Consider the following 114,476-nt stretch of genomic DNA (forward strand, 5'->3'; position numbering starts at 1 on the left):
CGCAGGGCCAGTTGCGCGGCCTGATCGATGCCACCGTCAAGAATCCCGGCAAGCCCGGCAGCGAGGCGCACAAGATCGCCGACCTGTACACGAGTTTCATGAACGACAAGGCGCGCAATGCGGCCGGCTTCAAGCCGCTGCGCGCCGAGCTGGCCCGCGTGGCTGGCGTGAAAGACAAGAAGGACTTGCCGGCACTGCTGGCTTACCTGCAAGGCAATGGCGTTGTCACGCCGTTTTCCGCCTACGTGGCGCCCGATGCGCAAGACCCCGAGCGCTACACGGTCAACATCAGCCAGTCCGGCCTGGGCTTGCCTGACCGCGACTATTACCTGAAGGATGACGACGCCAAGCTGCAAGCCGTGCGCGCCAAATACCTCAAGCACGTCGAAACCATGCTGGCCATGAGCGGCGACAAGGCCGCCGGCGCGCACGCGGCGCAAATCCTCGACCTCGAAACGCGCCTGGCGGCGGTGCAGTGGACGCGCGTGCAGATGCGCGACCCCGTCAAATCGTACAACCGCGTCGATTTCGACAAATTCGCGGCGCTGGCGCCGGCCTTCGACTGGAACGCCTACTTTACGGCTGCCGGCCTGGCGCCGAAAGTCGCCTCGGCCGTGGTGCGCCAGCCCAGCTTCATGACCGGTTTTGCCGAGACGGTGGCCGCCGTGCCGCTGGAAGCGTGGAAAAGCTACCTGAACTGGCGCATCATCGAAAGCTATGCCTCCTACCTGGATAGCGCCGCCGTCAAGGAGCGCTTCGCCTTCGACGGCACGGTGCTGCGCGGCGTGCCGCAAAGCGAACCGCAGTGGCAACTGGCGCTGCGCTTCACGGATAACGCCATCAGCGACGCCGTCGGCAAGCGCTATGTAGAAATGTATTTGCCGCCGGAAACCCGGCCCCGCGTGATGGCCATGTTCGACAATTTCGTCGCCTCGTTCAAGGATGGCATCGAGCAGCTGGACTGGATGGGCCCGGAAACCAAGAAGGAAGCCCAGCTCAAGCTGGCCGCCCTGAAGCCGAAGATCGCGTATCCCGCTACCTGGCGCGACTACGGCAGCATGAAGACGCAGCCGAACGACCTGATCGCCAACGTGCGCGCCGCGCGCGCGTGGAGCCGCCAGCAAAACCTGGCCAAGCTGGGCAAGCCGGTGGACCGCGACGAATGGTCGATGACGCCGCAAACCGTCAACGCCAGCTACAGCCCGGCACTCAACGCCATCACGATCCCGGCCGCCATTTTGCAGCCGCCATTCTTCAACGTGAAGGCGGAAGACGCCGTCAATTACGGCTTGCTCGGCATCACCTTCGGCCATGAAATCAGCCATGCCTTCGACGATTCGGGCAGCCAATACGACGCCAAGGGCCGTCTGCGCAACTGGTGGACGGCAGAGGACCGCGCGGCCTTCAAGGCGCTGGCGGCCGGGCTCGTCAAGCAATACGGCGCCTACAGCCCCGTGCCTGGCTACCATATCAATGGCGAACTCACCCTGGGCGAAAACATCGGCGACAATTCCGGCCTGTCGATCACCTACAAGGCGTACCAGCGTTCGCTCGGCGGTAAGCCGTCGCCCGTGCTCGATGGCTTGACGGGCGAACAGCGCCTGTATATCGGCTTTGCGCAGAAATGGCGCGCGAAATTGCGTCCGGAAGCGGCCATCGCGCAGATCAAGAGCGACCCCCATTCGCCGGGCGAATTCCGCGCCAAGGGCACGGTCAAGAATCAGCCCGGCTTTTACGAAGCGTTCGGCATCAAGCCGGGCGACCCGATGTATCTGCCGCCCGAGCAGCGCGTGATCATGTGGTAATCAGCTAGGGTAGCCGGGCAAGCGCGCCGGGGACTATTCCTTGGCGTGGTTGAGCGTGTACCTGGGCAGTTCGAGCGTCAGGTCTTCCTGCGCCATGCGCGCCTGGCAAGACAGACGCGAGTGGGGCTGCAAGCCCCAGGCCTGGTCGAGCATGTCTTCTTCATTGTCGCCAAGTTCGTTGAGCGAGTCGAAACCCTGCACCACGACCACGTGGCAGGTGGAGCAGGCGCCCACCTGGCCGCACGCGTGCTCCATGTCGATCTTGTTGAGCAGCAAGGCGTCGCAAATGCTCATGTTTTGCGGCGCGTCAAACACGGCGCCTTCGGGGGCCAGCTCGGGATGGGGTAATACGGTGATGGTTGGCATACGATAATCTCCTTGAGTATCGCTACCTTGCACCTTCCCGTCTGGACAAGGTCAAGCGCAATGTTGCGCCTGACGGGGATGGCTTGCGCTTACAGCTTCGAGGCCGGATGTTCCGCCAGCGGGACAAACTGGCCGGTGGACTCGTCGAGCGCATCGAGCGCGCCATTTTCGATGTCATACACCCAGCCATGCAGAGTCAGGCGTTTTTGCGTGATGCCCAGCGCCACCGAGGGGTGGGTGCGGATGTTGTTGAGTTGCGCCACGACATTGGCGCGCACCATGCCGTCGATGCGGTCCTGTTCCGTCGCATGCTCGATCGATTCATTGATCATGCGCGCCGCATCCGCGTGCCGCAGCCAGTTCTTGACCGCCGGCATGTGATCGAGGCAGGTGCAGGTGGCGATGGCTTTCATCGCGCCGCAATCGGAGTGGCCGCAAATGACGATGTCCGTCACATTCAGGGCCGCCACGGCAAATTCGACGGACGCGCTCACGCCGCCCGGTTCCGGGCCGAACGAGGGCACGATATTGCCCGCGTTGCGGATCACAAACAGTTCGCCAGGCTCGCGCTGCGTCACCAGTTCCGGCACCATCCGGCTGTCGGAGCAGGAAATGAACAAGGCCTTGGGCGTCTGTCCCGTGGCCAATGTCTTGAACAGCTCTCGGCGTTCAGGAAAGACTTCCTTCTGGAAACGTAGAAATCCGGCAATGATGTCGCGCATAAATAAAAGAAGAGAGTGGTGTGAACCCGTATTATCGCCGATGTCAGCGCGGCTGGCTTGCCGGCTGCCTCGTTTCAGGGGCCGCCGTGCAGCGCTCGACATGCTCGAGCAATTGCAGGAACACGCGTTTGTCGGCCATGTGGTTCAGCGTGTTGCTCGTGAAGACGTCGCTGGCGGCTGCTGCCACGGCGTTGCGGGCTTGCGCGCAGGCGGCGTGCAGTTGCGCGCGGTCAAGGTCTACCAGCGCCGCAGCGATGCCTTCGGGCGTGAAATCGAAGGCATCCATGCCGCAACAACCGGCCACGCAATAGGTTTCCAGGCGGCAGATCAGCGGCCACAGGCCGTCCAGCAGGGCATCGATGTCGATGGCCTGGTCATAGCGGCCGTCAAGGCTGATGAACTCGATCCATGCATCGTCGCCGATCTGGATATCGTACTGGCGGTCGCGGTCGGTCATTTGCAGATTCTCCTGGTGAGTGGCATCGTATTATAAAAAAAACCGCCCGAAGGCGGTTTTTGTCAAAGAGGCGATGCCGGCGTCTAGATAAAGTAGATCAGCGCGATCACGCCCACGACGAGGGCCACGCGGGTGACCTGGTACGCCGTCTTGTTCCACGCCTTGAAGCGGCGGCGGTACTGGCCCATGGTCCAGGAAATCTGGAACAGCTTGCTCACGCCGCCCACCTGGTCGCCCAGCTCGTTCGGCGAGGCGGCGGCCGTCATCAGGGTGCGGCCCAGCCAGCGGTTCAGCGCTTGCGCCCAGCGGTAGCGCATCGGGCGCTCGATGTCGCAGAACAGGATGATGCGGTCGCTGTCGGCGTCGTTGCGGGCCCAGTGGATATACGTTTCATCGAACATCACGGCCTGGCCGTCGCGCCAGCTGTGGCGCTCGCCATCGACGTCGATGAAGCAGCGGTCGTCGTTCGGCGTCTGCAAGCCCAGGTGGTAGCGCAGGGAGCCGGCGAACGGGTCGCGGTGCGGGTTGAGCTTGCCGCCCTGCGGCAGTTCCGCGAACATGGCGGCCTTGATCGAGGGAATCGATTGCAGCAGCGCATAGGTTTGCGGGCACATCTGTTGCGCCGACGGGTGGTTCGCGTCATACCATTTCAGGTAGAAACGCTTCCAGCCATACTTGAAGAAGGAATTGAAGCCCACGTCATTGTTCTTTTCGGCTGCCTTGATCTTTTTCATTTCCTGCATGCGCAGCGCTTCATCGCGGATGATCTGCCAGTTCTGCTGCAGCGGCGCCAGTTCCGGGAATTGCTCGACGGCTAAATAGGGCGTGGCCGGCACCTTGGAAAAGGTGTGCATGAACAGGTTCAGCGGCGCCATGAACGAGGAGTGATCGAAGATCTGGCGGCGGAACGGCAGGCGCACCTTGCCACGAAAATGAATATGTAAAACAGAAAACACAAAAATGCCCAGCAAGGCCCACTTCATACACAACCTCGTTTTTAAAGAATGGGGCAATTATAACCAGTTAATGCCGGCGCCACCCCGTGCCACGGTGAAGGAAAGATGAAGCGGCGCGCGGCAGCGCTCTGTCCTACAATGGCTGTTCTCCCCACTGATATGAGGTAACGATGGAAATCTGGCACGCACCGCTCGACCTGGCCACCCTCAACGCCGCCAGTGTAGGCACGGCCATGCGCCACCTGGGCATCGAATTTAGCGCCTTCGGCCCCGACTGGATCGAAGCGACCATGCCCGTCGACCACCGCACCATGCAGCCTTTTAAACTGCTGCATGGCGGCGCTTCCGTGCTGCTGGCCGAAACCCTGGGCAGCATGGCCGCGAATGCCTGCCTCGATTCCAGCCGGCAAGTGAGCGTGGGCCAGGAAATCAATGCCAACCACGTGCGCGGCGTGCGCGGCGGCCAGGTGACGGGACGCGCCACGCCGATCCACCGGGGCCGCACCAGCCAGGTCTGGGAAATCCGCATCACCGACGACGATGGCAAGCTGTGCTGCATCTCGCGCATCACCATGGCCGTCATCGATACGCAAGGTCAGCGTTAATTGTCTTTTTTGATATGCATCAAGGCATTAAAAGTGAGCGCGTGGAATCATCCGTAACGCTGTTCGCTTATAATTCAGTGTGCTGTTGTATGGCGCAGGGTATGTCCCGCGCGCCTGCATTGCCCGAATTTAGAAGCTGACTGCCCAAAAAACGCCAGTTAGAGGACCATCCTGCACTATGCAGGAAAGGCAACGCGACGGCGAGCAGATCGCTGGTTTTTAAATAACCAGCAACAATCAACTTTATTTACAGGGCAATAACAACAATGATGTCATTCAATCGTTTGACGATAGGCGCGCGCCTGAGCGCAGGCTTCGGGCTGCTGGTGGTATTCATGCTGGTGCTGGCGGCTTTCGCGCTGCTGCGCATCGGCGCCATCTCCGGCGCCATGGACGCGCAAGACAAAGTACAGCTGGAAAAACTGGACCCGCTGTACGTGGCGCGCGAAGCGCTCGACCAGACGGGCCTGGCCGCCCGCAACGCGTATATCTTCCATGACCAGGCCGCCGCCGAAAAAGAGCTGGCCATCCTCGACAGCCAGAAGGCGCTGTACCTGGAAGCTCTGGCCAAGCTGGCGCCGCGGTTCGCCGGCGATCCGCAATTCGAGAAAGTCAGCGCGGGCTTGAACACCATGGCGCAGCAATTGCAGCGTCCGCGCCAGTTCCGCGCCACGGGGCAGATGGAACAGTACGGCACCTTCCTCGTCGAGGAGTGCAGCCCCCTGCGGCGCCAGATCGTCGCCGACATCGATACCGTGCTGAAAAATGTGCAGCGCGAGTCGGAGCAGGCCAGCGTGGCCGCGCGCGCCATCTATGGCCAGTCGCTGCGCTGGATCGGCGTGCTGGCCGCCCTCAGCGTGCTCATTTGCATCTTTGTTGCCACCGTCATCACGCGGGGATTGCTGCGCCAGCTGGGCGGCGAACCGGGGTATGCGGCCTCGATCGCGGGGCGCATCGCGCTCGGCGAGCTGGCCATCGACGTGCACACGCGCCACGGCGACGACAGCAGCCTGCTGTTTGCCATCAAGACCATGCGCGACAACCTGGCCGCCATCGTCGGCAAGGTGCGCCACGGCACGGAAAGCATCGCCACGGCCTCGACCGAGATCGCCTCGGGCAACCGCGACCTGTCGCAGCGCACGGAGCAGCAGGCCGGCTCGCTGGAAGAGGTCGCCTCATCGATGGAAGAACTGATTTCCACCGTGCGCCAGAATGCGGACAATGCGCAGCAGGCGAACCACCTGGCGCGCGAAGCGTCGAAGGTGTCGGAGCAGGGCGGCAAGGCGGTGGCCGAAGTGGTGCACACCATGAGCCTGATCAATGCCTCGTCGAACAAGATCGTCGACATCATCGGCGTGATCGACAGCATCGCCTTCCAGACGAATATCCTCGCCTTGAACGCGGCCGTGGAAGCGGCGCGCGCGGGCGAGCAGGGACGCGGCTTTGCCGTCGTCGCCACGGAAGTGCGCAACCTGGCGCAGAGGTCAAGCGCCGCCGCGCGCGAAATCAAGCTGCTGATCGACGATTCCGTCAGCAAGGTGGGTACGGGAACCTTGCTCGTCGAGCAGGCCGGCGTCACCATGCATGACGTGGTGGCCGGCATCGGCCGGGTGACGGGCATCATGGCCGAGATCAGCCACGCCACGCAGGAGCAGGGCGCCGGCATCGAGCAAGTCAACCGCGCCATCGTCGACATGGACCGCGTGACCCAGCAAAACGCGGCCCTGGTCGAGCAGGCGGCGGCCGCCGCGCATGAATTGCAGCAGCAGGCGGCGCAGCTGGAACAGGAAGTGGGCATCTTCAAACTGGCCAAGCCGGCCAACGGTCCGCTGCGCCTGGCGGCCTGACGCCGATAGCGCGGCAGCGCGGCGCGCCATGCGCCGCGCTCCACAGCCATGCGCGAACAGTCGTATTCCGCGCTACAATGAGCGCTGGATCACCGCCAGGACTACTCATGCAAGTGCGCAGCAGCCATGATCTCTCCAGCCCGGACGACGACGGCCCGGCGCCGCCCGTGCTGCAGCTGGCCCTTGCCGGCCTCGGCTGGGGGTTACTCACCTGCATGCTGTGCTTTGCCATCCTGTTCCTCACCAAATGGCTGTTGCCGCCTGAATACTGGGGCGCGCACACGGGCTTGTCCAAGTTCAAGCGCGAAATGTCGCTGCCCCTGCTGGTGTTCTGGGTCGTCATCTATTCCCCCATCCTGGAAACCTTCCTCGGCCAGCTGCTGCCGCTGGAAATCCTCCGGCGCCTGGGCGCCAGCCGCCAGCTGAGCATTTTTATCGGCGCCATCCTGTGGGCCATCGTGCATTTCATCAGCGGCGGCTTGCTGCACGCCATCGTCGCGCTGGGGTCGGGCGCCATGTTCAGCTTTGTCTACCTGCGCTACCGCGGCCCGAGTGTGGCCGTGGCCTACGCCACAACGACATTCTCGCGCGCCTGCAATAACATCGCCATCCTCGTCGCCGTGTTTTACGGCCTGGACGCCTAGGACGCCTGCCCAAACCTGCTGCGCGTCGGTATAGATGGCCTGCGATGCTCACCGTACCTGAGTACGGTTGCGCTTCTCGACCACCTCTACCTTCCGCTCGCGACGGTTTTGTCAAGCGTCGTGAAGTTCTCTTTTCTTGAGTAAATACGGCACCAGCGCCGCCAGCGCCACGGCCAGCACGGCCAGGCCATTGAGCAAATGGCGGAAGGCGGCGTCATAGCTGGCGCGCAGCAGCGCTTCCTGGCCGCCCAGCAGTTGTGTTGCCTGTTGGATATCACCGAGCGCGGCGCGGCTGGCGGCGGCCAGCACGGGCAGGCCGGCGGGCAGCTGGTGCTGCAGCGCGGCGCCGATCAGGCTGGCCAGCACGGCGCCCGCCACGGCCAGCGCCACGCCATCGGCGCTGATGCGCACGGTATTGAAGATGCCCGTCGCCATGCCGGCCCGCGGCGTGTCCACCACGTTCAGGGCCATGCCATCCATCAAGCCCCAAGGCAAGCCGATGCCGGCGCCTACCAGCAGCAGCGGTCCCGCCAGCGCGGCGGTGCCGCCGTTGCCCAGCACTTGCGCCAGCCAGGCCAGTCCGGCGGCCGCCAGCAGCAATCCCGCCGCGCACACGGTGCCGGCCTTGACCCAGCGCAATAGCAGCGCCGCCAGCATGGGCACGACCAGCAGGGGCGCGGCCAGGGCGATCATCAGGCGTCCCGCCGCCAGCGGCGACACGCCGTCGATGCCGATGAAGCGCCCCGGCAGCATGACGATCAGCACGATGAACAAAAAGGCGGGCGAGGCGGCCAGCACTTGCACGGCGACAAAGCGGCGCTGGCGGAACAGGGTCAAGTCCAGCATGGGCCGCGCCGTCCTGCGTTCGACCGCGACAAACACGCAAAACAGCAGCGCGGACGAGGCGATGGAGAGTTGCACGGCGCCGTTGCGCCAGCCATGTTCGGGTGCCAGCAACATGCCCAGGGTCAACAGGGACAGCGCGCCGCTGAAGCTGAGGGCGCCGGGCCAGTCCAGCCGCCCTTGGGCACGGGGCGCATCGGCCGGCACGCTGGCCAGCACCAGCAGCGCGCCGATGGCGCCCAGCGCGGCCGTGGCGTAAAAGATGGCGGGCCAGCGGGCCAGTTCCAGCATGGCGCCGGCTGCCAGCGGGCCGAAGGCCAGGCCCAGGCCGAACGTCGTGCCCAGCACGCTCATCACCCGGCTGCGCGCCGCGCCGTGGAACAGGGGCGCCAGCGACGACATGGCGGCGGCGAACGCGGCCGCGCCGCCCAGGCCCTGCACGAAGCGCAGCGCGGCGACCAGCGCGACGGACGGGGCCATGGCGATGGCCAGGGTGGCCGCGCAAAACAGGGCCAGGCCCGCCAGCCAGACGCGGCGCCGGCCCAGCACGTCCGTCAGGCTGCCGGCCACCATCATGGCGCTGCCATAGCTGAGGATGTATGCATTGATGACCCAGTTCAGGGCGGCGGCGCTGCCGCGCAATTCGGCGCCGAGGGCGGGCAGCGCCACGGCCGGGCCCGTGAAGCACAAAGGAATCAGCAAGCCTGTCAGGCAGGCGGCCAGCACTTGCAGGGCAAGCGTCAAACGTGGGGAAGAGGGCATGGAAGTGGGCTCGGAGAGAAGGAGCGGCAAGTATGGCGCGCCCGTCACTGAAGAAAAATGGGCTAAACTGATCAACATATCGGACACATTTGTCTTTAATGGGGAGCGCATGGATAGTCTCGGCGGCATCGCCATGTTCGTACAGGTGGCCGACAGCGGCAGTTTCTCGGCCACGGGCCGACTGCTGGGCCTGTCTTCGTCGGCCGTGGGCAAGAGCGTGGCGCGCATGGAAGCGCGGCTGGGCGCGCGCCTGTTCCAGCGCAGCACGCGGCACCTGGCGCTGACGGCGGAAGGGGAAAAATTCCTGCAGCGCTGCAAGCGCATCCTGGCCGAGGTGGAAGCTGCCGAGCGGGAATTGAGCGAGGCCAGCAGCGGCCCCAGCGGCCGCCTGCGCATCAGCCTGCCACGCTACAGCGGCTTGTTCGAGCCGGCCATCGGCGCTTTCATGCAAGCCTATCCCGCCATCGAACTCGATCTCGATTTTTCCGACGCCATGGTCAACCTCGTCAGCGACGGCTTCGACGCGGCCGTGCGCACGGGCGAGCTGGCCGATTCAAGCCTGATGCGGCGCAAGCTATGCACGTTCCGCCGCTTGCTGGTGGCGTCGCCCGCCTACCTGGCGCGCCATGGCCAGCCCGCCGATGGCGCCGCGCTGCTGCGGCACACCCGCCTGGACTACCGTTTTCCCGCCACGGGCCGCCTGGAGCCGTGGCCGCTGATGGATGCGCTGGCCCAGCCGGCGTCCGGCATGGTGTGCAACAGCGTGGAAATGCGCGTCTTCCTGGCCTTGCAAGGGCAGGGCATCGCCTACCTGCCCGCGTTCGCCGTGCAGCGCGAACTGGCGGCGGGGCAACTGGTTTCGTTGCTGGACGCGCATACGCAGGCGCGCACGGCATTCTGGCTGCTGTGGCCGGCCAGCAGCCATCTGCCGCCGCGCTTGCGCGTGTTCATCGATTTCCTGGTGGCGCAGCTGCAGGACCAGACGTTTGGCGCCCGGCCGTCAAGCGAGAGCTCTCTCCCAGCCGCCTGAAACCAGACGCCATCGCAGCGGGCGCGCCCGCGCGCTTCCTTCCCCGCCTCCCTTCCAGCATGCAGTGTGACATTTGCATGACAAATAACAGTGCTACACACGTTTGAACGTCAATACGGCGTGCATGCGAGGCGGCGTTCAATCGCGCGCCGTCCCTGCGCCGAAAGTGCCGGACCGTTGAAGGTGCACGCTGAACTGCAAGTGGAGGCGGCCGGAACTTTTGCCTTGCATGTCAGCTTGCGCCGACATATTCACTCTTGGTTTTGACGTTTAATGACAGGAAACTGCAACATGACTGAAAAATTTGCATCGCAAACTTCCACCGCTGCCGACGGCATGTCCGCCATCGAGGCATACCTGAACAGTGTCGCGGCCGCCCCGCAGCGCTTCATCGGCACGGCGAACGCGGATGTGCTGACCGGCACCACGGGCGCGGACGTGCTCGAAGGCCTGGCCGGCGACGACACGTATTACGTCAACGACAGCGGCGACGTGATCGTCGAACTGGCCAACGGCGGCAACGATAGCGTGTACACCAGCGTCAATTACACGGTGGCCGAGAACGTGGAGAAAGTCTACCTGACCGCCGCCGGGCTGACCGTCACGGGCACTGCCAATACCAATAATATCTTTTACGTCGATACGGCCGGCGGCAACAGGATCGATGGCGGCGGCACGGGCAACTCGGTCGTGTATATCGGTTCCCGCACGGGCGTGACGGCAACGCTGCTGGGTGCGAATGACCCTCTGACGGCGCCAGCGGGCAGCGACGTGCTGCTCAACTTCGCCAACCTCATCGGCAGCAAATTCGATGATGTGCTGACCGGCAATGAACTTAAAAACAGTCTCCTGGGCGGTATTGGCAACGATACCTTGCGCGGTGGCCAGGGCGATGATCACCTGATTGGCTTGGGCGGTGACGACACCTATATTTTTGCCCGTGGCGATGGTGCAGATTTCATCACCGAAATGGCCGAAGCGGGGGCGCACAACGTCGTCTCCTTCCTGGCCGGCGTCAGCGCCGACCAGCTGTGGTTCCGCAAGGTCGGTTCGAACCTGGAAGTGAGCACCATCGGCACCGGCGACAAGATCACCATCGGCGGCTGGTACAGCGAGGGCATCGTGCCCCGCATCCAGGAATTCCGCACGGCCGACGGCCGCGTGCTGCTGGGCAGCGACGTGCAAAACATGGTGCAGGCGATGGCGGGACTGACGCCGCCGCCGCTGGGCCAGCTGACTTTGCATGTCTACGAAGCCACCGTCCTGGCGCCCGTGCTGGCGCAGAACTGGCGCACCGAGGGACCAAGCCAGCCCGCCAATGGCGTTTTTACCGGCACGGCGAATCCCGACATCATCAAGGGCACGGCGGGCGCCGACGTGATGGCGGGCCTGGCCGGCGACGACATTTATTACGTCAACCATGGCAACGACGTGGTAACTGAACAGCCTGGTGGCGGCCGCGACACTGTCTACACGACCGTCAACTACACCATGGCCGCCAACATCGAAGAACTGCACCTGGCCGCAGCGGGCCTGGGTGTGACAGGTAACGGCAGCGGTAACGTCTTTCACGTCGACGTAGCCGGCGGAAACTTGTTGTATGGCATCGGCAACAATAATTCCGCCACCTATGCCGGTTCCAGGGCGGGCGCCACGGCGACCATCGCTCCCGCCGGCGGCAGTACCGCATTCCTGCCAGGCAGCGATGTGCTGGTCAATATTTCCAGCGTGACAGGCAGCGCCTATGACGATGTGCTGATCGGCAACGAACTGGCCAACAGCCTGTCCGGCGGCCTCGGCAACGACACCTTGCAAGGCGGCCAGGGTGCCGACACGCTGGCCGGCGGCCTGGGCGACGATACCTACGTCTTTGCCCGCGGCGACGGCGCCGACGTCATCACCGAGCTTTCCGCCGACGCCGGCTACGACGCCATCGCCTTCCTGGCCGGCGTCAACATCGACCAGCTGTGGTTCCGCCAGGTGGGCGCGGACCTGGAAGTGAGCACCATCGGCACGACGGACAAGATCACCATCCGCGCCTGGAACGCGGCCGCGCCGAACATCGAGGAATTCCGCACGGCCGCCGGCCACGTCCTGCGTGGCGCCGACGTGCAATCGCTGGTGCAGGCGATGGCGTACCTGGCGCCGCCGGCGCTGGGCCAGCTGACCTTGCCTGCCGCCACGGCCGCCGCCCTGGCGCCCGCGCTGGCCCAGGCCTGGCACTTCAACGGCCCCACGCAGCCGACGGGGCAAACCTTCATAGGCACGGCAAATGCCGACGTCATGTATGGCACGGCCGGCGCCGACCTGCTGCAAGGCCTGGGCGGCGACGACACGTATTACGTCAACCACGGCGGCGATTTCATCGACGAACGGGACAACGGCGGCAACGATACCGTGTTTACCACGGTCAACTACACGGTGGCCGACAACGTCGAGAATGTGCGCCTCGGGGGCTCTGGCCTGACCGTGACGGGCAGCTCCTTCACCAACAATATCTTTTTCGTCACTACCCCCGGCGGCAACGTGCTCGACGGCGGCGGTGCGGGCAACGCGCTCAATTACGTCAACGCAAGCGCTGGCGCGACGGTTGCCTTCGCAGCCGTAGGCACGGCACTGGCCGCGCGTCCGGGCGTGGATGTGGTGGCCAATTTCAACGCGGTCGTCGGCAGCAAGTTCGATGACGTGCTGATCGGCAATGAACTGAAGAACACCCTGCTGGGCGCCCTGGGCAACGATATCTTGCAGGGCGGCAAGGGCGACGACGTCCTGGCCGGCACGCTGGGCAACGATACCTATATCTTCGCCCGCGGCGACGGCGCCGACATGATCAACGAGGCCAACGAGGCGGGCAGCCGCGATGTCGTGTCCTTCCTGGCCGGGGTCAGCGCCGAGCAGCTGTGGTTCCGCCAGGTGGGCACGGCTCTGGAAGTGAGCACCATCGGCACCAGCGACAAGATCACCGTCACCGGCTGGTACGAGAGCGCGGAGCGGCGCATCGAGGAATTCCGCATGGCCGATGGCCGCGTCTTGCTGGGCAGCGACGTGCAAAAACTCGTGCAGGCGATGGCGGGCCTGACGCCGCCGCCGGCTGGCCAGCTCACCTTGCCTGCCGGCACGGCCGCGACCCTGGCGCCCGTACTGGCGCAGAACTGGCGCGCTGCGCAACAAACCCAGGCCGCCAGCTCGGGCGGCTTTGCCGGCTGGCAAGCGGATGCCGCGCAGCTGGTGCAAGCGATGGCCGGCTTTGCCGTGCCTGCGGCCGCATCGGCGCCGTGGTCGGCCCATGGCGGCCCGGCGTCGCAGATCCAGCTGGCGGCGGCCCACTAACGGCTAGCTAGCCGTAGTGCCACTTACGCAGCCAGGCCGGCTTTGCACGTGCCGGCCAGGCTGCGCCATTGAATTTCTGACATGATCCGATGACCGCATTTTCATATCGCCACGATACGTCCCCCCTGGAACCTGCCGCGCCCGACACGGGCTTGCTGTCGCTGCTGCTGATGGCCAGCCTGCATGGCATCGCTGCCGACGGCGCCCAGCTCAAGCACGCATTCGGCCAGTCCGTGTTCACGCGGCAAACCGTCTTGCTGGCCGCAAAACAGCTGGGCTTGACGGCCAAGCTGGTGCGCCAGGCGCCTGAACGGCTGGCGCAGGCGCCGCTGCCGGCCATCGCCATCGGCCACGACGGCCGTTTCTTTATCCTCGGCAAGGTCGACACGGGCGACGGCGGCGTGAGCAAGGTGCTCGTCCAGCATCCGGGCCAGCCGCCGCAAATCCTGGGCCGCGACGATTTCCTCGCCATCTGGTCGGGCGAACTGATCTTTTTCACCAGCAAGGCCAGCTACGCGGGCGAGACGGCCCGTTTCGACTTCAGCTGGTTCATTCCCGCCATCGTCAAATACCGCCGGCTGCTGGGCGAAGTATTGCTGATTTCCTTCGTGCTGCAGCTGATCGGCCTGGCCACGCCCCTGTTTTTCCAGGTGGTGATGGACAAGGTGCTGGTCAACCACGCCATGCAGACCCTGAACGTGGTGGCCATCGGCCTCGTGTGCGCCATCGTCTTCGAGGCCGTGCTGGGCCAGATACGCACCTATGTCTTTGCGCGCACCAGCAGCAAGATCGACGTGGAACTGGGCGCGCGCCTGTTCCGCCACCTGCTGGCCTTGCCGATCGCGTATTTCCAGGCGCGCCGCGTGGGCGATTCCGTGGCCCGCATCCATGAATTGGAAAGCATACGCTCGTTTCTCACCGGCAACGCCATGACCCTGGTGCTCGACGTGCTGTTTTCCTTCATCTTCATCGCCGCCATGTTGTGGTACAGCGCCGCGCTGAGCGTGATCGTGCTGGCCTCGATTCCCGTGTATGCGGCCCTGTCGATGCTGCTCACGCCCGTGCTGCGGGGGCGCTTGAACGACAAATTCAACCGCAGCGCGGAAAACCAGTCTTTCCTGGTCGAAACGATCAGCGGCGTCGACACGGTCAAGGCCATGGCCGTCGAGCCCCGCTGGCAGCAGCAGTGGGAAAAGCAGCTGGCCGGCTACGTGTCGGCGGGCTTGTCGGCGAACAACATCGGCATGCTGGCCAGCGGCGGCGTCACCCTCGTCAGCAAACTGGTGACGGCCGCCATCATGTGGTGGGGCGCCACCCTCGTCATCGACGGGAAAATGACGGTGGGCGAGCTGGTGGCCTTCAATATGCTGGCGGGGCAGGTGGCCTCGCCCATCCTGCGCCTGGCGCAGCTGTGGAACGATTTCCAGCAAGTGGGCATTTCCATGAGCCGGCTGGGCGATATCCTGAATGCCCGCACGGAATCCGGCGGCTTGAACGGGGGCAGCCAGAAGGCGCGCATGCCGCGCATCGCGGGCGCCATCGAATTCCAGCAGGTGGGTTTCCGCTACCGGCCCGACGCGGCCGAGGTGCTGCGCGACGTGTCGATCGCCATCGCGCCCGGCGAAGTGATCGGCATCGTCGGGCGTTCCGGCTCCGGCAAGAGCACCCTGACGCGGCTGGCGCAGCGCCTGTACATCCCCGAACGGGGCAGGGTGCTGATCGACGGGCAGGATATCGCCGTCATCGACACGGCCTCGCTGCGGCGCCAGATCGGCGTGGTGCTGCAGGAAAACATTCTGTTCAACCGTTCCGTGCGCGACAATATCGCGCTGAGCGACCCGGCGCTGCCCATCGACGCCGTCATTGCCGTGGCGAAACTGGCAGGCGCCCACGATTTTATCTGCGAGTTGCCAGAAGGCTACGACACCATGGTGGGCGAGCACGGCACGGGCCTGTCGGGCGGCCAGCGCCAGCGCATCGCCATCGCCCGCGCCCTCGTCGGCAATCCCCGCATCCTGATTTTCGACGAGGCGACGAGCGCGCTCGACTACGAGTCGGAAAAAATCATCCAGGACAATATGCGCGGCATTTGCGCGGGGCGCACCGTGCTGATCATCGCCCACCGCCTGTCGGCCGTGCGCGAGGCGCACCGCATCGTCGTCATGGAGCGGGGCCAGGTGGCCGAACTGGGCACGCATAAGGAGCTGTTGGCCAGGCCGAACGGCATCTATGCCCACCTGTACGGCTTGCAGCAGGGAACGACCGGGAGCGCCGCATGAGCGCCGGCCACCGCCTGGCCGCGTACGGCGAACTGCTGGCCCGCTACGGCCAGATGCTGCGGCACAGCTGGCGCATCCGCGCCACCCTGGGCGGACCCGTGCTGAGCGAGGATGAGGCAGCCTTCCTGCCGGCCGCGCTGGCGCTGCAGGAGCGGCCCGTGTCGCCGTCGCTGCGCTTCACGGCGCGCGTGCTGATGCTGCTCGTCGGCTGCGTGGTGCTGTGGGCCGTCTTCGGCAAGGTCGACATCATCGTCAATGCGGCGGGCAAGATCATTCCCTCCGGCAATACCAAGACCATCGCTTCCGTCGACGTGGCCGCCGTGCGCGCCCTGCACGTGCGGGAAGGGCAAGCCGTCACAGCGGGCGAGCTGCTGGTGGAGCTCGACAGCCGCGGCCCCGACGCGGAGCGCGACAAGGCCGCCGGCGACGCCGTGGCGGCCGCGCTGCAGATGGCCCGCTCGCGCGCGCTGATCGCCGCCGTCGACGCCGTGCGCGCGCCGAAGTTGGCGCCGCCCGCGGAGGCTTCCGCCGCCGACGTCGCCGCCGCGCAGGCGCATGTGGATGGCCAGTACGCGAGTTTCCGCGCCAGGCTGGCCCATCTCGAGGGCGAAATCGCCCGCTATGCGCAGGCGCTGCCGCTGGCGGTGCAGCGCGCTGGCGACTACAAGGCGCTGGCGGCCACGCGCGACGTGGCCGAACACGCGTGGCTGGAAAAGGAGCAGGCGCGCATCGACCTGGCCGGCCAGCTGGGGTCGGCCCGCAGCGAACGGGCGGCGCTGGTCGCGCAGACGCGCAAGGATGCGTACGACGCGCTGGCGGAAGGGGCCAGGGTGGCGGCCGCCAGCGGCCAGGATGCGCGCCGCGCCGGCGCCCGCGGCAGCCTGCTGCGCTTGACGGCCCCCGTCGACGGCACGGTGCAGCAGCTCAAGCTGCATACGGTGGGCGGCGTGGTGCCGGCCGCGCAGGCGCTGATGCAGATCGTGCCGCGCCAGGGCAGGCTGGAAATCGACGCCATGCTGGAAAACCGCGACGCCGGCTTCGTGCAGGAAGGGCAGGCGGTCGCCGTCAAGGTCGACGCCTTCGACTACACAAAGTATGGCACCGTGCCCGCCGTCGTCAGCAGCGTGTCGCGCGACGCCATCGAGGACGAGAAGAAGGGCCTCGTCTACGCCGTCAGGATCACGCTGCAGCAGCCGGCCATCGCCGTCGACGGCAGATTGGTGCCGCTGTCGGCCGGCATGGCCGTGCGCGCGGAAATCCGCACGGGCACGCGGCGCGTGATCGAATACGTGCTCTCGCCGCTGGTGCAGCACCAGAAGGAGGCGCTGCATGAACGCTAGATGCCGCGCCGCCTTGCTGGCCGCCGCCTTGCTGGGGACCTTGCCCGTGCGGGCGCAGGCGCCGGTGGAGCCCGCCGCCGCGCCATGTCCGTCTAGCTGGGAGGCCGAAGTACCATTGAGCGTGCCACTGAGCTTGCCGGCGGCCGTCGACCTGGCCTTGTGCCGCAACGCGCAGGTGCACGGCGCCTGGGCCGGCATCCGGCTGCAGGCAGCCGGCGTGGGCGAAGCGAGGGCCGCCTATCTGCCCACCCTGAACGGCAGCCTGAGCCGCGTGCATGACCGCACGGCCTATCCCGGCGCCAGAACGGCTTCCAGCAGCCTGGACAGCAATACGGGTTCGCTCAGCCTGTCCTGGCGTCTGTTCGACTTTGGCGGGCGCGCGGCGGGCCGGCGGTCGGCCCAGGCCTTGCTCGATGCGGCCCTGGCCAACCGCGACGCCGTGCTGCAAAAGACCCTGGCGGCGACGGTCAGCGCGTATTTCGACGCGCAGACGGCGCGCGCCAGCGTGCAGATGCGGCAGGCATACGAGGCGCTGGCCCAGGAAACGGTGCAGGCGACGCAGCGGCGCGCGCAGCGGGGCCTGGGCTCGCACAGCGATACCCTGCAGGCGACGAGCGCGCTGGCCAAGGCGGCCCTGGGCGCCAGCCGCGCCGACGGCGACGAGCGCAAGGCCCGCGCCGTGCTGGTGTACACCCTGGGCTTGCCGGCCGGCACGGCGGTGCTCGTGGACGACGACGGGGATGGCGCCGGGGCGGGCTTGAACGCGGGCTTGCGCGACGACTTGAGCGCCTGGCTGGCGCTGGCCAGGGAACGGCATCCGGCCATCGTGGCGGCGCAGGCGCAGCTGGCGGCCGCACGCGAACGGGTGGCCGTGGCCCGCTCGGAAGGCCGGCCCAGTATCGACCTGACGGCGAATCTGTACCAGAACGGCCGCCCCAACCAGGGCCTGTCGCCCGCTTCCACGCGCGAAACGCTGGTGGGCATCTCGCTCAACATCCCCCTGTTCGACGGTTTTGCGCGCCACTACAAGGTGCGCGGCGCGCAGGCGCAGGCCGAGCAAAGGGAGGCGGAGGCGCAGGAGGTGCAGCAGCAGACCCTGATGGACCTGGTCAGGACGCATGCGGAGGCGAGCACGGCCCTGGCCAACCTGGCCGCGGCGCAGACATGGCTGGACGCGGCGCAGGACGCGCTGGCCAGCGTGCAGCGCAAGTTCGGCCTGGGCGCGGCGGACATCCTGGAAATGCTCAATACGCAGTCGGCGCTGCTGGAAGCGCAGCAGGAGCGCATTCGTTGCCAGGCTGAATGGCGCTCGGCCCGGCTGCGGCTGCTGGCCAGCGCCGGCATGCTGGGACGCGCCGATATCGCGCAAAAGGGGGGCGCAAGCGGCGGCACAGGCGGCGGCAAATTGCGCGCCTCGACGGCGCGATAGTGACTATGATGGAGCACTGGCCTTCCCGCACAGGGAAGGTGTTTCTACTTCGGCCAAGGGAGACATCATGCACAGCGTACAAAAGATTACCCCATGTTTATGGTTCAACGGCAACGCCGAGGCGGCGGCCCGGTTTTACACTGAAATATTTCCCAATTCAAAGATCGGCCAGATCCTGCGCTATGGCGAAGAGGGCAGGGAAATCCACGGCCAGGAGCCGGGCAGCGTGCTGACGGTGGCCTTCGAGCTGGATGGCCAGACGTTCACGGGCTTGAATGGCGGCCCCCTGTTCCAGTTTTCCGAGGCGATCTCGTTCCAGGTCAATTGCGAAACCCAGGACGAGGTCGACCATTACTGGCGCCTGCTGTCCGAAGGGGGGCCGCCGGAAGCGCAGCAATGCAGCTGGCTCAAGGACCAGTTCGGCGTGTCCTGGCAAATCGTGCCCACCCTCATGATCAAGCTGCTGACCGATCCCGATCCCGTCAAGGCCGGACGGGTGATGAAGGCCATGATGGGCATGAAAAAGATCGACATTGACGAGATCAAGCGGGCGTACGCCGGTTAGAAGCTGGCCCGCAAGGTCAGCTGCGCGTTGCGCGGATCGCCATAGTAGCCGCTGCCGTACAGGCCGTAGCCACTGTAGTAACGCTTGTCGAAGACATTATTGATATTCAGCACGGCGCTGAGCCCCTTGCTGAACTCGTAGCGCGCCATCAGTCCCGCCACGCCAAAGCTGCCTTCGTCGGCGCGCGCCGGCACGTCGCCCGTCAGGACGGTGTGGTAATACGTCCGACCTTGCCAGTTGATATTGCCGCCCACGCTCAAGCGGCGCCAGTCGCCGCCAAGGCGGTAGCTGGTCGCCAGCTTGACGCTGCGTTCGGGGCGCGTCGTATCGATGCGCCGGCCATCCTTGTCGCGCGGGCGGCTGAACGTCGCGCCCGCCTGCACTTGCCAGCCCGGCAACAACTGGCCCGCCACTTCCAGCTCCACGCCGCGCGTGGTGGTGCCGTCGATGGGGCGGTAGACTTCCCGCTCGTTGGCGTCCGTGCCCACGTAATCGGCCAGGTTGTCTTGCTGGATGTGAAAGATGGCCACGCTGGCGTTCAGCTTGCGCTCGAAAAACTCGCCCTTGATGCCGCTTTCCCAGGATTTGCCCGTGGTGGGCGGCAGCGCCCTGGCATTCGCGTCGCTGACCGATTGCGGCTCGAAGATGCTTGCATAGCTGAGATACGCGGAATACGTGCCGTTCAAGTCGTAGACGGCGCCCGCATACGGCACCAGCCGGTGTTTTTCCTTCGCGTCGTCGCGGCCCGTGCCGCCCCATCCGTAGATCAGGTCGCCCGTGCGCTCGTAGCTGTTCAGGCGGCTGCCGACGATCAGCGACAGACCATCGGCCGGCTTGAAGCGGGCCGCGCCGTACGCCGCGTACTCCTTGAAGCTGTATTTTTGCGTCAGGCTGACGGCCATGCTCGCCGGCAATGGCACATCGTTGTTCCAGTGGCGGTAATCGGTTTCCACATTGCCGCCGCCATACGCCAGGTAGTCGGACGTGCGGTGACTGGCGTTGACGCCCAGCACCAGTTCATGCTGGCGGCCCAGCCACTGGAATGGTCCCGTCGCGTACGCATCGAGCGAATTGCTGTCGATGACATAGGTTTTCGCTCCCCGCTGCACGGTGGCCAGGCCCGTGGCCGGGTTTGGATACGGCCCCCAGCTGATGATGTTCGCCTGCAACTGGTCCGTATCGCCTTTCCAGTGGCTCGCTTCCGCCTTCACTTGCCAGCCGTTGTCGAACAGGTGCTCGGCGGCGGCGAACACGCGCGTGCTGGTGCTGCCCGCGTCCGTCCAGCGCGCGGCGGGGTTGAAGGCGCGCGCGAACCGCGTGCGGCTGCCATCGGCGTAAAACAGGGGATTCTGGCCGAACGACGACCCCTTCGAATCGATTTTCTGGTAATCGATGCCGGCCAGCACGCGCGTGCGCGGCGTCACATCGGCCTCGATGACGCCGTACACCACACTCTTGTCCTGCTGGTAATAGTCGATGTAGGAGCCGTGCTCCTGGTGCGCGGCCACCAGGCGCGCGCGCACGGAACCGTCCGCATTCAAGGGGCCGGAGACATCGGCTTCCGCGCGGTAGCGGTCCCAGCTGCCGATGCCCGCCTGCGCATACGCCTGGAACTGGCGCGTGGGTTTCTTGCGCACCAGGTTGACGGCGCCGGCCGGGCTGCCGGCGCCGCTCATCAGTCCATTCGCGCCGCGCACCACTTCCACCCGGTCGTAGATGGCCATGTCGCGGATGCCCAGGCCGTTCGAATTGGTGCTGAAATCGAAGGTGGGCACGCCGTCATACTGGAAACTGTTCAGGCTGAAGCCGCGCGCATAGTAGTTGTAGCGCTCCGTATCGTCGTGCGAGACGGTCACGCCCGGCGTCTGCTGCAGCACGTCGGCCAGGCTCAGGACGCCCTGATCATCCATCTGCTGGCGCGTGATGACGGTCAGCGATTGCGGCGTTTCGCGCGGCGACAGGGTAAAACGCGTGGCCGTGCCGGCCAGCGCCGCCGCATAGGCGCCGCTGCCTTCCGTTTCCAGCGCCGGCTCGCCGCCGGCCGTGACCGTGATTTCGGCCAGTTTCTGCGCGCCATCGGCCGCCGCGTTCGCCGACCTGGGCAGGGGGCGCAGGACGAAATCGTTGGGCGCCAGCCGCAGCGCCGCCAGGCCGCTGCCGGCCAGCAGCGCATCGAGGCCGGCCGCCGCGCTGTAGTTGCCGGCCAGGCCGGCCGTGCGCAAGCCGCGCACCTCGGCCGCCTGGTAGGTGAGCGTCAGGCCCGCCTTGCGCGCCAGCTGTTCCAGCGCCGCATCGAGCGGGCCGGCGGCGATCTGCAGGGTGTACGTGGCGCTGGCGCTGCTGGCCTGCGGCGGCTTGTGCTGGGCCAGGACGGGCGCCGCGCCGAGCAGCAGCAGGGCGCCGGCGACGGCGCCGGCCAGGCGGGAGCGGGCGGGAGACCGGGCAGGAAAGCGGGCGGGAAGTGGGGGAAATGGCTGGGGGCAGGGCAGGAAAGAGTGGTTCATAATCGCTATCAAGTTGGGGGGTATCAAGCTGTATGCCGTGCGGCCAGCCCGATCCCCTCATCTTTTTTACGCTTTTTTCAGCGTGACCCAGAAGCGCGTGCGGTACACGGCCACGATGGGCTGCGTCTGCAGCAGCACGCGCAGGGCACGCTCGGGGTCGTCCAGCTGGAAGACGCCGGAGACGGGCAAGCTGGCGATATCGGCGTCGCACAGCAGCAAGCCGTGCCGGTGGCGCGCCAGTTCGGCCACCAGCTGGCCCAGGGGCATGTCGCGCGCGGCAATCACGCCGTCGAGCCAGGCGGCCGGATCGTCATGGACCGGCTCGCGCCAGGTGCGCGCGCCATCCGTCACGACGCTGTCGCCGGCCCGCACCAGCACGGGACTGGCCACGCCTGTACCTGCCTGCAGCTGCACCGCATGCTCCTGCACGGCCAGGCGCGTCAGCATGCCGTCGGCGCCGGCGAGACGGCGCACCGTGAAGCGCGTGCCCAGCGCCAGCATGCGCGCTTCGCCCGTGTCGACGAGAAACGGCCGGCGCTGCGGGTCGGCTTGCGTGGTGACGGCCAGCTCGCCATGCAGCAAGGTCAGCAGCCGTTGCTTGCCGTCAAAGCGCAGCCTGACGGCCGTTCCCGCATTCAGGTGCAGCAAGCTGCCGTCCGGCAGGCGCACGGCCAGGCGCTGCCCCGTGCCCGTGCGGTAGTCGGCCTGCGTATCGATGGCGAACCAGGCGGCCGTGCCGGCAAAGCCGATGCCGGCCAGCACTTTCAAGGCCTGGCGGCGCTGGCGGCGGCGCGCCAGGCTGGCGTCGAGGGTGGCGCGGCTCGCTTCCGGCGGCAAGCCCGAGAATTGATCGCCGATGGCGGCCAGGCGCTGCCACGCCTGTTCGTGGCCGGGATCGGCATCGCGCCAGCGCTGCAGCGACTGCAGGGCGTCCGGCGTGGCGCCGTGCATCTGCAGGCGCACCGCCCAGGCGATCGCTTGCTCGACGGGGTCATCCTGCAAGGCGGCCGTCACTGGAAATACACGCGGTAGCAGGCGCGCCACGCGCTGGCCAGGTCGCGCTCGACGGTGGCCAGCGAGACGTCGAGCCTGGCGGCGATGGCGGGACCCGTCAAGCCGTCCAGCTGGGCCAGCAAAAAGGCCAGCCTGGCGCGCGGCTTGAGGGCGTCGAGCGCCGTATCGAGGCGCACCAGGGTGTCGATGATCAGCAGCCGCGTTTCGGGCGACGGCGCCGTCTGCTCGGGCAGGGCGGCCAGCGCCTGCAGGTAGGCGTATTCCACGTCGCGGCGCCGGTAATGGTCGATCACCAGGCCTTGCGCGATGCGCGTCAGGTAGGCGCGCGGTTCGCGCAGGGCCGGCTGCGGCCGTTCGCGCCGCTGCAGCAGGCGCAGGAAGGTGTCGTGCGCCACGTCGGCCGCATCGGCGCCGCAGCCCAGCTTATGCCGCAGCCAGCCCTGCAGCCAGCCGTGGTGGGCGCGGTACAGGGTGGCAAGGTCGGGCGGTGCGGCAGGGTTCATGGCGGCTGGGACGATGGTCGGCGATGGTTAATTGAGAATCATTCTCAATTATTGCATTGACTGCGGGCGCTGGCAAGTGCCGCCGCCAGCGCCTGCACCATTGGCGCACCCTGTCCAAGCGGGCCGGCATTTGTTATAGTCCCAGCCATCTTTCCATCCGCCTACAGACCCTGCCATGACCACTAGCACCACCAGCAGCACCATCGCGCCCCGCACCTTCGGCACACCGCTGTCGCCCACCGCCATCAAAGTCATGCTGCTCGGTTCCGGTGAGCTGGGCAAGGAAGTGATCATCTCGCTGCAGCGCCTGGGCGTGGAAGTGATCGCCGTCGACCGCTATCCGAACGCGCCGGGCCATCCGGTGGCGCACCGCTCGCACGTGATCGACATGAGCGACGGCGTGGCGCTGGCCGCCTTGATAGCCCTGGAAAAGCCCGATCTGATCGTGCCGGAAATCGAAGCCATCGCCACCGATACCCTGGCGGCGCTGGAAGCGGCCGGGCAAATCACGTGCATTCCGAACGCGCGCGCGGCCGTGCTGACGATGAACCGCGAAGGCATCCGCACCCTGGCGGCCGAAACCCTGGGCGTGGCCACGTCGCCGTACCGCTTCGCCAGCAGCCTGCAGGAGTTGCAGGACGCTTGCCGGGAAATCGGCTTCCCGTGCGTGGTGAAACCCGTGATGTCGTCGTCGGGCAAGGGCCAGTCCAAGCTCGATGGCGCCGCCGAGGTGGACGCGGCGTGGGCATATGCGGCCAGCGGCAGCCGGGTCGATACGGGCCGGGTCATCGTCGAAGGTTTCATCGACTTCGATTACGAAATCACCCTGCTGACGGTGCGCGCCGTGGGTGCTGCGGGACAGGTCGAGACGCAGTTTTGCGAGCCGATCGGCCACCTGCAGGTGCACGGCGACTACGTGGAATCGTGGCAGCCGGCCCGCATGGCGCCGCTGGCCCTCGAACGTGCGCGCGAGATCGCGCGCAAGGTGACGGACAACCTGGGCGGCCTGGGCCTGTTCGGCGTGGAGCTGTTCGTCAAGGACGACATGGTGTGGTTTTCGGAAGTGAGCCCCCGTCCGCACGACACGGGCATGGTCACCATGGCCAGCCAGGTGCAGAGCGAATTCGAGCTGCACGCGAAAGCCATCCTCGGCTTGCCCGTCAACGTGGCGCTGCGTTCGCCCGGCGCCTCGGCCGTCATCTACGGCCAGCTGGAAGCGAAAGGCATCGCCTTCGAAGGCGTGGCCGACGCCTTGAGCGTGCCGGGCGCGGACTTGCGCCTGTTCGGCAAGCCGGAATCGTTCGCCCGCCGCCGCATGGGCGTGGCGCTGGCCACGGCCGACGACATCGACACGGCCCGCGCGCGCGCCGTGCTGGCCGCGTCCAAGGTCAAGCCGGTCGCGCCGTAAGCGTGTTGGCCGATACAACAGTCATCAACATGGAAGCCGGCGCATGACGGAACTCGATCATTATCTCGCGCACCACTATCTGGACGAGACGCAGCTGGCGGCCGCCGCCGCCATGACCATGGAAGAAATCGACGCCCTGATCCAGGCCCGCCTGGTTCCCGCGCCGGCATACGTGGTCGATGCCAGTGGCAATCTGTGCTCGTTCGTCTTTGGCGTCATGGCGGCGCCCGGGTCCAGGGCCGGCCGCTATTTTCCGCCGTCCCAGCTGGCCTGGATCGCCGTGGCGCTGCACGCACTCGCCGAGGGGCCGGAAACGGCGCCAGCGCGCCTGCAGGCGCAATTTGCGTCGCGTTACGGGGCCGCGCTGGCGACCCTGAACCTGACGACCTGGCGCCTGCGCGACAGTTTCGACGACAGGGGCGCGCCGATCGCGGAGGGCTTGCGCGCCCGCACCGACAGCGCCTGGACGTATTTCTTGAACGGCACGTTTTCCCTGTGCGTGGCCAATCCCATGTCCGAGGCGCACATCGCCTGGAAGGAAGTGTTGCAGGAAAAGCTCGCGCAGCAAAGCGGGAATGGCAGCAAGACGTTGTTCTCGCAAGCGCAGGCGCTGTTCTCGCAAGCGCAGGCGCAGCAGATGCATGCGCTGATCGATGCCTATGCGGCGGCCGCCATGCCTTTTTCGCCCATCGAGTACGCCTTGAGCAGCCGCAAGCGCCTGGTCGAGGATCTGCGGGCGAACCTCCGCGTGAGCGACGCGCAGGAGACGCCCGCATGACGGCATCAGCGACGCACAGCCTGCCGCAGGCCGATGCGGGCGGCGACGATGTCAAGCGCAAGCTGCGCGGCCACATCGCGCGGCGCAACCTGGCCGGCGCCGCCAACGACTGCAAGTGGAACGCGTTGCTGGCCTTCATGCGCGGGCAGCCCGATTGGGCGCCGTCCTACCGCTACGGCTCCGTCACCGGCTATGTCTCGCGCTGGGATACGGAATGGGATTACCACCCGCCGTTCCCCTTCCTGGGCGTGGAATGGTTCGACATCAGCCTGTATTCGGAAGAACACGTGGGCATGCTGCTGCCCAAGAAAATCATCGACCATGGCGTGTGGATCGTGCCGGAACTGGCACGCATCGGCTTCGATTTCGAGGTGCGCGACCGGGTGGCGCGCATCTGGGGCTATCTGCCCCGTTCCTATCATGACTTTCCACCTGCCGACTAATTCAAGAGTATTCCCATGTCTCAAAACGAACACGATATTCCCCAGGTAGCGCAACCGGACGACGCCGTCGTCGGCAAGGAAGCGGGCGCGCGGATGCTGGCTGCGGCCTGCGCCGCGCGCGACGCCTTCTACGCCACCCTGGGCACTGTAGATGCCGACGTGCTGGCGCCCCTCGTCAATCCCTCCTTCATGGGAGGGCCGCGCTGGCCATCGTTGCGCCAGGCGTGGCGCGTGATCCGCCGCGCCGAGTCGATCATTCTCGCCAGCGATGGCTTGAGCGATCCGTTCGAGGATGACGACGACGTGTTCGTCCCGCGCGGCCACCTGCTGGAAGTGTGCATCGAAGCGCCGCTGTCCGCCTTCGATGGTCAGGCAGTGGTGCAATCGTGGCTCTTCGACGTGATTTACCAGGTCAGCCAGAACGTGGCCGACCACGGTTCCATCGATTTGCTGGTGCAGCGCCACGGCAGCGTGTCGATGGTGCTGGACGTGCAGCAGGCGCCGGCAGGACTGGAAGACGAAAACGAACAGGTGGGCGTGCTGCTGGCGCAGGGCGTGGCGACGATTCCCCCATCCTTCGACACGCCGTACGGCGAAGTGATGCTGCTCACCGCCACCGTGCTGCAGCCGGCGGAACTGGCGCACATCGGCAATGCCGCCGACAAGGCGCAGTCGCGCCGCGACCTGGCCGCCGCGCTGGCCGCGTCGCCGACGGCGCACCTGAGCGTGGCCGGGCGGCCCGCCGTCATTCCCCGCTAGGCTGTTCGACCGGCGGCACGGCCGGTTCTGTCGCTGCCTTCGGTGCTTCCTTGGCTTCCACGGCGGCCGGCGGCGGTTCTTTCCACTTGCCCGCCGCCTTCAGCTTGTTCTTCAGGCCCGGCAAGGGAAAGCCCAGCGCGTAGGCTTTTTGCGCGTGCGCGCTGGCCTTGTCGTATTCCTTCTTTTTCACGTACATCAAGCCCAGGTTGTACTGGATGGTGGCCTGGTGGGGCGCCAGGCGGCTGGCGGAGTCCAGCTGTTCCAGCGCCGCCGCGTCCTGGCCCGTGGCCAGCAGGTAGCTGCCATACACCATGCGCGCCGTCACGTCGTGCGGCGCGAAGGCGATCGCCCGTTCGAAGTAGCAGTTGACCGTGTAGCGGGCACCGACGGGCTGCGCGCTTTTCAGCCGCAAGCCGAGTTTTGCCATCGACGCCAGCGCCCGGTGGTGATTCGGGAAGTGCTCGAGCGTGTAGCTGATATCGCCGCCCAGGCTGGTCGTCATGCCTTGCGTGAGCGTTTCCACGGCGCGCGAAAAATGGAATTTCTCGACCACGGACAGGCCGGAACGGTCTTCCTCGCTCGTGTAGTCGCCGCCCGGCGTGTGCTTGACGTAGGGCGGGCATTCGGCCGCGCCGGCATGGGCGCAGCAGGCGGCGAGGGTGCAGGCAAGCAGGCGATGCTTCATGTCGGGCTCCTGTGACTGACCTGGTCCAGCAAGGCGGCCAGGGCGTTGCTGCGGGCTTGCCGCGATTGCATGGCGATGGCGGCGGGGCTGGCCAGCGGCGCCTGGCCCTGGCGCGTCAGGTCCAGGAAGCGCAGCAGGGCGCGCGCGCAATCGCCGCTGGAGGCCAGCTGGCCGATGGTGTCGATGCCGCAGTGGCGCAGTTTGGCCGCGCTGTCGCCCGCCGCGTCGGTCAGCGCGAGGATGGGCCGGCGGCAGCGCAGGTATTCATACAGCTTGGCGGGAATCTGCCCGTTGCAATTGGCCGCCTGCAGCAGCAGCAAACCGTCCGCTGCCTGCATTTCCTGCAGCGCCGCGCCGTGCGGCTGCAAGGGTTCCAGGCGCACCAGGTCGAGGATGGCGTATTTCACCAGCAGGCCCGCCAGCCACGCATCGTGGCCAGTGGCGCGCAGCACCAGCTGGAAATTGCGCGCGTGGAGCACGCCGTCGCGGCGCAGCCGGGCCAGGGCCTCGAACAGCGCTTGCGGATCGCGCTCGGACGGGTAGATCACGCCGCTGTGCAGCAGCAGGAAGCGGCCGCGCTGGTCCGTCCGTTCTTGGGTGTCCGCATAGCCGTCTTCATCGTAACCGTTCTCGATCAGGTGGAAACGCTCGCGCGCCACCTGCGCCAGGCGCCGCTGGTGCGCCGCGATGGCGCCCGGCGTGGTGCAGACGATGGCCGCGCTGCGTGCCGCGATGCGCTGTTCTATCCACGCATGCATGCGGTGCAGGCGCGGCTCGGGTGGATATGGCGCCTGCGGGTCGCTGTCGTCCAGCATCGGGTCGCGCTGGTCGGCGATCCACGGCAGGCCGCTGAGTTTTTGCAGGGTCAGCGCGATCAAATGCGCCGTGGCGATCGGGTATGTCGACCAGATGGCGTCGGGACGGTAGGCGCGGATCATGCGCAGGCCGGCCGGCACGGCGCTCAGCCACCAGGAACTCCAGCGGTCGGGCAGCGCCAGGCAGCGTGGATAGCGCCCGCCGACGGCGAAATGGCGCGCCGCATCCAGCGCCAGGGTGCGCCGCACGGTGGCTTGCGCGCCGGCCTGCGCCAGCTGCGTATCGCCCCGCTGCGCATATGCGCTGGCGCTGGGGCTGAGCACGAGCGGCTGCCAGCCGCAGTCGGGCAAATGGCGCGCAAAGCCCAGGGTGCGCAGGATGCCGCTGCCGCCGGCCAGCGGCGGAAAATGGTAGGCGACCATCAGCACCCGTTTTGGTCGGGCCGCGTTCGGCACGTTCGCTACCATGACTGCAGCCACCGTGCGCACAGCTGTTCGACCGCGCCGCGCCAGGCGGCGCTGGCAAATGTGTGGTTGGCGCCGTCGACCTGCGCCTGCGTCCATTGCGTGCGGGCGGCCACGGCGCGCCACGCCGCGTCGCCTTCGAGCAGCGCTTGCCACTCGCGCGCGCCCAGGTCGTCGCCGCTGAGGATCAGCAAGACCTTGCCCTGGAATTGTGCCAGCGCCCGCAGCAGAGCCGGCGCGGGCGCGTCGTCTTCCCCCGTTGGCGCTGCTCGCGTGGCGGCCGCCACCTGGCGCAGCGACGCCAGGCTGGCGCCCAGCCGCAGTCCGCCTTTGGCCAGCTTGCGCCAGAAGTCGCCTTGCAGCAGGCGCCCCAAATAGTAATGGCGCAAGGTGGCGCGCGCCAGGCCGGCGCTGCTGCGCACCCACGGGTTGAGCAGGACCAGCGCCTTGACGCGCGCGTCGCGCGGCGCATGGCAGGCGGCGGCCGTGGCGCCGTCGCACAAGCCCCACAGCGCCACTTCGCGCAAGGCCGGCACGGCGTCGAAGAATTGTGCCAGCGCCCCGGCGATGTCGGGACCGGCGGCGCGGTAGTCGCGCGCGCCGCCCTCGCTGTCGCCCATGCCGCGCAGGTCGAAGCGCAGCACGGGCCAGCCTTGCGCGGCCAGCGCGCGCGCCAGCAGGACGAACTGGCGGTGGCTGCCGACCCGGTACTGCGGTCCGCCCGTGACGATCAGGACGCCGCGCGGGCCAGGCGCGTCGGGCAGGCTGAGGATGCCGGCCAGGCGCGCCTGCGTCTCCTCGTCTTCGGCTGCGCTGCGAAAGCGCAGGGCCAGTTCGCGCACGGCGTGCGCCGCGGGGTGCTGCCGGCTGTCGTCGCGCTTCATGGCGGGAACCTTTCCTCGTCGAGCCAGTCGCGGCACAGTTCCCGCGTGGCGTACAGCAGTTGCGGACACGCGAGCAGCTCGCCGCTGTGCCAGAACGGGCCGTCGTCGAAGCTGGCCACGTGCACGGCGGCGCCGCGTTTGCGCCATTGCCGCGCCAGCAGCGGCGGCGACCAGGCGTCCTTTTGCTCCGCCGCGCGGTAATCGAGCCAGTAGACGGGCACGCAAGGCAGCAGCGTCGACGCGTTGACACCGTCGATGGCCTGCGCCAGTTCGGGCGCCAGCAGGTAGCCGGCCACTTCCACAGGTGCACTTTCCGCCAGCGCGGCGCGCGCCTGGCCGGGCGCTTCCTGTGTAGCCCCGGCCAGCATGTGGGATGCCAGGCGCAGGCGCAGGAAGCGGTCGATGCTGCGCCGCCCGTCGAGTTCCGGTTGCCACAGCAGCAAGCGCGCCAGGGGCAGCGGCGCGCGGCTGGCGAAATCGAGAGCCAGCAGGGCGCCCAGGCGCAAGCCCCATACGCTCAACGGGCCGTCGACGCGCTGCGCCAGCCACGCGCATGCCAGGTGCAGGTCGTTGTGCCAGATGTCCCAGCGCGCTTCGCCAAAGTCGCCGCTGCTGTCGCCGCAGCCGAACAGGTCGATCTGCAGCACGCTGTAGCCGGCCGCGGCAAAGGCGCGCGCCTGCGCGGCGGCCACGTGGCGGCTCTTGTTCAGCTCTTCCGCGAACGGATGCACGTAGAGGATGCCGCCGCGCGCGGCCTGGCCCGGCGGCGGCAGGTGCAGCAGGCAGTAGCGCTGGCCGCCGCTGGCGGGCAGGAAGAAGGGCAGCAGCGGCAGGGCGTCGAGGGCGGCGCGGTTCATGCCCGCAGCTTTGCAAACACGAAATCGTGCAGGGTACCCACGGTGGCGAAGTGGCGCGCATGGATGTCGTCGTCGGCGACCGCGATGCCGAAATGGTCTTCCAGCGCGGCGATCACGCCGATCACTGCCATCGAGTCGAGTTCCGGCACGCTGCCCAGCAGCGGCGTGTGGGCTTCCAGCACGCGCCCGTTCAAGCCCAGCGTCGTGTCGAGGATGTGCTTTACTGCTTCAAGATGCGGCATGTCAGCTCCAGGGAAGGGTAGTGCGGCAGGGAAGACGTATCGAAGGCCAGGCAGGGCATATCGTCGGCGCGGCGCGACAGGTGCAGATACGGCGGCAGGCTGGCGGCCATCGCTTGCCAGCGCCCGCAGCGAAGAAAGGTGGCCGTGCCCAGCGCGTGCGTGCCCAGGCGCGCATGGGCGCCCAGCGAGGCGCGGTTGAAGCGCGAGATGCGGCTGCACGTCCAGCGCACGCCCTGCGCGTGCAGCACGGCGTTGGCTTCCTCCCACAGGCGCGCGAAGACGAGGCCGCCGCGCCGTCCGGGATGCACCCATACGTCCAGGTCCCACGACGACTGCTGCGACGCCAGCGCATAGCGGGCGCGCACCTCGTCTTCCTGGCAGCCGTGGCGCAGCAGCCAGATCCAGCCCAGCATGCCCGACGCGTCGCGCGCCACCAGGCATTGCGCGCCTTGCCGGTAGCGCTCGCGCAGGGCGCCGGGCCGGCGCTCGGGACCGGGCGGCAAGTCCGCTTCCGCCAGGCAGGGCGTCACCTTGATCGACTGGCCGCGCCCGCAGCACAGCGAACCGGGCGCCACGGCCTGCGCGACGAACTGGTAGCGGTACAGCGCGCAGCGTCCGCCCGGCGCCATCGCCAGCAAGCGCGCCACGGCCAGCCAGGCGCTGTCGCGCCAGCCCAGTTGATCGAGGCTGGCGGCCAGTCGTTGCAGCAGGGGAAATTGCAGGGACAGGGCCATGGCGGTAACGGATGGGGCGGCTATGCAGCCAACGCTGTCCATTAGAGCGCAGCGGCCAGCGGCGGTCTTGCGCCGGCTCAAGCTGTGTTGCTGAAACTGTTAATTGATCAAAATCAAGACCGCTGTGGCCGTTTGTCTGAATCATAGGGGAATGCATGGCAATCATGGCAACCCGGGGATGACACGATGGCGACACTGATACACGATCTGATCTTTGAAACGGCGCAGCGTGCGCCCCAGGCGCCGGCCCTGTCGTGGCAGGGAGAGGAAATGCACTATGCCGCGCTGGCGCAATCCGTGCGCGAGGCGGCCTGCACCCTGCTGACCCTGGGCTTGCAGCGTGGCGCGCGCGTGGCCGTATACCTGGAAAAACGCCCGGAAAACGTCAGCGCCATGTTCGGCACGGCGGCGGCCGGCGGCGTGTTCGTGCCCGTCAATCCGCTGCTCAGGCCGGAGCAGGTGGCGTATATCCTGGCCGATTGCAACGTGGACATCCTCGTCACCTCGCGCGAACGCCTGGCGCAGCTGGGCCCCGCGCTGGCCGCCTGCCCGGACTTGCGCACGGTGCTGCTGACGGGCGAAGCGCTGCCGGAATCGCGCCTGGGCAAGGTGCGCGTGCTGGCGTGGACCGCCGTTCCCGTCAACGTGCCCGCGCCCCGGCCGCATGCGGCGATCGACGCGGACATGGCCGCCATTCTATATACCTCGGGCAGCACGGGGCGGCCGAAAGGCGTGGTGCTGTCGCACCGCAACATGCTGGCGGGCGCGCTCAGCGTGTCGGGCTATTTGCGCAATACGCCGCAAGACCGCATTTTGTGCGTCCTGCCGCTCAGTTTTGATTACGGCCTGAGCCAGCTGACGACGGCGTTTGCCAGCGGCGCCTGCGCCGTGCTGATGAATTACCTGCTGCTGCGCGATATCGTCGAAGCCGTCGAGCAGGAAGCCATCACGGGACTGGCCGCCGTGCCGCCCCTGTGGGTGCAGCTGTCGCAGCTGAGCTGGCCCTTGTCCACGCCCTTGCGCTACATCACCAATTCGGGCGGCGTGATGCAGCGCGCCACGCTCGACCGGTTGCGCCAGTCGCTGCCGCGCGTGCAGGTGTACCTGATGTATGGCTTGACGGAAGCGTTCCGCTCCACGTATCTGGCGCCGGAACAGCTGGAGCGGCGTCCCGATTCCATCGGGCAAGCGATCCCCAACGCGGAAGTGCTGGTGCTGCGCCCGGACGGCAGCACGTGCGACACGGACGAGCCGGGCGAACTCGTGCACCGTGGCGCGCTGGTGGCGCTCGGCTACTGGAACGATGCGGCGCGCACGGCCGAGCGCTTCAAGCCGCTGCCGCCCCAGGCGAGCGGCCTGGTGCTGCCGGAACTGGCCGTCTGGTCGGGCGACACGGTGCGCCGCGATGCGGACGGCTACCTGTATTTCGTGGGCCGCAGCGATGACATGATCAAGACGTCCGGCTACCGGGTCAGCCCGGCCGAGATCGAGGAAGTCGTGTATGCGAGCGGGCTGGTGGGCGAGGCGGCCGCGCTGGGTTTGCCCCATGCCGTGCTGGGCCAGGCCATCGCCTTGCTCGTCACGCCCGCGCCGGGCGTCGTCTTGCTGCGCGACAGCGTGCTGGCCGCCTGCCGCGCGCGCCTGCCCAGCTATATGGTGCCGCTGTGGGTGGATATCCGCGACGGCGTGTTGCCGCGCAATCCGAACGGCAAGATCGACCGCCCCTTGCTGGCCAGGGAACTGGCGCATGCATATGCGGTCCAATCAGGAGATGCGGCATGAAGGACTTGATACGCTCGAACAATACGGAATTGCCGTCGCACCAACCGCTGCGCCAGTTCGCAGTGGAAAACGACATGCTGCAGATCGGCGGTGTTTCCCTGCGCCGGCTGGCCCAGCGGGTGGGCAGCACGCCGTTCTATGCCTATGAACGGGCGCACATCGCGCAGCGCGTGGCGGATTTGCGCGCCGCCTTGCCCGCCGGCGTGCACGTGCATTACGCCATGAAGGCCAACCCCATGCCGGCCGTGGTGCAGTCGCTGGCGGGCCTGGTCGACGGTATCGACGTGGCCTCGGGTGGCGAACTGGCCACCGCGCTCGATACGCCCATGCCGGCCGAACGCATCAGTTTTGCGGGGCCGGGCAAGAGCGATGGGGAACTGGCGCGGGCCGTGGCCGCGGGCGTGCTGGTCAACGTGGAATCGGGCGCCCAGCTGGAACGCCTGGCGCTGGCCAGCGAACGGCTGGGCCTGACGGCCAGGGTGGCCGTGCGCGTGAATCCCGATTTCGCCTTGCGCCGCACGGGCATGCGCATGGGCGGCGGGGCGCAGCCGTTCGGCGTCGATGCTGCCCTGGTGCCGGCGCTGCTGGGCCGCATCGGCCAGCTGGGACTGGATTTTCACGGCTTCCACCTGTATGCGGGTTCGCAAAGCCTGTCGGCGTCAGCCTTGGCCGAAGCGCAGGCGCTCAGCGTGCAACTGGCCCTGCAACTGGCCGACAGCGCGCCGTCGCCCTTGCGCACCCTGAATATCGGCGGCGGCTTCGGCGTGCCGTATTTTCCCGGCGACCAGGCGCTGGACCTGGCGCCCGTGGCCGAAGGCTTGCAGCGGCAGCTCGCCATCCTGGCCCAGGAAGCGCCCGGCGCGCGCCTGAACCTGGAACTGGGACGCTATCTGGTGGCCGAGGCGGGCGTGTATGTGTGCAAGGTGCTTGAACGCAAGGTGTCGCACGGGCAGGTATTTCTCGTGACGGATGGCGGCTTGCACCATCACCTGGCCGCGTCCGGCAACTTTGGCCAGCTGATCCGCAAGAATTACCCGGTCGCCATCGGCAACCGGCTGCTGGGCGGGCCGCGCGAAGTGGCGTCCGTCGTGGGACCGCTGTGCACGCCGCTGGATTTGCTGGCCGATCAGATGGACATGGCGCGCGCCGAGGAGGGCGACCTGGTGGTGGTGTTCCAGTCGGGCGCCTACGGCTTGACGGCCAGCCCGACGGCCTTTCTCGGCCATCCGCTGCCGGCCGAGGTGCTCGTATGAGCGGCCTGTGCGGTTGGCTGGCCGCGCCTGGCGGGGTGGCGCACGGCGCTGCCAGCCTTGTCGGCGCGCAAGGTGGCACGGCGTCCGATTGCGCCGCGTCCATAGCGCTGGCAGGCATGGCGGCGCCCCTGTCGCGTTTCGATGGCGCGCCGCTGGCCAGCAGCTTGAGCGAAGTGGGCGGCGTGGCCGTGGCCGCCATCGACGGCAGCCGCCATGTGTATCAGCAAGATGGCTTGCAAGTGGCCCTGTGGGGCCGGCCCGAGCTCGACGGTTCGGCCGACGACGTGGCGTGCCGCCTCGCTTCCCTGTGGCTGAGCCGGGGCGTGGCGGCTTGCGCCAGCCTGTCCGGACCCTTCGCGCTGGCCATCCTCGACGCCTTTTCCGGCTCGGCCCTGCTGGCCGTGGACCGCGCCGGCATGCATCCGCTCAGCTATGCGAGCAATGCGCAAGGCCTGTTCTTTGCCTCCTCGGCGGACGCCTTGCTGGCCCATCCGTCCGTGCGGGGCGCGCTCGATCCGCAGGCCCTGTATCACTACCTGTACTTCCACATGGTGCCGGGCCCCGCCACGGCTTACCTGGGCCAGCAGCGCCTGCTGCCCGGCGAATACCTGCATATGCGGGGCGGCAAGCAATGCAAGGGCAGCTATTGGCAGCTGGCCTTCCAGGAGCCGGCGGCGCGCACGCGGGCCACCTTCGCCAGCAACAAGCAGGAATTCCTGCGCCTGCTGCGACAGGCCGTGGAAAGCAGCCTGGGCGCGGATGGGGCGGATACGGGCGCGTTTCTCAGCGGCGGCACGGACAGTTCCACCTTGGCCGCCATCATGGGGCAAGTGACGGGCCGGCCCGCGCGCACGTATTCCATCGGCTTCGACTATCCCGGCTATGATGAAATGGCGTATGCGCGCCTGGCCGCCAGCCATGCGGGCAGCCTGCACCACGAACGCTATGTGACGCCAGGCGACGTGCTGGCCGCCATCCCCGCCATGGCGGCCATTTTCGACCAGCCTTTCGGCAATGCCTCGGCCATTCCCGCTTACTATTGCGCGCAGATGGCGCGCGAGGATGGCGTGACGCGCTTGCTGGGCGGCGACGGCGGCGATGAACTGTTTGGCGGCAACGAGCGCTATGCGCACCAGGCCTTGCTGTCGCAGTACGAGCGCTTGCCAGTCATCTTGCGCCAAGCCATCATCGAACCGCTGCTGTTCCGTGAACAGAAGGGAAAACCGTGGAAGCTGGGCGACAAGGCGCGCCGCTACATCGAGCAAGCCAGCTTGCCGCTGCCGGCCCGCCTCGACGGCTATAACTTGCTGCTGCGCCATGGCTACCGCACGGTGCTGGAAGCGGGCTTCATCGATACCATCGACCCCGGCATGGCGCCTGGCTGCATGAATGGCGCGTATTGGGAGCGGCAAGGCCAGGGCTTGAGCCAGATCAATGAACTGCTGGCCCTGGACATGCGCTTCACCCTGGCCGACAACGACTTGTTCAAGGTGCGCAAGGCGTGCGAGCTGGCCGGCGTGGAAGCGGCGTTTCCCTTCCTGCACGATGCGATGGTGGCGTTTGCCGCGCGCCTGGCGCCGCGGGACAAGCTCGACGGACAAAATTTGCGGCCGTTCTTCAAGCGGGCGCTGGCCGAGATCTTGCCGCCGGCCATCGTGCGCAAGAAAAAGCACGGCTTCGGCTTGCCTTTCGGCCAGTGGCTGCACAGCCACGTGCCGCTGCGCGAGTTTGCCTTCGACAACTTGACCCAGCTGCGCGGGCGCGGCATCGTGCGGCCCGCCTTCATCGACGATCTGCAAGGGCGCTTGCTGGCGGAACACCCGGCCTATCACGGCACCATGGTGTGGCTGCTGCTGATGCTGGAACAGTGGCTCAGCCAGCATCCGGGCGCGCTGGGTGCGCTTGCCGGCGGTTTTGCCGCATGCGCCACAGAAACGCCAGCCGTCCTCGATCCCACGGCGTAAAGCGGGGCAGCTGCAGCAAGTCGAGATCCGCGCCGGGGCGCGCCACGCCCCAGTCCGTCGCGACGGCCGCCTGGAAACCGAGGCGCTTGACCATCGCCACGTGCGGCGCGCCATAATCGCGCCCGGCCTTGCCGTTCGGATAGGCAAACAGGGTGACGGGCGCCTGGATCAGGCTTTCCAGCTGCTGCTTGCCATTCGCGATGTCCAGCTGCGCGGCCCGCTCCGCCAGGGTCGATAGAATCGGATGGCTGGCCGTGTGCCCGCCCATCGTCATACCTGCCCCGTGCAGCTGGCGCAGTTGCGCCGTGCTCAGCATGGCTGGCGCGCTTGCCCGGGCGCCCGCCTGGCGGCGGATCTGCATGGCCAGCCGCTGGCGCTGCGCAAAGGGCAGGTATTTGAGCCGGCCCAGCAAGGTGGCGATGGCCGCCTGCCGCTGCGCCAGGGTGGCGACGGGGAAAGCCCCCAATTCCTGTGCGCGCAAGTCCAGCACGGCGCCTGGCGCCTGGCGCACGGCGTCGATCACCGTGTCGTTCCACATCTGTCCCCCGTCCAGGTAGCCCGTGGCGATAAAGAACGTGGCATGCAAGCCGTGGCGCTGCAGCAGCGGCAGGGCGACTTGCGCATTGTCCGCATAGCCGTCGTCGAAGGTGATGCAGGCGGCGCGCGGTGGCAGGCTGCCATCCTGCAGGCGCCGCACGGCGTCGCCCAGCGGCAGCGGCGTATAGAAACGCTTTAACAGGCGCAACTGGCGCTGGAACAGGGCCGCATCGACTTCGCCGGGAAACAGCGGGTCGGGCCGCGCCAGCACGCGGTGGTAGATCAGGATGGACAAGGCGGCCGTCATGGCTGCTCCGCGATGGCGGTGCGGGGCTTGGCCTGGCGCAATGTCGGGGCGGGCGCCTGCTGTTCGACGACGATGCGCGTGGCGATCAGGGCGGCCATCAGGTAGTACGGCATGTCGAAATACAGCAGGCTGAGGAAGGCGCCGCCCACGGCAAAGCCGATCAGGCTGGCCTGGCTCATGGTGGCCAGGCCGTGCGCCCAGCGCAATTCCGGCTTGCCCCGCGTGCGGCGGATGATGGCGGCCGCCGTGCGCCAGGTGGCGATGCCCAGCGCCAGATAGATGAGCAAGCCGATAAAGCCGTGTTCGCCCAGCGCCTGGAAGTAGATGCTGTGCGCCGCGTGCACATCCATGGGGTTCGGCGCATAGCGGGCGAAGACGGCGGCGTCGGAGACGTCGAAGCCGCCGCCGGAAAAGCGGTCGCGCGCCAGGTTCCAGGCCATGCGCCACGCATTCAGGCGGCCCATGGCGGATTCGTCGTCCTGGTAGGTATTGATGGTGTCCATGCGTTCGGCCCAGCGCTCGGGCATGAAGGCCAGCAACAGCGGCGTGACTGCGGCGAGCAGCGCGCCCAGCACCAGCTTGCGGTCGCTTTTCAGCCACATGAACAGGCCCATGGCGGCGATGGCCAGCAAGCCGCCGCGCGAATACGAGCCCAGCGCGGCGAGGGCCGACAGCAGCATGGCCCCGGACAAGCCGTGGCGCAGCCAGCGCCGGTCCGTGTTTTGCTGCAGATAATACATGAGGGGGATGGTGATGATCAGGGCCAGGGCCAGCGCGTTGTTATCGCCGATAAACGTGTCTTCCGGCCCCCACACCCTTTCCGTGCCGCCGCTGCGGATGGTGAAGATGCCGCCTTTCACGCCGTAATAGCCGATCGAGCCCACCAGCACCCAGACCAGGCGCACGATGTCGCGCCGTGAGCGTATCACCATCATCACGACAAAGCTCATCAGCATGATCTTCATGACTTTGTTCCACTGCACCCACGACGACTGGGGCAGCAGGGCGAACGGCGCCGTCACGTTCATCCACGCGACGAACAGCAGCAGCAGCACGCTGACGGGCGTCAGCGGCAAGTTCTTCGGTTCGCGCGTCATGAGCAGGCCGAGCAGGGTGGCGATGGCGATGATGAAGGCAAACGGCATGTGGGTGGCGAAACCCCAGCCCTGCGTGTGCGGGTTCATGACGCTGACCCAGACCCACATCAGGCCGCCGATGGCAGGCGCCTTCAGGATGAAGGGCAGCGAACCCAGGATGATGACGGTGATCAATATGTCGCGCATGAAGGGGGACGCTCCTGGTGTTGCCCGGCTTGCCAAGGTCTTGATGCCTGTCAACGGGCCGGCGGGCAGGCTCAGTACACTGGTTCAATACCGCCCGGCGTTGTTGAAACTGCCAATCAGTTTTGTCATGGTAAGACCAAGGAGGCATGTCCTTGTTGACCGTTCTCATGGCGACCTACAATGGCGCCGGCACCTTGCCCCAGGTATTGCGCGCCTACATGGGCTTGCAGTCGCCCGTGGGCGGCTGGCGCCTGGTCATCGCCGACAATGGCAGCACCGACGCCACGGCCCCGGTGATCGCCGCCTTTCGCGGCCGCTTGCCCTTGAGCTATATCTACGTGGCGCGGCGGGGACGCAGTCCCGCCCTGAACGACGCCGTCGAACACGCCTTGCGCCAGGGCGGCGACGGCGGCGAGCTGTTCGTGTTTGGCGACGACGACGCCATGCCCGCATCCGACTGGCTGTGCCGCCTGCAGGACAGCGCGCGCGCCCACCCCGGCTACGCCCTGTTCGGCGGCGCCATCGTGCCCGCCTGGCGCGAGCAACCGGAGGCATGGCTGCTGCGCCTGACGCCCGTCGGCTTGACGTGGGGCATCACCAGCGCCGACTTGCGTGACGCCCCCATCTATCCTGGCCTCATCTGGGGCGCCAACATGGCGATACGCCGCCGCATCTTCGAGGCGGGCGCCCGCTATGACGAAAGCATCGGCCCGCAGGGCGCCAATTACGCCATGGGCAGCGAAACCCGGCTCAACCTGGAGATGCATGCGGCCGGCAACCCTTCCTGGTTCTGTCCGCGGGCGCAAGTGGCGCACATCATCCGTGCCCCGCAAGTGCGGCGCGCCTGGATACTGCGCCGCGCCATGCTGTTCGGCCGGGGCCAATGCCGGCTGGCGACCTTCGCCCCCAGCGTGGAGTTGCTCGGCGTGCCGCGCTGGATGCTGGGCAGATACGTGCGCGATACCCTTGGCGCCGTGCGGGCCTGGCTGCGGCGCGACCACGCCGACCTGTTCCTGCGCCAGTGGGAACGGGCCTGGCTGCGCGGTTTCTTCCACGAAGCGTGGCGGGGACGGCGCAAACGCTTGCCGCGCATCGTCATCAGCAGTTATTCGGGCGAGCTGGGCGGCATGGAACTGCGTATGGCGCAAGAGGCGAAGATGCTGGGCGCGAACGGTTATGACAGCGTGCTGGCCCTGCGGCGCTTTCCCGGTTTCAGCCAGTGGGCGCAAGGCTTGCGCGCGCAGCAGCTGCAGGTGCGCGTGTACGAGCCGCCCTTGTTTCTCGAACACTGGGCTTGGCGGCGCTGGAACTGGCTGCGCGCCAGGGTCACGGGCGCGTGGTGGCTGCGGCGGCTGCGGCCCGACATCGTCCACGTGGCGTTTTGCTGGACCAGCTATGGCGCTTCCATCCTGTGGCTGGCCCGGCAATGCCGCTTGCCGGCCGTGATCAGCGTGCACAATGCGTTTCCCTTGGAGCCGTTCAGCGATTGGCAGCGGCCCCGGCTGCAGGAAGCGTTTCGCACCGTCAAGGGCGTGTATGCCGTGTCGGCCTCGTCCATGCAGCATTTCCTCGACCTGTACCGCGACATGCTGGCGCCGGACACGCGGCTGGCCGTGATTCCCAACGGCGTCGATACGGAGACGTTCATCGTCTCGCCGGAGCGGAGAATGCTGGCGCGCAAGCAGCTGGGGCTGCCGCCGGACGCCCTCGTGCTCGGCTGCGTGGCGCGGCTGTCCGCACAGAAGCGCCCGCAAGCGCTGCTGGCCCTGTTCGCCCGCCTGGCGCCCCGGTTTCCCCATTTATATGTAGTACTCGTGGGCACGGGGCCGCTGGACGCCATGCTGCGGCTGCAGGCGCAACAGACTGGCTTGCAGGACAGAGTCGTGTTTGCCGGTTTCCAGCAGCGTGTCGAATGGCTGATGCCGGCCTTCGACCTGCATGTGCTGCTGAGCAAGAACGAAGGTTTCGGCATCGCCACCATCGAAGCGATGGCGTGCGGCGTGCCGGCCGTGGGGACGGATGTGCCGGGCACCCACGATATCCTGCACGACAGCGTCGGCGGCTTGCTGCTGCCGCTGGACGATGAGCACGCGGCCTGCGCGGCCGTGGCGCAGCTGCTGATGGATGCGCCACGGCGCGCCCGCATGGGACGGCTGGCCCGCGAAGAAACCGTGCAGCGCTATTCGATGCCGCGCCTGGAGCGCCAGCTGCGCCAGTTCTATGCCGGCCTCGTGTAGGCACCGGTCACGGGCATGAACGCCACCCGCCATTCGTTTTTCTTCTCGTTCGCCGAAAAATACACGGTGCTGTTGCTGGGCATCGTCGCCACCATGGTGCTGTCGCGCCTGCTGACGCCGGCCGAGGTGGGCGTGTATTCGCTGGGCGCCGTGCTGGTGGCCCTGGCGCAAGTGGTGCGTGACTTTGGCGTGGGGCAATACCTGATCCAGGAAAAGCAGCTCGACATGGTGAAATTGCGGGCCGCGCTGGCCACCAGCCTGCTCGTCGCCTGGCTGCTGGCGGGGGTGGTGCTGCTGGCCAGCGCGCCGCTCGCGCAATTCTATGGCGAACCCCGGCTGACCCTCGTGCTGCGCCTGCTGGCCATCAATTTTGTCCTGATCCCGTTCAGCGCGCTGACCTTGCCGATGCTGCGCCGGCAACTGCGCTTTCGCGCCATCTACGCCATCAACGCAGCCAATAGCGTGGTCAACCTGCTGGTGGCCGTGCTGCTGGCGCTGCAGGGTTGCAGTTACATGAGCATGGTGTGGGCGGCGCTGGCCGGTTCCTGCGCGTCGCTGCTGGTGAGCCTGCTGGTGCGTCCCAAGGAACTGCCGTGGCTGCCGGGACGGCGGGGCATGGGCGCCATCGGCCGTTTTGGCGCGTATGCGACGGGGGGCGGCCTCGTCGACGAGGCGGGCGTGGCGGCGCCGGATCTGATCATCGGCAAGCTGATCGGCATTGAAAGCCTGGCCCTGTTCGGCAAGGCGCAAAGCGTGCTCAATATCTTTAACCAGGCCATTACCAGCGCCATTTCTCCCGTCGTGTTTCCCCTGTTCGCGGCGCGTGCTCGCGGGGAAGGGGGGCAGGGCGGGGCGGAACTCGTGTATCTGCGCACGATCAGCTACATGACGGCGCTGGCCTGGCCGTTTTTTCTCTTTCTCGCCTGCATGGCTTTGCCCCTGGTCAAGGTGTTGTATGGCTCGCAATGGCTAGGCTGTGTGCCCTTGATCCGCATCATGTGCCTGTCCTCGGCCGTGTATAGCATGTTCAGCATGGCCCGCTACCTGTTCGTGGCGACGGGCCAGTTGCAGGCGCAAGTGCGGCTCGATGCCTGCGCCGGCGGCATCAAGGTGGCGCTGCTGCTGGCGGCGGCGCCGTTCGGCCTGGTGGCCGTGGCCTGGGCCGTGGTGCTCAGCAACGTGCTGCGCAGCTGGCTGAACTACGGCTGTCTGCGGCGCTTGAGCGCCCTGGACTGGCGCATCCTGGCCCGGGCCTTGCGCAAGAGCCTGCTGCTGTGCGGCGTCAGTAGTGTCGCGCCCGTCGCTGCGCTGCTGTGGCTGCCCATGGACACGCCGGCGCTGCTGGCGCTGGCGGGCACGGCGCTCGTCACCTTGCTGTGCTGGCTGGCGGGGATTTTCCTGTTGCAGCATGAACTGGCCGGAGAATTTTTGTTATTGCAACGCAAGCTGGCGGGGCGCTGGCTGGCAGTCAAATGGACGAAAGGATGACCATGCGTGTCGGTATCTTGTCCTACCCGATGCTGTTCCAGCGCGACGGCGGCTTGCAGATCCAGGTACGCGAAACCATTGCCGCGCTGAACCGGCTGCCCCAGTTGCCGGCGCGTCCCCTGGCCGTGCAGCTGGTCGACGCCAACCATCAGCGGCTGGCCGATTTCGACGTGCTGCACGTGTTTTCGGCGAGCAATGGCACCTACCGCATCATGGAAATGGCCAGCGAGCAAGGCGTGCCCGTGGTCCTGTCGCCGCTGCTGTCGCCGGGCTGGGGCCGGGCCAATGCCTGGCGCGCGCGGCTGGCCGACCGGCTGGCGGGGCGCCTGACGGAGTGGATGGTGCAGACGAGCTATGCGCAGACGCGGCGCGCCCTGCAGCTGGCCGACGTGGTGATCGCCCTGGGCGAGGCCGAGCGCGACGCCATCGTGCACGGTTTCGGCATGCCGGCGCAAGCCATCCGCGTCTTGCCGAACGGGATCAACCCGCATTTCTTCACGGCCAATGGCGACCTGTTCCTGCGCGAGACGGGCATCGCGGGGCCGTTCGTGCTGATGGTGGGCAGCATCTCGCCGTATAAAAACCAGCTGGGGCTGGCCCAGGCGCTGGCGGGCGCCGGCTTGCCGCTGGTGCTGATCGGCGCCGCGCCGCGCGAGCAGCAAGCGTATCTGCAGCAATTGCTGGACTTGCCGCACGTCAGCTGGCTGGGCGCACTCGACCACGCCGACCCGCTGCTGGCCAGCGCCTACCATGCGGCGGCCGTGGCGGCCTTGCCCAGCCAGGGCGAAGTGTTTCCCTTGAGCGTGCTCGAAGCGCTGGCGGCCGGCACGCCCGTCGTCATGACGGCGCAAAGCGCGCTGGACTTGCCCGATTCCGCGTTTGCGCTGCGCAAGGTGCGCTGGGACGATGGCGCCGCGCAGCGCCAGGCCATCCTCGCATTGCTGGCGCTGCCGCCCGGACGCGCCAGCGTGCAAGCCCTGGTGGAACGTTTTACGTGGGAACGGGTGGCGGCGCAGATCGCCGAGTGCTACTACCAGGCGCAATCGCTGCCTGCCAGGAGGCAACATGCTGTTTAATTCCTTCGCCTTCCTGTTCGGCTATCTGCCCATCGTGCTGGCCGGCTATTTTCTGCTGGACCGCTGGGCCACCGCCGGCGCCTCCGCCAGCTGGCGCCGCCTGGCACCGGCCACTTGGCTGGCCGGCGCATCGTTGTTCTTCTATGCCTGGTGGGATGTGCGCTACCTGCCGCTGCTGCTGGCATCCATCTGCGTCAATTACGCCGCCGGGCGCCTGATCGGCGCGCGCGCAGGCGCGGCCCGCAAGCGCGTGCTGCTGGCGGCGCTGGCGCTGAACCTGGGTTTACTCGCCTACTATAAATATGCGAATTTCTTCATCGACAGCGTGAATGCCGTCGCCGGGCTTGCCGGTGCTGGCGCTGGCAGCCTGCCGTGGTCCGGTCTCGACATCATCCTGCCGATCGGCATCTCGTTCTTTACCTTCACGCAGATCGCCTTCCTCGTCGATTGCTACCGGGGCGAGGTGCGCGAATACCGTTTCATCCATTACGTGCTGTTCGTCAGTTACTTTCCGCACCTGATCGCCGGGCCCGTGCTGCACCACCGCGACATGATGCCGCAATTCGCCGACCCGGCCAACGCCCACCCGCGCGCGGCCAATTTCGCCATCGGCCTGTCGATCTTTACCATCGGCCTGGCAAAAAAAGTGCTGATCGCCGATAACCTGTCGCCGCTGGCCATTCCCGTCTTCGCGGCCGGCGCCACGCCCACCCTGATCGAAGCGTGGATCGGCGTGCTGGCCTATACTTTCCAGCTGTATTTTGACTTTTCCGGCTATTCCGACATGGCCATCGGCCTGTCGCGCCTGTTCGGCGTGAAATTGCCGCTGAACTTCAACTCGCCGTACAAGGCGGCCAATATCGCCGACTTCTGGCGCCGCTGGCACATGACCTTGTCGCGTTTCCTGCGCGACTATCTGTATATTCCCCTGGGCGGCAGCCGCCGTGGTGTAGTCATGCGCTACCGCAACCTGATGCTGACCATGCTGCTGGGCGGCCTGTGGCACGGCGCCGGCTGGACCTTCGTCATCTGGGGCGGCTTGCACGGCCTGTACCTGGTGCTGCAGCAGGCGTGGCAGCGGGTCTTCGGCGCAGCGCGGGCGTACCGCTGGCTGCGCTGGTGGCCGGGCTTGTTGACCTTTCTTGCCGTCATGCTGGCCTGGATCTTTTTCCGCGCGCCCGACGTGGCCACGGCCTGGGATATCGCGGGCGCGCTGGTGGGCGCGAACGGCGTGAGCCTGCCGCGCGGCCTGGCCAGCCATGGGGCCAGCCTGGCGCAGTGGGGCATGCATCCCGCGTTCGACGGCATCCGCTGGATCGAACTGGCGGGACCGGGCTTGCCCGTGCTGCTGGCGGCGATGCTGCTGGCCTTCAAGGCGCCGAATACGCAAGAAATATTCTTTCTCTACGAGCCTGCCATTGAAAGAATCTTTCAGCCTGCAGGGCGCTGGGCCTTCAGTTGGCGCCCTACGCGCCGCTGGAGCGTGGGCTTTGCCGCGCTGTTCATCGCCTGCATCTTCGGCATGAACCGGGTCACAGAATTTCTCTACTTCCAGTTCTGAGCATGGACACCGCCGCCCGCCATTACCTCACCGGCTTTTTCGCCTGCGTCGGCCTGGTGCTGGGCGCCGTCTCCTTGCTCAATTACCAGGTCGATCCCTATCTGCTGCACCAGTGGGACAGTCCCTTGCTGCAGCGCCCGCGCCAGCTCAATGAAAAGCTCGGCGCCTGGGCCAAGACTTACGCCGTGGCGCGCTACCGGCCAGCCGTCATCTACATCGGCAATTCGCGCACGGAACTGGGCTTGCCGACGGGCGTGCGCGCCTTGTTCGACGGCAAGAGCGTCTTCAACAGCGCCGTGTCGGGCGCCTCGATCGGCGACGCCATCCGCCTGGCCGAGCATGCGGCCAGGGTCAGCCGCGTCGAGACCATGGTGTGGGGCGTCGACGCGCCCACTTTTTCCCTGGATATGGGCGCGGCGCGGGTGGAAGACAGCCTGACGGGCGCCGAGCACGGCTTTTTCGCCCGGCGCGCCCTGGTCAACCTGAAGCGCGGCCTGACCCTGGACATGACGGAAGACAGCGTGCGCATCCTCACGGGCAAGGCTGGCGACGTCTGCCGCTCCAACCTGGCCCTGTACGGCCAGCGCGACGAGACATGCACCCGCAAGGGCATGCGGCACTGGCTGGGAACGAAGGACGCCATTCCCGTGCGGCTGCAGGAATTCGGCGACGGACTGGGGCCGACGCCGCCCTCGACACTGGCGCTCGACGCCAGCATCGGCAAGCTGTGCCGCAGCAGCCTACGCCTGCGCCTGTACATCAACCCCACGCACGCGCTGACCTTGTACGCGCTGCACTGGCGCGGCAAGTGGGATGCCATGCAAGCCTGGCAGCGGGACCTGGTGCAGCTCGTCGAGCGCCACCGCCTGCACGGCTGCGACGTGCGCCTGCATGATTTTTCCGGCTTTAACAGCATCACGACGGAAGCGACCCCGCTCGTCAGCGGCAAGCCCGACATGCATTATTACTGGGAAGTGTCGCATTACCGGGACAATGTGGGCCGTTTGATCCTGGCGCGCCTGTTCGGCGGCGACACGCCGCCGGCCGATTTCGGCGTGGAACTGACGCAGGCCAACGTCGACGCTCACCAGGAGGCCATGCGTGCGGCGCGCGACCGCTATGGCGTGGAACACGCGCGCGAGGCGGCCTATGCGCGGCGGGTGCTGGACGGGCCGCTGATCCGGCGCTGAACGCCATTTCTCTACTCATTTTGCTACTTCCCGTGCTGACCATGGATACCACCGCCCGCCGCTACCTCGCCATCTTCTTCGCCTGCGTGCTGGCCGCGCTGGCCCTCGTGTCCGCCGTCAATTACCACGTCGATCCGTATCTGCTGCACCAGTGGGACAGCCCGCTGCTGCAGCGATTGCGGCCGACGACCGAAAAACTCAGCGTGTGGGGCAAGACGTATGCCGTGGCGCGCTACCGGCCGGCCATCGTCTACATCGGCAATTCGCGCACGGAAATGGGCTTGCCGACGCATCGCGTGCGCACCTTGTTCGAAGGCAAGAGCGTCTTCAACAGCGCCGTGTCGGGCGCCTCCATCGGCGAAGCCATGCGCCTGGCCGAGCACGCGGCCAGGGTCAGCCATGTCGACACCATGGTGTGGGGCATCGACGCGCCTTCGTTCTCGCTGGAACTGGGCTCGGCCGGCGTGGAACCGGGCCTGACAGACCCCGGCCCCGCGTTTTTCGCGCGGCGCGCCTTGCTCAACATCAAGCGCGGCCTGACTGTCGACATGACGCGCGACACCTGGCGCATCCTCAGCGGCAGCTATGACGGCGTGTGCCTGTCCAGCCTGGCACTGCACGGCCAGCGCGACGAATCCTGCCTCACCAGCCGCAACCGTACCTGGACCGGCACGGCGCGCGCGTTCACGCCGCGCCTGCAGGAATTCAGCGACGGCCTGGGTCCCACGGCGCCCGCGCTGCAAGCCTTCGATGCGAGCGTGGGGAAACTGTGCCGCGGCGGCACGCGCTTGCGCCTGTACATCAATCCCACGCATGCGCTCACGCTCGACGCCCTGTACTGGCGCGGCAAGTGGACTGCCATGGAAGCGTGGCAGCGCGACCTGACGAACATGGCCGGACGCTACCGGCGCCAGGGCTGCGACGTGCGCCTGCTTGATTTTTCCGGCTTTAACAGCATCACCAGCGAGCCGATCCCCCAAGTGACGGGCGCGCGCGAGATGCGCTATTACTGGGAAGCGTCGCACTACCGGGACAATGTGGGGCGCATGATCCTGGCGCGCCTGTTCGGCGGCCCGGAGCCGCCGCCGGCGGACTTCGGCGTGGAGCTGACGCAGGCCAGCATCGACGCCCACCAGGCGGCCATGCGCGCCGCGCGCGAGCGCTACCACGCGCAGCACGCCGAGGAAACGGCCTACCTGCGCCACGCGCTGACCTTGCCCCGCGAACCCAAATAGGCGACCGACGGCGCCAGCCGTACGGCGTGGGGCAGGGCGCTTGCGCTATGATAATGTTTTGCCATCCAGCAAGTTCCAGGACTCCCCATGAAAATCGCCTTCTTTGCCAGCCAGCCCTACGACCGCCGTTTCTTCGACGAAGCCTTGCCGGCCCAGCCCGATTCCGCCGGCATCGAACTGGTCTACCACAGCGCCTTGCTGAGCCAGGAAACCGTGGTCCTGGCGCAAGGGGCCGACGCCGTGTGCGTCTTCGTCAATGACGTGCTCGACGCGCCCGTGCTGGAAGCCTTGCACGGCTACGGCGTGCGCGCCATCCTGCTGCGCTGCGCCGGCTATAACAACCTCGACCTGGAAGCGGCCAGGCGCCTGGGCCTGTTCGTCGCCCGCGTGCCGGCCTACTCGCCGGAAGCCGTGGCCGAATACACCTTGGCCCTCGTGCAAACCCTGAACCGCCACACGCACCGCGCCTACGCCCGCGTGCGCGAAGGCAATTTCTCGCTGGACGGCTTGCTGGGCGCCACCCTGCACGGTAAAACGGTCGGCATTGTCGGCACGGGCAAGATCGGCCTGGCCACGGCGCGCATTTTCAAGGGTTTTGGCTGCACGGTGCTGGGCCACGACCCGTATCCGGCGCCCGCGTTCGCGGACCTGGGCACGATGGTGGAGTTGCCGCGGCTGCTGGCCGAGTCCGACATCGTCTCGCTGCATTGCCCGCTGATGGAGAGCACGCGCCACATGATCAGCGAAGCAACCTTGCCGCTGATGAAGAAGGGCGCCATGCTGGTGAATACGTCGCGCGGCGGCTTGATCGACACGGGCGCCGTCATCGAGGCGCTCAAATCGCGCCAGCTGGGCTCCCTGGCCATCGACGTGTACGAGCAGGAAAGCAATCTGTTCTTCCAGGACCGCTCGTCCGACATCATCGACGACGACATCTTCCAGCGATTGATGACCTTCCCGAACGTGCTGGTGACGGGCCACCAGGGCTTCTTCACCATGGAAGCGCTGCGCGAGATCGCCGCCATCACGTATCACAACCTGGCGTGCTTCCGTGAAGGCAAGGCGTGCGAAAACAGCGTCTTAGCCAGCTGAAGTCTGTTTTTTAGGCTTGGGCGGCGGCTTGGGTTTCGGCAGCGGCAAGGCGTCCGCCGTGCGCCGCGCCAGCTGGCTCAGCCAGTCGCGCTCGTCCCACAGCCCGCCATCGATGAGAAAATACGGCTTGGCTTGCGGATAGGGCGGCGCTTCCTGCAGCGTGCCTTGTGCGCTGATCCAGGCGCGTCCCGCGTCCGTCGGCTTGATGAACAGCTGGTCGTCGGCGACGATGGCGAACATCTTGCCGTCGCAATACAGGCCATACTCGCCAAACATTTTTTTCGCGCTGATGCTGCCCGCGCCCGCCAGTTGGTCGAGCAAAAAATCCACCGTGCCTTGCTGTGATGCCATGTCGTCCTCCGTGTGAAAGAACAGTGTAGCGCACTGGCCAGGATGGGCCGCGGCGGCTACACTATCGCCATTATTTATTTTGCATTAGCTATTTTGCCATGACACCCCAGCATCTTGTTCACCGCGGCATCCGCATCGCCACCCTGGCCGCCGGCGATGCCATCGAATCCCATTGCGCACCGGGCCAGACGGCCATCCGCGAGCAGGGCGACGGCTGGTGGCTGTACTTTGTCGACGAGGATGGCAAGGTCGACGGTTATGACAGCCCGTTCGCCAGCCACGCCGAAGCGCTGTGGGCGGCCAAGGCCGCAGCCGAGTTCAGCGCGCAATGAAGGCCAGTCCCTGGGCTTTCCTGGGCTTGCCGCAAGCGCCCGTGCCGGAAGCGGAAAGCGCGGATTACGGCGCCTGCCGCGCCGAGCTGCACGGCAAGCGCCTGGTCTTGCGCGTGGCCAAAACCACGCCGACGAAGATCGGCCAGTTCGTCACCGTCTGGAAGCGGCCCCATCCCGACGCCGACATCGCCCCGCTGGATGAAGCGGACCCCGTCGACATCGTCATCATCGCCGTGGCCGACGACGTTGGCGCGCGGCACGGTTTTTTCATTTTCCCGCGCAGCGTGCTGATCGAGCGCGGCGTAATGTCGCGCGCCGCCCAGGGCGGCAAGCGCGCGCTGCGCGTGTATCCGCCGTGGTGCGCGCCGGAATCCATCCAGGCACAGCGCACGCAGCGCTGGCAGGCGGCGTGGTTTGTGACGGCGGGGGATCAGCCTGGGCTGGCAAAGCTGCTGGACATCGCCTGACGTTTCCGGCCCAGGGGCAGATAGACATACTGAACAGCATGGGAAAGCGGGAATGAAGTCCTTTTTTGATGGAAAAATTTATCTGACGCTTTTTGTCGTGTTCGCGATCTTCGTTCTTTCCCAGCTGGGGCGCAGTGACACGCCCAAGCGCGGTCCCGACGTCATGCAGTTCATCGAGAGCGACCTGGCCGAGGTGCTGAAGAACGGCGGCAATGTGATCGACCGGGCGAGCCGGGTGCAGCTGCATGCTGTGGTCTATTCGGTGCGTTTCAAGGACGAGGGCTGGAGCGCTGCGCTGCGCGACAGGAATATCGCCACCTTGCGCAGGTTGGACTGGACGCAGCGTGCACCGGCCGTGCTGTGCAAGATGGGCGCGCAGGCGACCATCGGGGAAGGTGAGAGCATGTATCGTGGCCAGGGCACGAATAGCATCAATTTCGACTATAGCGCGAAGACCGTCAGGGCGTGCGCGGCGCCGGCCCCATCGTCGAGTTACTAGCGCTTTGGGGCGGCTCCAGTATCCGGTGCGCGATCGCGTCGGAATGGCAGCGTTGCCCTGCCTGCCTGGACAGGAAATTCAAAGAAAAAAGAGAGTGAAATGCAATTGCTTATAAATAAATATGGTCAGCACATCATTGATGCGGCGGCCAGGCTCTCGCAGCGTGAAAATGTTGCAGTATTGATCAATTTCATCAGGCGCCAGGCGCCATTGATGGCGCAATTCGATGTCCGCTATGGTGAAAACAGGTCCCGGTATTTTTTGAACATGGTCGAACTGTCATTGAATGGGGAGGCCTGCTTTCAAGATGAACAGGTATTGGGGGATATGCTGGCGACCCTTGATTCGGAAATTCCTGACAGCGAGGAGTTTGGCGATATCGAGGGCGATCTTGCACAAAATGCGCTTATTTCAGCCAGTTATGCGATTCAGTACATGCAATATGGCAAGCTTGCCGATTTTTGCGCTTCGATTGAAAGAGTGCTTGAGACTGTGGATGTACTCCACTACTCAGAAAATCCCGATTACGATGAGCGCAAAGCGATGATGCGGGAAATCGGATTGCTTGACCTGCTCGTACGCGGGGTTAGCGCCCCCCTGACGAACACGGTGCTTGAAAATCTGGACGAGATCGCCAGAAATGCGCCGATAGGGGCAGATAGCGCTGAAATTTCTTGATGGCTGCCACCACCTCGGCTGTGGCGCAATCTCCGCCCAGGCACAGCGCACGCAACGCTAGCAGGGTGGTTTGTGGCGGCGGAAGATCAGCCAGGGCTGGCAAAGCTGCTCGGGCCGTGATTGTTTCCGTTCACCTTAGAATTTATCTGCACCTTGCCGCTGTGATATAAGGGCTTGAGAAATCTCTTTTTATCAGGATGGTAATAAAATCTTTATTGAGGTATTGTCATCGTCCGCTGGCGGCCAGAAGCAGCCGTTGACTTCATGAGTGACAGAGAGTTGACCATTCGAATGCAGTTTTTAAATCCACGAATCAAAGAATTCATTATTGTCTGTGTGATATTGACCTCATGTGCGACATCCGTATTCGCGCAGGAGCCGGGGCGAATGGCCCAGGTTGCAAAAGAGTCGTCTGGGGCCGAAAGCTGGCTGCATATCTATCGGGATGTATCGCCAATGATCGTTCCAGCCGATAAAGGCCTATATGACGAATATCTGAATTTAGATCATGTGGAAGTCAAAGGGGAGTGGGTACTGGTGCATATAAAGACCATTCGTGATGGACCTTCCACGGAGTACCATGGCAAGCTGATACTGAGCACCTTGGCTATTGCCTGCGAACGGGTCAAGTTCGGCCACCCTTATATAGCCGGCTTTCACGATGTGGAAGGACGCATGCCGATGCACGAAACTACCCTTACCTTTGCGGAGCTGGATCGGCTTGCCAGTGGGCGTATACCTGCCGCAAATTCGCCAAGTGCAATCTATTATCGCTTTGCCTGCCTTGGCCTTAAGCCGCGGCCAGAGGAGGTCGGGTGGACTGGGTCCTGAAAAGGACGGCGACTTCCTCCTGCCACCTTCAGTCAGTCGAGCACAGGCGAAATTCAATGACGCCGTGATAACTTCCAACGGAACCGTATTGTGCAATCCAGCCTATGAATATTAACTACACATCCGATCAGCCATGCGCCGAGGCGTTTAAGGCCCTGTACGACACGACTGGCTGGGGGCCAATATCGCGCGGGACTGCTTTCTATCAAGATTCACTTGACGGCTCCTGGTGTGCGCGATCCGCCTATTTTGGCGGCCAGTTGGTTGGTTTTGTGCGTGTCATTTCGGATGGCCGCTTGCATGCGTTTGTCACCGAGATGATTGTTCACCCCGAATTTCAACATCAAGGAATCGGGGCCGCGTTGCTTAGTGCAATTCTTGACGATTGTCGCGATGCTGGCATTTCAGATGTCCAGCTTTTCAGTGCCAAAGGCAAGTCGATATTCTACGAAAAACTTGGATTTTCCTCACGGCCGGAAGATTCGCCTGGCATGCAATTCAATGCAGCCACCTGACTAGTCGTTCAAACCATCGCTGAATGACAGTTGCGGAGCAAATCGTATGTCTCATGTGGCGCGGAAATTCCCAATAACGGCAACCGGCCAGAAACGGACGCCTGGACGCTTGCCAATTCGTCTGGCCACACAAGTTCCATAATGCGGATTCAGGCCGGCGGTGTCGTTGCAAGCGAGAATGGGCTGCGGCACTGAAGCCCCCCGGTCTTTTAATCTCTGGGCCCGCCGGCTCAGCTATAAGTCAGGTTGCGACATGGAGTATTCGTTTTCACGCTTGATAATTGCGGCTGGCTTGGCTTGTTTAGCCATGGGCATGGCCGCCATTCAACAGATGCGCCTTGGTCGCCCCCTTCGTAAAGTAAAAAACTTCCTGCTGAAATTAGCGGTATTAATCTGGCTGGTGAGCGGGCTATTTGTCGGAACATTCTACAGTCACGGATTCGATGTGGCGTGGTACATTTTTGGTGCCGCCGTCAGTCTGGCCGGATGTGTCGTTGCGGGCATTGTGGTCCTTGCCTGGGCGGTTTTCACAAGGCGCAAGCAGGACAGTTAAGTGCTCTCAAGTGGGGGCGGACAGGATCTAAAAGGCCAAGTTTAATGTGGAATTTTTTTAAGCGTAAAAATACGCCAGAATTGCCTATCACGCCTCAGATTGTGGCGCAGGTTGACGTTGAGATAAGTCAAAATAGGTCTGCAGAAAAAAATAAAATATCCTTCTCGTGCGCTGAAAAAATTCTTGAGTGTTGTGAAAATTCCCAGGGACTTCTTACACCTGACAGCGAGAGTGAACTCGACTCGCCGCGGGTACGCCAACAACTCTACAAAATTCTGCTGGAGCGGCCACTCGCGCCATACTCCACGCTAATTCGACAAGTCTTCGAGAAGGAAGTGCAGTATAGAATTGCGCTTTGGGATGGGACAATAAAGGATGATGGTGATTCTTACGAAGGAATTTATCGTTGTGCCTTCTTGCTTTATCGTCTCGGCAGCACAAGCGATATCCATAGCCTTTGGGTAGCAAAGCATATAAATATGGATGTCGGAACATCAATGGGCGTGGAATTTTTTATTGGGGCGGGATTTCAAGCGACAGTTTCATATTTGGCAGAATCGAACTTGCAGGATGCGGATGAAATATCCTCTTACGTAGCTGGCTGGTTCGATCAGGACGATTCAGAAAAATGGCAAAAGGACTGGGAGCTAAGTATGGTGCAGAATATTTCAAGTGCCAGCGATGCGTGAAGGCCCACAACGGCGCAAAACCTGCCAACGGCGGCAAGCAGCCGGAATTGCGGCACGCCAGCAAACGCGGGCCGCAACTCATCCGGGAAAATGACCGTCCATGACTGATATTTGACGGCCTGTCGCAATCCCGCATGGCGGCAGGGTGCGCTGACGTATCGTCAACGTTTCCTTCCTGGCATCCGTCCATCACCGTTGAAAGAATCGTTCATGCGAGTTCATCCCCTGGCACTGGTCCTTCCCCTGTTGTTCGCGAGTGGCGCCCGGGCGGACGCATTGGACGACATCGTCAAGGCCGAAATGAAGATGCGGCAAATCCCCGGACTGTCGCTGGCCATCATCGAGAACGGCAAGATTGTCAGGGCGCAAGGGTACGGTGTCACGGAAAAAGGCGGCAAGACGCCGGTTAGCCCGCACACACTGTTCCAGGCCGGTTCCGTCAGCAAGCCGGTGGCCGCGCTGGGGGCGCTGCACCTGGTAGAGCAAGGCAAGCTTGGCCTTGACGAAGACGTCAACACCCGGCTGCTCACGTGGAAGGTGCCGGACAGCGCCCTGACGGCCGAACAGAAGGTGACCTTGCGCAGGCTGCTCAGCCACAACGCGGGGCTGACCGTGCACGGCTTCCCCGGCTACGCCAGCAATGCGCCGCTGCCCACCGTGGTCCAGGTGCTGAACGGCGAGCAACCGGCGAATACCGCGCCCATCCGCGTTGACATGGTTCCAGGCAGCAAGGTGCGTTACTCCGGTGGCGGCTATACCGTCATGCAACAAATGGTGGCCGACGTGAGCGGCCAGGCGTATCCCGACTACATGCGCGACGCGGTCCTCACGCCCTTGGGCATGCAGGAGAGCTCCTATGTGCAGCCGCCGCCAGCCGAGCGCGCGCGCCTGAATGCCAGCGGCCACCTTGCCGACCGCAGCCTGGTGGCGGGACGCTGGCATGTGTATCCGGAAATGGCGGCGGCCGGCTTATGGACCAACGCGTCGGACCTGGCGCGCTTCGCCATCGGCGTGCAGCAATCCCTGGCGGGCACATCCAACCCGGTCATTTCGGCAGCCTTGACGCAACAGATGCTGACCCCGCAAATAGAGAACGCGGGCCTGGGCGTCTTCCTGCACGGCAGCGGCAGCGCGCAACGCTTCTCGCACGGCGGGCGTGACGAAGGCTTCGATACCTTGTTGACGGCATTTTCCCGCACGGGCCAGGGCGCCGTGATCATGATTAACGCGAATGACAATTCCCGCATGATGGACCGCCTGACCGACGCCATCGGCCGCGCCTATCGCTGGCCGGATGCCGATTACGCCGTGTTGCGCAAGTACCCCGCCATCAAGATCGATGCCAGGGCGCTCGGCCGCTACACGGGCCGCTACGAGTTGGGGAACAATACGATAGGCACTTTCGATATGCAGGGGGGCCAGCTGCGCAGCATTTACGATGGCTTGCCGGACGAAACTTTCGTGCCTGTCGGCGCGCACCGTTTCCATTCGACGTCGCGCAATTGCGAACTGGCGTTCGCCGTCGATGCACAGGGCGAGGTGACAGGCGTCGTCGTGACGACCAAGGACAAAGCCAGCACGGCGCCGCGCATCGGCCCGCTGATGCACACCTTGAAGACGCGCACCGACCCCAAACCTGCGCGTACCCGGAGTGTGCAGGCATTGCTGGCCGACATTGCGCGTGGCGGCAGCGCCCTGGCCAATTCGGATTTTGCGACATCTGGCATCAAGAGCAACTTTGGCACGCAGGCGATTGGCGAACTCGCCAATGTTAAGTCGCTCACTTTTTTGCATGAGCAAGCTGTTGCAGGCCGCGCGATCGAACGGCATGGCAGCAAGGTGGACAGCGTCCTTGCCTTCCACGTCAGCGGCATCCAGCCGGAGCGCACGCTGCTGGCTTACCTGACGGCGGACGGCTTGTTTGCCGACTTCGATCTGGTGGACGACTGAACGCTGCGGTCGAGCACGGCGTTTCCCTGGAAATAAACAACGAACCGACAATTTCCCATGAAAAATCCCGATACGGACAACAAGACGCTGCTGCCATTAAAAGCAGTGGCGTTTTCTTTCTTGCTGATGGCATCCGCCTTCGTGCATGCCCAGGCTGGCGATCATGCCCATGCGGAAAAGGCCGATGATTACTCCGCCAGGATTGACAAGCTGATACAGGCAACCAGTCCACGACGTTTTAATGGCGTCATTCTCATCACGAAAAATGGAAAAACAAAATACTCGAAAGCCTATGGCTATGCGGATTTTGAAAACAGGATACCGTTAAGGCTGGACGATAATTTCAGGATTATGTCGAACAGCAAGCAAATGACGGCCGTGCTGATTTTAAGGGAAGTTGAAAAAGGCAAGATAGACTTGCACAGTCCCGTGAGACGATACTTGCCCGATTTGCCGCAAGCCTGGGCCGATCAAGTGACGGTGCATCAATTGCTCAACTTTTCGGCGGGAATCACTGAAATTGACCAGCCGCTGAGCTTCAAGCCGGGAACGGATTTTCTGTATGGCGTGACAACGTATACCATGCTGGGTCAAATTTTTGAAAAAGTCAGCGGCAAAACGTATATCGAGGCAGCAAATGACTTGTTCAAGGAACTGGGAATGAAAAACAGTTTTTGCTATGAGGAAGATAAGAATAATAAGGTCATCAATGGCTATGTAAATACGGAAAATGTCTTCGCGCTGAAGGCGCATCCCGTGCAGGGAAAAGACTGGATCGGCTTCATCCCGGCCGGCGGTATTGTTTCAAATGCAAAAGATTTGACGATCTGGGATGAAAATCTGCATCGGGGCAGAATGTTAAAGCCGGAAACCTATCAACTGATGACGAGTTACGACATATCCAGCCAGCATGTCGCTTTCGGCGATGGGAAGAACGGTTATGGCTACGGCGTTTATGTAAGCGATACAACGCCCGTCAAATATATAGGCCACTCGGGAAAAGGCCTGGGCTTTGCATCGATTAAAGTGTATTTTCCTGAAAAAGACGTCGATGTGGTCGTGTTGGAAAATCAATATAGCGAGGATAGCGGCCTTCATTACTATTTTGAAATAAAAATAAGGGAAATAGTAATGAATAGAAAACTTTTAAGATAGAAGACCCGATTTGCTTCAGAAATATATGGAAGAACACCGCATCTGCGCGATTTGCAGTTTATGTGGTTCCTCCAGCGTCACTGTTTGCGCCAGCTGTGGCCTCGCTTTCGCCAGCATGGCCCGCTTGTCGCGCCGGATGAAGTCATCGACAATATGGCATGCCAATCAAGATATCGCCTAAAAAAATCCTGCTGTGCCTGCTCATCCTCAGCCCGGCCTGGTATGTCGCCGCATGCTGCGTGTTTTCCAACAGCCGCAAGGCGGCGTTCTATCAAATCCAGACGGGCGATACGCGGCAAGCGGTGCTTGACCGCTTCGGCGCGCCGACGCATGTCGAGCGTGCGGGAGTCTCTTTCAAACAGTATTCCACCACGCCATGCGCCGCGCCTTGCGTCGAGCGGCTGTGGTTCGAGAACCGCTTGAACACGGAACTGGAGGTATGGTCCTTAGAACTGGACCGGCATGGTCGCGTGGTGGGGAAGAATTATCTGATGTCGTCGTAGGCCGCCTGGCTAGGCGACTTTGCTGAGCACATAGCGGTACTTGCCCGACGCCTCCGCCGCGATTTCGTCGACTTCCTCGATAACGACGTCCACTTGTGCGCCCAGCCTGGCCTGGAAGCCGGTGACGATGACGGCGCGGGTGGCGTCGTCCAGGCGCGGCTGGCAGACCAGCAGAACGCGCGTGCGCAGCAGGGTTTCCTGGATGATCTTGAAGTTGCGCACCTGCGGCAGTTCGCGCACGATGTAGACGAGGGCCAGGCCGTGCATGACGGTGCCGTCCACGGCGGTGAGGAAATCCGTGCTGCGCCCCTCGATTTTCTGCAGCAGGGGCAGGCCGCGGCCGCAGGCGCACGGCTGCGTGCCCAGCGCGCCCACGTCGCCCGTGGCGTAGCGGATGAACGGGTAATCTTGTGTGGCCAGGTGGGTGACGACGATTTCGCCCGTGACTCCCGGCGGCAGCGGCTGGCCCTGGCCATCAAGGATTTCCACGATCACGTCTTCGGCCGTGATGTGCATGCCGCCGTCCGGGCATTCGTGGGCGATGAAGCCCGCGTCGCGCCCGCCGTAGCCGTTGGCCACGGGGCAGCCGAAGGCGGCGGCGATCTGCGCGCGCTGTTCGTCGTACAGGCGCTCGGCCGTGACGAAAGCCACTTTCACGCCCAGGCCGTCGAGCGGCAGGTCGCGCGCGCCGGCGTGGTTGGCGATGCGGCACAGGGCCGATGGGTAGCCGAACAGCATGCGCGGCCGCCAGCGGCGCAACTGCCGCACGTAGCCGTCGAGGCGGTCGGGCGACATGGCAAACGCGGGCAGCAGGGTGGTGCGCAGCAGCGCGTCGCGCAGGCGGCGCACGCGATCTTGCGCATGCAGTTCGATGGGCGAACCCCACAACACGGCTTCGCGGTCGCCGATATCGACGCCCCACCAGCGCGTGGCGCGCCACTTGGCGGCGATGTCGTGGCTGACCCTGCGCCGTCCCAGGAAAAACTGCAGCGGCTCGCCGCTGGAGCCGCCCGTGGCGAACGGGCGCAAGCCCACGGCGCGGGCGGACTTGAAACTGTCGCGCGCAGCCGCGATGTCGCGCTTGCGCAGCAGCGGCAGGCGCGCCAGATCGGCCAGCTGCCGCACCTGTTCCGGGTCGAAGCCGCTGCGGGCGAACAGGGCGCGGTAATGCGGCACGTGCGCGCCCGCGTGGCGCAGCAGCGCGCGCAGGCGCGCCAGCTGCCACGCTTCCAGCTGCTGCGCGCTCCACCACTGCGAGCGTTCCAGGCGGCGCAGCAGGCGCGCGCTGTGGTGGCCCTTCAACCATTCGTGCAGGGGAAACAGCCAGCGGGCGACGCAGCGCGTGTAGGCGCCGGGGCGCGGCGCGGCGCGGATGCGGCGGTAATGGGCGGCCAGCCGGGGCGCGACGCCGGGCCAGCCGAAGGTGGCGGCGTGCGCCAGGCCCGCGTCTGCCATGGCCCGCGCGCGGGGCGGGTCGCGCAGCAGCGCCACGATGGCTTGCGCCATGGCGGCCGGCTCGCCGGGCGGCACCAGCAGCGCCGTCACGCCATCGTGCAGCAGGGCGGGGATGCCGCCCACGTTGGTGCTGACGACGGGCACGCCGCAAGCCAGCGCTTCAAGCACGGAATTGGGCATGTTGTCGGCCAGGCTGGGATTGAGGACGATGTCGCTGGCCTGGTACAGGGCCGGCATGGCGGCGTTGTCGACGGGGCCGGCGAAGCGCACGGCATCGAGAACGCCGAGCGACCTGGCCAGGCGCGCCAGCGCCGCGCGCTGCGGCCCGCCGCCGGCCAGCACCAGGCGCGCCGTGGGATAGCTCCGTCGCACGAGGGCGAAGGCGCGCACGGCGCTGGCGTTGTCGTACAGGCTTTCCAGGTGGCGCGCCACGAGGATGCACGGGCCATCGGCCGATGCCGGTGCGGCACGTGCGGCGTGGGTAAAGCGCTGCAAGTCCACCACGTTCGGCACGATGTGGGCCGTATGGCCATGGCGCTCGAAGACGCCGGCCAGGTAGGCCGAGGGCACGATGATGGCGCTGGCGCGGCGCAGGCTGAAGGCCACCAGGCGCGGCGAGCGGGCGAAGAAAGCGGCCGCTTCGCCACCGCGGTAGTTGAGCAGGGCCGGCTTGCCTTTCAGGCTGGCGATCCACAACGCGGGCGCGGCCTGCAAATGCCAGGACCAGCCGGAATTGGCCATGATGTGGAACAGGTCGACCGTATTGGCGGCGCGCCACAGGCGCCACAGGTGCACGGGCAGGCGCAGCGCGGCGCGCAGGTAGCGGATGCGCGCCAGCCAGGACGGCAGCAGGGGGCCGTTGACGGCCAGCAGCTGCACTTGCGCGCCATCGTCGCGCAGCTTGCGCGCCAGTTGCGCCGTCTGATTCGCCATGCCGCCGGCCGGCGGCGGCAGCGGGCCGACCAGCGCGATGCGCAGGCCCGTGAAGATCATGGCATCGCTCCCGCCGCCACGCGTGCCGCCGCCGCGCGCGCATACACGGGCGCGTAGCGGCCCACGCTGGCGTCCCAGCTGCGCTCCGTCTCGACGAAGGCGCGCGCCTGGCGCCGCAGCGCCGGCCAGCTGGCGGGCGCCAGCAGCAGGGCCAGTATGGCGTGCGCCAGCGCGTCGGCGTCGCCGGCGCGAAACAGCATGCCCGTCTTGCCGTGCTGGAGCAGTTCGCGGTGGCCGCCCACGTCGGACGCCACCACGAGGCGGCCCTGGGCCATCGCCTCGAGCGGTTTCAAGGGCGTCACCAGCTCCGTCAGGCGCATCGGCAGGCGCGGATACACGCAGATGTCGATCAGCTGATAATACGTGGCCACCTGCGCATGCGGCACCCTGCCCGCGAAGACCACGGCGTGGGCGATGCCCAATTGGGCCGCCAGCGCGTGCAGCGCCGCTTCCTGCGGGCCGCCGCCGGCCAGCAGCAGCCGCAACGCCGGCTGCGCCGCCAGCAGGCGCGGCATGGCGCGCAGCAGCAGGGCCAGTCCTTCGTAGGCGTAAAACGAGCCGATGAAGCCGATTGTCAGGTGGCCATGCAGGCCCAGCTTGTGCGCCAGCCAGTGGTCTTCGGCGGCGGTGGCGCTGAAGGCGGCCGCATCGACGGCGTTCGGGATGACGGTGATTTTATGCGCGGGCACGCCGCGCGCGCACAGCTCGCGCCGCAAGCCGTCGCAGATGGTGGTGACGGCGTCGGCGCGGCGCAGCGCGTAGGTTTCCAGCGCCCGCGTGAGCCGGTAGCGCAGGCCCCCGGGCCGGCTGCTGCCATGGTCGGCGGCCGCGTCTTCCCAGAAGGCGCGCACTTCATACACGACGGGGATGCCCAGCGCGCGGCCCGCGTTGAGGGCGGCGATGGCGTTCAGGGCGGGCGAATGCGCGTGCAGGATGTCGGGCTTGAGCCGCCGCGCCAGCCGGCGCAGGCGCACGGCCAGGCCGGTGATGACGGCCACCTGCCGCAGCACGGGCAGGCGCGCCCACCAGCGCGCATCGGGCGCCGTGCGGTAAAAATGCCAGCCGTCGACCAGCTGCTGCGCGCCATCCGTCGGCCCCTGCTTGGCACTGGTGAGCTGCATCGTGTGCCAGCCCAGCGCGCGCTGCTGCCGCAGGATGGCCAGGGTGCGGAAGGTGTAGCCGCTGTGCAGGGGCAGCGAGTGGTCGAGGATGTGCAGGATGCGCATGGATCTACTCCATTGCCATGGCCGGCGCGGGCGCCGGCGTCTTGGGCGCACCTGCCGGCAGCACCTGGCGCAGGAAGGACTCGAACATCAGCAGCGCCCACAGGGGCGCGCTGTAGTCGCGCCGCCCGCTCGCATGCTGTTCCAGCAGCAGGCGCACGTAATCCATGTCGAACAGGCCGCACTGCGCCAGAGTGGGGCCGAGCAGCCGCTGTTGCAGGCGCTGGCGCAGCGGGCCGCGCAGCCAGTCGGCCAGCGGCACGGAAAAACCCATCTTCTGGCGGTACAGCAGGGCGTCGGGCAGCAGCGGGCGCAAGGCTTTTTTCAGCAGGTACTTGCCTACGCCGCGCCGCAGCTTGAATTGCGGCGGCAGGCCGGACATCCACGCCACCAGTTCATGGTCGAGCAGGGGCGAGCGCACTTCCAGCGCATGCGCCATGCTGGCCCGGTCGACTTTGGTGAGGATGTCGCCGGGCAGGTAGGTCTTCAAGTCCAGGTACTGCACCTGCGACAGCGGGTCTTGCGCGGGACTGGCCAGCGCGTGGCGGCGCAGCACTTCCACGGCGCGGTAGCCGTGCAGGCTGCGCCGCAGCTCGGGACTGAACAGGCGCGCGCGCATGGCGTCGCCCAGCAGGCTGACGCCGTGAAAATACGCGTCTGTCGTGTCGCGCGCCAGGCCTTCGAACGTGGTCTTGGCGCGCAGGAAACGGGGCGCCCAGTCGGCCTTCGGGTACAGCCGCCCCAGGGTGCCGAACAGCGACTGGCGCAAGCCGGCGGGCAGCAGCGGGTCCATGGCCTTGCGCACCTTTTCCTCGCGCGTGTGCAGGCGGTAGCGCCGGTAGCCGGCCAGGCTTTCATCGCCGCCGTCGCCCGACAGGGCCACCGTGACGCGCTGGCGCGCCAACTGACAGACGCGGTAGGTGGGCATGGCGGAACTGTCGGCGAACGGTTCGTCGTACAGGTTGGCCAGCAGGTCGATCAGTTCGAAGTCGTCCTGCTCGACCTGGCGCGCGTGGTGCGCCGTGGCGTAGCGGCGCGCCACCAGGTCGGCGTAGCGCGCCTCGTTGTAGGCCGGGTCGCCGAACGAGATGGAGCAGGTGTTGACGGGCGTGCTGCTGGCCCCCGCCATCAGCGCCACCACGGCGCTGGAATCGACGCCGCCCGACAGGAAGGCGCCCAGCGGCACTTCGGCCACCATGCGGATGCGCACGGCTTCGCGCAGGCGCGCCAGCAGCTCGTCGGCCGCCTGCGCTTCGCTGGCGGGCGGGTTCGGCGTGAACGGGACGTCCCAGTACGGCTGCGGCGCGGGCAGCGGCTGGCCGGCGCGAATCGACAGGGTATGCCCGGGCGGCAGCTTGCGCGCGTGCTGGAAGATGCTGCGCGGTTCGGGCACGTAGCCGTAGGCGAAATACTCCTCCACGGCCAGCGGGTCGAGCGCGCGCGGCATGGCCGGATGCGCGAGCAGGGCCTTGAGTTCGGAGCCGAACAGCAGGGTGCCGTCGTCCGCCTCGCCGTAGTACAGGGGTTTGACGCCCAGGCGGTCGCGCGCCAGGAACAGCAGGTGGCGCCGGCGGTCCCACAGGGCGAAGGCGAACATGCCGCGCAGGCGCTGCACGCATTGCTCTCCCCATTGTTCCCAGGCGTGGACGATGACTTCCGTGTCGCTGCTGGTGCGGAACGGGTGGCCGAACTGGCGCAGTTCCGCCATCAGGCTGCGATAGTTATAGATTTCGCCATTGAAGACGATGGCGATGCTGCTGTCGGCGTTGAACAGCGGCTGCTGGCCGCTGGCCAGGTCGATCACGGACAGGCGCCGGTGCGCCAGGCCCAGTCCCGGCTCGCGGTGCAATCCCCCTTCGTCCGGCCCCCGGTGGCGCAGGCTGTGGTTCATGCGCGCCAGCAGCAGCACGTCGATGTCGCGCTGGCCCTGCAAATCAAAGATGCCGCTGATGCCGCACATGGGAGGCCTTTCAGGGAGTGGTGGACAGGGGGGAGGGCTGGCGCGCGCCCGTCAGGCGGTCGTACACGGCCAGGTAGGCGCCGGCCATGGCGGGCAGGCTGTGCTCGGCCAGCACCTGGCGCCGCCCGCGCGCGCCGTGGCGCGGCCCCAGTTCGGGCATGCTGTAATAGTCGAGCATGGCGTCGGCCAGCACCTCGGGCGATCCGGGCGGCACCAGGGTGCCGCTCCAGCCCGACTGCACCAGTTCCGCATTGCCGCCCACTTGCGTGGCGACGATGGGCAGTCCCGTCGCCATCGCTTCGAGGATGGTGTTCGAGCTGCCTTCGGCCAGCGACGGCAGCACGAACAGGTCCATGGCGCGCAGCAGCTGCGCCACGTCGTCGCGCGCGCCGGGCAGCCAGGCCAGGTGCGCCACGCCGGACTGGCGCAGCAAGTCCAGGCACGCCTGGCGGCACGGCCCGTCGCCGACGATGATCAGGCGCAGGCGCGCGCGGGCGCCCGGCTGCGCCAGCAACAGCAAAAAGGCGTGCACCAGCGAGGCGTGGTCCTTGACGGCCGCCATGCGGCCCACGCTGCCGATGACGAAGGCGCCGTTGCACAGGAAGCCGGGCGGGCCCACGGCGGCCGGCGGGCCCAGGCGCGGATGGAATTGCACGCTGTCGACGCCATTGCCGATGTGCGACACTTGCGCGGGCGCCGCGCCGATGGCGTCCACCAGCCATTGCCCCAGGTCGGCGCTGACGGCGATGAAGTGCTGCACCAGCGGCAGCATGCATTTGCGCAGCAGCCGGTACTTGCGGCGGGTGCCGTGCAAGTCGCTCATGTCGCGCCCGTGTTCGCCATGCACGCGCAGGCGCACGCCGGCCAGGCAGGCCAGCAGTTGCGCTTCGAGGCAGCCCAGGTTGCGCGTGTGCACCAGCGTCGGGCGCAGCTGTTTCAGCACGCGGTACAGGTGCAGGTAGTGGCGCCAGTCCTTGCCCTCGCGCTTGTCCAGGCTGATGATGTCGACACCGGGCGTGGTCAGGCGCTGGCGAAACGCGGTGGCGTTCTTCAGGCAGACAATGGCGTGCCGGTAGCGTTCCGGCGGCAAATGGTTGATCAGGTTCACCAGGCCGTTTTCCAGCCCGCCCACGTCGAGCTGGTGGATCACATGCACGATCAGCGGCGCCGTGCTGGCCGCCGGCGCGCGGCCCGTCTCGGTGTCAAGGGCCATGCGGCAACTCCTGCAAGCGTTGTTCGATGACGGGCAGCGCCGCCCGCAGGAAGGCTTGCAGGTGCGCGCGCGGCGGCGGCGCCAGCTCGTCGTAGGCGGCAAAGACGATGAGGTCGGCGCCATCCTGGCGCCTGCCCAGCAACTTGGCTTGCGCCAGCAGCAGTTTCACCAGCACGGGCCGGGCCGTGACGACGCCGCCCTGGCGGTAGACGCGCCACACCAGCAGGCGTTCGCCGCCGTGGGCCAGCACGCTTTCGCGCACGTCCAGGGCGCCGCCGGGCAAGCCGACCTGCCGCACGCGCTGCGCCAGGGCCGTCCAGCGCGCGCCGTAGGGCGACGATAGATGCGTCAGCAATTCGGCATCGCGCACCTGGCGCGCATACCAGCGCAGTTGCAGTCCCACCGGTGCGCCGTCGCCGTCCTGGCGCGCATACGTGGCGGCAAACAGCGCGGGCTTGCCCGCATACGGCGCTTGCCAGTCGATACTCCCCGGTGCCGCATCGTGCAGGCGGCGCCAGGCGGGCGGATCGGGCAAGGCCAGCGCCACGGCGGGCAGCGCGGCGCCGTCGTCGCGGTGGCTGGCCAGCGCCAAGGCGGGCCACAGGGCCGCCAGCAGCAGGCAGGCGGCGCTGGCGCGCACGACGGCGCGCAGGCTGGTGCCGGGGCGCGCGGGCGGGGTTGGCAAGGTGGGTGACAAAGTGGGCGGCAAAGTCGGCGCCGGCGGCAGTTCGCGCCAGCGCGCGGCCAGCCAGAACAGCAGCAGCGCCACCAGGCCGAAGAACAGCCAGCCGTAGATCAGGTGGTCGACGCCCACGGCCAGGCGCATGTTGCTCAGGTGGCCCAGCATCACGATCATATAGGCGCGCACGCCATTGGCGAGGATGGGCACGAGCAGCGCGGCGGCCATGACGGCCAGGCGCCGCCGCGTGCTGTGGAAGTTGACGTGGGCGAACAGGGCGCCCAGGGCCAGCGCGGCGATCAGGTAGCGCAAGCCGCTGCACGCTTCCACCACCGACCAGTTGCCCGTGGGCAGGGAAAAATTGCTGCCATCGCGAAACACGGGCACGCCCGTCCATTGCAGCGCGGTGACGGTGAAGGCGGCCGTGAAGTCGATCAGCGGTTCGAGGAAGACTTCGCCAAACGGCACGGCGAGGAACAGGTACGCGAGGGGAAAGGCCAGCAGGCGCACGGCCGGCCAGCCGAGGATGGCCAGCACGCAGGCGGGCAGCATGGCCGTGGCCGCATATTGTTCCACCACGGGCACGTTGGCGGCGTCGGCCAGCAGCCAGGCCAGGCCCAGCGCGCCCAGCAGCAGCAAGCCCGGCCGCGACGGCTGGGGCGCCAGCGCGGCCAGGCGCGCGCGCTGGCGCCAGGCCAGCCAGCAACTGATGGGCACGATCAAGAAACCGTGCGCGAAGGTTTGCGAGCGGGACCACAGTTCCAGCATCGACCAGAAGGTGGCGTGGTACAGCAGCACGACGGCGGCCAGGGCCAGCAGCAGGAGCGGCAGGGCATGCCGCTGGCCATGCCCGTCCGGCCGGACGGCCGCATCGGGCAAGCAGACCACCGGGTCGAGTTGCACGCTCATGTGGAGGGTTCCCGCACGGGCTGCACCGGCGCGGCGGCGCCGCCGGCAGGCGTATTCGACCCGGCCTCAACCTCGGCCGATATGCCCAGCATGGCGCCCAGGCCGCGCAGGTTGCGCTCCCAGTCGTAATCCTGCAAGACCAGCTGGCGCGCCGCCGCGCCCATGGCCGCGCCGCTCGCTTCGGCCGCGCCGTCCTGGGCATGGCGCAGCACGCGCGCGGCATGGTGGATGAATTCGGCCTCGTCGCGCGCCAGCAGCAGTTCCAGGCCCGGCTGGGCGGCGATGCCTTCCAGCGCTTGCGGCGTGGCCAGCACGATCTTGCCCATCGCCATCGCTTCCAGCACCTTGTTTTGCACGCCGCGGGCGATGCGCAAGGGCGCCACGGCCAGGGCCGCGCCCGCCAGGTAGGGGCGGATGTCGGGCACCTTGCCCGTCACCACCACGCCAGGAATCCTGACCAGCGCCGTCACGGCGGGCACGGGCGCGCTGCCGACGATATAGAACTGCAACCGGGGAAACTCGCGCCGCAGGGCGGGCCAGACGTGGCGCACGAACCATTGCACGGCGTCGACGTTCGGCCAGTAATCCATGGCGCCCGTAAACACCAGCGCCTGCACGCCGGCCGGATACACGCCGGGCGGGGCCGGCTGGGGCGTGAAATACGCCGTGTCGACGCCGTTGTTGAAGTATCCCGTCTTGCGCCGCGCCATCGGCGCGCACTGGCGGAACAGGGCCGCTTCGGCCGGCGAGACGAAGCTGGCGGCCGTGAACTGCTGGGCGATGTGGCGTTCGTACTGCAGCAGCAGTTGCGCTTCGCGCCGGTACAGCAGCGACATGGGCCAGGGTTTGCTGTCGCCGTACTGGCGCCACTTGTCGGAATCGACGTCGACGAAATCGATCACGCGGTGCAGGGCGCGGCCAGCGCTGCCGTCGATGTATTGCGCCATGGGCCCGGAAAAGGCCAGCGCATGGCGCACCTTGCCGCCGGACAGCAAGCCGTCGACCCATTGCAGCAGCCGCGCATCGCGGTAATAGTGCACGCTCATGGCTTGCCGCGACAGCAGCGCCTGCATGGCGCGCCAGCGGGCCGTGCCGCGCTGCAAGCCGATGAAGCGTGTGCTGGCGCACAGGGCGGCCACGCTTTTCGCGTGCCGCCAGTCGTCGTCATCGTCGATGAAGCAGCCCAGGTGCACGCGGAAATGCCGGCTCAGGTATTGCAGCATGTGCCACGAACGTATCTTGTCGCCCTTGTTGGGCGGATACGGCAGGCGGTGGGCGAGGAAGAGCAGTTCGCGCATGGTATGTTCCCTTGCTTAGCCCAGTTGCCGCACGATGTGCGGCCCCAGCAGGTTGGCCAGCGGCAGCGGCAGGCGGCGCCAGGCGCGGATGAACAGCGCGTATTTCGGATTCAGGGGATTGACTTCCGGCAACGCCTTGGCGCGCACGAGCCGGCAGGCATACGGCAGCGGCTGCGGCGCAAAACCCCAGTTCTTCTTGAAATCGTATGCCCCGGTGCCGAGCTTGCTGCGGCCGAAATCGAACAGGCGGCAGCCGCGCGCGCTGGCGCGGCGCATCGCTTCCCAGTACATGAAATCGTTGGCGCCCGTGCGGCGCGCCAGCACGCTGCCGCCGCCATAGTACGGCAGCACTTCATCGCGGAAATAGAACAGCAGCACGCTCGCTTGCGCCTGCTGGCCGTGATACACGGTGAGGATCTCGCAATCGCCGCCAAACACCGTGCGCAGCAGGGCAAAGTGGCGGCGCGCGAAGACGGGCGTGCCCAGCCGGTGCACGCTGGATGCGTAGAGCGGGTAGAAACGCTCGAGGTCATAGTCGATGGCGCTGTGCAGGCCGCCCGCCATGGCCTTGCGCACGACGGCGCGCTGCTTGCGGGGGATCGCCAGCAGATTCTGTTCCGCCTCGGGGAACAAGGCGCGGCGGAAGGTGGCGTACAGGGGCTTGTGCAGCCAGGCCGCGTCCGGCTGTTGTTCCACCTCGCGCCAGCGGTATTCCAGGTGGCCCACGCCGAGGCGCCGGGCCAGCGCCAGCGCCGCGCCGTCGAGGGCCTGGCGCACGGCCGCGCCGCCGCCGGCGATGCCGCCGTACACGCAAAAGGGCAGCGACACGAGGGACGAACCGAACAGGCGGCTGCGCAAATGGGCCAGCGGCAGCACGCCGGCGATGCGCCCATGCTGTTCCGCGTACAGGAAATGGCTGTCGTGCCGGAAACCCTGCTGCATGACGGTGTGCCAGCCGGCGCGGTGAAAGAAGGTCGCGTCCGGGCAGGTATCGACGAAGGCGTCCCAGCGCGCATGTTCGTGCCCCTGCAGCGAGCGCACGGCGATGGCGGCGCTGCCATGCAGCGGGTCGGGAGGAAGGCTGGCCTCGTGCATCATGTGCTTTCCAGAAAAATACGGTCCATGCGGTCCCAGGAGAAATCGCCCGTCAGGCGCGCCAGCCGCGCTTCCATGCGCCCCAGGTTCAGGTAGTGGCGAAAGCGCGTCCTGGCGTCGAGGCCCGTCGGGCGCGGCTGGCCGGGATCGAGTTCCCAAGGATGAAAATAGAATATGCCAGCTTGCCCGTCGCGCGAATTGATGCGTCGCAAAAGCCAGCGCGACAGTGCATACGGCATCAGCCTGAAATAACCGCCGCCGCCGGCCGGCACGTTGCGCCCGCGCAGGCGCACGGTGCTGACGGGCAATTCCAGCACGCCCAGCGGTCCCCGCGGGCGCCAGGCGAAGCGGGGTGCGTCCGGCATGCCGTAGTGGTCGTGGCGGATCGGGTAGATGCTGGAACTGTAGCGGTAGCCCGCTTCCTGCAGCACGTCGAAGGCCCACAGGTTGGCCGCGCCGATGGAAAAGCTGGGCGCCCGGTAGCCGTGCACGGCCAGCCCCGTTATTTGCTCCAGGATGGTCTTGCTGTGGCGCACGTCGTGGGCGAACTGCGCGGCCGACTGGTCGCAGGCGCGCAGGTGCGCATAGCCGTGGCTGGCCACTTCGTGTCCGGCGTCCGCCACGCGGCGCAGCATGGCCGGATAGCGCTCGGCGATCCAGCCCAGGGTAAAAAAGGTGGCGTGGATGCGCCGGCCTTCCAGCAGCAGCAGGATGCGCTCGATATTCGCCTCGACCCGGCATTCCAGGCGGGGCCAGTCGGCGCGCGCGATGTGCGGCGCGAAGGCGGACACCTGGAAATAGTCTTCCACGTCGATGGTCAGCGCATTGCGCAGCATCGCCGGCGGCGTCATGGCGGCCCCCGGCGTGCCGCCAGCCAGGGCGCGACGACGGCGGCGATGCGTTCGGCCGCGTGGCCATCCCACAGGGGCGGTAGGCGACCGCGCTTGCCGCCCGTGTCCAGGATGCCCCGCGCCAGCGACAACAGGGCGGCCGGCTGCGTGCCGGCCAGGGTATTCGTGCCGTCGCTGACGGTGACGGGGCGCTCCGTCGTGTCGCGCAGGGTCAGGCAGGGCACGCCCAGAGCCGTGCTTTCTTCCTGCACGCCGCCCGAATCCGTCAGCACCAGGCGCGCCCCTTGCATCAGGCCCAGCATTTCCAGGTAGCCCAGCGGCGGCAGGCTGACGATGGCATGCCGCGCCAGATGCGCTTCCAGGCCCGCCAGGCGCAGGCCGGCCAGGGTGCGCGGGTGGATGGGAAACAGCAGCGGCAGCCGGCGGGACAGCTGTCCCAGCGCCTGCAGCAGCGCTTCGAGTTGCGCCGGGTCATCCACGTTCGACGGTCGGTGCAGGGTCAACAGGCCATACGCGGGCGGGCAGGCGTGGCCGTGGGCGCGCAGGGTGGCGGCGGGCGGCATGGCGCGCGGCAGCTGCTGCCGCAGGCTGTCGATCATGACGTTGCCCGTGAAGTGGATGCGTTCGGCGGCGATGCCTTCGCGCAGCAGGTTGGCGCGCGCGCCTTCCTCGCTGGTCAGCAGCAGGTCGGACAATTGATCCGTCAGCACGCGGTTGATTTCCTCGGGCATGCGCCGGTCGCCGCTGCGCAAGCCCGCCTCGACGTGGATCACGGGCGTGCCGCGCTTGGCCGCCACCAGCGCGCACGCCAGCGTGGAATTGACGTCGCCGACGACCAGCACAGCGTCGGGCGCCAGCGGCGGATGGGCGTCGAGCACGGCGTCGAAGCGGCGCATGATCTCGGCCGTCTGCTGCGCGTGGTTGCCGGAGCCGACGTCGAGGGCGATGTCGGGCGGGCGCATGTCCAGGTCGATGAACAGCTGTTCGTTCATGGCCGTGTCGTAATGCTGGCCCGTATGCAGCAAGGTCACGCGCACGGCGGGCGCATGGCGCGCCAGGGCGGCCAGGATGGGCGCCATCTTCATCAGGTTGGGGCGCGCGGCCACCACGCACAGCAGGTGCGCCGGTGCGGCGGATGACAGCGAAGGGTCGGACATGCTGCAGCCTCCTTAGAATCGCATGGTGAGCGTGGCGCTGACGCCGTTTTCGCGGTAATCGCCGCCGCGGTTGCTGGCGTGCCGCGTGTGCCGCACGTCGATGCTGGCCGTCATGTCCGGCTGCAGGATGCGCGTGTAGCCGGCCGTCAAGGTGATGTTGTTGTCGCGCCGGGGCGCGCTCAGCGAACGCACGCCGGCGTAGCCGGCATTGACATTGACGGTGGTGCGCGAATTGGCTTGCCAGCCCCAGCCCAGGTTGCCGCCGACCTGGCGCGTGCGGTCTTCGCTGCCGAACTCCACGCCAGGCAGCAAGCCGCTGTCGATGCCGCTGGCCGTTTGCGCCGTGCGGTCGACGGCCGTGACGCCGACGATCATCGTGCTTTTCGCCGTGGCGCGCGCCATCGTCAGCTTCAGCTGCTTTTGCAGGAAATAGCGGTGGCTGAAGTAATTGATGGCGCCCCGTTCCGGCCCCAGGCTGTTGGCGTAGCGCAGGAAGGCGTCGATGCGCAAGCGCCGGTCGCGCGCATTGGGAAAGATGCCGCGCCACAATTGATCGAGCAGTCGGCCCGCATCGCGGTCGCCCAGGCGCGAAAACTGCGTCGGCATGGTGGTGATGTTTTCGCCGTAGCTCAGCTGCCAGTTGGTATGGCGCTGCAGGAAGGTGGCGTCCAGGCTGTAGGTGGTGCCGAAGAAGCGCTTGCCCGTGCTGAAGGCCACGCTGGTGCGCGGCGACGGCGTCCACACGCCGCCCAGCGACCAGAAGCGGCCCGCCGGCGCCTTGCCGCTGGTCGACAGATAGCCTTCCTTTTCCATGCCGCCGCTGGCCGTGGCCGCCCACTTGCTGTTGATGGGATAGCGCAAGCCCGCGCTGCTGCGCTGCATGCGCACGGGCGCCAGCTTGCTGTCCTGCGTGCGGCGCACGTCGTGGCTGGCGTTCCAGGTCCAGCCGTTGCCGCGCGGCTCGCCATTGAGCAGCAATTCCAGCTCATCGCTGTGCACGGAGAGCAGGTCGCCGCCGCTGTCGACCGTGTTGCGCGTGTAGCGCAGCTCGGCCGAGGCCAGGCCGCGGAAACGGTGGCGCAGGTAGGGGCTGATGCCCGTCGTGCGCACGGTGCTGGCATTGTCCGTGTCGGGCAGGCCGTCGATCAGTTGCGGGCCGAATGGCGAGATGTTGCGCCGGCTCACGCTGGCGTCCGCATCGATGAAGAACCAGTCCTGCACCAGCTCGGCGTCGGCCGAGGCGCGCAGTTCGTGGGTATCCGTATCGGCGCGCTGCCCCGACAGGTATTTGCGCCAGCTGTAATCGAGGTGCACGCGCAGGCGCGGGCCCGTGCCGATGAGGGCGATGGCGGGGGCGATTTCCGTGATGAAGTCCGATTGCGCCTGGCCGGACGGCGCGCGCAAGGCATTGTCCGTATAGCTTTCGCGCAGGCGCAGCGACGGTTTCACCAGCCAGTCGACGGCGCCGGCCGGCAGGGGCAGCAGCAGGGACAGGAACGGCAGCAGCGGCAGCGGAACCCGGCCGCTAGTCGTAATAGCCATAGCCGTAGTAGTCGTTGCCGGGGAACGATTTGGTCTTGTTGTAGATCAAATGAATGTGTTCGCACGACTCGATCTGCCGCAGCGCTTCCTTGACGGCGTGCTGCGTCGTCGTTTCCGCCTCGACCACCATCACCACTTGTCCCATCTGCCCGACCAGCGCGTGCGCCTCGCTGGTGATCAAGAGGGGCGGCGAATCGAAGATGACGACGCGGTCGCTGTAGCGGCTGGCAATTTCCGCCAGCAGGCGGCTCATGGCGCGGCTGGCCAGCAATTCCGTCGCATGCTTGTTGCTGCGCCCGGCGGGCAGGATGCTCAGGTTGGCCACATTGGTTTTCAGGATCACGTCGCCCATGGCCAGTTGCGGGTCGAGCAGCACGTCCATCAGCCCCGGCTCCGGCGGCAGGCCCAGCACTTTCAGCACGGACGGGCGCGCCACGTCGGCATCGACCAGCAGCACCGTGATATCCATTTCCATGGCGATGCTCATGGCCAGGTTGACGGCGCAGTAGGTCTTGCCTTCGCCGGGCATGGCGCTGGTGACGACGATCAGGTTGCCGTGGCGGATGGCCTCGGTGCCGCTGGCGCGCGCCTGGCGCAGCAGCGGGCGCTTGATGATGCGGAAATCCTCGGCCACCGAGCTGCGTCCGCCTTCCTGCGTGAGCATGCCTTGCTCCGCCAGCCGGGCCAGGTTCAGAGGGCGGTACTGGGGCGACCGGGCCGCGTCCGCGCCATCCGCCCCCGCCGCGCCCGCTGCGCCATACGGCACGCCGGCCTCGGCCACGCCCAGGATGGTGGGTTCCTGCTTGCCGCTGTCCTTGCTGCTCATCGTCGCTCCCCGGGATCTAGAATTTCAGCAGCGCGGCCGTCATGACCCCGCCGTACAGCACGAACAGGCTGCCCAGGCAGGCGCCAAAGCCGTAGCGGGCGCGACGGCGGCGCACTTGCTGCAGCGCCGTCCAGTTCATCGATACCGTGCCCAGCACGTTCAAGCCCGTGGCGTCGCGCAGTTCGGCGGGGCTGAGGAAGGTGGGACGCACCTGGCTGATGAGCAAGGCCGTGGCGACGCCGGCCACCAGGGCCGCGCCCAGCGCCGCGCTGAACAGCAGCGGGCGGTTCGGGCCGACGGGCGCATATTGCACCGTGGGCGGGTCGATGATCTTGAAGGCCATCATTTCCGTGGTGGAACTGAGCTCACCCGACAGCTTGGCCGCTTCGCGCCGGCCGATCAGCTTTTCATAGTTTTCCTTGTTGATGATGTAATCGCGGTTCAGCTGCGCCAGCTGCGATTCCACCTCGGGCACGGCATTGCTCTGCGCCAGCAGGCGTTCATTGCGCGCGTTGTATTCCTGCACGCGGGCGCGGATGGCGGCCACCTTGGCGTCCGCATCCGTCAGCGCCACCTTCAGCTGCTGCAGCATGGGGCTGTAGTTCTTGCCCGGGTCGCCGGCCGCCGTCTTCAGCTTGCTTTCTTCGATCTTGCGTTCTTCCAGCTGGGCAATGAGGCGCTTCGAGGAAATGATGTCGGGGTGCAGTTCCGTAAATTGCATGCGCAGGCTGTCAAGGTTCTTGTTGAGCGTGGCGATGCGCTCGTCGAGTTCGGGATTCGCGATGGCCGATGCGTTCGGCTCCAGGTCGAGCACGGGCTCGTCGCCTTCGATCTGGCTCTGGATGGCCTTGCGGGCCTGCTCCGCCTCGACCAGTTCCAGCTTGGCATTGTTCAGGCTATCGGACGACATCAGCAGCTGGCTGCCATAGTCGATGCCCTGGCGCGGCAGCAGCAGGTTGTTGCGGATCTTGAATTCCTTCACGAGGTTTTCCGCCGCGCTCAGCTTGTCCTCGTAATTCTTGATCTGCTCGTCGATGAATTGCACCGCCTTTTGCGAATCGCCTTTTTTTCCCTGGAAACTGCCTTCGACAAAGATGGTGAGCAGGCTTTGCACCACGTCGCGCACCAGCTTCGGGTCGCGCCCGCTGTAGCTGATCGTGTAGATGTCATACGCGTTGGTGCCGGTGATCTTGATGCGGCTCATCAGGTCGTCGAGCTGGGCCTCGTGTTCGCGCACGGTCTTCGAATCGAGGTCGAGGTCGACCATGCGCATGACGCGCTCCACGTTCGGGCGGCTGAGCAGGGTGCGGCTCATGATGGCCACCTGCTGTTCCGTGTTCGGCACGCTGGTCATGCCGGCCATCAGCGGCTTGAGGATGGTTTGCGTATCGACAAACACGCGCGCCGACGTCTGGAAGTCGTCGGGCAGGGTGATCACCTTGATGAAGCCGACGATGGCCACCAGCCACGCCACCAGCACCGCATGCCAGCGGTACTTCCAGATGCCTTTCAGGCTGGAAAGCAATTGCTGTATCAATTCTTCCATGTCGCTTCCTTCAGGTGACGGTGCTGCACGGTCGATGGGCTGGCGACGGCGTATTGCAAGAAATGCTTGCCTGTTGAGTAAGCAAAGTATAGGGCGGCTGGGAGGCAAAATTTCCCAAGATGATTGCTTCTTGATACGCCTCAAGGTTGACTTGCCGGGTTTTAATAATCATAGGAAGTTCGCGGCCCAGGCTGGTTCTGCGCGGCCGGCCATGGACGCGCCATCGACTCGAAGAGGCTCCGCATGAATCCGTTTCGCCGTGCATTTGTCTGCAACACGCTGGGCCTGGGCTTGGCCGCCGGCTTGCTGGGCGCCTGCCGCACGTCCCATCCGCTGGCGCCCTCCGACGACAGCGCGCCCATGCACGACTACCTGATCGGACCGGGAGACTCCGTCAACATCATCGTCTGGCGCAATCCGGAAGTGTCGCTGACGGTGGCCGTGCGGCCGGACGGCAAGATCACCACGCCGCTGGTCGAGGATTTGCCCGCCAGCGGCAAGACGTCGACCCAGCTGGCGCGCGACATCGAGCAAGCGTTGGGCAAGTTCATCCAGCAGCCCGTGGTGACGGTCATCGTCACCAATTTCTCGGGCCCGTATGGCGAGCAGATCCGCGTCATCGGCGAAGCGGCCAAGCCGCAGGCGCTGCCGTACCGGCTGGGCATGTCGCTGATGGATGTGCTCATCGCCGTGGGCGGCATCACCGATTTCGCGGCCGGCAACAAGGCCAGCATCATCCGCATGCGCGAAGGCAACCAGCAGCAGCTGGGCGTGCGGCTCGACGACCTCCTGAAGCGTGGCGATATTTCCGCCAACGTCATGATGCGCCCGGGCGACGTGCTGCTGATACCGGAGAGCTTCTTTTAATAGCGGACTCGGCAATATCAAAACAGCACTTATATTTGTCATTTTGTACTTGCAGGCAAATTTCAGCATGCAATTTTGCTATTAAATAGCATATTTCTTCTGTTTTTTTTGCCTGGCGCGGGAACTTCTCCAGTTTTTCTCTTGTCACAAGGCATTGGCTTCAGTCCGTCTCGACGGCGGCCGATGAACGTGAGGACAAGATGAGCTTTGAAGATGAACCCATTATTTCCTTCGACACGCCCGGTACTTTCAATGACCTGGTGGTGGGCGAGGGGCAGATCGATCCGGCCATGGAGCATGAGCTCGACCTGCAGCGCTTTCATATCCGCATGGCCAATTCGCGCGGCCGGCGCGAGGCGGCCAGTTTGCTGATCCGCAAGATGTACGGCTGGCGCGGCTATGCCGTCGATCCCGGCATCGCGCATGCCCTGAATAAAATCACGCTGTTTGCGGAAACGGCCGGCACCACGGTCGGCACCATGACCCTGTGCCTCGACAATGACGAGACCGGCTTGCCGGCCGATGAAAACTTCCGCGACAAGCTCGACGTCCTGCGCGAGGAAGGCCGGCGCCTGTGCGAACCGTCGCGCCTGGCCATCGACAAGGGGGTGAGCAAGCGCGTGTTCGCGGCGCTGATTCATATTTCTTATATCTATGCCCACAATATTCACGGCTTTACGGATTACGTGATCGAAGTCAACCCGCGCCACGTGGTGTTTTACAAGCGCATGCTGGGTTTCCAGGACTTTGGCGGCGAGCGCGAGTGCACGCGTGTGGGGGCGCCGGCCGTGCTGCTACGGCTGGACCTCGATTACATGGGGGCCCAGATCCGTAAATACGGTGGCCTGATGGAACAGCATGGGGGTGAACGGTCGTTTTACCCCTTTTTTTTTCCGACATGGGATGAGCCTGGCATTACGGACCGGCTGAGGCAGGGGCGCAACTGATCACTCATTTGTTTTTCAGCAAGAGCGTCTGCATGTAGCTGCCCGGAATCGCGTAAGTGATGCCGCTCGGGGCGCTGATGGCCGCTTCCTTGAGGCCCTTGACGTACACCATGTTGACGATGCCGTAGACGAGACCGGTCTCGGGATCGAACAGGGGGCTGCCGCTGCTGCCCGGATACGCCGTCGCGTCCAGCTGGAACACGGTGTACGGCGCCTTTTGCAGCTGCGCCAGGCGCCGGATGTCGAGGCGCTGCGCGTTTTCGCTGGGCATGACCACCGGCGTCAGCGATGACACGGTGGCGCGGTGCGTCACGTGGTGCAGCCCGAGCAAGGTGCCCAGCGGAAACCCTGTAAATGCCATGGCCTGGCCTTCGCGCACCGTGGCCGCGTCGCCCAGCGCTAGGGCGGGCAGGGGCGCGCCCGCCAGGCGCAGCAAGGCCAGGTCGTGTTCCGTGTCCAGCGCCTGGACCCTGGCGGGACGAAATTGCGCCGCCTCGCCCTGGCCCGTGAGGATGCCGATGACTTCATTCGGATTGGCGTCGAGCAGTTTCTGGATCACGTGGGCGCAGGTCAGCACGCTCAAGCCGTCGCCCGTCACGAAACCCGTGCCGATGAAATTCATCGGCGGCGTGCGCGTCTTTTGCAGGCTGCCCACGCCGACGATGGACGGTTTGATGCGCGCGATGGTTTGCGCCAGCGGCGCATCGGCGCGGCACGGCGCGCTGGCCAGGGCCAGGCAGAATAGGAGGGCGGAAAACAGGGGTGTCATGGCGGCGCGCTTTCAAGGTGGGGAGGTGGCGGGGAAGGCGCGGGCTGCAGCAGCGCGCACAGCAGCATCAGATGGCACAGCAGGGCGAGGCGCGGCACGTCGAGCAGGCTGTCGAACAGGCCGACGACGAGAAAACCCAGCAGGGCGGCGGCGCAGGCCAGCGCGCCCGGCTCGCCCCGCGCGGCGCGGCGCAGCAGGCGCAAGCCGGCCACGGCCAGCAGGGCCAGCATGGTCAGTGCGCCGCACCAGCCCGTTTCCACCAGCAGATGCAGCGCCATGCTCTTGATATGCCACGGCAAGTGATGGTGGTCGCTGCTGAAAAACCAGTAATTGTTGGCCTGCGTAAAACGGCCGTTGGCGATCAGTTCCTCGCCGCCGGGCGCGCGCAGGCTCAGGTTGTCGACGTCGAGCACGGATGAGACGGCCGTACCGCTGGCCGCCAGTTCCAGCTGCACGGGCGGGCGCAGCAGCCAGGCGCCCGTGCCCAGCCAGGCGCTGTCGAACGGCACGTCATAGTGTTGCCAGGCCGCCGGCGGATTGCCGGGCGGGGGCGGGCGCAGGCGCAGGGGGATTTCCACGCAATTTTGTGCATACAACAATTGCCGCTGGCACAGCCGCACCTGCAGCACGGGCATGGGGCCGCTTTTGCGCACGTCGAGCGCCAGGGTGTAGCGCGTGGCAGGCTGCACGCGCAGGCGTTGCAGCAGCCGCAGCAGTTCGCCATAGCCGGCGCTGTAGCCGGGACTGGCCAGGCGCACATAATAATTGCCGGGCGCGTCCCTGTCTTCTGCATACGCGATGCTGGCCGGCACCTCGCGCCCCGGATTGTGCCAATAATAGGTGGCGGGAAAGCTGCCGCTGCCCATGCCGAACAGGCGGTTGCCCCAGTCGGGCGGCTGCATGGCCAGCACTTGCCGCCAATGGCGCAAGCGGCCCTGCATGTCGAAGGCCGTGGTGGCGAAACGTTCGGTGGCGTAATAGCTGGCCGACACGGGGATGGCCAGCAACAGCAGGATGCCGGCCGCGCCCGCGATGCTCAGGCTGGCCCGGTCCAGCCGCCACAGCGGCGGGTGCAAGCGTCCGTTGCACAGCATCAGCATGGCCAGCAGCACGACCAGGCCGGCCGGCAGCAGGGCTAGCGGACCGGCCCAGTGCCAGCCTATCCAGGCGAGATTGCATGCCAGCATGGTCCACGCCATCATCGCCAGGCCCAGCCTGGCTGGACCCTTGCCGCCGGCGCCGCCCGGCCACAAGGTGCCCGTCAGCAGCATGGCGGCCAGCAGGAACAGGAAATACGGGCCTTTCAGCCAGCCGGCCGTTGGCTGCAAGGCCGGCTCCGGCCACCAGGCGGCCAGCAGACCCTGCAGGCACAGCGCGCACAGCAGGCTGGCCGGCGCCAGGCGCCACGGCAAGGGCCGCGCCGCCAGCACGAAGCTGGCCGCGAGCAGGACGGCGGCGGCCAGCAAGCCCCGGTAGCCGGCCAGGCTGAACATGTACAGCAGCAGGGCGGTGCCCAGGCCGGCCAGCAGCAGCTTGAGCAAGATGCCCCGCACGGGCGGCCGGCCTTGCGGTGGTCGCCCTGCGCCGGGCGCCGTCCGCAGGGCTTGCCACAAGGCCAGCAGCATGGCCGCAGCCAGGGCCGCGTACAAGCCCCGTGAAAAGGTGGTGAACGCCGCGTGCAGGGCCAGGGCCAGCAGCAGCAAGGCCAGCGCCGCCTGCCAGCGACTGCGCGCGCGCGCCAGCCACAGGCCAGCAAAGGGCAAGCCCAGGGCCAGGTAACCGTCCAGCGCGGCGCCGCCCGTGTGCATGGCGGAAAACGGCGCCGTGATGCGGTAGTCGCTCGACAGGTTCAGCAGGCCGGGAAACACGGCCCGCTCCCACAGGGCGAACAGGGACACCGTGGCCAGTCCCGCCAGCATGCCCGGCAGCGCGTAGCGGCGCAGGGCGTGCGGATGCGCGTCGCGCAGCAGCAGCGGCAGCAGCAGCATGCTCCAGGCCCAGGCCTTGCCCAACCGCAAACTGTTGTAGGGACTCAGATAATTGTCCCAGGCATTCGGGTCGAGCGGCGCCAGCGGCAGGACGCCGCGCAGCAGCGCCGCCAGCCAGGCCAGGCTGCACAGCAGCAAACATAGGCGGGCGGCGGGCGACAGCCGCGCCGCTGCCGGCTGGCTGGGTCCGCCAAGGCGCCAATAGCCGCAGGCTACCGTCAGCAACAGCAGCACGTCGATTTCTTCGAGGAAGAACCAGCCCGTCCACGGCGCCAGGTCCAGCACGGGCAGCAGGGCGGGCACGCAGAACAGCCAGCAGGCGGGACGCCAGCACAGCAGCAGGAAATACGCGGGCAGCAGGATGGCAAACAGCAGGCCGGGCCAGCCATGGCCCAGCGGATAATGGCGCAGGGCCAGCACGCAGGCCGCGCCCGCCAGCAGGGCCAGCGGCCGCGCCGCCACGCCGGGCATGGCCGCTTGCACAGCCATGGCCTACAACTGGGTCAGCAAGGCCTGCGCCGCGGCCCGCTGCGGAAAGTCCTTGTTGGCGGCCAGCAATTGTTCCAGTTGCTTGCGCGCGCCGCCCTTGTCGCCCGATTTCGCCAGGGCCGCGCCCAGGTGGTATTGCACTTCGGGCGATGCGGGCGCCAGGCCCGCGGCCTTGCGCAGCAGCGTCGTGGCGCGCTTGACGTCGCCTTGCTCCAGCGCGATCCAGCCCAGGGTGTCGAGCACGGCGGCATTCTCGGGCGCCAGCTTCAGCGCTTGCTCGGCCGTGGCCAGCGCGCGCGGATCCTTTTCCTGCTGATACGCCCAGGCCAGGTCGTTCAAGGCCACCACGTTGCCCGCATCCTTGGCGACGACATACTGGAACTGTTCGATGGCGGCGCGGTATTGCTTGGCGGCCAGCCGGGTGCCCGCCAGGTAGGTGCGCGTCGGCAAGTCTTCCGGATGTTCTTTCAGCCACGCGGCCATGCGCGCATCGGCTTCGCGCTCCTGTCCTGACGCCTGCAAGGCGCGGTACAGCTGCACCTGCAAGGGGCCGATGGGACTGATGCCGAAGGCGTGCTGGTACAGCTTGACGGCTTGCTGCGGCAGTTTTTGTTCCATCAGCACGTCGCCCTCGAGCTTGTAGCCGGCCGCCAGCTTCGGCTGCTGTTCCTGCACTTGGCGCGCCACCGCCAGCGCCTCGCGCTGGCGGTTCAGGGTCAGCAGCATGGCCACTTCCACCACGCGCGCTTCCAGCAGGGCCGGATCGAGCGCCTGCGCCCGCTTGACGGCTTGCAGCGCATTGTGATGGTCGCCCAGCGCCATGTGCAGGCTGGCGATGCGCATCTGCAAGGGCGCCGACGTGGTCTGTATGCTGGCCAGCTTGATGTAGCTGTCGAGCGCGGCCGGCGCCAGGCCGGCGCTGTATTCCACCTGGGCGCGCAGGGCCAGCGCATCGGCGTCGCCCGGATGACCCGTCTGCAGGGTGCGCGCCAGTTCCAGCGCCTTGTCGGGCGCGCCCGTCTTCAGGTAAAAGTTACTCAGCAGCAGGGCCGGCGCGACGGCGTCGGGATTGTCGCGGTTGGCCCGTTCGAGCCAGCGCCGCGCCTCGTCCGTCTTGCCCTGCGACGCGGCCAGCTTGGCCAGCGCCGCGCACAGGTCGGCATTTTTCGGCGCCTTCGCCAGCGCCCGCTCGAAGCGCTGCCTGGCTTGCTCCGGCTTTTTCTCGACCAGGTCGATCTGCGCCAGATTGTTCAGCGCGGGCAGGTAGACCGGGTCCATGCCCAGCGCTTGCTCGAAGCTGGCGCGCGCGGCCGGCAAATCGTGCAAGGCCAGGTAGACGCCGCCTTTCAGGTTCAGCAGCAAGGGATTCGTGCCTTTCTGCTGTTGCTCCATCATCTTGACGCTGGCCAGGGCCTTGTCGTTCTGCTTGTTGCGCAGCAAGGTCATCACCAGCATGGTGCCCGCCTGCGGCGTGCTCTTGTCGAGCATGCTGGCGCGTTCCAGCTCACTGATGGCGCGGCCGTTCTCGCCCTGGCCCAGGCGGCTGATGCCCAGCGCCGCGTGCAGCCTGGCCGTGTCCGGCGCCAGGATGCTGGCCTGTTCGAAATACGCTGTTGCCTTGTCGTACTGGCGCGCGCGCAAGTGGGCTTCGCCGGCCAGCGACAGCAGTTCCACGTCTTCGGGGAAGGCGGCCAGCATCGGCTGCAGCAAGTCGATCGCCGCGTCGGTCTTGTTGCGCATCAATTCGATCGACGCCATCATCTTGACGGCATACAGGTGCCGCGGATACACGGCCAGGAAGCGCCGCAGGTAGCTTTCCGCCTGGGACGGCGAGCCGAGCGCCAGTTGCACGGCGCCGGCCAGCAGGATGGACGGCATGTGGTCGGGCGCCGCCTTGAGCACCAGTTGCAAGCCTTGCAAGGCGGCCTTGTGCTTGCCTTCGCGGAAATCGAGCAGCGCCTGGGTTTGCAGCAAGCCCAGGCTGTTTGGCGCCGTCTTGCGCGCCGTGGCCAGCTGGGCCGCCGCTTCCAGGTAGCGGTTTTCTAGGATGTCGAGGTTGGCCAGGTCGATGTGCGCCTGGGTATTGTCCGGCTTTATCTTGAGGATCTGCATGTAGGCGAGCCGCGCCGCGCCATTCTTGCCTTGCAGGCGCAGCAGGTCGCCCTGCAGGCGCAAGGCGTCGAGGTTGGCAGGCGCGCCTTTCAACGCTTGCGCCAGCAGCAGCTCGGCCGCCGGCACCTGCTGCTGCAGCGCGGCCAGGCGCGCCAGGCCCAGCAAGGATTCGAGCTGGTCCGGATGGGCTTCCAGCAGGCGCGCGTACACGGCGCGCGCCTCGTCCTGGCGGCCCAGGGCCAGCAAGGCGTCGCCGCGCAGGGCCAGCACGCTGGCGGGCTGCGCCGCATCGTCGGGGATCTCGGCCAGTACCTTGTCGAACTGGCCCAGCATCAGCCAGGCCTTGCCCAGCAAGGGCATCACTTGCTGCGTCGCCAGGCCCAGTGATTTTGCCTTGCGCAATTCTTTCTCGGCCGACAGCGCTTCGCCCGTGTCGATGTAGATGCTGCCCAGCAGCAAGCGCGCGGCCTTGTTATCCGGCTCCTTTTGCAGCAAGTTCTTCAACTGGATGATGGCGGCGCGCGCTTCGCCTTTCTGGCGGTATTGCTGCGCGTCGGCCAGCAGGGTCTCGCTGCTCTGCGTGCCGTGGCAAGCCGTCAGCAGGGGCAGCAGCAGGGTGCAGCACAGCGCGGCGGCCGGCAGGCCGGGGAAAGGGCGGGGCAGGGAACGGGCCATGGAAGTCTCCGGTAGCGGCGTGCATGAGTGATCGGCATGGCCTAGCTTAAAAAGATGGCCGCCGCTCTCCTTGATTGCGCTCAACAAGCCGCCGATTCTCCGCGCGCCTGCCGGCCGCCGCCCCGCGTTCCTTGTTCCCGCTCAAGAATGGCCGGACCGGCAACCGTAGAATTTCCCGGACGGCGATGCTCAGGCCGCAACCCTACGGAGCACATGCATATGGACAGCAAGGCGGATAGCAAGGTGGATGGCAAGGCGGGCGTGGTGGCGGTGGTGGGGCTCGGTTATGTGGGCTTGCAGCTGGCCGTGGCGTTCGGCATGCGCCAGCGCACGATAGGCTTCGACTTGTCGGCACGCAAGGTGGAAAGCTACCGGCGCCACATCGACCCGACGGGCGAAGTCAGCCATGAACAGTTGCTGGCGGCGCAAGGGCTGAGCGTCGGCTGCGATCCGGCCGAGCTGCAACTGGCCGATTTCATCGTCGTGGCCGTGCCCACGCCCGTCGACAGCGCGCACAATCCCGATTTTTCGGCCCTGGCCGGCGCCAGCGCGGCCGTCGGCCGCCACATGCGGCGCGGCGCCATCGTCATCTACGAGTCCACCGTGTATCCGGGCGCCACCGAGGAAATCTGCATCCCCCTCCTGGAACAGCATTCGGGCCTGCGCTGGAAGGAAGACTTTCATGTGGGCTTTTCGCCCGAGCGCATCAACCCCGGCGACCGCGACCATACCCTGCACAGCATCCGCAAGGTGGTCTCGGGCGACGATGCCGCCACGCTCGACAAGGTGGCCGCCCTGTACGAAGGCGTGGTCGAGGCGGGCGTGCACCGGGCGTCCAGCATCCGCGTGGCCGAGGCGGCCAAGGTGATCGAAAACACGCAGCGCGACCTGAATATCGCGCTGATGAACGAGCTGGCCATCATCTTCGACCGCATCGGCATCGACACGCTGGAAGTGCTGCAGGCGGCGGGCACGAAATGGAATTTCCTGCCGTTCCGTCCCGGCCTGGTGGGCGGCCACTGCATCGGCGTCGACCCCTATTATTTGACGCACAAGGCGGAAATGCTGGGCTACCACCCGCACGTGATCCTGGCGGGGCGCCGCATCAACGACGGCATGGCCAAGTTCGTGGCGGAAAAGACCATCAAGGAAATGGTGCGGGCCGGTTTCAAGCTGAAGGGCGCGCACGTGAACGTGCTGGGCCTGACCTTCAAGGAAAATTGCCCGGACTTGCGCAACTCGAAAGTGGTCGACATGATCCACGAACTGCAATCGTACGGCGTGCAGGTGCACGTGCACGACCCCGTGGCCGATGGCCGCGAAGCGCTGGAAGAATACGGCCTGCCCCTGGAAAGCTGGGAGCAGTTGCCGCGTGCCGAGGCCATCATCAGCGCCGTCTCGCATCAGGCCCTGCTGGCCCGGCCGCTGGCGGACTTCCAGGCCAAGGTGCTGGAAAACGGTTGCTTCATCGACATCAAATCGCATTTCGACCCCCGTCCGCTGGAAGACGGCGGCTTGCACGTGTGGCGGCTGTGATGGCGGCCGGTGCCTTCGATCGGGCGGCGGGCGCTGCGCAAGGCGCCCCCTCTGGCGGCCCGGCTGCCGGCGCGTACGCGCTGGCCTGCGAACGGCTGGCGCAAGCGCCGCGCCGCTGGCTGGTGACGGGCGTGGCCGGCTTCATAGGTTCGCACTTGCTGGAAACCCTGCTGAACCTGGGGCAGGAAGTGCGCGGCCTCGACAATTTCATGACGGGCCACCGCCACAACCTGGAGCAGGTGCGCGCCAGCGTGGGCGAGCAGGCGTGGCGGCGCTTCACCTTCATCGAAGGCGACATCCGCGACCCGCAAGCGTGCGCGCGCGCGTGCGGAGCAAGCGACGGCATGGCCGGTTTTGCCAGCATGGCCGGCATGGCAGGCGCAGGCGGCGTCGCAGGTGCAGGTGCAGGTGCCGACATCGCCAGTATCGGCGCCGCTCATGCCGGTCATGCCGGGCGCCATGCGGGTCATGCCGCCGGTGCAAGCGACGGCGGCAGCGAACCTCCGGACGGCCGTGCAGGTCCGGACGATCCGGACGGTCCCGTCGCCGGTGACGGCGTTGCCGTCGACTATGTGCTGCACCAGGCGGCGCTCGGTTCCGTCTCCCGTTCGCTGGAAGACCCGCTGCTTTGCCACGCCGTCAATGTCAGCGGCTTCCTGAACATGCTGGCCGCCGCGCGCGAGGCGGGCGTGCGGCGCTTCGTGTATGCCGCTTCCAGCGCCACGTACGGCGACCATCCGGACTTGCCGAAAGTGGAACAACACATCGGCGCGCCCCTGTCGCCGTACGCCCTGAGCAAATATGTCAATGAACTGTATGCGCAAGTGTATGCGCGCTGCTACGCCATGCAGACGGTGGGGCTACGCTACTTCAATGTCTTCGGTCCGCGCCAGGACCCGCTGGGCGCCTACGCGGCCGTCATTCCCCGCTGGATCGCCGCCATGCTGGACGACGAGGCCGTGCACATCCATGGCGACGGCGCCACCAGCCGCGACTTTTGCTTCGTGCACAATGCCGTGCAAGCGAATATCCTCGCCGCCACCGGCTCGGACCCGGCGGCCGTCAACCAGGTCTACAACGTGGCCGTCAACGCCCGCACCAGCCTGACGCAGCTGCACGCCACCATGCAGCAGATGCTGCTTGCCGCCCGCCCGCAGCACGTGCCGCAGGCGCCGCAGTACGGCGAGTTTCGCGCCGGCGACGTGCGCCATTCGCAGGCGGACATCGCCAAGGCGGCCCGCTTGCTCGGCTATGCGCCCACGCACGACCTGGCGCAAGGCTTGCGGCACACCATCGCCTGGTATGTGGCGCAGGCGGACGGGGCTTGAAAAACACGCCGGCCAGGCAGGCAGGTGCCGGCCGCACCTGTGGTGCGCACGCAGGCGGCCGGCGGCGTGCGTGTCCGGCACTGGCCATTCGCATGTTTTCATTGCCAGATATGCATGCCGACATGCATATCAGATACACATACACATACCAGATATGCCTATCAGATGCACATGCCAGATACACATACCCGATACCCATGCCAGATGTACATGCCGGATGCACATATCAGATGCGCAGGCTCGCTATCCGTCCGCCTGCCGCCCGGCATCCCGGCCGCGAGACCGCTAGACCGATTGGTGCATGGTGCCTGGCGTTCAGCGTTGCGTGGGCGGCGCTGTCGGCGTTGCTGCAGACGCTGTCGGCGCGGGCGGCTCGGGTACGCCGTCGTTCTTGCTGCGCAATACCCGGGGCGAGCCCCGGAAGTCGGCCGTATGCAGGGTGACGGGACGGCGCCAGACGCGGGCGATATACGCCAGCACCTGTTCCGCCCGCTCCAGGTCGAGGCCGCGCCCATCGCGCAGGTGGTCGTGGCGCAGCACCAGGCTGCCGTCGTCGTTGAGCAGGGTGACGGCGATGCACGGTGCGCCATAGTTGTATTTGGGCGCCAGGATGGCTTCGCGGATGACCCGCAAGTCGCGGCTGGCCAGCCGCGTTTCGCCGTCGCGGCGGCTTTCATGCACAAACAGGCCCAGGCGGTCAGCCAGTTCGGCGTCCAGATAGTTGCGAATAAAACTGCAGTCATCGTCGTCGCGGCAAATCTGGCGCGCCCGCGCCAGTCCTTCGCGTTCGATGATGTGTTCCCACATGCAAAAGCCCAGGTGATAGGGATTGACGGCCAGCGCCTGCTGGTGCTCGCCCGCGTATGGACGCACCACGTCCGAGTGCGACTTGAGGGCGGCCAAGTACAGGGCCGGCGGCAGGAAATCCGCTTCGCGCAGCAGCCGCGCATGCCAGTACGAGGCCCAGCCCTCGTTCATGATCTGGCAGGCGTACACGGGATAGAAGTAAAACGACTCTTCGCGCACGGCCAGGAAAATATCGCGTTCCCAATCGGCCAGGTCCGGCCCATGTTGCGCGATGAACCATAGTAAATCGTACTCGGGCTGCGGCGGCAGGAGCGGGCGCTGCGTCACGCGGGCCCGTGCCGTCTCGCGCGCCGCCAGCGCGGCCGCTTCGCCGGGCAGGCGCCGGTAGCGTCGTGCAAACGGATCGTCTCCCCCGGCGCCGCCACGCCTGCCGGCGACATCGGCCGGTCCGGACAGCGCGGCATAGGGCGGGCGGTGCAGCTCGGCGTGGATGTCCACGTGCTGCTCCAGCGCCAGTGCCGCGTCGAGCACGGCTTCCACCTGTTCCTGCCCGTGCCGTTGCAGCGCCATTTCAAGACGTTGCGCCCGCGACGCGCTCTGTTCCAGGATGTGCTGGCCCGCCATGGCGCCGAAACGCAGGAACAGGGCATTGCGGCTGGCGAAATCGGCGTGCCCCAGCACGTGGGCCGTGACGAGGGTGTTTTCCGCCACGGAATTGTGTTCGGCCATGTAGGCATGGCAAGGGTCGCCGGGAAACATGACTTCGAACATATGCGAGTTGCCCATCTTTTGATGCACGAGCTGGTGGATGTAGCGCACGCCGAACGACCAGTGGCGCATGCGCACGGGCAAGCCATAGATGGCGATTTCGGCCATAAAACTGTCCGGCACGAGCTCGAACTCGACGGGGGCGAACGCCAGCCCCAGTTGCCGCGCGAGCGCTTCGATGCGCGCCGCGTAGCCGTCCAGGCCAGTTGTATTCGCCATGTCCGCCGTATCGGCCATATTGGCCATATTGGCGTGGCGCGGGGCATCATGCCGCGTCATGCCGCGTCCTCCGTATCGGCCGCCTCGTGCCGGAAAAAGGTGCGGATGGCTTCCCACACGTCGTCGCTCTTGCCGAGGATGCTGCTGTGCAAGGGCAAGCCGCGCCGTTCCTGCTCGGCGAACAAGCTGTGCATTTCGGTTTCCAGGCTGCGCGGCACGCCGGGCACGGTTTCCACATAGCCCATATAGTTGAGCAAACCGGCCAGTTCGCCCAGGGCCGCGCTAGCCGGCCCCCGGTCTTCGCTGAAATTTTCGCCATCGGAGGCATAGAACAGATAGGCGTTGTAGCGGCCCGGCGCGTAGTGTTCCTGCAGCAATTCGCGGCTCAGGCGAAACGCGGTGGACGCCATGGTGCCGCCCATGCCATTGACCTGGAAGAACTCGGCTTCGGAAAATTCCCAGGCCCGCGTCGTATGGGCGATAAAGCGCGTTTCCACGCGCGCATACCTGCGGCGCAAGCCTTGCAAGGCAAAGAAAAAGAACGATTTGGCCAGCTTGCGCTCGGGCTGCGCCATGCTGGCCGACACGTCCAGCACGAAAAACACGACGGCGTTCGTGCTGGGCCGGGGTTGCGGCAGCACCTGGCGGTAGCGCAAGTCGTCATTGGTGAAGGGCACTGGCTGCGCTTGCAGGGCGCGCCGCTTGATGGCTTCCTTGACGGTGCGCCGCCGGTCCAGCCGCGAACGGGCGCCATGCCGGTCCAGGCCGCTACGCACGAGCCGCACGTCGTCGATGGCGCCCAGGTGGCGTGGCGTCAGGTGCGGCAGCTCGAAGGTGTCCCACAGCCAGTCGAGTATGTCGTCGATGGGAAACTCCAGCAGCAGGCGCACGGCCCCCTCGCCATCGCCGCCGTCACCTTGCGTGCCGGCCCCGCCCGTGGCGGCGGGCCGGGCCGGGCGCAGGATATCGCCGGGCTGGCCGTCACCCTGGCCCGCGCCCAAGCTGCTGCGCGCGGGCGCCAGGCGGAAACGCGCATGTTCGAGCAGGCGCATGGGCACTTGCACCGTGCGCTGCTGCGGCCCGCCGATCAAGTCGGGCGTGGCGACCAGTTCGGGCAAGTGCGCCTGCACGGCTTCACGCACTTTCTGGTTGTGGCGCAGCCAGTCGCGCGCGCCGCGCGAGAACAGCGCGTACCAGGGCCGGGCCAGGGCTGGCGCGGCGCCCGCCGCCGCCGCGCCGGCGGAACCGGCGGAGCCGGCCGTGGCGGCGGGGGCTGCGGTGCCTGCGGGGTCCGTGGAATCCCCCCAGGCCGGATGGCCATCCGGTGTGCAGCTGCCTGGCGTCGTGGTGGCGGCCATGGCTATTCCTGCGCCAGCAAGGTGGTCACGTAGTTGAGCGCTTCGCGCGCGCTATGGGCGTCATAGCCGTATTCGTCGACCAGGCGCTGCTCGACGGCGGAGATCCTGGCCCGCACGTCGTCGTCGGGCCGCTTGGCCGAGCCGACGAGACGCAGCACGTCGCGCCGCTGCTCGAACAGGTATTGCTGGATGGCGTCGTGCAATGGCGCATGGCTGGCCAGGCCAAACGCTTCGCCCCGCTTGAAGGCGCTCATGGCCTTGCGCACCACTTCTTGCCGGAAGGATTGCTTGCCCGAGTCGCTGATGTGGATTTTCTCTTCCACGGCGCGCAGGAAGCGCTCGTCGGGACGGCGCTCTTCGCTGGTGATGGGATCGCGGATCTGGCGGTTGTCGAGCATGGCTTCGACTTCATCGAGATATTTGTTCAGCAAGTCTTGCGCTTCTTGCTCAAATGATACGAACAAGGCCTTGTGCACGTCGGCCTTGACCCAGCGGTTATAGAAATCCTTGCGCGTGAGCACCAGGTAATCGACCCATTTGCGCTTGCGCCGCGGTTCGATGCGCGCATCGTTTTCGATGCCGTCTTTCAGGGCCAGCAGCACGTCCATGGTGGACAGGCTGTTGCGCTGGGCGGAAATGATGGCATGCGACAGGGCATTGATGACGAAGCGGGGCGACACGCCCGACAGGCCCTCGTCGGGCGACTTGTCGCGCTCGCGCATGCGGCGCAGGTCGGCAGGCTGCAAGTCGTCGACATCTTCGTTGGCGTAGATGCGCAGTTTCTTGACCAGCTCGGTCTCCTTGTCCTCGCCCTCGGGCATGCGGCTGAGGATGGCAAACACGGCCGCCGCATGCAGCACGTGCGGATCGAGGTGCACGTCGCGGAAGGCGGGCGCGGCCGCGAGGATCAGCTTGCGGTAAATGCGCGCTTCTTCGCGGTAATTGAGCGTATAGGGCACTTGCACGATGACCATGCGGTCGAGCAGCGCCTCGTTTTCGCTCTCTTGCAGGAATTTGCGGAATTCGGCCAGATTCGTGTGCGCGAGGATGGTTTCGTCGAGGTAGATCAGGGGGAAGCGCGACACCTTGACATTCTTTTCCTGCGTCAAGGTCAGCAGCAAGTAGAGGAATTCCCGCTTGACCTTGAGGATTTCGATCATTTCCAGCATGCCGCGGCTGGCCGCATACACGGCGCCGGACCACGACCAGGCGCGCGGATCGCCTTCGTCGCCGTATTGCGCCACTTTCGACAGGTCGACGGAACCGACCAGGTCGGCCAGGTCGGCCGTCGTGGGATCGTGCGGCGCATACGTGCCGATGCCGCAGCGGCCCGCCTCGGACAAATGGATGCGCTCGACGGGCATGCGCAGGAAGTCGCCCGCATACTGCTCTTCCAGGCGGGCGCGGCAATGTGGACACAGTTCGCCCTGCAGCTCGGCATCATAGCTGGCGCGAAAGTCGGCGCGCATGCTGTGCGGCACCAGGTGCAGCGGCGATTCGTGCACGGGACAGCCGGCGATGCCGTACAGCGCGCCTTCGCTGCTGTGGCTGTACTCTTCCAGGCCCCGCTTGAGCAAGATCACCATGGTCGACTTGCCGCCCGATGGCGGGCCCAGCAACAGCAACATGCGGCGGCCCACTTCGGAGCCGGCGGCGGCCGCCTTGAAGTAGGCGGCGACCCGGTCGATCGCCTCGTCGATGCCGAACAGCTCGTCGTCGAACAGGCGACAGCGGAAGCGCCCGCTGTCATCGGTCTGGCCATTCCAGCGCATCATGTCCCACAGGTACTGGTGCGCGCTGCGCGTCAGCAGGGCGGCGCGGCCGGGCAGGATTTGCTCGAGGAAGTCGGCAAAACTGCCGCGCCAGGGCGTGATGCGGTGTTTTTCCGCCCAGGCCGCCATGCCGTGCACGAAACCCGCATGCTGGGCCGCGCCACCGGCGTCCGTCGTATTGTCGGCGGCTGTATTGGCGCCGGCTGAGGCCGCTGCCGCAGAGGCGTCGTCGGATTGGCGTGTCATACCAGGGCTCGTTATTGCAGGGCTCGTCATTGTTTCCCCATCCTTGCTGTTGCTGGCGTTGCTGCCGTGGAGCAGGCCCGGTTCCAGCCTGTCGGCCAAGTATACGGCGGCGCCTCTGCCCGCACGCCTGATCCCGCTCAACCTTGACGAGGGAACTATTTTTGCACTCGCTGTCCCCCAATGGGGCAGGGCGGCCAGGCATCCGCGCGGTTCAATCCAGATCAATACCGGCCCGCGCAGCCCGTCCACACTGGAAGCTTGCGGCGACCCAAGAGGAGAACACGATGATAGGCAACGAAAATGGTTTCAGCGCCCCGCCCGGCAGCAGCGGCAGGGGACAGAGCGCGGACGATGAAGAGGCCGTCGGCCAATTTTCCGTCCCTGGCGAAGACGACAATACAATCGAGAGCGCGTCCGTCGCGGATGTGCCCGACGCGCTGAGCGGCGTCAGCATGGAATTGCTGGAAATCAAGCGCAGCATCGAGGACGGCATGCGGCAAAGCATCGCGCAAGCGGGCGGCGCGCGCGCGGCCGACGCCTTCAGCGACAGCGGCAATATCCAGGGCGTGTCCATCGGCTTGGGCGATGGCGCCAGCGACAGCTCGTCCGGCGAGCCGGGCTTGCCGGCCCTGACCCTGTACGTGGCCGAGCCCACTTCCGTCGACCGCGCCAAGGCCGCCATCGTGGGGGCCATGGGCGTGCGCGCCGTGGCCAGCGACAAGGTGCCCGTCAACATCGTCGTCACGGGCGTGATCGATGCGCAGCCCCACCGTTTCCGCTTGCGCCCCGCGCCGGGCGGCGTGTCGGTCGGGCATTTCCGCATCACCGCCGGCACCATCGGCTGCCTGGCCGTGGGGCGCAACGCGCCGCGCAACAGCCGTCTGATGATTCTTAGCAATAATCACGTGCTGGCCAATTCCAACGGGGGCGTGTTCAACGATTGCATCGTGCAGCCTGGCCCCATCGACGGCGGCCGCTGCCCGCAAGACCAGGTGGCCGTGCTCGAGCGTTTCGTGCCCATCAATTTCAGCGGCGGCGTCAATTTTGTCGATTGCGCCACCGGCTGGGCCTGGCCAGACAGGGTGCGTCCCGAACTGGTCTACCTGAGCGGCGGCGTGCCCGCGTACTTCCGTATCAGCAATGCGCTCGTGGCGCCCGCACTGGGCATGATGGTCGGCAAGTCCGGCCGCACGACGCAATTGACGCAGGGCCGCATCACGGGCCTGGGCGCCACCATCAACGTCAATTACGGCGGCGGCCGGATCGCCCTGTTCCAGGACCAGATCGCCATCACGGGCGTGAGCGGGGCGTTCAGCGCGGGCGGCGATTCCGGCTCGTCCATCTGGACCTGGAACCAGCAGCGCAATCCCGTCGGCCTGCTGTTTGCCGGCGGCGGCAATATCACGTTTGCTAACCAGATGCGGCGCGTGGTGGTGGCGCTCGACATCAATTTGTACACCTGAGCACGCCTTAGGAGCCGGCCGGGCGGCCCCGCGCCGCCTTGCCCGGCGCTGTTTTTTGCACGATGACGATCTTGCTCAAGGGCGGCGGTCGCGCATGGTCTTGGCCGGCGAAGCGTGCTGCAGCGCCGGTTGGCCGGGTGTATCATGCAAGGCATCGGGAGGGTTTGTCATATCAGGAGGGTGTGTCATGTCAAACAGTAAGTTCGCACAATCGCCATATGCCGTCTTCGAGGACGCCGCCATGCCGTATTTGCCGGATGCCCCTCCTGGACAGGGCCCGGGGCAGCATGCCCAGGCCGCACCTCAGGGCCGCCTGGAAGCGGCCCGGCGGCGCAACGAGCGGGCGCTGATGGCCATCGACGGCGTGGAAGGCGTCAGCCTGGGGCAGACGGCCGTGGGCAAGGAAGCGCTCGTCGTGTACCTGCGCGACTCGTCCGTCAAGCGGCGCGTGCCGTTGCAGGTCGAGGGCTATCCGGTGGAAACGAGCATCACGGGCCAGATCGATATCCAGCAGCGCTAGACCAGCGGGACTGGCAGTGGGGGCATCAGGCCGCAGATGGCGGCGGAAGGCCTGTCGCCAGGCCTTCCGTGTTTACTGTCAGCCTGGACTCAGGCGGCCGATCGCTGCGGCCACGCCCGCGCCATAGGCGGGGTCGCACAGGGTGCAGTTGCCGATGTGGCGTTGCTTGACTTGTTCCGAGGCGCCCGAGATGGCGCGTGCGGTGTTGTCGAACAAGGCTTGCTGCTGCGCCGCGGTCATCAAGCGGAACAGGGCGCGCGGCTGCGAATAGTAATCTTCGTCGACGCGGTGATTCCAGTGGTCGGCCGCGCCTTCGATGCTGAGCGGCGGCTCGCGGAAATCGGGCTGCTCGGCCCATTCCTGCTCGCTGTTCGGTTCATAGCCCAAGGTCCCGCCCTGGTTGCCGTCGACCCGCATCTGGCCATCGCGGTGGTAGCTGTGGAACGGGCATTTCGGCGCGTTGACGGGGATATGGCTGTGGTTGACGCCGAGGCGGTAGCGCTGCGCGTCGCCATACGAGAACAGCCGGCCTTGCAGCATCTTGTCCGGCGAAAAGCTGATGCCGGGCACCACGTTGGCCGGATTGAAGGCCGCCTGTTCCACTTCCGCGAAATGGTTGTCGGCATTGCGGTTCAGTTCCAGCACGCCCACCTCGATCAGCGGATAGTCGCCGTGCGGCCACACTTTCGACAGGTCGAACGGGTTGAGGTGATACGTGCCTGCCTCTTTTTCCGGCATGATCTGCACGTACAGGGTCCAGCGGGGGAAATCCTTGTTTTCGATGCTTTCATACAGGTCGCGGTGCGAGCTTTCGCGGTCCTTGCCCACCAGTTCCTCCGCTTCAGCATCCGTCAGGTTTTGTATCCCTTGCTGGGTTTTAAAGGTGAATTTGACCCAGAAACGCTCGTTTTGCGCATTCAGGAAGCTGAAGGTATGGCTGCCGAAGCCGTGCATGTGGCGGAAGCTGCGCGGTAAGCCCCGGTCGCTCATCACCACCGTCACTTGGTGCAGGGCTTCCGGCAGCGAGGTCCAGAAATCCCAGTTGCTGTTGGCGCTGCGCAAGCCCGTGCGTGGGTCGCGCTTGATGGCGTGATTCAAATCGGGAAATTTCAAGGGGTCGCGCATGAAAAACACGGGCGTGTTGTTGCCGACCAGGTCCCAGTTGCCTTCTTCCGTATAAAACTTCAGGGCGAAGCCGCGGATATCGCGTTCCGCGTCCGCCGCCCCCCGTTCGCCCGCCACCGTGGAAAAGCGCGCGAACATCGGCGTTTTCTTGCCCACTTCGCCAAAGATTTTCGCCCGCGTGTAGCGCGTGATGTCGTGCGTGACGGTAAATGTGCCGTGCGCGCCGGAACCCTTGGCATGCATGCGGCGCTCGGGAATGACTTCGCGGTCGAAGTGGGCCAGCTTTTCCAGGAACCACACATCTTGCAGCAGGGCGGGGCCGCGCGGGCCGGCCGTCTGGATGTTCTGGTTGTCGACTACGGGCGCGCCAAAGGCGGTGGTCAGCTTTTTCATTGGACTCTTTCTTTATAGGGGAGGTCAACGGACGAGCCAGGGCCTACCCAAACACTGGCTGGGCTGAGCGTGTACGACGTGCTCACCGAGGCTGGTCCAGAGTAACAAATTTCTAAAAAGCAAATTCAGTGTAATCCATTTCGGAGCCGGCAACAGCCCCGCCGCGTCCGGGGAAGCGGCTTGCCCATCATAGCCGCTCGGCCTTGTCCAGCCCAACACGATTGACCTGGCGCAAAGCGCAGCGTGATTTCCGACGTATTGGCGATATGTATTGGCCGTATCAGCGATATTGGGCCCAGTTCGCCCGCAGCCACGTCAGCACGGCGGCATGGCCGCGTATGTCGGCGGGCAAGTGGCGCTGGATCAGGCGTTCGCATTTCAAGGCCGTCGCCAGGCTGCCGCCGGACCAGCTGTTGCAGCTGTACAGCACTTCATACCATTCGTGGCGGTTCAGCAGGCTGCTGTCGGGGATGCCGCGCTGCGCCGGGTCGTCGCCGGCCGCCGGGCCATCCGGATAGCTGAACTGCAAGTCGCTCTTTGTCATGGGGCCCAACCGGTGATCTGCCATGCCTGCCTCGCGATGAAGTTGTGCGCGAACACCTGTCCGTGCCAGGCAAGCTTATGCCACCGGCAAGCATTCCATTTGGCAATATGGGCCGGCCTTGACCTGGCTTAAAACTTGTTCCAGTTATTGTGCCGGTGCTCCGTCGCTTCCTTCATCAGGTGGCCGGCGCGCAGGGCGTCGTCCGCTTGCACCGTCATGGCCAGTTCCTGGATGGCGGGTGGGTATTCGTGGTGGGCCGCTTCTTCCAGCAATTCGCGGCCTTTCGCCAGATCGCGCGGCACGCCGCGGCCTTCGCGGTAGGCGTTGTACAGCAGGAACATGGCGTGTGGATTGCCCAGTTCGCTGGACTTGTCCAGCCAGTGCGCGGCGGTCACGGGGTCTTTCGGCACGCCTTCGCCATTCGCGGCCAGCAAGCCCAGCATCAGGGCCGCCTTCGCGTGGCCTTGCTGCGCCGCCTGGCGGTACCACAGCCAGGCCTGGGCCGGCGTGGCCGCGCGCAGCATCTGGCCCAGCTCGAAGGCCGCTTCCGTGTCGCCCGCGCGGGCCGCCTGTTCGAACAGGCTCAAGGCCTCGGCACGGCGTTCGGCGCGGGGCTGGTAAATCAGCGCCAGTTCGCGCTCGGCGACGGGCATGTCCTTGCCGGCCCAGCTGCGCACCTTGCGCTCGGCCTGGTGGTCGCCCGCCTGGCGCGCAAGCATGGCGACGGCTTCGATTTCCGCCGCCGTGGGCGGTGGCGACGCCTGGCAAGCGGCCAGGACGGAGGCCAGCACGACGGCGGGCAGGGAGAGTGCGTGTTTCATTGTGATCAGCTTTCATCAAAACGGGCCGGAACTGCGCTTGTTCCGGCCCTCGGACCTTATTTGCTCAGGTCGATGCGGTACTTGGCAAAGCCGCTGGCTTCGAGTCCGCCTTCGGCCGCCACGTTGGTGATGCCGCTGCCTTGCGCCAGCGCCAGATGGCCGGGCGCCGAGCGCAGGATCACGGGACCGGCCGTGGCCGTCTTGACGAAGCTCCAGCTGCGCGCGCTGCCATTGTTGGCCAGGGTCACCTTGCCGCCCTTGGTGCTCAGCGACGCCAGGTAGTTGCTCACCACGGCCTGGTTCGCATCGGGCGACTTGATGATGGTCTTGCTGCCATCGATGCCAGGCACGGCGCCGCCGCCACCGGCGCGGTAATCGTTGGTGGCGACGATGAAGTCATCGCCATCGGCGACGGCCGCACCCTTGTACGTGAGGTTGACGATGCGGCTGCCCGGCTTTTTCGTCACGTCGATCTGGTACGTCAGCGCATTGTTTTCCGCGTAGAACACGTCATAGTTATAGATCGTGCCATACGACGGCACCAGGTCTTGCTCGGCGCTGCTGGCCGGGTCGATCTGGTTGAATTGTTTGGCCGACGTTTCCAGCCACGCTTTCAAGTCCGCGCCCTTGATCTTCACGGCTTGCAGGTTGTTGTTGCTATATAAATACAGGTCGCCCGGATTGCGCACTTGCAAGCCGACCGGCGCGGCAGGGGAAGCGCCAGCGGCCACGTCCGTGAAGTCCGATGGCCCGTTGCGGCCCGCCTTGAATGGCGCGCTGCAGGAAATGACGGGGATGTTCTTGTAGCTGGACAAGGTGGCATCCGTGCTGGTGGCGATGAAATTTTTCACGTAATCGAGCTGCGCCTGGTTCACCAGCTGGATGGCGCTGACGTCGCCCACCAGCGCGAAATAGGCGGACATCTCGAAATCCGTGCTGATGCCCAGCGGTTGCTTGGCGTAGGCGATGGTGGCGGCGTGCTCCGTGGCGACCAGCGGGGCGATGGCCGGGTCGGCGTTCACGAGGGTCTTGCCATCGGTGTATTTGAAGCCGCGCGATTCCACCGTCGTCTTGGCCGGCTGCACCACCCACTTGCCGCCCTGGTAGGCCATGGTCAGCTTGATGATGCCCAGGCGGCGGCCCCAGCTTTGCGCCATGACGGTGGGCACGCCATTGACGAAGCCGTTGACGGCGTCGATCTTGGCGCTGGCGGGGAAGGCGGCAAACGAGGCGTCCAGGGCGGCCGCGCCCGTTTCCTTGCCTTTCGGGAAGATCAAGTGCGAGTGGCCGATCATCAAGGCGTCGATGCCCGTGCTGGTCAGGTGATAGCTGCCGTTTTCCATCTTCGGGCTGTAGGGGCTGGTATCCAGGCCGCCATGCGACAGGGCCACGACGAGGTCGGCGCCCTTGTTGCGCAATTCCGGCACGTATTGTTTCGCCGCTTCCTGCACACCCGTCACGCTGACTTTGCCAGCGAGTACTTTCTGATCCCATTCGAGGATTTGCGGCGGCACAAAGCTCAGCACGCCCACATTGATTTTCACGGTCAGCTTGCTGCCATCGGGCGCCGTGGCGGCGAAATCGCGGGGCAGCAGGGTGTAGGGCTGGAAAATCGGCTTGCCGCTGGACACGCCGACGACATTGCTCAGCACGGAAGGGAAGGCGGGCGCGCCGCACGTGCCCGTCGGCTTGGCCACGCCGGGAATGCCGAAATCCGTGTTGGTGATCTGGCTCAGGTAAGGCAAGCCGTAGTTGAATTCGTGGTTGCCCATGCCGCCCGCATCGTATTTCAGCGCGTTCATGGCCTTGTGCACGGCCAAGGTGCCGCTGCAAGGAACGGGCGCGGCCACGGCTTGCAGGTCGGCCAGCAAGGTGCCCTGGATGACGTCGCCATCGTCGAGCAAGACGTTGTTCGGATTTTCCGCGCGCGCCGCCTGGATCAGGGTCGACGTGCGTTCCAGGCCCAGGCTCGTGTCTTCGGCCAGCGCGTAATAGTTATAGCTGAGGACATTCGAGTGGATGTCCGTGGTTTCCAGCAAGGCGACGGTGACCGTCGTGCCTTCGGGAATGGCCGGCGCCGTGTTTGAACTGCCGTTGCAACCGACGAGACCTGCACTTGCCAGCGCCGCCAGCATGATCCAATTTGTTTTCATTGCCGCCCTTAGAATGATTCAAAAGACGCGACTGTAACGCCGGCATATGACGCCACCATGACAGTGTGGCAGGGCGCATGGCGTCGTGCCGGCGCATCAATGCGCCGGCAGCTTTATCAACACCTCATTGCTGAAGTATGGTTCATCCTCCACCCAGAAAATATAGTCCAGGCCCAGGTAGTTGCGGGCAAAGTCGAGGACATCCTCGACCGAGTTTTTTTTCCCGGTGCGGGGATTGATCTGGCGCAGATTGCCGTCTTGCACGGCCATGCCTTTGACCAGATCGGCCGGGTAGTCCTTGATGAAGCCGTAGCTTTGGCCCATATGGCTTTTTCGATACGGCATCAGGTCGGGGCCGCCCACGCCCATTTGCAGCGTTTGCGCTTGCGCAAACACGCTGCGCATATAACCCTTGTCGCTCCACGGAAGCCATTCACCTGGCAAAAAATTCAAATACACCATGGTATTGGTGTGAGGAAAGGCGCCGGCCAGCACCCGCATGTTTTCCTTGATGGCATCGACATACTGTTGCGGCTTGAAATCATCGGGAAAAATCGTATTTCCTTTACCGTCTTCGACGCCGATGTCGATCGAGCTTTCGCTGAAATTAATGCCCTCGATTTTTCCGTCGAATTCCTGGCCCAGCGCCCGGATCAAGCGCTGGTAACGGTCGCGCACCGGTTGTTCCCACATCTTTGGCGACCAGCCGTATTCATCATCCGTCACCGGTTTGTGCGGGTCGCGCTCCGGCGCCGAGAGCATGCTTTGCTTGATGATGCCGCCCTGGTAGCGAGGATCGCTGAGCAGATAGGCCGGCACATTATGGCGCGGCGTGAAGGATTTTTCCTGCAGTTGTATCCACAGTTTTTTGCCGATTGAATCGAGAAAGGCGATGTCGTGGCGGATCGCCGAAAAATCATACCGGTCCTGTTGCGGCTCCAGGCTGCGCCAGGTGTAGACGATTTGCGCGCCACGGAAGCGGGCATCGTTTAACGCTTTATCCGAGCGGATGTTTTCCCCGTTCAGTTCACGGTGACTAAAGTAAAGATAGTGCTGGATCGGCTTTTTTATGTCTGCGGCAATGGCGCTGCCCATCATCAAAACAAGTACGGCAAGAAGCCTTATGGAGTTGCGCAAGAACATCGATTCCTTGGTGATTGTGAAAATTGAATTGTGGCAAGATGGAGTATCTTCACGCGCCATGCAAGCACAATTGATCAAGCGCGACAAAATCTAATTTTGTATCAAATCTATATCTTCTGCTGATCTTTTGGCCAATTCAGGATTATTGCTATTATTTAAAACCCAGGGAGCAAGCTTGCCATTTTCAATAATTTCTTTTTTGGAATAGATTATACTAAAATAATCCTGTAGTTTGTTATTGTCTGTCGGTAACGGCAAATTTTTCTTCTCTTCAGGGATATCTTCGAAGTAATACCTTGATTTTTCCAATGAAGGATACTTCTTTAGCAAATAATCATTCACGGTATATGGCTCATAATTTCCCACGAATAAGTCTTTTGTCAAAATTCCTGTAATTGTAATTTTATTGATATGTTTTTTTAAATATTCAAAATTCTCTTTTGTGGTCGAGAAGTCGGATTGTAAAATTGTGTTATTTTTCGACAATTGCCTGACCACAGAAAGCCGAACATGATCGCCATTGATCTCTATTACTTTGAAAATGTAATAATCCGTTTGAATGCTTTGGCTTCCACCATTAACCCCTGTTGTTTTGTTGAAAATAAAACTTCCAATTTGCAATTTATGCTCAGGGCTGTTAATGGTTTGTTTCCATATATACGGGTTGTAAATCATTTTCTTAAAAGAATATATGGAGATGAGAGCGAGCAGGCTTATTATCAGTATTTTTTTCATTGGCTAGGCGAGAATAAAATATTTAAGAGCGGCTTGCTAAGGGCTAATAAAATCGAAGCCAGCCGATGTGATGCTCGCGCGGCCGCACGGCTGAGAAGCACGGCTGTATGTCTGCACGGGGGGCAGAATCAGTCTTCATCGCATCATCCAGGGGCTGTCGACAACAGTTCAGCCGCCACGCGCTTACTTCGATGGCATCGCCGACGAGTTCGCACTCTAGCACGTCGAGGGCCGGGATACTGATCCTGCTGGTAGCGCATGGATTCCTCTTTTTCACGGTGGCAGGCAAAGATCGCCAGACAAATGCAAGTTGGTTGCATTATAATTCGAAAACGCAATTCATTTGCATTAGTGCGACCTTCGCCAACTCAGCCAGCCTAAGGAATCCCCATGCCACAGCGCAAACTCCCTGTCACCGTCCTGTCCGGCTTTCTCGGCGCCGGCAAGACCACCTTGCTCAACCACATACTGCGCAACCGCGAAGGCAAGCGCGTGGCCGTCATCGTCAACGACATGAGCGAAGTCAATATCGACGCTTCGCTGGTGAAAGACAGCGCGGCGGCGGCCGGCGCGGCCCTGTCGCGCACGGAAGAAAAACTCGTGGAAATGTCGAACGGCTGCATCTGCTGCACCCTGCGCGACGATCTGTTGCTGGAAGTGCGGCGCCTGGCCGCGGAAGACCGCTTCGACTATCTGCTGATCGAATCGACGGGCGTGGGCGAACCGATGCCCGTGGCCGCCACCTTCGACTTCGAGGATGAGCACGGCGACAGCCTAAACGACGTGGCGCGCATCGACTGCATGGTCACCGTCGTCGACTGCGCCAACCTGCTCAACGATTTCCACAGCGAAGACAGCCTGGAGCAGCGCGGCGAAATCGCGGGCGAGGGCGACGACCGCCAGCTGGCCAATTTGCTCACGGAACAGATCGAATTTGCCAATGTCATCGTCCTCAACAAGGTCGACATGGTGGCGGCGGACGAGCGCCTGCGCGTGCTGGCCATTTTAAAAGCCTTGAATCCCGGCGCGCGCATCATCGAAACGAACCAGTCCATCGTGCCGCTGGACGCCATCCTGGGCACGAACTTGTTCGACCTGGAACAGGCAGCCGGCATGCCGGGCTGGGCCCAGGAGCTGGCCGGCGTGCACACGCCGGAGACGGAAACGTATGGCATCAGCAGCTTCGTCTACCGCGCGAAGGAGCCGTTCCACGCGCAGCGCCTGCACGATTACATCGCCCAGCCGATCAAGGGCGTGGTGCGCAGCAAGGGATATTTCTGGCTGGCCAGCCGGCCCGAATGGGTGGCCAGCCTGTCCGGCGCGGGCAAGCTGATGAATATCGAACCCGTGGGCCTGTGGTGGGCGTCCGTGCCGAAGGAGCGCTGGCCCACGGATGCGGCCTCGTTGGCGGAAGTCAAGGCGGGCTGGAGCGAGCCGTATGGCGACCGCTACCAGGAGCTCGTCTTCATCGGCCAGGACATGGACCAGGCCGCCATCGAGGCGGACTTGAAGAAATGCCAACTCAACACCACGGAAACGCGCCAGGGCATGGCCGCCTGGCGCAAGCTGCCGGACCCGTTTCCCCAATGGCAGCGCATGGAAGAACTGGAAGATTAACCATCGATAGGAAAGACATATGACAGAATTGATCCCCGTCACCATCATCACGGGTTTTCTCGGCAGCGGGAAAACCACCTTGCTCAAGCGCATATTGCAGGGCGATCACGGCGTGCGCATCGCCGTGATCGAAAACGAATTCGCCGCCGAAAGCATCGACCATGGCTTGCTGGTGCAGGACAGCGACGAGCAGATCGTGGAAATGAACAATGGCTGCATCTGCTGCAGCGTGCGCGGCGACCTGATCCGCATCCTGGGCGAGCTGCACGCCAAACGCGAATCCGGCACCATCGTTTTCGACCACGTGATCATCGAAACGACGGGGCTGGCCGCGCCCGGTCCCGTGGCGCAAACCTTCTTTGCGGAACCGTCCGTCAGCGAGTACTACATGCTCGACGCCATTTTGACGGTGGTCGATGCGCGTCATGCGCAGCAGCAATTGACGGCGCACAAGGAAGCGCAGGAGCAAGTGGGCTTTGCCGACCGCATCCTGCTGTCGAAGACGGATCTGGTCGGCAAGGACGAGCTGGCCGCGCTGCGCCAGCGCCTGGTCGCCATCAATGGCCGCGCCAGCATCCAGAAAGTGCGCTTTGGCAATGTGCCCTTGCGCGATATCCTGAACATCCGCGGTTTCAATTTGAACGCCATCGTCGAGCTGGAGCCGGATTTCCTGGGAGAATTGGGCCACCGCCATGGCGACGGCGTGCAATCGTTCGTCTATCACCAGTCCCGGCCCCTCGATTTGCTGCAGGTGGAAAATTTTCTCGATGCCGTGGTGCAGCTGTTCGGCAGCCAGCTGATGCGCTACAAGGGCATCCTGTACGTGGCCGACGTGCCGTGCCGCGCCGTCTTCCAGGGCGTGCACATGCTGATGGGCTCGGAACTGGGCGCAGCGTGGAACGACGGGGAAACGCGCGCCAGCAAGATGATCTTCATCGGCCGCGACTTGCCGCAGGATATGCTGACCCGTGGCCTGGACCGTTGCGTGGCCAAGGCGGACAGCCCCGCCGAGGTGGCGGCGTGAGCGTGGAAGCGGGCTTGCCCGCCCTGGCGCTGATCTTTTTGCTGGGCATGCGGCATGGGCTGGAACCGGACCACCTGGCCGCCGTCGACGGCCTGACCCTGCGCAGCCAGGCCGCGGCGCCCCGCTGGACGCCGTGGATGGGCGCGCTGTTTGCGCTGGGGCATGGCGTCACCGTGCTGGCCATCGTGGCCGTGGCCGCCGTGGCGTCACAGCAATTTTCACCGTCGGAAACCGTGTTCGGCTGGCTGGAATGGTTGCCCATCGGCTTGCTGCTGCTGATTGCGGCCCTGAATGCGCGCAGCTTGCTGGCCGGCGCCCAGCTGGCCGAGGTGCGCGGCCGGCTGCTGCCGCGCTGGCTGCGGGGCGCATCCGGGCCGCTCGCCGCCATTCTCGTCGGCATGCTGTTCGCGCTGGTCTTCGACACGGCCTTGCAAGCGGCCGCCTGGGGCTATGCGGCCGTCGCGCTGGGCGGCATGCAGCCGGCCTTGCTCACGGGCCTGGTGTTTGCCGTCGGCATGGGCGTGACGGATACCTTCGATGGCTGGGTCACGGCAAAAGTCATGCGCACTGGCCAGATTGACCTCGTGCGCGCCTTCCGGCGCCGCCTGGGCTGGCCCATCGTCGCCATTTGCGTGGCCATGGCCGCTTGCATGGCGGCCGGCAAGCTCGATCCGGCCTGGTCGTTGCCGGAAAGCTGGACGGCGGCCCTCGGCGCGGCCATGGTGCTGCTGATGGCGGCCCTGTATGGCTGGACCTTGCTGGGTTTGCGCCGCGTGCGTGCCTGAGGCGGGGGCGTGGGTATAATGGAAAAAAACTGCCGGATTCCACCATGCCCGCACCTGAAATCGTCATTCGCCTGCTGACGCCGGCCGACACCGCCGCCTTTTGCGCGCTGCGCCTGCGCGCCATCCTCGATTCGCCCAGCTCGTTTTCCTCGTCGCGCGAGGATGAGCTGGCGCGCACGCCCGAAGAACACGTGCAGCGCATCGCCGACGGCCCGCTGCACCGGGCGTTTGGCGCCTTCGATGGCGAACGCCTGGTCGGCTTTGCCGGCTTGCGGCGCGAATCCATGCGGCAACTATCGCACAAGGCCTTGCTGTGGGGCGTGTTCGTCGATGTGGCGCAGCGGGGCAAGGGCGTGGCGCGGCGTCTCGTGAACGCCTGCATCGCCCAGGCCGAAGCGGACCCCGCCGTCATGCAAGTACATTTGAGCGTGAATGCGGAAAACAATGCCGCCCTGGGTCTGTATGAATCGCTGGGATTTATCGCGTACGGCACGGAACCGCGTTCGATGCGCGTGGGCGAGCTATTCTATGACGAGCATCACCTGGCTTTATTGATCAGGTAATGCCGCCGGTACCGCTGCCGGTACCGTTTACTTGCAGCGCGGGCACAAGCCCTTGATCAGGTAATCGACTTCGCCGCCGCTGAAACCTTCCGGCAACAGCACGGGCGGGGGCAGCTTGACTTCATTGAAGCAGGTGACGTTCGCGCATTTGGTGCACTGGAAGTGCGCGTGTTCGTGCGCCTGGTGGCCGGCGCCCGCGCTGAAGCGCCACACCTGGTCGGCGCCCGCGATGCGGTGCACCAGTTCATTTTCCGTCAGCCATTCCAGCACCCGGTACAGGGTGACGGAATCGATGTCGCTATCCTGCGACAGCGCTTGCTGGATTTCATGGTGGGTCAGCGAACGGCTTTGCGCCATTAAAAAGTCGAGCACCTTCACGCGCGTCTTGGTGACGCGGGCGTTGGTGTTGCGGATCAGCGATTCGGCTTGCGGTGTAGAAGATGATGTCAACATGATAGGCCTGCTTGCGGGGGATCGGCTGGCGGCGTCATCGCCGTGCCTTTGCCACCCTCTGGGCCGTATCTTAGCATGCGTGCCGTACTCGATGGAACGGCGTCACGGTTTGAACGTCCAATAGCGGCCGGCCACCGTATCGACGGGGTCGAGAAAACGCTGGTCGGCGCGCGCCTGGTTGCGTATCAGATAAAACATGTCGGACAGGGCCGAGCGCTTTTCCGCAAAGTAAGAGTGCTTCATGAAGCTCGTGTCGACCCCGGTGGCGTCGATGGTTTCCACGCCCGCCACGATCAGCATGCCGGCGCCGCTGTCGCCCGCGCGCGGGTAGCCGTGCACGGCTTTCGAGGCGGCCAGGGCCAGATCTTGCGACGAGGCATACAAGGTGACGGGGTTGCGCGCGGCGGCCAGTTTCGGCGCGATATCGTGCTTGAAGATGGCGGCGTCGATATCGGGCGCAGACAGGATGATTTCCGTAATCTTTTGCGCCAGCTGCGGCTGCGCGGCCAGCAAGTCGGCCACGGCCCGCGCCAGGCCACGGCTGCCCATGCTGTGTCCCACCAGATAGACTTGCGCCGCCTCCGTGCTGGCAAGAAAGTCGGCCAGGAAGCTGGCGAGGTGGGGCGTGCTCCACTCGATATTGTTTTCATCGATGGTGTAGCCGGCCACTTCGCCGCGCGACGGCCAGCTGTAGAACACGGGCGCGCCGTCAAAGCCCAGGTCGTAGGCCATCTGTCCCGTGCGCCGGGCCGCATCCTCGAAACTCATGTTATAGCCATGCACGAAGATAAAGGCGCTCTTGCCAGCCGAGGCGCGGATCTGCGTTTTTAATGCGGCAAAGAAGTTGCCGCGGTCTTGCACCTCGGCCGACAGCAGCACCACGTGCTTGGCCGGGTCGTCGCGAAATTCCAGGCGCCACAGCGACGGCGATTCCAGCTGCCCCATGCGATGGTCGCGGGGGATGCTGACGTCGCAGCTGCCATAGCTGAGGGGGCCATTGCCGCCCATGATGTTGCGTTCGCCGCTGAAGCGCTGGGCCGGCGGCTTGCCCACGTCGCGCTGGCGGTCCGTGGCGAAATACACTTTCACCACCGCATAGTTCGACACGACGGCGCCCTGGTCGGTAGGGGCGGGCGACGGGGGGAATGGACGCAGCGGGGGCTGCACCGCATCGAGCAAGCCTTGCGCGGCAAACAGGGTTTCCATGTCGTCCGGCACTTTCGCGGCGGACAGGGCGGCCGCCAGGGCCAGTTGCAGCCGGGTATCGGCAGGTTCGGTTTCCAGCGCGGCGATGGCGGCCAGGATGGCGGCGGCGCCGTCGAACTTGGCGATGGCTTGCTTGAGCCGTTCATAGTGGCTGGCGACGGCTTCGGGAGCATGGCCGGGCGCGCCATGCCCGATGGCTGCCACGACGGCGGAAGTGATCAAGTCCATGCGCCACCTGCCTTTCAGGTCAATCTGGATTGAATTTCAACCCATATTGCCATAAAAGCACGCGGAAAGCGACTTGTCCAGCGTCCCGCGCAGCGGGCCTGTCAACGGTCAATGCTGCTTGTCGTCGCTGAACTGCTGCGCCAGGGATTGCAGGGGCGCCACGGTCAGGCCGCCGCGGCTCACGTGCTCGGGGATGGCCACGCGCACGGGCTTGCTTTGCATGTTGGTCGATGACAGCACGTTCGTCGTCGTTTCCGGCGCCGCATTCCACACGGGATCGACGATGCCTTCGAACACATGCTTCAATTGTTCGCCCCACGTATCGCGGATCATGCGGAAATACTGGTTCTTTTCATCGATGGTGACGAAGCGCGTGACGGCCAGGCTGCCCGTCTCGTAGACGAGCAAGTCGAGCGGCAAGCCGACGGAAATGTTCGAGCGCAGGGTCGAATCCATGGAAATGAGCGCGCACTTGGCAGCCTCGTCCAGGCGCGTGAATGGATTGATGACCCGATCGATGATGGGCTTGCCGTATTTCGCTTCGCCGATCTGGAAATACGTGTTTTCATCGTGCGATTCGATGAAATTGCCGGCCGAATACACCTGGAACAAGCGGCAGCGCTCGGCGCCTATCTGGCCCCCGAGAATGATGCTGACATTGAAATCGATGCCGCAGTCGGCCAGCGCCTTCGCTTCGCGCAGGTGTACGGTGCGCACGGCTTCGCCCACGATGCGGGCCGCGTCGTACATGCTGGCCACGTTCCAGATGCTGCGCCCGTCCGCATCCACGTGTTCGGACACGATCTGGCGGATCGCCTGCGAGATCGACAAGTTGCCGGCTGTCATCAGGACCAGCATGCGGTCGCCCGGGTTTTCGAACACGCTCATCTTGCGGAAGGTGCCCACCTGGTCCACGCCGGCGTTGGTGCGGGAGTCGGACAGGAAGACCAGGCCTTCGTTCAGGCGCATGCCTATGCAATAAGTCATCGTCGTAAATCAAATCAAAAGGGGAAGCATTTTACACCAGCCGGGCCCGGTCTGCCGCCTGCAAGGCCCGGCCAGCCTCATTCCTGGCCGTTTACACGGGCACGATCTGCACATCGACTCGTAATGTTTCCGTGCCGCCACCCTGGCGCACGCCGCGCACGGGGGCCGCCGAATCGTAGTCGCGTCCGATGGCCAGGCGGCAATACGCATCCGTCATCAGGCGCGCATGCGTGACGTCGATGCTGACCCAGCCCGCGAAATCCGTGTCTTCCGCCCAGGCGTCGACCCAGGCATGGCTGGCCGCGTGGCCCGTCGTGCCCGGATCGATATAGCCGGACACGTAACGGGCCGGGATACCCCAGGCGTGGCAGCACGCGAGGAACAGATGGGCGTGGTCCTGGCACACGCCGCGCCCCAGGGCCAGGGCGTCGCCGGCCGTGGTGGTGACCATGGTGGCGCCGCTTTCATACGCGACCTTGCCGACGATGTGCTCGGCCAGGCGCAGCAAATGGCCCGTGCCGGCCGTCACGCGGCGGTCCGGCAGGCTGGCGGCCGTCAGCTCGAGGATGGCCGGATTGGCCTGGGTCAGCGGCGTCGGCATGGTAAACAATAGCGGCGACAGGGTATCGACCAGGTTCAGCCGTCCCTTGTGCGGGTAGATGGTTTCCACCACGCCGTGCGCCACCAGGCTCAGCGACTGATGGCTGCCGTTAATCGTCAGCATGTGCGACAGATTGCCGTAGGCATCCGTGTAGGCGTGGCACTGGCCCGGCGTGGAAATATGCCAGGACAGGGCGCGCTGCTGCGGCTCGATACGCGGCGTCAGGTGCAGCTGCTGGATGGTGTAGGCCAGCGGCGCACTATAGGCGTAATGGGTTTCGTGGCGGATGGTGAGCTGCATCAGGCCGCCAATGGTACGAGGAAGTCGCGGCTGACCCGGTTGCCCAGGTCATAGATGTTTTCCAGAAATTCCGTCAATGTATGGTGCAGGCCCGCCTTCATGATGTCGTCGATATGGCCGAATTTCAGTTCCGCATGCAATTTGCCGGCGAAACGCTCCGTATCGGCCGACACGTCGTTGCGGATATGTTTCAGGTTTTCCACCACGTCATCCATGCAGGCCAAGAGCGACCTGGGCATGTCGCCGCGCAGCATCAGCAATTCCGCCACCCGTGCCGGCGTGATCACGTCGCGGTAGACCTTGCGGTAGATTTCGAAGCCGGACACGGAGCGCAGCAGGGCCGCCCAGTAGTAGAAATCGCGCTGGGTGATGTCTTTCGACGTGTCGCGCGCGCCGTGGAACTTCACGTCGAGGATGCGCGCCGTGTTGTCGGCCCGCTCCAGGAAGGTGCCCAGGCGGATGAAGTGGATGGCCTCGTCCTTGAGCATGGTGCCCAACGTGACCCCGCGCGACAAATGCGAGCGGTATTTCACCCATTCGAAGAACTGGCTGGGGTCCGTTTCCAGCAGATTGCTCTTCAGGCGCTTTTGCATGTCGAGCCAGGTGGCGTTCTGGATTTCCCACACTTCCGTCGTCAGGGTGCCCCGCACGGCGCGGGCGTTTTCGCGCGCGCCCGTCAGGCAGGCGAGGATGGAAGACGGGTTGTTCGGGTCGCGCACCATGAAATCGAGCACGTCGCGCGTGTGGAAGCGGCCATATTTGTGGTCGTACGCGCTTTGCAGCTCGGAAATGCCCAAGGTGGCGCGCCAGCCTTGTTCCGCGTCCTGCTCGGACTGGGGCAGCATGGACGTTTGCATGTTGACGTCCAGCATGCGCGCCGTGTTTTCCGCCCGCTCCGTGTAGCGGGCCATCCAGAACAAATGATCGGCAGTGCGGCTCAGCATGTTTTCTCTCCTGCAAAAGCGGATGTGGCTTCCAGTACCCAGGTATCCTTGGTGCCGCCCCCTTGCGAGGAATTGACCACCAGCGAGCCTTCACCGAGGGCCACGCGGGTCAGGCCGCCCGGCACCATGGAAATTGTCTTGCCGGACAGCACGAACGGGCGCAAATCGATGTGGCGCGGCGCAATGCCGGCCTCGACATACGTGGGGCAGGCGGACAGGGCAAGTGTCGGCTGGGCGATGTAGCCGCCCGGATTGGCCAGCAGGCGTTGGCGGAAATCCTCGATCTGCGCGAGGCTGGACGCCGGCCCCACCAGCATGCCGTAGCCGCCCGCGCCATGCACTTCCTTGACCACCAGTGTCGGCAAATTCGCCAGCACGTAGGACAAATCGGCCGGTTTGCGGCACTGGTACGTCGGTACGTTGTTGAGGATCGGTTCCTGCGACAAGTAAAACTTGATCATGTCGGGCACAAAAGGATAGATCGACTTGTCGTCGGCCACGCCCGTGCCGATGGCGTTCGCCAGGGTTACGCGTCCCGCGCGGTAGACGGACAGCAGGCCCGGCACGCCCAGCGAGGAATCGGAACGGAAGGCCAGCGGGTCGAGGAAATCGTCGTCCACCCGGCGGTAGATGACGTCGACCCTCTTCGGCCCGCGCGTCGTGCGCATGTACACGGAATTGTCGTTGACAAACAAATCCTTGCCTTCCACCAGTTCCACGCCCATTTGCTGGGCCAGGAACGCGTGCTCGAAGTAGGCGGAGTTGTACATGCCGGGCGTCATGACGACGACCGTCGGGTCGTCCACGCCCATGGGCGCGACGGAACGCAGGTTGTCGAGCAGCATGTCCGGGTAATGGTCGACGGGGGCGATGCGGTTGCGCGCGAACAGTTCCGGGAACAGCCGCATCATCATCTTGCGGTCTTCCAGCATGTAGGACACGCCGGAGGGCACGCGCAAATTGTCTTCCAGTACATAGAATTCGCCCTGGCCGGCGCGCACGATGTCGACGCCCGCGATGTGGGCGTAGATGTCGGAAGCGACGGAAATACCCTGCATTTCCGGTCGGTACTGGGCATTCTTGTAGATTTGCTCGGCGGGAATGATGCCCGCCTTGATGATGTTTTGCTCATGATAAATATCATGGATGAACATGTTCAAGGCTTGCACGCGCTGCACCAGGCCCGTCTGCATCTGCGCCCATTCGGCGGCGGGGATGATGCGGGGGATGGTGTCGAACGGAATCAGGCGTTCCGTGCCGGCATCGTCGCCGTAGACGGCGAACGTGATGCCGACCCGGCGGAACGTGAGGTCGGCTTCGGCCCGCTTGCGGGCGATGGTCTCGGGCGATTGCTGTTCCAGCCAATTGCTGAATTCACGATAGTGTTCACGTACCTTGCTGTCCGTACCCACTTCATTTGCAGTCATTTCATTGAAAAAATTTGCCATGTTGTGATTTCCCTTGAGCCGTGTCTGGGTATAGCTCAGCAGGAAGCGTGCCAACAGGGCGGACGTGAATAGGTGTAAATATGACCACTTTTGTGGCGTCGCGCCATTCCTTGCACCAATTTGGTGCGCTAGGCGCCACTCTTGGGGACGTCGGCGGACGGGACGAAGGGGCGGCAATCGACGGGCACGTCGAAGATGAAGCTGGTGCCCGTTTCGGACGCGCTGTCGACGGCGATGCTGCCGCCGTGGCTTTCCGCCACACTTTGCACGAAGGGCAGGCCGATGCCCCAGCCTGGCGCGGGGTTGTCGTTTTCGCGGCGCAAGTAGTCGAAGATGCGGGCGGCCTGCTCCGGCGCGATGGCCTGGCCGCCATTGTGGACGGTGACGATCAGGCGTTCGTGGACCGCTTCCACGTGCACGCTGATGGGCGTGTCGTCGCCATACTTGAGGGCATTGCCGAGCAGGTTTTCCAGCGCGCGCCGCAGCGAGTTCTCGCACCACCAGCCGGTGACGGCTTGCCCGCTGACCCGGCATTTGTCCGGCCGCTGCAAGTTGACCTGGCCGGCCACGGCGTGTACCAGCGGCAGCACGTCGAATTGGCTCAGCACCAGCGGCAGCTGCTGGCCCTGGTGGTAGCTGAGGCCATCGAGCAATTCCTCGATCATGCTGTCGAGCCGCTTGCTGTGCTCGACAATCTTGTGCGCCAGCAATACTACCCGTTCCGGGTCGGCTGGCCTGAACAGCAGCTGGGCGCTGGTGCTGATGACGGCCAGGGGATTGCGCATGTCGTGCGACAGGCCGGCCGCGACGCGGCGCCGGAAGCTTTCGTGCATGCTGGTAAATTCGCGTATCGACTCGCGGATGCCCACGTCGATCGACTTGTTGATCACTTGCCAATCCTTGCTGCGCAGGGTGATGCCGGACTCATGCGCAGTGGCGGCGAAGCAGTCGCGGAAGATCTGGTATTCCTGGATCACCTGTTCCGGGCCGTAATTGGTCATGCGCGCCCGTTCGTTGCCATGCACGGCGGGCACGTTGCTGTTGCTGGCGGCGTTGTCGCGCGGGTGGCCGGGGGTGAGGGCTTCGGCCAGATTGTCGAAAAAGGCCGGCAAGGTATTGATGAGTATGGGCGTGAGCAACTGGTCCGCGCCGCGCACGCTGGCGCGCACGCGCTGTTCCCAGGCATCGAGGACGGCGTCGCGCATGGCAAAGATGCGCTGCGCGCGCTGCAATGGCTGGTGCGCGCCGGCCTGGCGACCCGCGTGATGATCCGTGCTGATGCTCACCTGGCCTCCCTCACCGCAGTGACTATGCTTGCAATAGTATGCGCCTAATCAGCCGGCGGGGAAACGCTTTATTGTCCAGTCTCGGCCTGGCGCAAGGCCGCATACAGGCGGGAAAGCGAGGCTGACCACTCGGTCAGCGAAAAGTTCTGTGGGTCATCATGACCATTCGCAAACCCTGTATCGAGCACGGCGTGGAAGGCGGGAATCAGCCACGTTCCCTTGCGCACGCTGGCGGCGATATACAGCAGGGCCAGGCGGTCGTATTGGGCGGGCGTAAAGCCGGGATCGGGCGCCAGGCCATCGTTGCCCTTGCTGCCGCCGGGCACGGAGTTGCGCGGTTGCACCAGTTCCACGTGCAGGAACAGGCCCGTCAGCGAAGGCTTGTCCTTTTCCAGCTTGCTGGCATAGCTGGCCGTGCCGAAATCGCGCACCTGCAGCGAGCCGCCCAGGCGGTTCACGTAGACATGGCCCTTCGGACCGCCGCCCAGCGCCGGATTGCGCAGGCTGAAGTCGTTGAAATCCCAGCTGGCGTCGTTGATGTGGTCGGGAATGGTTTCTAACAAGAAATTCGGGTAGCTGGTGTCGTGGATGACGAAATAGCGCGCCATCGGCGCGGCCAGCCGGCCCACGGCGCGCGACAGGGGCGCGTCGACGGCGCCGCCCACGTCCGCCTCGGCGATGCCCTGTTCCGCCAGCCAGGCGCGCAGGCGGGCCGGCGCGATGCCCGCGCGCTGGCCGATGCGGGCGGCCAGGAAGTCCGGCAGCGGCGCGCTGTCGCCCAGGCGCGCATACAGCTTGACGGGACGCAGCAGGCACGTGGCTTGCGCCAGCGCATCGCCCTTGAAGCCGCTTTTCCAGGCGGCGTACGGGCAGGCGGCTTGTTTTTGGGCAGCGGCCGGCAGGGACAGGCAAAGCAACAGCAGCAGGGCAGGGAGTCGTTTCATGTCGGCATTGTCGCCGAAGCGCGCCTTGCGGCACAGGCGCGCACACGAAAAAAAAGCTGCCCGAAGGCAGCTTTTCATCGTGCGACAGGCGCGCGGTCTTTAAAACGCCACGCTGGCCGACACCACGACGGTGCGCGGCGCGGCCAGCACCAGCGAGCCGATATTGAAGGACGACACGGCCGACGACCAGTAATTGCGGTCCGTCGCGTTATCCACGCGGGCGCGCAAGGTCACGTCACGGCCCGCCACTTGCGTCAGGTAGCGCGCGCCGATGTCGAGGCGGGTCCACGATGGCAATTGCCGGGTGTTGGCCAGGTCCGCGTATTGCGTCGAGGTGTAGATGGTGCGGGCGTTCAGGGTCAGGCCTGGCGCGCCGGGCACGTCCCATTCGCCGCCCACGCTCATCTGCGTTTCCGGTGCGCCGATGGGTTTCTTGCCATTGTTGGCGGCCACGCCGGTATTGCTGAGCTTTGCATCGAGCCAGGTCAAGCCGCCCAGCAGGCGCACGCCCTGCATCGGCGTGCCGAAAATCGACAATTCCAGGCCGCGGTTGCGTTGCTCGCCATCAAGTTCGGCCCGCTTGCCGAGCACGGCCAGCAAAGGCTTGCTTGTCGTGAACAGGGCTGCGCTCATGCCCAGCTTGCCGCCGTCATACTTGACGCCGATTTCCTTTTGCTTCGATTTATACGGCGCAAACACCTCGCCCATGTTCTCAACATTGACCTGCTGGCCGTTTTCCAGATACGTTCCCGTGGCCGTCGGTCCCTTGACCAGCGCCTCGATGTAGTTGGCGTACAGCGACACGTCCTTGCTGGCCTTGAACACGATGCCGGCCACGGGCGTCGTGGCGCTCTCGTCATAGGCCTTGCCTTGCGGCGCCGAGGTGTTGTAGTCGTAACCGGCATCCTTGATCTGCTGGCGGCGCACACCCACGGTCAGCAGCAGCTTGTCGTCGTGGAAGGCCATGGTGTCGGCCAGGGCGTAGCTGTTGAGGATGGTTTTCTGGGTGATGCGCGGGTCGCTCATGATGCCGCCCGTGTAGGGCGCCGGCGGCGGGCTCACGTCAACCGGTGCGTAAATGTTGGTGGCAAACTTGTCGCCGATCGCATACGCGTTCTTCGCTTCATTCCAGTGCCCGGACCAGCTGGCCACCAGGGTGTGCTTGACGGCGCCCGTAACGAGCTTGCCGCGAATGCCCAGTTCGCCCGTGCGGATTTCCTGCTTGCGGGCATTGTCGAAGCGCGACACCGTGGCGTCGCCATTGATCGAAGTCAACGTCGGCTCGGCCAGGCTGTTGGCTTCCTTGGTCGAGCGGGAGCCAAATGCGGCCCAGGCCACGACATCCTTGGCCAGATCCACTTCGGCGCGCGCCGTGCCAAACACATCGTGTTCCTTGGAATAGCTCCACGGCTGGGCAAAGTTCTTCGACGCATCGGGTGCGGATGGCAGCACGGCCACGCTGCCAATGCCGACGGACGGGCGCGGCGATGTCAGGTCGAAATTCTGGTAGCCGGCGTCGGCCGACAGGCGGTAGCCGCTGCCGCGGTAGTCGAGGCCGACCGAGAACATGCCCACGTCGTGGTCTTCGCGCTTGATGCCGGTCTCGCCCTGGCGCTTGGCGGCGTTGACGCGCACGCCGAATTCCTGGCGCTCGCCAAAGCGGCGCGCCACGTCGATGGCTGCATAGGCGTGGCCGCCCGATTCCACGCCCACCGTCAATTCCGTCAGCGGCGCATTGCCGGCGCGCTTGGGCATCAGGTTGATGGCGCCGCCGATGCCGCTGCCGCCCGGTGCCGCGCCATTCAGGAAGGCGCTGGCGCCACGGAACACTTCCACGCGCTCGAGCAATTCGGGCGAGACATATTGACGGGGCAGCACGCCGTACAGGCCGTTGTACGCCACGTCGTCGGAATCGAGGGCGAAGCCGCGGATCACATACACTTCCTGGAAATTGCCATAGCCGCGCGACATGCGCACGGCCGGATCGCTCTGCAGCAAGTCGCCCACGCTGCGCGCTTGCTGATCGGCAATGAACTGCTGCGTGTAACTGGTGCTGCCGAATGGCGAGTCCATCATGTCCACGGCACCGAGGATGCCCATGCGCCCGCCGCGCGCCACCTGGCCACCCGCATACGCCTTCGACAGGCCTTCCGCCGACGCATCGGCCGAGGCATTGACGACTACCGTGGGCATGGTTTGCGCGTCGCCGGCCGGCGCGGTGGCTTGGGCGTGGGCGGCGGCGCTGGCCAGCAGGAAGGCGGCCAGGGCGAACGGGGTAGGGACGAGGTGGAAGCTGCGCATGGAGTTATCTGGATATTAATGAGAATGATTATCATTATATTCCAGCGTGGCACAGCGCGTGGGAAAGTGTGAGAAAGCGAGCAAAAAAGTCGCCATTCGTACAACACCGGGCAGGCCAGGGTGCTGGAATCTGGCGGAAAAAGGCGCGCCAGGCGATACCTTGTGGATTTATTAATGTACAAATCCAAGTTTCGCTAGAATAGGTCATCGCGCCCCGCGCCCACAGGACACCGCATGCCATTGCTTCGCCATTTACCGTCCGCTTCCATGCGCATGCGCATACGGGACGGCTTGAGCCTGAAAGGCGCGGCCGTCGCGCTGATCCTGGCCATGCACGTGCTGGGCCTGTATTTCCTGCTCTTGCCGGCGCGGCAGCTCAAGCAATACACGGAAGTGGCGTTCATGACCTTGCTGCCGCCCCGCGCGTTGCCGCAGACGCCGCCGATGGCCTTGCCGATGCCCATGCCGGCTTTTTCGCCGCGCGCGCGGGCTGTTGCGCCGCCCGCCGCGCCGCCCGTCTTCTTCGCGCCGCCGCCCGTGGCGGCCGAAGCGATCACCGTACCGGCCGAGGAATTTCCCGCCGCGCCGGCCACGGCGCCTTCCACGGCCGACTTGCGCACGCGCGCCCGGCTGGCGGCGGGCGCCGCCGACAAGGCCCTGCGCGGCGAACGCAGGCAAGACCAGCCGTGGCTGGCCGCTGTCGACCTCAAAAGCGAAAACACCTTCCAGAAACTGGTCGCCTCCGCCTGGCGCGGCGGCCCCGTCATCCGCGTGGAGGACTACCTGACGGCCGACGGCCGGCCCGCCACGCGCGTCGTCAGCGCCGGCGGCGCCACGTGCTTTGGCATGGCCGAGAACCCGGGCTCGGGCGCCGATCCGGCCAGGACGGGCGGCAAGGTCAAACGAGTGCCTTGCCCGGGCTAAAGTTTCCGCGCAGTACACGGTTTTCACGGCATACGGGGCGCTCAACCCCGGCCGGTTCCCAAATATGCTAAGTTGCGTCTGCTAATCCTGTCGACACCAACCTGGACGCCCATGCTCCCCGAACTCCTCATCCTCGCTCCCAGCCCTTCGGCCGCCGTCAACGCGCAGCTGGAACAGCACTACACCTGCCACCACGCCTGGCAAGTGCCGGCGAACGAGCGCCACGCCTGGCTGGCCCAGCGCGCTTCGGCCATCCGCGGGGTCGTCACGACGGGCGCGCTGGGCTTGAACGCCGCCGACATGGCCTTGCTGCCGAAGCTGGAAATCGTCGCCGTCAACGGCGTGGGCCTCGACGGCGTGGCGCTGGACGTGGCGCGCGAACGGGGCATCGCCGTCACCACCACGCCGAACGTGCTGACCGATGACGTGGCCGACGTGGCGCTGGCCTTGCTGCTGGCCAGCGCGCGGCATATCGTGGCGCTCGACCGTTTCGTGCGCGACGGCGGCTGGGAACGCCGCGAGGCCATCGCCCCCGCATCCAGCCTGCGCGGCAAGACGGCCGGCATCTTCGGTTTCGGCCAGATCGGGCAAGCTATCGCCCTGCGCCTGGCCGCCTTTGGCGTCAAGGTGCGCTACTTCCAGCCGCGCGCCATTGCCGGCGCGAGCGCGCCGCGCGCCGCATCCTTGCTGGCCCTGGCGCAGGAAAGCGACTATCTGATCGTCTGCGCGCCAGGCACGCCG

At 65.5% G+C, this 114,476-nt stretch carries 97 protein-coding genes (2 of these 97 running past the window's edge); 47 read left to right on the forward strand and 50 right to left on the reverse strand.

All coding sequences use genetic code 11. From position 1 onward, the window contains the following. On the forward strand, positions 1–1,805 hold the 3' portion of the coding sequence (locus tag O3301_RS02145) for a M13 family metallopeptidase (protein ID WP_305055372.1). The gene continues 244 nt to the left of window position 1, outside the view; the window shows 1,805 of its 2,049 coding nt (coding positions 245–2,049); its start codon lies off the left edge, out of view; it ends in the stop codon at positions 1,803–1,805. A gap of 33 nt (positions 1,806–1,838) precedes the next feature. Here O3301_RS02145 and fdx read toward each other — a convergent pair whose 3' ends face one another. The 4 genes from fdx to lpxO form a co-directional block, all read right to left on the reverse strand. Next, positions 1,839–2,171: an ISC system 2Fe-2S type ferredoxin gene (fdx, locus tag O3301_RS02150; RefSeq protein ID WP_289905099.1), complete on the reverse strand. Its 333-nt coding sequence runs from the start codon at positions 2,169–2,171 to the stop codon at positions 1,839–1,841. A gap of 89 nt (positions 2,172–2,260) precedes the next feature. Then, a complete protein-coding gene (locus tag O3301_RS02155) occupies positions 2,261–2,893 on the reverse strand; it encodes a carbonic anhydrase (protein WP_305055373.1) in 633 nt (210 codons plus the stop codon). A 43-nt stretch (positions 2,894–2,936) separates the two neighbouring features. Next, positions 2,937–3,350, reverse strand: a complete 414-nt coding sequence (locus O3301_RS02160) for a DUF6331 family protein (RefSeq protein ID WP_305055374.1) — start codon at positions 3,348–3,350, stop codon at positions 2,937–2,939. 83 nt (positions 3,351–3,433) lie between these two features. Beyond that, the gene (lpxO, locus tag O3301_RS02165; protein WP_099664101.1) at positions 3,434–4,333 is read right to left on the reverse strand and encodes a lipid A hydroxylase LpxO; all 900 of its coding nucleotides are present in this window, start codon (positions 4,331–4,333) and stop codon (positions 3,434–3,436) included. A gap of 143 nt (positions 4,334–4,476) precedes the next feature. On the opposite strand from lpxO, the gene O3301_RS02170 reads away from it, so the two are divergent. From O3301_RS02170 to O3301_RS02180, 3 genes are all read left to right on the forward strand, one after another. Beyond that, a complete protein-coding gene (locus O3301_RS02170) occupies positions 4,477–4,911 on the forward strand; it encodes a hotdog fold thioesterase (RefSeq protein WP_305055375.1) in 435 nt (144 codons plus the stop codon). 266 nt (positions 4,912–5,177) lie between these two features. Further along, positions 5,178–6,758 (forward strand): methyl-accepting chemotaxis protein, encoded by a 1,581-nt coding sequence (locus O3301_RS02175; protein WP_305055376.1) that lies wholly within the window; start codon positions 5,178–5,180, stop codon positions 6,756–6,758. Positions 6,759–6,865: 107 nt separating this feature from the next. Continuing rightward, positions 6,866–7,402 (forward strand): CPBP family glutamic-type intramembrane protease, encoded by a 537-nt coding sequence (locus O3301_RS02180; protein ID WP_099664098.1) that lies wholly within the window; start codon positions 6,866–6,868, stop codon positions 7,400–7,402. A gap of 111 nt (positions 7,403–7,513) precedes the next feature. On the opposite strand, the gene O3301_RS02185 is transcribed toward O3301_RS02180, so the two are convergent. Further along, positions 7,514–9,007 carry an MFS transporter gene (locus tag O3301_RS02185; RefSeq protein ID WP_305055377.1) on the reverse strand — a complete coding sequence of 498 codons (1,494 nt, stop codon included), beginning with the start codon at positions 9,005–9,007 and terminating at the stop codon, positions 7,514–7,516. A gap of 109 nt (positions 9,008–9,116) precedes the next feature. On the opposite strand from O3301_RS02185, the gene O3301_RS02190 reads away from it, so the two are divergent. The 6 genes from O3301_RS02190 to O3301_RS02215 all read left to right on the forward strand — a co-directional run bounded on the left by O3301_RS02190 (position 9,117) and on the right by O3301_RS02215 (position 18,980). Beyond that, positions 9,117–10,037, forward strand: coding sequence for a LysR family transcriptional regulator (locus O3301_RS02190; protein WP_305055378.1), 921 nt, complete (start codon positions 9,117–9,119; stop codon positions 10,035–10,037). Positions 10,038–10,328: 291 nt separating this feature from the next. Then, positions 10,329–13,367, forward strand: a complete 3,039-nt coding sequence (locus O3301_RS02195) for a calcium-binding protein (protein WP_305055379.1) — start codon at positions 10,329–10,331, stop codon at positions 13,365–13,367. 89 nt (positions 13,368–13,456) lie between these two features. Continuing rightward, positions 13,457–15,646, forward strand: a complete 2,190-nt coding sequence (locus O3301_RS02200) for a type I secretion system permease/ATPase (RefSeq protein WP_305055380.1) — start codon at positions 13,457–13,459, stop codon at positions 15,644–15,646. After that, positions 15,643–16,986 carry an HlyD family type I secretion periplasmic adaptor subunit gene (locus O3301_RS02205; protein WP_305055381.1) on the forward strand — a complete coding sequence of 448 codons (1,344 nt, stop codon included), beginning with the start codon at positions 15,643–15,645 and terminating at the stop codon, positions 16,984–16,986. Before O3301_RS02200 ends, O3301_RS02205 begins: the two co-directional genes overlap by 4 nt. Continuing rightward, positions 16,976–18,415 (forward strand): TolC family protein, encoded by a 1,440-nt coding sequence (locus tag O3301_RS02210; RefSeq protein WP_305055382.1) that lies wholly within the window; start codon positions 16,976–16,978, stop codon positions 18,413–18,415. The genes O3301_RS02205 and O3301_RS02210 overlap by 11 nt, the downstream gene beginning before the upstream one ends. Positions 18,416–18,482: 67 nt before the next feature. Further along, a complete protein-coding gene (locus O3301_RS02215) occupies positions 18,483–18,980 on the forward strand; it encodes a VOC family protein (RefSeq protein WP_285817014.1) in 498 nt (165 codons plus the stop codon). Here the strand turns inward: O3301_RS02215 and O3301_RS02220 are convergent. The 3 genes from O3301_RS02220 to O3301_RS02230 form a co-directional block, all read right to left on the reverse strand. Next, positions 18,977–21,484, reverse strand: a complete 2,508-nt coding sequence (locus O3301_RS02220) for a TonB-dependent siderophore receptor (RefSeq protein WP_305055383.1) — start codon at positions 21,482–21,484, stop codon at positions 18,977–18,979. The two genes, O3301_RS02215 and O3301_RS02220, sit on opposite strands and share 4 nt — an antisense overlap. 66 nt (positions 21,485–21,550) lie before the next feature. Beyond that, complete coding sequence (locus tag O3301_RS02225) at positions 21,551–22,528, reverse strand: FecR domain-containing protein (protein WP_305055384.1); 978 nt, start codon at positions 22,526–22,528, stop codon at positions 21,551–21,553. Further along, positions 22,495–23,001 carry a sigma-70 family RNA polymerase sigma factor gene (locus O3301_RS02230; protein WP_305055385.1) on the reverse strand — a complete coding sequence of 169 codons (507 nt, stop codon included), beginning with the start codon at positions 22,999–23,001 and terminating at the stop codon, positions 22,495–22,497. Before O3301_RS02230 ends, O3301_RS02225 begins: the two co-directional genes overlap by 34 nt. Before the next feature lie 175 nt (positions 23,002–23,176). On the opposite strand from O3301_RS02230, the gene purT reads away from it, so the two are divergent. Genes purT through O3301_RS02250 form a run of 4 tightly spaced genes read left to right on the forward strand, consistent with a single transcriptional unit; the run spans position 23,177 to position 26,389 of the window. After that, complete coding sequence (purT, locus tag O3301_RS02235) at positions 23,177–24,409, forward strand: formate-dependent phosphoribosylglycinamide formyltransferase (RefSeq protein WP_305055386.1); 1,233 nt, start codon at positions 23,177–23,179, stop codon at positions 24,407–24,409. Between the two features lie 43 nt (positions 24,410–24,452). Further along, complete coding sequence (locus tag O3301_RS02240) at positions 24,453–25,187, forward strand: DUF6058 family natural product biosynthesis protein (protein WP_305055387.1); 735 nt, start codon at positions 24,453–24,455, stop codon at positions 25,185–25,187. Beyond that, positions 25,184–25,630, forward strand: coding sequence for a DUF6678 family protein (locus O3301_RS02245; protein ID WP_289915072.1), 447 nt, complete (start codon positions 25,184–25,186; stop codon positions 25,628–25,630). Before O3301_RS02240 ends, O3301_RS02245 begins: the two co-directional genes overlap by 4 nt. A 15-nt stretch (positions 25,631–25,645) precedes the next feature. After that, positions 25,646–26,389, forward strand: coding sequence for a hypothetical protein (locus O3301_RS02250; protein WP_305055388.1), 744 nt, complete (start codon positions 25,646–25,648; stop codon positions 26,387–26,389). Here the strand turns inward: O3301_RS02250 and O3301_RS02255 are convergent. From O3301_RS02255 to O3301_RS02280, 6 genes are read right to left on the reverse strand one after another with little or no spacing between them, the layout of a single operon-like run. Then, on the reverse strand, positions 26,376–27,074 hold the full coding sequence (locus O3301_RS02255) for an ABC transporter permease (RefSeq protein ID WP_305055389.1): 699 nt from the start codon (positions 27,072–27,074) through the stop codon (positions 26,376–26,378). The genes O3301_RS02250 and O3301_RS02255 overlap by 14 nt on opposite strands. After that, positions 27,071–28,357, reverse strand: a complete 1,287-nt coding sequence (locus O3301_RS02260; protein WP_305055390.1) for a glycosyltransferase — start codon at positions 28,355–28,357, stop codon at positions 27,071–27,073. The genes O3301_RS02255 and O3301_RS02260 overlap by 4 nt, the downstream gene beginning before the upstream one ends. After that, complete coding sequence (locus tag O3301_RS02265) at positions 28,351–29,238, reverse strand: hydrolase 1, exosortase A system-associated (RefSeq protein WP_305055391.1); 888 nt, start codon at positions 29,236–29,238, stop codon at positions 28,351–28,353. The genes O3301_RS02260 and O3301_RS02265 overlap by 7 nt, the downstream gene beginning before the upstream one ends. Next, positions 29,235–30,095 carry a hydrolase 2, exosortase A system-associated gene (locus O3301_RS02270; RefSeq protein WP_305055392.1) on the reverse strand — a complete coding sequence of 287 codons (861 nt, stop codon included), beginning with the start codon at positions 30,093–30,095 and terminating at the stop codon, positions 29,235–29,237. Before O3301_RS02270 ends, O3301_RS02265 begins: the two co-directional genes overlap by 4 nt. Next, positions 30,092–30,337: an acyl carrier protein gene (locus O3301_RS02275; protein ID WP_099668090.1), complete on the reverse strand. Its 246-nt coding sequence runs from the start codon at positions 30,335–30,337 to the stop codon at positions 30,092–30,094. Before O3301_RS02275 ends, O3301_RS02270 begins: the two co-directional genes overlap by 4 nt. After that, a complete protein-coding gene (locus tag O3301_RS02280) occupies positions 30,316–31,071 on the reverse strand; it encodes a GNAT family N-acetyltransferase (protein WP_305055393.1) in 756 nt (251 codons plus the stop codon). The genes O3301_RS02275 and O3301_RS02280 overlap by 22 nt, the downstream gene beginning before the upstream one ends. Before the next feature lie 186 nt (positions 31,072–31,257). Between O3301_RS02280 and O3301_RS02285 the strand changes: the two genes are divergently transcribed. From O3301_RS02285 to O3301_RS02295, 3 genes are read left to right on the forward strand one after another with little or no spacing between them, the layout of a single operon-like run. Then, positions 31,258–32,853: an acyl-CoA ligase (AMP-forming), exosortase A system-associated gene (locus tag O3301_RS02285; RefSeq protein WP_305055394.1), complete on the forward strand. Its 1,596-nt coding sequence runs from the start codon at positions 31,258–31,260 to the stop codon at positions 32,851–32,853. Then, on the forward strand, positions 32,850–34,106 hold the full coding sequence (locus tag O3301_RS02290; RefSeq protein ID WP_305055395.1) for a pyridoxal-dependent decarboxylase, exosortase A system-associated: 1,257 nt from the start codon (positions 32,850–32,852) through the stop codon (positions 34,104–34,106). Before O3301_RS02285 ends, O3301_RS02290 begins: the two co-directional genes overlap by 4 nt. Next, complete coding sequence (locus O3301_RS02295; RefSeq protein ID WP_305055396.1) at positions 34,103–36,070, forward strand: asparagine synthetase B; 1,968 nt, start codon at positions 34,103–34,105, stop codon at positions 36,068–36,070. The genes O3301_RS02290 and O3301_RS02295 overlap by 4 nt, the downstream gene beginning before the upstream one ends. Here O3301_RS02295 and O3301_RS02300 read toward each other — a convergent pair. Both O3301_RS02300 and O3301_RS02305 read right to left on the reverse strand, forming a co-directional pair. Then, complete coding sequence (locus tag O3301_RS02300) at positions 35,979–36,914, reverse strand: polysaccharide deacetylase family protein (protein WP_305055397.1); 936 nt, start codon at positions 36,912–36,914, stop codon at positions 35,979–35,981. The two genes, O3301_RS02295 and O3301_RS02300, sit on opposite strands and share 92 nt — an antisense overlap. Further along, positions 36,911–38,197 carry a putative O-glycosylation ligase, exosortase A system-associated gene (locus tag O3301_RS02305; protein ID WP_289915053.1) on the reverse strand — a complete coding sequence of 429 codons (1,287 nt, stop codon included), beginning with the start codon at positions 38,195–38,197 and terminating at the stop codon, positions 36,911–36,913. The genes O3301_RS02300 and O3301_RS02305 overlap by 4 nt, the downstream gene beginning before the upstream one ends. Before the next feature lie 152 nt (positions 38,198–38,349). Here O3301_RS02305 and O3301_RS02310 point away from each other — a divergent pair, with 152 nt between their 5' ends. The 7 genes from O3301_RS02310 (at position 38,350) to O3301_RS02340 (ending at position 48,076) form a co-directional block, all read left to right on the forward strand. Further along, entirely contained in the window at positions 38,350–40,434 is a 2,085-nt protein-coding gene (locus O3301_RS02310) for a glycosyltransferase (RefSeq protein WP_305055398.1), read from the forward strand. 15 nt (positions 40,435–40,449) lie between these two features. After that, positions 40,450–41,922: a lipopolysaccharide biosynthesis protein gene (locus O3301_RS02315; protein WP_305055399.1), complete on the forward strand. Its 1,473-nt coding sequence runs from the start codon at positions 40,450–40,452 to the stop codon at positions 41,920–41,922. A 2-nt stretch (positions 41,923–41,924) separates the two neighbouring features. Then, on the forward strand, positions 41,925–42,998 hold the full coding sequence (locus O3301_RS02320) for a glycosyltransferase family 4 protein (RefSeq protein WP_305055400.1): 1,074 nt from the start codon (positions 41,925–41,927) through the stop codon (positions 42,996–42,998). After that, complete coding sequence (locus tag O3301_RS02325) at positions 42,988–44,559, forward strand: MBOAT family protein (RefSeq protein WP_305055401.1); 1,572 nt, start codon at positions 42,988–42,990, stop codon at positions 44,557–44,559. The genes O3301_RS02320 and O3301_RS02325 overlap by 11 nt, the downstream gene beginning before the upstream one ends. Before the next feature lie 2 nt (positions 44,560–44,561). Beyond that, the gene (locus tag O3301_RS02330; RefSeq protein ID WP_305055402.1) at positions 44,562–45,749 is read left to right on the forward strand and encodes a hypothetical protein; all 1,188 of its coding nucleotides are present in this window, start codon (positions 44,562–44,564) and stop codon (positions 45,747–45,749) included. A gap of 41 nt (positions 45,750–45,790) precedes the next feature. After that, positions 45,791–46,984 carry a hypothetical protein gene (locus tag O3301_RS02335; RefSeq protein ID WP_305055403.1) on the forward strand — a complete coding sequence of 398 codons (1,194 nt, stop codon included), beginning with the start codon at positions 45,791–45,793 and terminating at the stop codon, positions 46,982–46,984. An 87-nt stretch (positions 46,985–47,071) separates the two neighbouring features. Next, positions 47,072–48,076: a 2-hydroxyacid dehydrogenase gene (locus O3301_RS02340; RefSeq protein ID WP_305055404.1), complete on the forward strand. Its 1,005-nt coding sequence runs from the start codon at positions 47,072–47,074 to the stop codon at positions 48,074–48,076. Here O3301_RS02340 and O3301_RS02345 read toward each other — a convergent pair. Further along, positions 48,065–48,427 carry a TfoX/Sxy family protein gene (locus O3301_RS02345; RefSeq protein WP_305055405.1) on the reverse strand — a complete coding sequence of 121 codons (363 nt, stop codon included), beginning with the start codon at positions 48,425–48,427 and terminating at the stop codon, positions 48,065–48,067. The two genes, O3301_RS02340 and O3301_RS02345, sit on opposite strands and share 12 nt — an antisense overlap. A 98-nt stretch (positions 48,428–48,525) precedes the next feature. On the opposite strand from O3301_RS02345, the gene O3301_RS02350 reads away from it, so the two are divergent. The 11 genes from O3301_RS02350 (at position 48,526) to O3301_RS02400 (ending at position 56,599) form a co-directional block, all read left to right on the forward strand. Further along, positions 48,526–48,759: a hypothetical protein gene (locus tag O3301_RS02350; protein WP_099668077.1), complete on the forward strand. Its 234-nt coding sequence runs from the start codon at positions 48,526–48,528 to the stop codon at positions 48,757–48,759. Beyond that, the gene (locus O3301_RS02355; protein WP_305055406.1) at positions 48,756–49,226 is read left to right on the forward strand and encodes a MepB family protein; all 471 of its coding nucleotides are present in this window, start codon (positions 48,756–48,758) and stop codon (positions 49,224–49,226) included. The genes O3301_RS02350 and O3301_RS02355 overlap by 4 nt, the downstream gene beginning before the upstream one ends. A gap of 52 nt (positions 49,227–49,278) precedes the next feature. Continuing rightward, entirely contained in the window at positions 49,279–49,725 is a 447-nt protein-coding gene (locus tag O3301_RS02360; RefSeq protein ID WP_289915030.1) for a hypothetical protein, read from the forward strand. Positions 49,726–49,824: 99 nt separating this feature from the next. Further along, positions 49,825–50,403 (forward strand): hypothetical protein, encoded by a 579-nt coding sequence (locus O3301_RS02365; protein WP_305055407.1) that lies wholly within the window; start codon positions 49,825–49,827, stop codon positions 50,401–50,403. Between the two features lie 264 nt (positions 50,404–50,667). After that, on the forward strand, positions 50,668–51,234 hold the full coding sequence (locus O3301_RS02370) for a hypothetical protein (RefSeq protein ID WP_305055408.1): 567 nt from the start codon (positions 50,668–50,670) through the stop codon (positions 51,232–51,234). A 104-nt stretch (positions 51,235–51,338) separates the two neighbouring features. Further along, positions 51,339–51,749, forward strand: a complete 411-nt coding sequence (locus O3301_RS02375; protein ID WP_289915028.1) for a GNAT family N-acetyltransferase — start codon at positions 51,339–51,341, stop codon at positions 51,747–51,749. A 253-nt stretch (positions 51,750–52,002) separates the two neighbouring features. After that, positions 52,003–52,302 carry a hypothetical protein gene (locus tag O3301_RS02380; RefSeq protein ID WP_289909836.1) on the forward strand — a complete coding sequence of 100 codons (300 nt, stop codon included), beginning with the start codon at positions 52,003–52,005 and terminating at the stop codon, positions 52,300–52,302. 44 nt (positions 52,303–52,346) lie between these two features. Beyond that, positions 52,347–52,991 carry a hypothetical protein gene (locus tag O3301_RS02385; RefSeq protein ID WP_305055409.1) on the forward strand — a complete coding sequence of 215 codons (645 nt, stop codon included), beginning with the start codon at positions 52,347–52,349 and terminating at the stop codon, positions 52,989–52,991. Positions 52,992–53,201: 210 nt separating this feature from the next. Beyond that, positions 53,202–54,941, forward strand: coding sequence for a serine hydrolase (locus O3301_RS02390; RefSeq protein WP_305055410.1), 1,740 nt, complete (start codon positions 53,202–53,204; stop codon positions 54,939–54,941). 57 nt (positions 54,942–54,998) lie between these two features. Next, positions 54,999–56,096 carry a serine hydrolase gene (locus O3301_RS02395; RefSeq protein WP_305055411.1) on the forward strand — a complete coding sequence of 366 codons (1,098 nt, stop codon included), beginning with the start codon at positions 54,999–55,001 and terminating at the stop codon, positions 56,094–56,096. A gap of 158 nt (positions 56,097–56,254) precedes the next feature. Next, the gene (locus O3301_RS02400; protein WP_099668072.1) at positions 56,255–56,599 is read left to right on the forward strand and encodes a hypothetical protein; all 345 of its coding nucleotides are present in this window, start codon (positions 56,255–56,257) and stop codon (positions 56,597–56,599) included. A 9-nt stretch (positions 56,600–56,608) separates the two neighbouring features. Here the strand turns inward: O3301_RS02400 and O3301_RS02405 are convergent, their stop codons facing one another. Genes O3301_RS02405 through O3301_RS02460 form a run of 12 tightly spaced genes read right to left on the reverse strand, consistent with a single transcriptional unit; the run spans position 56,609 to position 73,346 of the window. Beyond that, positions 56,609–59,047: a glycosyltransferase gene (locus O3301_RS02405; protein ID WP_305055412.1), complete on the reverse strand. Its 2,439-nt coding sequence runs from the start codon at positions 59,045–59,047 to the stop codon at positions 56,609–56,611. Further along, positions 59,044–60,273, reverse strand: coding sequence for a TIGR04063 family PEP-CTERM/XrtA system glycosyltransferase (locus O3301_RS02410; protein ID WP_305055413.1), 1,230 nt, complete (start codon positions 60,271–60,273; stop codon positions 59,044–59,046). The genes O3301_RS02405 and O3301_RS02410 overlap by 4 nt, the downstream gene beginning before the upstream one ends. 4 nt (positions 60,274–60,277) lie before the next feature. Then, complete coding sequence (locus tag O3301_RS02415) at positions 60,278–62,230, reverse strand: XrtA/PEP-CTERM system amidotransferase (RefSeq protein WP_305055414.1); 1,953 nt, start codon at positions 62,228–62,230, stop codon at positions 60,278–60,280. Between the two features lie 10 nt (positions 62,231–62,240). Then, entirely contained in the window at positions 62,241–63,443 is a 1,203-nt protein-coding gene (locus O3301_RS02420) for a TIGR03088 family PEP-CTERM/XrtA system glycosyltransferase (protein WP_305055415.1), read from the reverse strand. Continuing rightward, positions 63,433–65,031 carry an exosortase A gene (gene xrtA, locus O3301_RS02425; protein WP_305055416.1) on the reverse strand — a complete coding sequence of 533 codons (1,599 nt, stop codon included), beginning with the start codon at positions 65,029–65,031 and terminating at the stop codon, positions 63,433–63,435. The genes O3301_RS02420 and xrtA overlap by 11 nt, the downstream gene beginning before the upstream one ends. Further along, positions 65,028–66,329, reverse strand: a complete 1,302-nt coding sequence (locus tag O3301_RS02430; protein ID WP_305055417.1) for a TIGR03087 family PEP-CTERM/XrtA system glycosyltransferase — start codon at positions 66,327–66,329, stop codon at positions 65,028–65,030. The genes xrtA and O3301_RS02430 overlap by 4 nt, the downstream gene beginning before the upstream one ends. 15 nt (positions 66,330–66,344) lie before the next feature. Then, entirely contained in the window at positions 66,345–67,424 is a 1,080-nt protein-coding gene (locus O3301_RS02435) for a FemAB family XrtA/PEP-CTERM system-associated protein (RefSeq protein WP_305055832.1), read from the reverse strand. Beyond that, complete coding sequence (locus tag O3301_RS02440) at positions 67,424–68,275, reverse strand: XrtA system polysaccharide deacetylase (protein WP_305055418.1); 852 nt, start codon at positions 68,273–68,275, stop codon at positions 67,424–67,426. The genes O3301_RS02435 and O3301_RS02440 overlap by 1 nt, the downstream gene beginning before the upstream one ends. Then, entirely contained in the window at positions 68,272–69,432 is a 1,161-nt protein-coding gene (wecB, locus tag O3301_RS02445; protein ID WP_305055419.1) for a non-hydrolyzing UDP-N-acetylglucosamine 2-epimerase, read from the reverse strand. The genes O3301_RS02440 and wecB overlap by 4 nt, the downstream gene beginning before the upstream one ends. A 12-nt stretch (positions 69,433–69,444) precedes the next feature. Next, positions 69,445–70,974 (reverse strand): TIGR03016 family PEP-CTERM system-associated outer membrane protein, encoded by a 1,530-nt coding sequence (locus O3301_RS02450; protein WP_305055420.1) that lies wholly within the window; start codon positions 70,972–70,974, stop codon positions 69,445–69,447. Next, positions 70,958–71,800 (reverse strand): XrtA-associated tyrosine autokinase, encoded by an 843-nt coding sequence (locus tag O3301_RS02455; RefSeq protein ID WP_289909851.1) that lies wholly within the window; start codon positions 71,798–71,800, stop codon positions 70,958–70,960. Before O3301_RS02455 ends, O3301_RS02450 begins: the two co-directional genes overlap by 17 nt. Positions 71,801–71,816: 16 nt before the next feature. Continuing rightward, positions 71,817–73,346: an XrtA system polysaccharide chain length determinant gene (locus tag O3301_RS02460; protein WP_289915002.1), complete on the reverse strand. Its 1,530-nt coding sequence runs from the start codon at positions 73,344–73,346 to the stop codon at positions 71,817–71,819. 243 nt (positions 73,347–73,589) lie between these two features. On the opposite strand from O3301_RS02460, the gene O3301_RS02465 reads away from it, so the two are divergent. Both O3301_RS02465 and O3301_RS02470 read left to right on the forward strand, forming a co-directional pair. Further along, positions 73,590–74,213, forward strand: a complete 624-nt coding sequence (locus tag O3301_RS02465) for an XrtA/PEP-CTERM system exopolysaccharide export protein (RefSeq protein ID WP_099668060.1) — start codon at positions 73,590–73,592, stop codon at positions 74,211–74,213. Between the two features lie 200 nt (positions 74,214–74,413). Then, positions 74,414–75,160 (forward strand): long-chain N-acyl amino acid synthase, encoded by a 747-nt coding sequence (locus O3301_RS02470; RefSeq protein WP_305055421.1) that lies wholly within the window; start codon positions 74,414–74,416, stop codon positions 75,158–75,160. A 4-nt stretch (positions 75,161–75,164) separates the two neighbouring features. Here the strand turns inward: O3301_RS02470 and O3301_RS02475 are convergent, their stop codons facing one another. From O3301_RS02475 to prsT, 3 genes are read right to left on the reverse strand one after another with little or no spacing between them, the layout of a single operon-like run. Further along, positions 75,165–75,929, reverse strand: coding sequence for a serine protease (locus tag O3301_RS02475; RefSeq protein WP_289905047.1), 765 nt, complete (start codon positions 75,927–75,929; stop codon positions 75,165–75,167). After that, on the reverse strand, positions 75,926–78,406 hold the full coding sequence (locus O3301_RS02480; protein WP_305055422.1) for a hypothetical protein: 2,481 nt from the start codon (positions 78,404–78,406) through the stop codon (positions 75,926–75,928). The genes O3301_RS02475 and O3301_RS02480 overlap by 4 nt, the downstream gene beginning before the upstream one ends. Positions 78,407–78,409: 3 nt before the next feature. Continuing rightward, entirely contained in the window at positions 78,410–81,193 is a 2,784-nt protein-coding gene (prsT, locus tag O3301_RS02485) for an XrtA/PEP-CTERM system TPR-repeat protein PrsT (protein WP_305055423.1), read from the reverse strand. Between the two features lie 213 nt (positions 81,194–81,406). On the opposite strand from prsT, the gene O3301_RS02490 reads away from it, so the two are divergent. Next, the gene (locus O3301_RS02490) at positions 81,407–82,729 is read left to right on the forward strand and encodes a nucleotide sugar dehydrogenase (RefSeq protein WP_257219033.1); all 1,323 of its coding nucleotides are present in this window, start codon (positions 81,407–81,409) and stop codon (positions 82,727–82,729) included. Then, positions 82,729–84,057 (forward strand): SDR family oxidoreductase, encoded by a 1,329-nt coding sequence (locus tag O3301_RS02495; RefSeq protein ID WP_305055424.1) that lies wholly within the window; start codon positions 82,729–82,731, stop codon positions 84,055–84,057. Before O3301_RS02490 ends, O3301_RS02495 begins: the two co-directional genes overlap by 1 nt. 315 nt (positions 84,058–84,372) lie before the next feature. Here the strand turns inward: O3301_RS02495 and O3301_RS02500 are convergent, their stop codons facing one another. The 3 genes from O3301_RS02500 to O3301_RS02510 are packed head-to-tail and all read right to left on the reverse strand — an operon-like array spanning position 84,373 to position 89,227. Further along, on the reverse strand, positions 84,373–85,911 hold the full coding sequence (locus tag O3301_RS02500) for a SpoVR family protein (protein ID WP_305055425.1): 1,539 nt from the start codon (positions 85,909–85,911) through the stop codon (positions 84,373–84,375). After that, on the reverse strand, positions 85,908–87,209 hold the full coding sequence (locus O3301_RS02505) for a DUF444 family protein (RefSeq protein WP_305055426.1): 1,302 nt from the start codon (positions 87,207–87,209) through the stop codon (positions 85,908–85,910). Before O3301_RS02505 ends, O3301_RS02500 begins: the two co-directional genes overlap by 4 nt. A gap of 2 nt (positions 87,210–87,211) precedes the next feature. Further along, a complete protein-coding gene (locus tag O3301_RS02510; protein ID WP_305055427.1) occupies positions 87,212–89,227 on the reverse strand; it encodes a serine protein kinase in 2,016 nt (671 codons plus the stop codon). A 284-nt stretch (positions 89,228–89,511) separates the two neighbouring features. Here O3301_RS02510 and O3301_RS02515 point away from each other — a divergent pair, with 284 nt between their 5' ends. Together O3301_RS02515 and O3301_RS02520 are read left to right on the forward strand one after the other, a co-directional pair. Next, a complete protein-coding gene (locus O3301_RS02515) occupies positions 89,512–90,690 on the forward strand; it encodes a hypothetical protein (RefSeq protein WP_305055428.1) in 1,179 nt (392 codons plus the stop codon). A gap of 187 nt (positions 90,691–90,877) precedes the next feature. Further along, positions 90,878–91,210 (forward strand): hypothetical protein, encoded by a 333-nt coding sequence (locus O3301_RS02520; protein WP_305055429.1) that lies wholly within the window; start codon positions 90,878–90,880, stop codon positions 91,208–91,210. Between the two features lie 78 nt (positions 91,211–91,288). Here the strand turns inward: O3301_RS02520 and O3301_RS02525 are convergent, their stop codons facing one another. From O3301_RS02525 to O3301_RS02550, 6 genes are all read right to left on the reverse strand, one after another. Then, positions 91,289–92,728, reverse strand: coding sequence for a catalase (locus O3301_RS02525; protein ID WP_305055430.1), 1,440 nt, complete (start codon positions 92,726–92,728; stop codon positions 91,289–91,291). A 280-nt stretch (positions 92,729–93,008) separates the two neighbouring features. Next, entirely contained in the window at positions 93,009–93,272 is a 264-nt protein-coding gene (locus tag O3301_RS02530) for a hypothetical protein (protein ID WP_251348811.1), read from the reverse strand. Positions 93,273–93,400: 128 nt separating this feature from the next. Continuing rightward, on the reverse strand, positions 93,401–94,093 hold the full coding sequence (locus O3301_RS02535) for a tetratricopeptide repeat protein (protein ID WP_305055431.1): 693 nt from the start codon (positions 94,091–94,093) through the stop codon (positions 93,401–93,403). A 56-nt stretch (positions 94,094–94,149) separates the two neighbouring features. Then, the gene (locus tag O3301_RS02540; protein ID WP_305055432.1) at positions 94,150–96,246 is read right to left on the reverse strand and encodes a bifunctional 2',3'-cyclic-nucleotide 2'-phosphodiesterase/3'-nucleotidase; all 2,097 of its coding nucleotides are present in this window, start codon (positions 96,244–96,246) and stop codon (positions 94,150–94,152) included. A 96-nt stretch (positions 96,247–96,342) separates the two neighbouring features. Next, positions 96,343–97,449: a hypothetical protein gene (locus O3301_RS02545; protein ID WP_305055433.1), complete on the reverse strand. Its 1,107-nt coding sequence runs from the start codon at positions 97,447–97,449 to the stop codon at positions 96,343–96,345. A gap of 30 nt (positions 97,450–97,479) precedes the next feature. Next, positions 97,480–98,124 carry a hypothetical protein gene (locus O3301_RS02550; protein WP_305055434.1) on the reverse strand — a complete coding sequence of 215 codons (645 nt, stop codon included), beginning with the start codon at positions 98,122–98,124 and terminating at the stop codon, positions 97,480–97,482. 390 nt (positions 98,125–98,514) lie between these two features. Between O3301_RS02550 and zigA the strand changes: the two genes are divergently transcribed. The 4 genes from zigA to O3301_RS02570 are packed head-to-tail and all read left to right on the forward strand — an operon-like array spanning position 98,515 to position 102,113. Then, positions 98,515–99,741: a zinc metallochaperone GTPase ZigA gene (gene zigA, locus O3301_RS02555; RefSeq protein ID WP_305055435.1), complete on the forward strand. Its 1,227-nt coding sequence runs from the start codon at positions 98,515–98,517 to the stop codon at positions 99,739–99,741. Positions 99,742–99,760: 19 nt separating this feature from the next. Then, entirely contained in the window at positions 99,761–100,765 is a 1,005-nt protein-coding gene (locus O3301_RS02560; protein WP_305055436.1) for a GTP-binding protein, read from the forward strand. Then, positions 100,762–101,550, forward strand: coding sequence for a hypothetical protein (locus O3301_RS02565; protein WP_305055437.1), 789 nt, complete (start codon positions 100,762–100,764; stop codon positions 101,548–101,550). Before O3301_RS02560 ends, O3301_RS02565 begins: the two co-directional genes overlap by 4 nt. A gap of 44 nt (positions 101,551–101,594) precedes the next feature. Beyond that, positions 101,595–102,113 carry a GNAT family N-acetyltransferase gene (locus O3301_RS02570; RefSeq protein WP_099668040.1) on the forward strand — a complete coding sequence of 173 codons (519 nt, stop codon included), beginning with the start codon at positions 101,595–101,597 and terminating at the stop codon, positions 102,111–102,113. Between the two features lie 27 nt (positions 102,114–102,140). Here O3301_RS02570 and O3301_RS02575 read toward each other — a convergent pair whose 3' ends face one another. From O3301_RS02575 to O3301_RS02615, 9 genes are all read right to left on the reverse strand, one after another. Then, entirely contained in the window at positions 102,141–102,566 is a 426-nt protein-coding gene (locus O3301_RS02575) for a Fur family transcriptional regulator (protein ID WP_034787417.1), read from the reverse strand. Between the two features lie 102 nt (positions 102,567–102,668). Beyond that, the gene (locus tag O3301_RS02580) at positions 102,669–104,000 is read right to left on the reverse strand and encodes an alpha/beta hydrolase (RefSeq protein ID WP_305055438.1); all 1,332 of its coding nucleotides are present in this window, start codon (positions 103,998–104,000) and stop codon (positions 102,669–102,671) included. Positions 104,001–104,108: 108 nt separating this feature from the next. After that, entirely contained in the window at positions 104,109–104,987 is an 879-nt protein-coding gene (locus O3301_RS02585; protein WP_289897966.1) for a peptidase, read from the reverse strand. Positions 104,988–105,078: 91 nt separating this feature from the next. Continuing rightward, the gene (locus O3301_RS02590) at positions 105,079–105,888 is read right to left on the reverse strand and encodes a transglutaminase family protein (RefSeq protein WP_077404315.1); all 810 of its coding nucleotides are present in this window, start codon (positions 105,886–105,888) and stop codon (positions 105,079–105,081) included. Continuing rightward, positions 105,888–106,832 (reverse strand): alpha-E domain-containing protein, encoded by a 945-nt coding sequence (locus O3301_RS02595; RefSeq protein ID WP_034787425.1) that lies wholly within the window; start codon positions 106,830–106,832, stop codon positions 105,888–105,890. The genes O3301_RS02590 and O3301_RS02595 overlap by 1 nt, the downstream gene beginning before the upstream one ends. Next, positions 106,826–108,280: a circularly permuted type 2 ATP-grasp protein gene (locus O3301_RS02600; protein WP_099668036.1), complete on the reverse strand. Its 1,455-nt coding sequence runs from the start codon at positions 108,278–108,280 to the stop codon at positions 106,826–106,828. Before O3301_RS02600 ends, O3301_RS02595 begins: the two co-directional genes overlap by 7 nt. 128 nt (positions 108,281–108,408) lie before the next feature. Next, the gene (locus O3301_RS02605) at positions 108,409–109,566 is read right to left on the reverse strand and encodes a sensor histidine kinase KdpD (protein WP_305055439.1); all 1,158 of its coding nucleotides are present in this window, start codon (positions 109,564–109,566) and stop codon (positions 108,409–108,411) included. Between the two features lie 68 nt (positions 109,567–109,634). Further along, on the reverse strand, positions 109,635–110,510 hold the full coding sequence (locus O3301_RS02610) for a hypothetical protein (protein ID WP_305055440.1): 876 nt from the start codon (positions 110,508–110,510) through the stop codon (positions 109,635–109,637). A 99-nt stretch (positions 110,511–110,609) separates the two neighbouring features. Further along, positions 110,610–112,811: a TonB-dependent siderophore receptor gene (locus tag O3301_RS02615; RefSeq protein WP_305055441.1), complete on the reverse strand. Its 2,202-nt coding sequence runs from the start codon at positions 112,809–112,811 to the stop codon at positions 110,610–110,612. 234 nt (positions 112,812–113,045) lie between these two features. On the opposite strand from O3301_RS02615, the gene O3301_RS02620 reads away from it, so the two are divergent. Beyond that, entirely contained in the window at positions 113,046–113,735 is a 690-nt protein-coding gene (locus O3301_RS02620; RefSeq protein ID WP_305055442.1) for a hypothetical protein, read from the forward strand. A gap of 111 nt (positions 113,736–113,846) precedes the next feature. Beyond that, positions 113,847–114,476: the 5' portion of a 2-hydroxyacid dehydrogenase gene (locus O3301_RS02625; RefSeq protein WP_305055443.1), read on the forward strand. It continues 321 nt past the right edge of the window; the window shows 630 of its 951 coding nt (coding positions 1–630); its start codon is at positions 113,847–113,849; its stop codon lies off the right edge, out of view.

It is taken from the genome of Janthinobacterium sp. SUN211 (assembly GCF_030587315.1).
Taxonomy (GTDB): domain Bacteria; phylum Pseudomonadota; class Gammaproteobacteria; order Burkholderiales; family Burkholderiaceae_D; genus Janthinobacterium; species Janthinobacterium kumbetense.

Bases quoted from the DNA above. Each gene is read 5' to 3' on its own strand.
- fdx (WP_289905099.1), bottom strand. From the start codon at position 2,171: ATGCCAACCATCACCGTATTACCCCATCCCGAGCTGGCCCCCGAAGGC.
- O3301_RS02155 (WP_305055373.1), bottom strand. From the start codon at position 2,893: ATGCGCGACATCATTGCCGGATTTCTACGTTTCCAGAAGGAAGTCTTT.
- O3301_RS02160 (WP_305055374.1), bottom strand. From the start codon at position 3,350: ATGACCGACCGCGACCGCCAGTACGATATCCAGATCGGCGACGATGCA.
- lpxO (WP_099664101.1), bottom strand. From the start codon at position 4,333: ATGAAGTGGGCCTTGCTGGGCATTTTTGTGTTTTCTGTTTTACATATT.
- O3301_RS02170 (WP_305055375.1), top strand. From the start codon at position 4,477: ATGGAAATCTGGCACGCACCGCTCGACCTGGCCACCCTCAACGCCGCC.
- O3301_RS02175 (WP_305055376.1), top strand. From the start codon at position 5,178: ATGATGTCATTCAATCGTTTGACGATAGGCGCGCGCCTGAGCGCAGGC.
- O3301_RS02180 (WP_099664098.1), top strand. From the start codon at position 6,866: ATGCAAGTGCGCAGCAGCCATGATCTCTCCAGCCCGGACGACGACGGC.
- O3301_RS02185 (WP_305055377.1), bottom strand. From the start codon at position 9,007: ATGCCCTCTTCCCCACGTTTGACGCTTGCCCTGCAAGTGCTGGCCGCC.
- O3301_RS02190 (WP_305055378.1), top strand. From the start codon at position 9,117: ATGGATAGTCTCGGCGGCATCGCCATGTTCGTACAGGTGGCCGACAGC.
- O3301_RS02195 (WP_305055379.1), top strand. From the start codon at position 10,329: ATGACTGAAAAATTTGCATCGCAAACTTCCACCGCTGCCGACGGCATG.
- O3301_RS02200 (WP_305055380.1), top strand. From the start codon at position 13,457: ATGACCGCATTTTCATATCGCCACGATACGTCCCCCCTGGAACCTGCC.
- O3301_RS02205 (WP_305055381.1), top strand. From the start codon at position 15,643: ATGAGCGCCGGCCACCGCCTGGCCGCGTACGGCGAACTGCTGGCCCGC.
- O3301_RS02210 (WP_305055382.1), top strand. From the start codon at position 16,976: ATGAACGCTAGATGCCGCGCCGCCTTGCTGGCCGCCGCCTTGCTGGGG.
- O3301_RS02215 (WP_285817014.1), top strand. From the start codon at position 18,483: ATGCACAGCGTACAAAAGATTACCCCATGTTTATGGTTCAACGGCAAC.
- O3301_RS02220 (WP_305055383.1), bottom strand. From the start codon at position 21,484: ATGAACCACTCTTTCCTGCCCTGCCCCCAGCCATTTCCCCCACTTCCC.
- O3301_RS02230 (WP_305055385.1), bottom strand. From the start codon at position 23,001: ATGAACCCTGCCGCACCGCCCGACCTTGCCACCCTGTACCGCGCCCAC.
- purT (WP_305055386.1), top strand. From the start codon at position 23,177: ATGACCACTAGCACCACCAGCAGCACCATCGCGCCCCGCACCTTCGGC.
- O3301_RS02240 (WP_305055387.1), top strand. From the start codon at position 24,453: ATGACGGAACTCGATCATTATCTCGCGCACCACTATCTGGACGAGACG.
- O3301_RS02245 (WP_289915072.1), top strand. From the start codon at position 25,184: ATGACGGCATCAGCGACGCACAGCCTGCCGCAGGCCGATGCGGGCGGC.
- O3301_RS02250 (WP_305055388.1), top strand. From the start codon at position 25,646: ATGTCTCAAAACGAACACGATATTCCCCAGGTAGCGCAACCGGACGAC.
- O3301_RS02255 (WP_305055389.1), bottom strand. From the start codon at position 27,074: ATGAAGCATCGCCTGCTTGCCTGCACCCTCGCCGCCTGCTGCGCCCAT.
- O3301_RS02260 (WP_305055390.1), bottom strand. From the start codon at position 28,357: ATGGTAGCGAACGTGCCGAACGCGGCCCGACCAAAACGGGTGCTGATG.
- O3301_RS02265 (WP_305055391.1), bottom strand. From the start codon at position 29,238: ATGAAGCGCGACGACAGCCGGCAGCACCCCGCGGCGCACGCCGTGCGC.
- O3301_RS02270 (WP_305055392.1), bottom strand. From the start codon at position 30,095: ATGAACCGCGCCGCCCTCGACGCCCTGCCGCTGCTGCCCTTCTTCCTG.
- O3301_RS02275 (WP_099668090.1), bottom strand. From the start codon at position 30,337: ATGCCGCATCTTGAAGCAGTAAAGCACATCCTCGACACGACGCTGGGC.
- O3301_RS02280 (WP_305055393.1), bottom strand. From the start codon at position 31,071: ATGGCCCTGTCCCTGCAATTTCCCCTGCTGCAACGACTGGCCGCCAGC.
- O3301_RS02285 (WP_305055394.1), top strand. From the start codon at position 31,258: ATGGCGACACTGATACACGATCTGATCTTTGAAACGGCGCAGCGTGCG.
- O3301_RS02290 (WP_305055395.1), top strand. From the start codon at position 32,850: ATGAAGGACTTGATACGCTCGAACAATACGGAATTGCCGTCGCACCAA.
- O3301_RS02295 (WP_305055396.1), top strand. From the start codon at position 34,103: ATGAGCGGCCTGTGCGGTTGGCTGGCCGCGCCTGGCGGGGTGGCGCAC.
- O3301_RS02300 (WP_305055397.1), bottom strand. From the start codon at position 36,914: ATGACGGCCGCCTTGTCCATCCTGATCTACCACCGCGTGCTGGCGCGG.
- O3301_RS02305 (WP_289915053.1), bottom strand. From the start codon at position 38,197: ATGCGCGACATATTGATCACCGTCATCATCCTGGGTTCGCTGCCCTTC.
- O3301_RS02315 (WP_305055399.1), top strand. From the start codon at position 40,450: ATGAACGCCACCCGCCATTCGTTTTTCTTCTCGTTCGCCGAAAAATAC.
- O3301_RS02320 (WP_305055400.1), top strand. From the start codon at position 41,925: ATGCGTGTCGGTATCTTGTCCTACCCGATGCTGTTCCAGCGCGACGGC.
- O3301_RS02325 (WP_305055401.1), top strand. From the start codon at position 42,988: ATGCTGTTTAATTCCTTCGCCTTCCTGTTCGGCTATCTGCCCATCGTG.
- O3301_RS02330 (WP_305055402.1), top strand. From the start codon at position 44,562: ATGGACACCGCCGCCCGCCATTACCTCACCGGCTTTTTCGCCTGCGTC.
- O3301_RS02335 (WP_305055403.1), top strand. From the start codon at position 45,791: ATGGATACCACCGCCCGCCGCTACCTCGCCATCTTCTTCGCCTGCGTG.
- O3301_RS02340 (WP_305055404.1), top strand. From the start codon at position 47,072: ATGAAAATCGCCTTCTTTGCCAGCCAGCCCTACGACCGCCGTTTCTTC.
- O3301_RS02345 (WP_305055405.1), bottom strand. From the start codon at position 48,427: ATGGCATCACAGCAAGGCACGGTGGATTTTTTGCTCGACCAACTGGCG.
- O3301_RS02350 (WP_099668077.1), top strand. From the start codon at position 48,526: ATGACACCCCAGCATCTTGTTCACCGCGGCATCCGCATCGCCACCCTG.
- O3301_RS02355 (WP_305055406.1), top strand. From the start codon at position 48,756: ATGAAGGCCAGTCCCTGGGCTTTCCTGGGCTTGCCGCAAGCGCCCGTG.
- O3301_RS02360 (WP_289915030.1), top strand. From the start codon at position 49,279: ATGAAGTCCTTTTTTGATGGAAAAATTTATCTGACGCTTTTTGTCGTG.
- O3301_RS02365 (WP_305055407.1), top strand. From the start codon at position 49,825: ATGCAATTGCTTATAAATAAATATGGTCAGCACATCATTGATGCGGCG.
- O3301_RS02370 (WP_305055408.1), top strand. From the start codon at position 50,668: ATGAGTGACAGAGAGTTGACCATTCGAATGCAGTTTTTAAATCCACGA.
- O3301_RS02375 (WP_289915028.1), top strand. From the start codon at position 51,339: ATGAATATTAACTACACATCCGATCAGCCATGCGCCGAGGCGTTTAAG.
- O3301_RS02380 (WP_289909836.1), top strand. From the start codon at position 52,003: ATGGAGTATTCGTTTTCACGCTTGATAATTGCGGCTGGCTTGGCTTGT.
- O3301_RS02385 (WP_305055409.1), top strand. From the start codon at position 52,347: ATGTGGAATTTTTTTAAGCGTAAAAATACGCCAGAATTGCCTATCACG.
- O3301_RS02390 (WP_305055410.1), top strand. From the start codon at position 53,202: ATGCGAGTTCATCCCCTGGCACTGGTCCTTCCCCTGTTGTTCGCGAGT.
- O3301_RS02395 (WP_305055411.1), top strand. From the start codon at position 54,999: ATGAAAAATCCCGATACGGACAACAAGACGCTGCTGCCATTAAAAGCA.
- O3301_RS02400 (WP_099668072.1), top strand. From the start codon at position 56,255: ATGCCAATCAAGATATCGCCTAAAAAAATCCTGCTGTGCCTGCTCATC.
- O3301_RS02405 (WP_305055412.1), bottom strand. From the start codon at position 59,047: ATGATCTTCACGGGCCTGCGCATCGCGCTGGTCGGCCCGCTGCCGCCG.
- O3301_RS02410 (WP_305055413.1), bottom strand. From the start codon at position 60,273: ATGCGCATCCTGCACATCCTCGACCACTCGCTGCCCCTGCACAGCGGC.
- O3301_RS02415 (WP_305055414.1), bottom strand. From the start codon at position 62,230: ATGTGCGGCATCAGCGGCATCTTTGATTTGCAGGGCCAGCGCGACATC.
- O3301_RS02420 (WP_305055415.1), bottom strand. From the start codon at position 63,443: ATGGCCCTTGACACCGAGACGGGCCGCGCGCCGGCGGCCAGCACGGCG.
- xrtA (WP_305055416.1), bottom strand. From the start codon at position 65,031: ATGAGCGTGCAACTCGACCCGGTGGTCTGCTTGCCCGATGCGGCCGTC.
- O3301_RS02430 (WP_305055417.1), bottom strand. From the start codon at position 66,329: ATGCGCGAACTGCTCTTCCTCGCCCACCGCCTGCCGTATCCGCCCAAC.
- O3301_RS02435 (WP_305055832.1), bottom strand. From the start codon at position 67,424: ATGCACGAGGCCAGCCTTCCTCCCGACCCGCTGCATGGCAGCGCCGCC.
- O3301_RS02440 (WP_305055418.1), bottom strand. From the start codon at position 68,275: ATGACGCCGCCGGCGATGCTGCGCAATGCGCTGACCATCGACGTGGAA.
- wecB (WP_305055419.1), bottom strand. From the start codon at position 69,432: ATGTCCGACCCTTCGCTGTCATCCGCCGCACCGGCGCACCTGCTGTGC.
- O3301_RS02450 (WP_305055420.1), bottom strand. From the start codon at position 70,974: ATGGCTATTACGACTAGCGGCCGGGTTCCGCTGCCGCTGCTGCCGTTC.
- O3301_RS02455 (WP_289909851.1), bottom strand. From the start codon at position 71,800: ATGAGCAGCAAGGACAGCGGCAAGCAGGAACCCACCATCCTGGGCGTG.
- O3301_RS02460 (WP_289915002.1), bottom strand. From the start codon at position 73,346: ATGGAAGAATTGATACAGCAATTGCTTTCCAGCCTGAAAGGCATCTGG.
- O3301_RS02465 (WP_099668060.1), top strand. From the start codon at position 73,590: ATGAATCCGTTTCGCCGTGCATTTGTCTGCAACACGCTGGGCCTGGGC.
- O3301_RS02470 (WP_305055421.1), top strand. From the start codon at position 74,414: ATGAGCTTTGAAGATGAACCCATTATTTCCTTCGACACGCCCGGTACT.
- O3301_RS02475 (WP_289905047.1), bottom strand. From the start codon at position 75,929: ATGACACCCCTGTTTTCCGCCCTCCTATTCTGCCTGGCCCTGGCCAGC.
- O3301_RS02480 (WP_305055422.1), bottom strand. From the start codon at position 78,406: ATGGCTGTGCAAGCGGCCATGCCCGGCGTGGCGGCGCGGCCGCTGGCC.
- prsT (WP_305055423.1), bottom strand. From the start codon at position 81,193: ATGGCCCGTTCCCTGCCCCGCCCTTTCCCCGGCCTGCCGGCCGCCGCG.
- O3301_RS02490 (WP_257219033.1), top strand. From the start codon at position 81,407: ATGCATATGGACAGCAAGGCGGATAGCAAGGTGGATGGCAAGGCGGGC.
- O3301_RS02495 (WP_305055424.1), top strand. From the start codon at position 82,729: ATGGCGGCCGGTGCCTTCGATCGGGCGGCGGGCGCTGCGCAAGGCGCC.
- O3301_RS02500 (WP_305055425.1), bottom strand. From the start codon at position 85,911: ATGACGCGGCATGATGCCCCGCGCCACGCCAATATGGCCAATATGGCC.
- O3301_RS02505 (WP_305055426.1), bottom strand. From the start codon at position 87,209: ATGGCCGCCACCACGACGCCAGGCAGCTGCACACCGGATGGCCATCCG.
- O3301_RS02510 (WP_305055427.1), bottom strand. From the start codon at position 89,227: ATGACACGCCAATCCGACGACGCCTCTGCGGCAGCGGCCTCAGCCGGC.
- O3301_RS02515 (WP_305055428.1), top strand. From the start codon at position 89,512: ATGATAGGCAACGAAAATGGTTTCAGCGCCCCGCCCGGCAGCAGCGGC.
- O3301_RS02520 (WP_305055429.1), top strand. From the start codon at position 90,878: ATGTCAAACAGTAAGTTCGCACAATCGCCATATGCCGTCTTCGAGGAC.
- O3301_RS02525 (WP_305055430.1), bottom strand. From the start codon at position 92,728: ATGAAAAAGCTGACCACCGCCTTTGGCGCGCCCGTAGTCGACAACCAG.
- O3301_RS02530 (WP_251348811.1), bottom strand. From the start codon at position 93,272: ATGACAAAGAGCGACTTGCAGTTCAGCTATCCGGATGGCCCGGCGGCC.
- O3301_RS02535 (WP_305055431.1), bottom strand. From the start codon at position 94,093: ATGAAACACGCACTCTCCCTGCCCGCCGTCGTGCTGGCCTCCGTCCTG.
- O3301_RS02540 (WP_305055432.1), bottom strand. From the start codon at position 96,246: ATGAAAACAAATTGGATCATGCTGGCGGCGCTGGCAAGTGCAGGTCTC.
- O3301_RS02545 (WP_305055433.1), bottom strand. From the start codon at position 97,449: ATGGCGCGTGAAGATACTCCATCTTGCCACAATTCAATTTTCACAATC.
- O3301_RS02550 (WP_305055434.1), bottom strand. From the start codon at position 98,124: ATGAAAAAAATACTGATAATAAGCCTGCTCGCTCTCATCTCCATATAT.
- zigA (WP_305055435.1), top strand. From the start codon at position 98,515: ATGCCACAGCGCAAACTCCCTGTCACCGTCCTGTCCGGCTTTCTCGGC.
- O3301_RS02560 (WP_305055436.1), top strand. From the start codon at position 99,761: ATGACAGAATTGATCCCCGTCACCATCATCACGGGTTTTCTCGGCAGC.
- O3301_RS02570 (WP_099668040.1), top strand. From the start codon at position 101,595: ATGCCCGCACCTGAAATCGTCATTCGCCTGCTGACGCCGGCCGACACC.
- O3301_RS02575 (WP_034787417.1), bottom strand. From the start codon at position 102,566: ATGTTGACATCATCTTCTACACCGCAAGCCGAATCGCTGATCCGCAAC.
- O3301_RS02580 (WP_305055438.1), bottom strand. From the start codon at position 104,000: ATGGACTTGATCACTTCCGCCGTCGTGGCAGCCATCGGGCATGGCGCG.
- O3301_RS02585 (WP_289897966.1), bottom strand. From the start codon at position 104,987: ATGACTTATTGCATAGGCATGCGCCTGAACGAAGGCCTGGTCTTCCTG.
- O3301_RS02590 (WP_077404315.1), bottom strand. From the start codon at position 105,888: ATGCAGCTCACCATCCGCCACGAAACCCATTACGCCTATAGTGCGCCG.
- O3301_RS02595 (WP_034787425.1), bottom strand. From the start codon at position 106,832: ATGCTGAGCCGCACTGCCGATCATTTGTTCTGGATGGCCCGCTACACG.
- O3301_RS02600 (WP_099668036.1), bottom strand. From the start codon at position 108,280: ATGGCAAATTTTTTCAATGAAATGACTGCAAATGAAGTGGGTACGGAC.
- O3301_RS02610 (WP_305055440.1), bottom strand. From the start codon at position 110,510: ATGAAACGACTCCCTGCCCTGCTGCTGTTGCTTTGCCTGTCCCTGCCG.
- O3301_RS02615 (WP_305055441.1), bottom strand. From the start codon at position 112,811: ATGCGCAGCTTCCACCTCGTCCCTACCCCGTTCGCCCTGGCCGCCTTC.
- O3301_RS02620 (WP_305055442.1), top strand. From the start codon at position 113,046: ATGCCATTGCTTCGCCATTTACCGTCCGCTTCCATGCGCATGCGCATA.